Source organism: Bacillus sp. URHA0034 (assembly GCF_056280405.1).
Genome location: NZ_JBWCDK010000002.1, coordinates 3,859,652 through 3,973,548 on the forward strand (window position 1 = coordinate 3,859,652; position 113,897 = coordinate 3,973,548).

A 113,897-nucleotide genomic window follows, 5' to 3' on the forward strand; every position below is an offset into this window, starting at 1 on the left:
ATAGAGCAAGGAGAAATCACCTAATGGGCCGGAGCGCCATAAAAGCATGGTTATCCAGAGTCCTGCTACAACTGGCGGGAGCCCTAGACCAATATTGATGAAAACTAGTAGCAATTTACGGCCTTTGAATCTAGTTAATCCAAGGAGCATACCGAGTGGCAATCCGATTATTGTGCTAATTAGAATGGAAATGAGGCAGACTTTAAGTGTTAAACCCGTAATCTCTAACACTTCTTGATCACCAGAAAGGATCATTTCGATTGCCTTTTTAATTCCATCTAGTAGTAATTCCATAACCTCATGCCTCCAGGAGTTTCGTATGAAGTTGACAAGAGGCGGACTCGTTTAGAGAGAACGCCGCTCCTTCAATTATTCTGTGTATTTAATAAAAAGTGATCTTCCATATTCCTTTTTACCAAAGTTCTCAATTACATCTTGTGTTTTTGGATTCACCATAAAATCTACAAACTTTTTAGCATCTGTACTATTCACTTTATCATGTTTATCAGGATTTACTTCCATAACATGATAGATATTCATTAAATCTTTACCGCCTTCAACAACAATTTTTAGTGTATCTAAATTTTTGGATTGGGCAAGCCAGGTTGCACGATCTGTTAAGACATAGCCTTTTTTCTCAGCAGCCACTTGTAAGGTTTGTCCCATCCCTTGTCCGGTTGAAACATACCAATCGCCGGCTGGCTTAATATTTGCCGTTGACCAGATGGCCAATTCTTTTTTATTTGTACCAGAGTCGTCTCCACGTGAAATGAAGGGTGATTTTGTTTCAGCAAATTTTTTAAATGCAGCCACAATATCATCACCACTTACACCTGCAGGGTTTTCCTTTGGACCTGCTAAAACAAAATCATTGTACATGACGCGCTTATAGTTAATTGCATCTCCTGCATCGACAACAGCCTTCTCTGCTGCCGGAGCATGAACAAGCAGGGCATCTGCTTCACCTTTTGTACCCATTGCTAATGCTTCGCCAGTACCTACAGCAATCACTTTTACTTTGACATTATTTTGTTTTTCAAACATAGGGATGATGACATCCAGTAAGCCACTGTCCTGTGTGCTTGTTGTCGTGGCAAGAATCATGTTCGTTGGTGCGGGTTTAGCTGCCGTCTGTTTATCCTTAGCGGCTGTTTCCTTGGTATTGGTGTTTCCACATGCTGATAAAACAAGCAGCATTAATGCAAATAAAACTAAACTTAAGCGGTTTTTCTTCATACAAGTTCCTCCGTTTGACTAGTTTGATAGATGACTTTTCCTAACTCTTGAATCGAATAGCCTTCTAAATCTGTCAGGCTATCTTTAAAGCTAGCAGATTGTAAATAATGAATTAAAGCGAGTAAATTCTGCTTGTTTTCTGTTGTGAAACGGAAAACAAGATCAAACTTTTCTTGCGCGATTGGGACGAAATCCAGCCCTAAATGGCTTGCAGCCGATTGGATTCCAAAGGTAACATCCGCCACGCCTCGATTGATATAGGAAGCAGCAGATAAATGGTTCCATTCTTCCTGTCCATACCCGTTTATTTTAGTTGGATGAATCCCATAGGCAGAAAGCTTGGAATCGAGTAAAAATCTTGTTCCCGCCCCTTTTTGCCGGTTAATAAACTGGACATCTTTTCTAGTAAGATCCGTGAAATCAAGAATACTCTTTGGATTGCCCTTTGCCACGATGAAGCCTTGCTGCCTGGCAGCCAGTCGTATGACCGCAATATTTTCATAGACAAAAAGCTGATGAATAAATGGAAGATTATATTCTTGTGAAGCCGGATCTAATAGATGTATCGCCGCAATATCGCATTGGCCGCGGTAAAGCATCATTAACCCTTCTAAACTGCCGATGAAGGAAGGCTGGATCTGTAAATTTAATGCGCTTCCAGATTGCTTGGCAAAATGTTCAACGAGAAAATCATGGCTGCCCGAAAGACGTATGGGTGCGGCTGGCATGCTGGTTACGTTTGGTGCATCCGTACTTTTTCTAGCAGGTGCTTTCATGCTTTCCTTATAACGTTCGAGTTCGGCATACTCGATTCTCATTTTATTTCCGATTTTAAAGGCCTGCAGTTCACCTCTTTTGATCAGCTCATAAACTGTATGCTTGGAGATTTGAAAGATTTGCGCCACTTCATCGGGAGTATAGGTCCGTTCGTCCATTGTCCACCCTCCTTTTTCCAGTTCATTTTATAAAAAGAATAGCATAATAGATGTGACTTTTGTTAAGTTTTGTTAAGTTTCGTTGGGTTTTGTTTAGATTTGTCATCAATTGTTCAAGAGAGATGCTCATGAGTCACACAATCTTCACAAACGTCACTTATTGTTCAATCGTGAGCATGGGAATTTGTTGTAGTATTGTCATAGAAGGAAAATTTCTAGTTAAGGGAAGGGATGTAAATGTCGAAACTTTTGTATATTACAGCAAACCCTAAAAATGATATAAAACTATCAAAAGGGATGCAAATCGGCGAAGTATTTTTAGAGGAGTTTAAGGCTGCTCAGCCTGATGTGGAAATCGAACGCTGGCATTTATTTGATATGGCAATCCCGGATATTGACATGGATCTTTTATACGCACGGGCTAAATTATCATTTATGGGCTATACAAAAGAGCAATTATCGGAAGCAGAACGGACCAAACTTGAAAAAATGCATGAGCTTGCCGACCGATTTATTGCTGCTGATTACTATGTGTTTGTGACACCAATTTGGAATCTTGGCGCACCTTCGATTTTGAAAAAGTTTATTGATAATTTATTCATCGTTGAAAAAACGTTTACCAATACACCAGATGGTCCTAAGGGACTTTTAACTGGTAGAAAAGCCATTCATATTCAAACCCGCGGCGGTATCTATTCATCCGGTCCAATGGTTGACTTTGAGTTTGGCGACCGCTACTTACGCAAGGTATTCCAATTCCTTGGTTTTGAGAGCTTGGATACTGTTATTGCAGAAGGAATGGATCATTTTCCTAAACAGATTCCGGAAATTATGGCCAAAGCAAAAGAACAAGCGGCCGAAGCCGCAAAAGAAATGGCAAAAGAAACTGTTAATATCTAAAAGAAAAATGCGACTCGTTGCTGAGCCGCATTTTTCTTTTAGGCTGGGTTAAAGGTTATTGTTTATTTTTAGCATGTTGATTGGAGCGGAAGCCGACTGGAGCGGAAATCAACATTCAAGATTAACACAGCCATCTTTTAAAATTTACCTGTAAATTGAAAGAATAAGACAAGAATCCCTAATGCCCAAACATAAATCGCAAATGGCTTCAAAGAATGTTTCTTTAAGTAGCTAATCATCCATTTAACGGCAACGTAGCCGAAGAGGGCAGAAGCGATAATCCCCACAAGTAAGGCGGATAGAGTGATGGTTTCGCCTTGGCCTTCGAGTAAATCCTTTGTCTGCAGAACAATCGCGCCGGCAATCGCTGGTGTTGATAGAAGAAAAGAAAAGTAAGCGGCAGTTTCCCGGTCTAATTTCCGCCAAAGTGCCGCAACAATGGTCATGCCCGAGCGTGAAATGGCCGGCATAATCGCAACCGCCTGAAAGGTACCAATGATGAAGGCATCCTTATAACTGATATCATCCATTTTTTTATAACCATTTTTAGCAGAATCGGCAAGCCACAAAAATATTCCCGTCATTAAAAACTCCCAGCCAATCGTCACACCTGTTTTCGAGATTTCATCAATATAATCTTTAAACGCAAGCCCAAATACGACGGCAGGTATCGTTCCGACAACTAACAAAAAGGTTAATTTGCTAAACGGGTTTTTTAGTATTTTGATAAACTCATCTTTATAAAAGACAAACACAGCCAATAAGGTCCCGACGTGCAGCATAGTATCAAGCAAAAGCCCCGCTTCTTGAAGGCCAAATAAATTTCTGCCTAAGTAAAGATGTCCCGTACTGCTGATTGGCAAAAATTCAGTTAAACCTTGAATAATTCCGAGGATTAGTGCTTCAAGTTTTGTTAACATACGCTCCCTCTCATTCTAAAGTGATCTAAGCCTGTACACTAATGAATATGCAGGAAATAACGAATTCATGAAATCCTCTTTCATTTTTGGGGATGAGTTAAATAAAACGTTTGAATATGAAATCAAAAAAAGTGCAAACCGCACGTCTTCTCCCATAAAATAGTATTATACCTGCCTGAGAGGAGAAACGTATTTTGGAAAATTCTCATCTTTATTTTAATACGTCTATTGGTGTCAAGAAGCCGGAAAATATTCGAAACAAAGAGCAGGCATGTCCATTTTGTGAAAGAGACCAGCTGACCGGCCTCATTGCTGTGGATGGCCCGATCATTCTCTTGAAAAATAAATATCCTGTCTTGGAAAATGCTTATCAAACCGTATTAATAGAAACAGACGATTGCCATGGCGACATCTCTACCTATTCAAAAGAGCATCTCCATCGCTTGCTTCAATTTGGCCTTCATGCTTGGTTAGACATGGAGAAAACGGGCCAATACCGTTCGGTCATTTTTTTCAAAAACCATGGTCCGCTGTCGGGAGGAACCATTGCCCACCCGCATATGCAGATTGTCGGTTTGCATGATATTGATTATCGAGAAAAGGCGTCACATGATATGTTTCGGGGTCTCCTGATTGCCGAGAACCATGGTGTCCGGTTTACCCTTTCCACAAAGCCGCGCGTGGGCTTTTATGAATTTAATGTCGAAATGGAGGATTCCGGATATAGAGAAGAGTTCGGAGAATATATTCAAAAGGCCGTCCACTATATTCTGAATCATTTTCCTTTTAAAGCCACCAGCTATAATGTCTTTTTTCATCATCTGGATGATAAAATTTATGCAAAAGTGGTCTCGCGGTTTGTGACCACCCCGTTATACATTGGGTATGGAATTCCACAGGTCCCGAGTAATTTAGAATGGATGGCAGAAGAGGTACGAAAGATTTATTTTCAAATCATGTAAATAAAACCAGCAGCGGGTTATAAGTTGAGATTTGTCGTTTTTCAAAATATAATGGAGGAATGGACAAGTTTTTTGTAAGGTGGTACCAATATGACTTCAAATAGCAATACAACTTCAAAACTTGATTACAGCCTTGTTTTTATATTAATCTTGCTTTTTCTCGCGAGCTGTTTAGCCATTTATAGTGCCCAGGCAAGCGGACAGTATAAAGAGAATTTTTTAATCAAGCAAATCGTCTGGTATGTTGTTGGGGGCGGTATTATTTCCTTGGTGATGACCCTTGATTCAGACCAATTGAAAAAATTAACCTGGTACGCATATGGGTTTGGCATCTTTTTGCTAGCTTTTTTAATTGTCGCACCTGCAAGTATTGCTCCGGTCATCAATGGAGCAAAAAACTGGTTTGTGCTCCCAGGAGTTGGCTCAATTCAGCCTTCTGAGTTTGTTAAAATTTTTATTATCCTGGGTCTTTCACGTGTGGTTGATCAGCATCATTTAAAAAATCCAGTTAAAACACTGCAAACTGATTTTTGGCTGTTAATTAAAATGGGCATTGTCACGATGGTTCCGCTGGGAATGATCATCAAGCAGGACTTAGGGACCTCGCTTGTTTTCTTAGCTATTTTAATTGGAATGATTTTTATTTCCGGGATTTCGTGGAAAATCTTAGTGCCGATATTTTCGTTCGGTATTATCTTAGTTGGTACGATATTTTATTTTGTTCTTTGGAGTCCGGATGTTTTGGAAAAGTATCTGGGGGTTGGTGAATATCAGCTTCGCCGGATTTACTCTTGGCTCGATCCCTATAGCTACCAAGGGACGGATGCTTATCAGTTGACGAAATCTTTGCTCGCCATCGGCTCTGGTCAAACAGGCGGTAAAGGCTTTGGCAATCGTGAAGTCTATTTACCTGAAAGCCAAACGGACTTTATTTTTAGTGTCGTTGGTGAGGAATATGGCTTTATCGGTTCAAGTGTGTTAATCAGCTTATTTTTCCTATTGATTTACCATATTACGAAGGTTGGTATGGAGACAAAGAACAATTTTTATACGTATATTTGTGTTGGTGTCATCAGTATGATTACCTTCCACGTGTTCCAGAATATTGGCATGACAATTGGCGTTCTGCCGATTACTGGTATCCCGCTGCCTTTTATCAGCTACGGGGGAAGTGCCTTAATGGGGAACATGATGGGATTGGGATTAATTTTCTCGATTCGCTATCATTATAAAAAGTATATGTTTTCTACTTCGGCATAAAAAAGAGCGACATTAGTTCGCTCTTTTTTTCTTTTTGCAATCCCGAAAGGTGTTCGAAATAATCCTCAAGTTGGCGAAAAAAACACAAAAAAGGTGGAATAATCATTCCAAGTCCGCGGAATCCGCCAATTTTCACACGGAACCCATCAATATCCGGCTAAAATAGTTTCAAATACTAAAAAGGACCGCCTTCATCTTCAGGAAGGCGATCCAATCAAATTATTTTTTCAAAAAGATCTTTTCAATATCATCCAACATCAGGTTGGCAGCAAGAACACCGCCGGCTGTATTCCAAATCGTATCACTTACCTTGTGAACATCACCCTTCTTAGCAACCTGTAAGTTCCTGAATAATGGATCAGCAATCCACTCTTTCTCCAATTCCGAACCTTTTCCATCACCCGTTTCATACGTGAAATAGAAGAGGATATCTCCCTCCATTGCCGGAACCCTTTCCTTCGTAACATTTCTTTCAGCGAAATCATCCACATTCTGGCTGTCTGGACGGGCAAAACCAAGATCACTTAAAATGACCCCTGAAAAAGTATCCTTATGATAAATCCTGACCTCACCAGACATAAAACGCACCATAGAGACCTTCATCTGTAATTGATCGCCAAGCTTTTCCTTTAAACTAGCTATACGAGAATCATAGTTTTGGATAACCTTGTTACCTTTATCTACTTTATTCAGCGCCTTAGCATATAATTGAAAGTTCTCCTTCCAGTCACCACGAAGAGTCTCCGCAAAAACAGTCGGAGCAATTGCACTTAACTGCTCATAAATCTTTTCCTGACGCATTTTATTCCCAATAATCAAATCCGGCTTCAATGCAGCAATGGCTTCTACATTTACTTCACTTTCCGTACCGACCACTTTTACATTTTTCATTTGATCGGCAATATGCTCATACCAAGGGTTTCCAGTGAACGATTGAACCGCCCCAACCGGTTTAACGCCTAATGCTAAAAGAGCTTCCGTTCCTTCGTTCGTGAGAATGACCACGCGTTTTGGGTTACCTTTAATAGTCGTAGACCCCATTGCGTGGTCAACCGTATAGCTTTTTTCCTCAGCTGTCTTTGGTTCTGCAGTTGTTTTCTCCTCGGTACCGCTACAGGCGGCTAATAAGAAAATAACTAGGATCGAGAAGAGTGAGAAAATCCCTTTGATTGCTTTCATTTGTGTATGTATCCCCCTTGAAAAGATAATTGATAATGATTTTCATTTACATCATAAAATGCCTACAGCACTCATGTCAATAGCTAATTGAAAATGATTATCAAAATCATTGACAATTATTATCATTAACAGCTAGACTAAGAGTAAAAGAGGTGGAAAGGGTTTCAAATCAATGCTTCTAAAAAGTCCTACATTAAAATGGGCCGGATGCCTAAGCGCTGTCCTTGTCATGCTTCTGTTAATGTGCGCAAGTGTAATCTTTGGTTACACGGATACAAGTGTGCAGACAGCGATCGATGCTTATAGAAATTACAATGGTTCCAACGAACATATTATTATCCAAACGGTCAGAGTTCCGAGAGCGTTCATAGCTGCCGGTGTAGGGGCAAGTCTGGCAATTGCTGGGACACTTATGCAAACCTTAACGAAAAACCCACTGGCCTCGCCGGGAGTATTTGGAATCAATGCGGGGGCAGGCTTTTTTGTGGTAGCCGCAGTCAGCTTGTTTACCGTAAAGGATTTACAAGCATACAACGGCCTTGCTTTCCTTGGTGCTGCCATTGCAGCAATCAGTGTTTATGGAATTGGTTCCTTTGGACGTGAAGGGTTAACTCCTATGAAGCTTACCCTTGCCGGAGCGGCGATTTCAGCGATGTTTTCCTCCTTCACGCAAGGATTACTGGTAATCGATGAAGCCGCATTAGAGCAAGTACTATTTTGGCTGGCAGGTTCAGTTCAAGGTAGAAAGCTTGAAACACTTGAAGCAGTGTTACCCTATATCGCAATTGGCTGGGTCGGAGCATTTTTGATTGCTGGAAAAATGAATATCCTGTCTATGGGGGAAGATGTGGCAAAAGGGCTGGGTCTACATACAGGATTTGTTAAAATCACCATTGGGGTATTGGTCATTCTTTTGGCAGGAGGTTCCGTAGCAGTTGCCGGACCAATCGGCTTTGTGGGGATTGTCATCCCGCATGTTACCCGGGCCTTCTTCGGAATCGATCATCGCTGGGTTATCCCCTTATCCGGAATCCTAGGTGCCATTCTGTTACTTACAGCGGATATAGCCGCTAGATATATCCTGATGCCGTCAGAAGTACCTGTCGGGATCATGACCGCCATCATTGGAACTCCATTCTTTATTTATATTGCGAGAAGGGGGTTCAATGGCCGATGAGTAAATATAAAAATTTCCGCCCGCTCAAGGGCAAAATGTCTTTTTTGATTGATCGAAAGTCAGCTTTATTACTTCTAATCCTGCTGAGTGTGACATTTATGGTATTGGTGATCAGTACAGGGATTGGAGATATGAAAATTAACCCGTTAACAGTCGTAAAAGTATTATTTGGCGGGGGGCCGGAAATGGAGAAGCTGATTATTACCTCATTTCGCCTGCCAAGAATCATAGTTGCCTTAGCGGTAGGTATGTCTTTAGCTGTAGCAGGAGGCATTTTACAGGGAATGATTCGCAACCCACTTGCCTCGCCGGATGTCCTCGGCATAACAGGGGGAGCCACGGTTGCAGTTGTTGCCTTTTTAGCCGTTTTTAGCGATAAAAATAATGCTTTAACCGTCAGCATTACTTGGTTACCACTAGCCGCCTTTTTAGGGGCGGGGATCGTTGCTTTTTTAGTTTATTTCCTAGCCTGGAAGAATGGTGTGTCACCGATAAGATTAGTGTTAATTGGCATTGGGATTTCTACCTTAATGCAGGCTTTAACCACCTTAATGATGATCATGGGTCCCATTTATCAAGCAGCTCAAGCAAATATCTGGATTACGGGTACCGTCTATGGATCCAATTGGAAGAATGTGGCCACCTTAGTTCCATGGACTGTTATTTTCCTTCTTATAGCTTTTATCGCGGCACGAATCATCAATATCCAAGAGTTGGGAGATGAAGTGGCTGCCGGACTTGGCGGCAAGGTTCAAAAACAACGGTTTCTGCTATTGATGATTAGTACAGCCTTGATTGGCAGCTCGGTAGCTTTTGCTGGAGGCATTGGGTTTGTCGGCTTAATGGCACCGCACATGGCTAGAAGATTAGTCGGCTCCTCGTTTGGTGCATTACTGCCAACGGCTGCTCTATTGGGGGGCATACTGGTAATGATTGCTGATTTAATCGGCCGTACATTGTTTTCTCCATTAGAAGTGCCTGCTGGGGTATTTACTGCGGGAATAGGTGCACCGTATTTTATTTACCTGCTTTTTAAAACAAGAAATGCTTAAAATATCTGCTTCACTAAAAAGGAGTTGGCTTAATGAAGAACGCAATTGAAACGAAAAATTTATCTCTTTCATACGGTGAAAATCTTATTATTAAAGAACTGGATTTAGAGATTCGGAAGGGTGAGATAACCGTATTTATCGGTGGGAACGGCTGCGGAAAATCTACGCTTCTGCGTTCAATTGCCCGCCTTTTAAAGCCGAAATCCGGCGGTATTTTACTTGAAGGTAAGACCATCGCGAAGCTTCCTACAAAAGAAATCGCTAAAAAAATGGCCATCCTCCCACAATCACCGGCAGCACCAGAAGGATTAACCGTCCTTCAGCTTGTTAAACAAGGCCGATATCCGCATCAATCTTGGTTAAAACAGTGGTCAGAGGAAGACGAAAAAAAGGTAAATGATGCCCTAAAGGCGACACGCCTCGAGCATTTAAAAGAAAGAGCCGTAGACTCTCTATCAGGCGGCCAGAGACAGCGGGCCTGGATTGCCATGACCTTAGCGCAGGATACGGATATTATTTTATTGGATGAACCGACTACCTATCTAGATATGACTCATCAAATTGAAATCCTTGATTTGTTATTTGAGTTAAACGAATTCAAAAATAGAACGGTTGTTATGGTCCTTCACGATCTAAATCTAGCCTGCCGATATGCTCATCATATTGTCGCCATGAAGGACCAAAAGGTTTACGCCCAAGGTGCACCGGAGCATGTGATTACCGGCAGTCTAGTAAAACATGTATTTGATATGGACTGCGAAGTAACCATTGATCCATTATTCGGGACACCGCTATGTATCCCACATGGAAAAGGGAGACGGATCCTTAATAAGGCGGTTGCAATGAATGGTTAATAAAGTGAGAGTTGAGGAACTTGCCCACCTGCAAAAATACAGATTTAAGCCTGAATTGACGAATAGCATGAATGTTCTCGAGCTGCTGGACGATGTATTCCTTCAGGATTTTTTGAAAAAATTAGCTAGCATAATTGGAGCACGAAATGAAAAAGCAGCGGCCTCTATTTTTATCAAACGTTATGCCTTTGTTGCTGTCATGTCACTCTATACGATGACGGTATGGGATAAAAAGCTGGATGTGTCCCTCATTAATCTAAAAATCGAGACGCCAGAACCGGGGAAGGATTGGCTTCCTTCTTTTTCATTAGTGGATAATACCCTACAAGACCGGAATGGGGAAAATCGACATAAGTGGCGTGAAGAAATTGTGAACAATCTCTTTGCAAAAAACATTGATATACTGATCAATAAATTAGCAAACATAGCTGGTATATCGAGGTTAATCCTGTGGGAAAATATCGCCGTTTACCTATTTTGGCTGTATGAAATAGAATTAAATGAAAATAAGAGCTCTAATGTTTTTGACGACTTTACTTTTTTAATTTTTGAAGGGGAAGGACCCTTATTTGGCGTCTGCAGCCTAAATCCATTACAAAGATACTATGGGAATAAACCAAATATGGTAAAATGGAACAATGAAGTACGAATAAGAAATACGTGTTGTTTTTCTTATCAGTTACAGGCAGGAAAACGATGCAAAACCTGCCCATGTACGCAAATTGCCATGGATGGAAGGTGTCAAAATGGAGAAGGAATTTACTGCTCAGTTTGAAGCATTACTTGAGAAATATAGTGAGCTCCTCGTTGGCGAAGGCAATGATGATACAATAGAAAAAGTGAAGACTTGGGCTTTATATTCACATATTGCCAAAACTATGCCAGCCTTAGCAAAGCACTGGAATGAACTGTACCCTGATGCCAAAGAAGAATTAAAACAAATCAGTCTAGAGATTAAACAACTAAATGAGCAGCATCGAAACGCAAAGAAATAAAAAACCGGCCATGCATATGACATGGCCGGTTTGCTTACATTTGATCATTAGATTGATTGCTATCAGTTGGTTTGTAAGTCTGGCTTGATTGAGTATCAGATTGTTTTGCTTGGTTATTAATATCTGTCATATCATTCTCTTCACCAAACTCTGTTGCATAATTAGCCTGACCGTAGTTTTGACTAGTCGTATCTTTTTGGGACTCGCCCAGTGGAGCAAATAATAGCGGAAGACAAGCAAGTCCACTAATACCAACAAGACTATAAATGATTCTTGATAAAGCTGAATCTTGCCCGCCAAAAAGAGCTGCTACTAAATCAAATTGAAAAAACCCAATTAGTCCCCAGTTAATGGCCCCAATAATCACTAAAACCAAGGCAATTCGTGATAAGGTCTTCATGTTCTCTCACCTCCCGAATAATATTAAAAATATCGTTTTTAGCATTTGTCATACACCCAATTACCATACACCCAATTACCATACAGCCAAGAAAACACGTCGGCTCAATAGCCAAACTTAGCGTTTATATTGGCTATTCTGGCTGTTTCTTTTATCAATGCTGGCTTCTTCATTTCCTGGCCCGGCATTGCCCTTCACGCTAGCTGCACTGACACCAGCTTTGGAAGGATTCTTTTTCATTTTTGCCATCATTATCACCTCATGAATAGGATGCCCAGCCACTTAAAAATATGTAGTCGAAAAATAAGTTAAAAAAAATTTAAAATTCAGCGTTTAATGATTGCACAAATTTTCGAAATATTTTATATTGTTAGTAGCAAGACTCATTCAGATGGTATTTTTTTTGCAATAAAAATGAATGAGTATTCATTCAAAAGTTGAAGGGGGAGACAATGTTGAACCAATTGATTAAAAAAGCAGCTGTCCTTGGATCAGGAGTAATGGGGTCCGGAATTGCAGCCCACTTAGCAAATATCGGGATTCCAACACTATTATTGGATATCGTGCCAAAGGAATTAACAAAGGAAGAGGAAGCCAAAGGGCTAACCGTTGCAGATAAAACTGTTCGTAATCGGATTAGTGCACAAAATATCCAAAAGCTTTTAAAGCAAAAGCCTGCACCACTCACCTCTAAAAGGAACCTCGCCCTCATTGAAGCAGGTAACCTCGAAGACGATTTAGTTAAACTGAAGGATGTTGACTGGATCATCGAGGTTGTTGTCGAAAACCTTAACGTAAAGAAGCAGGTTTTTGAAAAAGTCGATCAATACCGCAAACCTGGCAGCATTGTCAGTTCAAATACCTCTGGAATCTCAGTCGAAGCGATGGTGGAAGGCCGCTCAGAAGATTTTAAAAAGCACTTCTTAGGAACACACTTCTTTAATCCGCCGCGCTATTTAAAATTACTTGAAGTCATCCCAACTCAATATACGTCGCCTGAAGTACTTTCATTCATGAAAACGTTTGGTGAAGATGTCCTTGGGAAAGGCGTTGTAATTGCTAAGGATACCCCAAATTTTATTGCTAACCGAATCGGCACTTATGGACTGCTTGTCACGGTAAGAGAAATGCTAAAGGCAGGTTTAAGTGTAGGAGAAGTAGATTCTATTACCGGCCCATTAATCGGGCGAGCTAAGAGTGCGACCTTCCGAACGCTTGATGTCGTTGGATTAGACACATTTTATCATGTTGCCGGTAATGTTTATGAACAAGTGCAAGGTAAAGAAAAAGAAGTGTTTGAAATCCCTGCTTTTCTTAAATCCATGGTCGAAAAGGGCTGGCTTGGCAGCAAGTCCGGTCAAGGGTTCTTTTTGAAAAAAGGAAAAGAAATACTTGAATTAGATCCTAATACACTAGAATATGGACCTCGTAAAAAGTTATCAACCCCAGCAGTTGAGTTAGCTAAGCAGGAAAAAGGCACAGCCAATAAATTGAAAGCGCTTGTATATGCGAATGACAAGGCTGGCCAATTTTTATGGAATACATTCACGGAATCCTTTTTATACGCTGCACAGCTATTAGGTGTTATCGCTGACGATATAGCCGCCATCGATCGTGCCATGAAATGGGGCTTTGGCTGGGACTTGGGGCCATTTGAAGCCTGGGATGCCATCGGTGTGGAAAAATCAGTGCAAAAGTTGCAAAGCTGCGGTGTTGCGGTACCTGCTTGGATAACTGACATGCTTGAAAAAGGTCATACCTCCTTTTACTTAGAAGAAAATGGCGAGCAGTTCTATTATGATAACGGTCAATATCGTCTCGTCGAAACGAATCCAAAAGCAATTGACTTGAAAAAAATAAAGAAACAAAAGGGTGTTATTAAAAAGAACAGCGGCGCAAGTTTGATTGATATTGGCGATGGCGTTGCCTTACTCGAGTTCCATTCACCTAACAATGCAATTGGACCCGATATTGTTCAAATGATCAATTATGCAGTCGACGAAGTCGAGAAAAATTATAAAGGACTGGTTATCGGCAACCAGGGGAAAAACTTCTGCGTTGGGGCTAACCTCGCAATGATGTTAATGGAAGTCCAAGATGACAATATCTATGAGTTAGATATGATTGTCCGCCACCTTCACAGTGCATTATTAAAGGTAAAATACAGCTCGAAGCCGGTCGTGGCTGCTCCATTTGGAATGACGCTTGGCGGAGGTACAGAGGTTTGTCTGCCTGCAGCCCATATTCAAGCATCATCGGAAACATACATGGGCCTTGTCGAGGTAGGAGTCGGTCTCCTTCCAGGCGGTGGAGGGAACAAGGAGCTTTACATGAAGCACTTAGAAAACCTGCCCAACGGAGTACCATTTGACTTGCAAAATGTTGCTAATAAAGTGTTCGAAACGATTGCGACCGCAAAAGTTTCAACATCTGCAGAAGAAGCACGTGAAAATAATTTCTTGAGTTCTTCTGATGGCATTAGTTTTAACAGTGATCATCTCATTTATGATGCTAAACAGGCTGTGCTTGCCCTACATGAACAAGGATATAAACCAAGAGTACGCAGGAAAGTCCCTGTCGTGGGCGAAACAGGCTATGCCACCCTATTGCTGGGGGCAGAAGCGATGCGGCTATCCGGTTATATCTCGGAACATGATTTAAAAATTGCCAAGAAGATTGCCTATGTCATTGCAGGCGGCCGCGTCCCATTCGGAACGGAAGTCGATGAGCAATATCTTTTAGATTTAGAAAGAGAGGCTTTCTTAAGTTTAATTGCCGAGCCAAAATCACAGCAGCGCATGCAGCACATGCTCGTAAAAGGGAAACCATTAAGAAACTAATACTAGATTAAGAGAAAGTGAGGGAGAATCCATGAGAGAAGCAGTGATTGTTGCCGGGGCACGGACCCCGGTTGGTAAGGCAAAGAAAGGAACGCTTGCCAATGTTCGTCCTGATGATTTGGGAGCATTGGTAGTAAAAGAAACTTTAAAGCGTGCCGGAAATTATGAAGGTAATATTGATGATTTAATCATTGGCTGTGCGATGCCTGAAGCGGAACAAGGAAACAATATGGCCCGCAATATCGGAGCATTGGCAGGTCTTCCCTATACAGTCCCTGCCATTACTGTTAATCGTTTTTGTTCATCCGGATTGCAGGCAATCGCCTATGCCGCACAAGGAATCATGCTAGGGCATACCGATACAGCCATCGCCGGCGGAGCGGAATCGATGAGCATGATCCCGATGATGGGGCATGTCGTCCGGCCTAATATTAAACTTGCGGAAACGGCACCCCAATATTATATGGGTATGGGTCATACGGCCGAGCAGGTTGCGACGAAGTATGGCATTTCCCGTGAAGACCAAGATGCATTCGCGGTTAGAAGCCATCAGCGTGCCGCCAAGGCCATTGCAGAAGGTAAATTCGTTGATGAAATTGTCCCCGTAGATGTAACGATACGTACGGTTGGAAATGACAATAAACTTGTTGAAAAGACCATCCAATTCTCCGTGGACGAAGGAGTCCGCCCGGATACCAATTTAGAGACACTTGCCAAGCTTCGTCCCGCTTTTTCCGTAACGGGTTCTGTAACAGCAGGTAATGCATCGCAAACAAGTGACGGGGCGGCAGCATTAATGGTGATGGACCGTGAGAAGGCAGAAGCACTAGGACTAAAACCCCTGGCGAAATTCCGTTCATTTGCCGTGGGCGGCGTACCGCCTGAAATTATGGGTGTCGGACCTGTTGTCGCGATTCCAAAGGCGGTTAAGCTCGCTGGCCTGGAGTTATCAGACATTAATTTATTCGAATTAAATGAGGCTTTTGCATCCCAATCCTTGCAAGTCATCCGGGAGCTGGGCCTAAATGAAGAGATTGTCAACGTAAATGGGGGTGCGATTGCCCTTGGTCACCCGCTTGGCTGTACGGGAGCGAAATTAACTCTCTCCTTAATTCATGAGTTAAAACGACGCAATGAACAATTTGGTGTCGTGACGATGTGTATTGGCGGCGGAATGGGTGCAGCCGGAGTGTTTGAATTATTGTAATTAGAAAAAGGAGGAATATTAATGACTGAAACAAAAAAGGTTGTCAAAGGCGGAAGCTTTTTAATTGAGGATCTTGCCTATCAAAATATATTTACACCAGAAGACTTTAATGAAGAGCATTTAATGATTGCACAGACAGCTGCGGACTTTATAGAAAAAGAAGTGGTCCCGCAGATTGAGCATTTAGAAAACCATGAATTCGACCGCACTGTAAAGCTGTTAAAGAAAATGGGGGAGCTTGGCCTATTAGCTGTTGACGTTCCCGAAGAGTTTGAAGGTTTAGGCTTAGATAAGGTGACTTCGTCATTAATTACTGAAAAAATGGCGGGGGCTGGCGGTTTCTCCCTCTCTTATGGAGCACATGTCGGCATCGGTTCTCTGCCAATTGTGTTATTTGGAAATGATGAGCAAAAGACAAAATATCTACCTGCCCTTGCATCAGGCGAAAAAATTGCGGCATATGCCCTAACAGAGCCTGGTTCAGGATCTGATGCCTTAGGAGCTAGAACCACTGCAAAACTAAATGCAGCCGGAACTCATTATATCCTGAACGGTGAAAAGCAGTGGATCACGAATGCCGGTTTTGCCGATGTATTTATCGTTTATGCAAAGATCGATGGCGAACACTTCACCGCATTCATTGTAGAAAGGGACTTCCCGGGGGTATCGACTGGTGCTGAAGAAAAGAAAATGGGCATCAAGAGCTCATCGACTCGTACCTTGATTTTAGAGGATGTAGCGGTTCCTGTTGAAAACTTATTAGGTGAGTTTGGGAAGGGGCATGTCATAGCCTTTAACATCTTAAACATTGGCCGTTACAAATTAGCAGTCGGCGGTGTCGGCGGTTCAAAGAAAGCCTTTGATATGACGGTCAAATATGCGAATGGACGCAAACAGTTTAAAACAGCGATTTCTCAATTCAATTTAACAAAAGAAAAGTTTGGTACGATGGCCTCGAAAATTTATGCGGCTGAAAGTTCAGTCTACCGCACGATTGGTTTATATGAAGAAAACCAAGGTAAACTGACTACGGAAGAAGCAAAGGATCTTAAAAAGGTGGCTAATGCGATCGCCGAATATGCGATTGAATGCTCGGTAAACAAATTCTTTGCGAGTGAAGTTTTATCATATGTAGTGGATGAGGGGGTCCAAATCCATGGCGGCTACGGCTTCATGCAGGAATATCCTATTGAAAGAGCTTATCGCGATGCGCGAATTAACCGAATTTTTGAAGGAACCAATGAAATTAACCGGCTTCTCGTTCCTGGAACACTTGTGAAAAAAGCATTAAAAGGTGAGCTTCCGCTATTCCAAAAAGCTCTTGCACTACAAGAGGAATTAATGATGTTAATGCCGGAAGAGCCGGGTGATGAGCCGCTGGCACAAGAAAAATACCTTGTAAGAAATGCTAAAAAGATTGCCTTATTGGCTTCCGGTTTAGCAGCCCAAAAATTTGGTAAGGCCTTAGAAAGTGAGCAAGAGATCTTAGCCAATATTGCGGATATCGTTTCGAACGTCTACGCTATGGAATCCGTTGTACTGCGTACAGAAAAGGCGATTGCGAAAGATGGCTTAGAAAAGAACCAGCAAAAACTTCTTTATACACAAATTTTCTGTCAAGAAGCCTTTAATGAAATTGAAGCAACTGCTAAAGAATCGCTTGTAGCAATTGAAGAAGGCGATACGCTTCGAATGATGTTAACCTCTCTTCGCAAGTTCACACGACACCAGCCAATCAACGTAATTGCCAAAAAACGTGAAGCTGCTGACGTATTGATTGAAGCAGAACGTTATACAGTTTAACAATTCAGGAGCCCCTTCATTTTGATGGGGCTTTCTTATATTTTTAATGCTGGAAGGAAAATATACAAAAGGTGTCGAATTTTTCCTATTATGAGAGCGGTCGATTAGGATTTTAAAGGGCCATATGATAAAATTTTCATGAATGAATAAGGATAGGGTGTGAAACCATTGGCTTTAACTTTTTACTGGTATCCAAAATGCGGCACATGTCGAAACGCGAAGAAATGGCTGGATACCCATCATCTTTCCTATGATGAAGTACATATTGTCGAGCAGCCCCCCTCACGCGAGCAACTGCAGGAATTTTATCAAAAAAGCGGCTTGGAATTAAAGAGATTTTTTAATACAAGTGGTTTAAAGTATCGAGAATTAGGGATTAAAGATAAAATGAAGACGGCAACAGAGGATGAACTGCTCGATCTGCTGGCATCGGATGGGATGCTAATCAAAAGGCCAATACTCACGGATGGTGAGCGTGTTACTGTTGGCTTTAAGGAAGAAGAGTTTGAAAAAACGTGGCTTTAATGGATGTTTACTAAAAACTGGAGGGATTTTTCAAATGAGTTTACCAAAAGAATTGCGTTATTCTGAAGAGCATGAGTGGGTAAAGGTTGAAGGAGAAAAAGTCCGCGTGGGGATTACTGACTTTGCCCAGCATGAACTAGGCGATATCGTTTTCGTTGAACTTCCAGAGGTTGGTGCAGAAGTATCCGCTGACGAACCATTCGGCAGTGTAGAATCTGTAAAAACGGTTTCTGAACTGTATGCACCTGTTAGTGGTAAAGTGGTAGAAGTTAACGAAGATTTGAGTGACAGCCCTGAGTTTGTCAATGAATCACCATATGAAAAGGCATGGATGATTGTGATCGAGCCTTCTGATGTAAGTGAAGTAGACAACTTAATGTCTGCAGAGCAATATGCAGAAATGATCAAAGAAGACTAATTTGTTTTGAAAAGCACCTATTGTTGGGTGCTTTTTCTCTTAAATTTCCACTCTTTTTCTTGTCCGGCCGGGACAGACTAAACGTAAACCATATCGAAGAGGGTGGAAGAAATGACATTAAAACAACAAAAAATTGATGTAACAGACCGAGTCGTTGGTAAATTAAAAAATGGCGAACTTGAACTGTTTCTTGAAAATACAGCAATAGGAAAAATAAAGCTTTCAGATCAGATGCAAGTGGAATTGGATCATCACTTTGAGGCAGAGCAGCAAAAAATTTATCAGCATGTAACCGTAACGGAACAGCCGAATGCCAAGTATACCGACTGTGATGATGGTGGATGGTGTTAACATAACTTCAAGCAAATACCTATTTCTTCGTGGACAATCATGTTATAGTTAACTTACTAAGAAGATGGTACACGAAATCAGTATTTTAGAATATGTTAACATAAACAACTTTATATTACAGGTGATGGGATATGAATGATTCGTATGTTGACAAAGTTCTTATTGTCGAAGGAAAATCCGATAAAAATAAGGTTAAGAATATTGTGAAGGAACCTGTGGAAATTATCTGTACGAATGGAACAATCAGTCATTCTAAATTAGAGGAATTGATTGAGTTTCTCGAGGATAAGGATGTCTATATCCTCGTCGATGCAGATGATTCGGGTGAGAAGCTTCGCAAACGATTTAAGCGAGAATTTCCCCATGCGGAGCATTTGTATATTGACCGGATGTATCGGGAGGTAGCAACAGCACCTGAACATCACTTGGCAATGGTCCTATTAGGGGCTAATATTGATGTACATGCTGAGTTTTTAGAAATGAGTTAATGTGCTATGAATGAATGGAATCGAACTGATCTGGCTGATTTCCTCGACCGTGAGGAAATCGGTCTGTTATACTTCTATACCCCTCTCTGCGGCACCTGTCAGGTTGCGTCTCGGATGCTTCAAATTGTCGGGGAGCTTGTAGAGGTTACGATGGGAAAAATGAATCTAAATTTTTATCCGGATTTGGCTAAGAATTTTGCAATTGAGAGTGTACCAAGCCTGTTGATTATTCGTAATGGTGAGGTGCAGGAATCAATCTATGCGTTTCATTCAGTTCCATTTTTGCTTGAAAAAATTAAATTTTATCTTGGATGAGCAGATGCGAGGGTACGCATCTGCTTTTTCTATTAGGTTGTGGGAGAAGAAGGAACGTGATTTTCCCCAATTGGTAACATAGTGTTGGCCACGATCAAGTAAAAAGGAATTGTGCCCGTCAAGGTAAAGTGGAAGCGGTAACGGTCAAAATAAAAAGGAATTGTGCCCGTCCAGATGAAGCGGAAGCGGTAACGGTCAAAATAAAAAAGAATTGTGCCCATCCAGGTGAAGTGGAAGCGGTAACGGTCAAAATAAAAAGGAATTGTGCCCGTCAAGGTAAAGTGGAAGCGGAAACGGTCAAAAAAAAAGGAATTGCGCCCGTCCAGATGAAGTGGAAGCGGTAACGGTCAAAATAAAAAAGAATTGTGCCCATCCAGGTGAAGTGGAAGCGGAAACGGTCAAAATAAAAAGGAATTGTGCCCGTCCAGGTAAAGTGGAAGCGGAAACGGTCAAAATAAAAAGGAATTGTGCCCGTCAAGGTAAAGTGGAAGCGGTAACGGTCAAAATAAAAAGGAATTGTGCCCGTCGAGGTGAAGTGGAAGCGGAAACGGTCAAAATAAAAAGGAATTGTGCCCGTCAAGGTAAACCGGAAGCGGTAACGGACGAAAATAAAAAGGAATTGTTCCCGTCACAGGTAAATAGAAAAAGACAATCGTCCAAATACAAAATAACTTGTCCCATTAAAAGAGCTTTTTTGGTACCAAAAACTCACCAGGAAACATACATACCCCAGGCTATTCGTAAAAGAGCCCCTTTGTCTTTCCATTACAGATCAAGTTTTGTTTTAGAACCCTCCGAATAGTTTTTTTTGAATCAATATTCTCACACCATTCAAAAACTAAGTTAGTTGTAATTTTCTCGTTAGGATAAAGCAATTTTATTTCTCCAACAGTCCTTAAGACCGCAGAGTCAAGCCCCTCACAATGCCCACATACCTGACACTGCACATGTCTATCAAAACAAGAAACATGAAAAGAATGACAAACCGCACAAATAATTCCTTTGTTCAACATATTAATTGAATACTTTGAGTACTTTTCATAGGGGGATGCCGTTTTATGCATAGAAACTAACCGTTCAGCAATACTTTTATGACGTCCATTCAAAGTCGACGATTCCCTATTTAATTTACACATAAAATCGGGCAGCTGATTTGGATAGATAATGGGTTTATTCATAGGGGATTGATATAAGTGGAATTTAGGGTTAATAAAAATAACATAGCTCTCAATAGCCATGCGGTAACCGAGACTTTGAAGCAGCTGCCTGAGCAGAGATTCACACCGTTCTAATTGCAAAAGAGGATTGGTAATTTCCTTTTTGGCAGCGAGAGAATAAAACCTGCCATTTTCATAATAAAAATCACCTTCATAATTTTTAACCTCGAATAAATAAAATTGATCTTGTCTAATCATCAACGTATCAATTTGAAACTTGTTATTGTTTGACTCCAACAGCAAGTCATATAAAAGGTAACTTGGAGGTTCGAGCTTCTCTGTTAACAAATCAAACATTTTTTCACCCTCATAACCTTTAGTTTTATTATGAAGATATTTTTTTTCCTTTTCTTCTAACTCTGTTCTAGCATCCAACAACTTTAATATTCTTAAATCAAGTGGTTCAGGGCGATCCTTTAAAATCATACTCCACATCCTTTCTAGTGTCTTCTTCATTTTAACTAGAATCCCGGTTCAAAGATTTGACTATTTTCTAACACTTTCGAAGACTCGACATATTTCTCGGGAAATCGTCTTAAATACCCTAATTCACCAGAGAATTGTCGAGCGATTAACAAAGGAATCCCCACACTAGTGCTGAATAAGTAAACTAATACGTGCGCATAGAGCGGAGTGGTTGAAATGAACGAACTGGCAGAAAAATTTTTAGAAAAATTCACCTTACAGGGACATATCGTAGGCTTAATCAAGCATGCTGAAATAAAAGTAAAATTCATTTGTGAAGAGGAAACCATTATCTTCGAAATAAAAAATGGCAAAATGTCGTTACTCAATGACCAACAATCCATTTGTTACGAAGTAAAAGGGGAGTCGAACGCCATCCAACAGCTTTTCGAAGGAACCGAAACACTGCGAACACTTGAAAAGAAAGGACGGCTAACCGTATCCGCCCCGCTAAGAACCACGCTGCTCTTAGAATCCATCTTCTTTTTAACAAAAGCACATGAAAATTTTGCTAAAGTCATATAATCCTATATGTTGACTCGGAATTAAATTTCTAGTAATCTGTATTTAACAACAATTGAATTTTCAGAATCTTATCTAGAGTGGCGGAGGGACTGGCCCTGCGAAGCCCAGCAACCGGTTATAAAACACGGTGCTAATTCCAGCAGAGCAACCAGCTCGAAAGATGAGAAGAGATAACCCCCTCTTCTGCGGAAGCGGGGGTTTTGCCGTTCTATTATCAAAAAAGGAGGAACAGGAAATATGACAGAAAATCAAAAGAAGTACCGTTTTGAAACACTTAGTGTTCATGGAGGCTTGTCACCCGATCCTGTAACAGGAGCACGTGCTGTTCCAATCTATCAAAACAATGCTTATCAATTTAAAAATACAGAACATGCTGCCAACCTATTTAGCCTCGCAGAACCAGGTTACATATACACAAGAATTCACAATCCGACGACCACCGTTTTCGAAGACCGCGTTGCCCTGCTGGAAGGCGGAGTAGGTGCACTCGCCGTTGCCAGCGGAATGGCAGCTATTACACTCGCGATTTTAAATATCGCCGAAGCTGGCGATGAAATCGTGGCTGCTTCCAATCTTTACGGCGGAACCTATAATTTATTAGCAGTTACCCTGCCTAAATACGGTATTAATGTCAAATTTGTTGATGCCGAAAATCCAGAAAACTTCCGCCAAGCGATCACGGGAAAAACAAAAGCAGTCTTTGCAGAAACCATTGGTAATCCAAGTTTACGTGTCCTCGATATTGAAAAAGTAGCAGACATTGCCCATGCAGCAGGGGTTCCATTAATTATTGATAATACTTTTGCCACACCATATCTTTGCCGGCCAATCGAGCATGGAGCCGATATTGTTGTTCATTCAGCAACCAAGTGGTTGTTAGGGAACGGAACCACAACGGGAGGAATCATTGTCGATGGCGGCAAGTTTGATTGGAATTCACCAAGATTCCCTGGCTTCACCACTCCTGATGACAGCTATCATGGCCTTATCTATGCAGAAGCTTTAGGGGCGGTCGCATACATCATCAAAGCCCGTGTTCAATTATTACGCGATCTTGGACCTGCGCTAAGCCCGCAAAATGCGTTTCAGTTTACATTAGGACTTGAAACCCTCCATGTGCGGATGAAGGAGCATGTTGCCAATACCAAGCAAATTGTTGATTATTTACTAGCTCATCCGGCAGTAGATTGGGTATCTTATCCTGGTCATAGCTCACATCCTGATAATGAATTAGCAAAAAAATATATGCCAAAGGGTGCGGGCTCAATGGTCGTCTTTGGCATTAAAGGCGGAAAAGAAGCAGGGGCGAAATTAATCAATTCATTAACACTCTGGGCCCATGTCGCCAATGTTGGCGATGCTAAGAGTTTAATCATTCACCCAGCAAGCACAACCCATCAGCAGCTGGACGCTGAAGGACTTAAGGCTGCCGGTGTATCAGAGGATTTAATCCGGCTTTCCATCGGTATTGAAAATGTCGAGGATCTAATCGATGACCTGGAGGCTGCGATTGAATCAGCGACAGGTTTATCTTCATTAAAGGCTAAAGCCTAAATTTACCTATTAAAGATATTCCGAAAAAATCGTTGACACCTATTTTTATACATGATACGATAATTTTTGTTGAAATAATTTAGTTAAAACAATTACATTTTAAATTGAATATAGAAGCTGTTAGCTCTTATCAAGAGAGGTGGAGGGATGTGCCCGATGAAGCCCGGCAACCGTCAATATTTATTGAAATGGTGCCAATTCACACAAAGCGTTTGCTTTGGAAGATGGGAGAAAGGTTTATTTTTCATGATGCCTTTCTGCCTGTGCAGATAGGCATTTTTATTTTTCTGAAATAATAGAAATCCTTTATAAGCATCCAGTTAACTCTATATTCAAATAAAGACGATAAAAAAGTAGGTGATCAAATGATTTCAATACAAAATGTTCGGAAGATCTTCCCTAGCAAAAAAGGTGACCTTAAGGCAGTCGATGATGTAAACCTTGAGATTAAAGAGGGAGAAATTTTCGGCGTGATTGGTTATAGCGGGGCCGGAAAAAGTACGTTAATCCGCATGTTAAACGGCTTGGAGATTCCAACAGAGGGAAGTGTCACAGTTGCGGGCCGTGTCATTTCAAAAATAAAGGGCTCACAATTACGAAAAGCCCGCCAAGAAATCAGTATGATATTCCAGCATTTCAACTTACTGTGGTCGAGAACAGTTAGTGAAAATATCGCGTTTCCCTTAGAAATTGCTGGTGTCAAAGGACCGCAGCGGAAAAAACGGGTCGCCGAATTAGTCAAACTGGTTGGTTTAGAAGGCCGGGAAAATGCTTATCCATCCGAACTTAGCGGCGGTCAAAAGCAACGTGTGGGGATTGCCAGGGCGCTTGCAAATAACCCTAAAGTATTACTTTGTGACGAAGCAACTTCAGCGTTAGATCCGCAAACCACGGATTCTATCTTGGAATTACTGGTGGATATTAATAAACGCCTAGGGTTAACAATTGTGTTAATTACCCATGAAATGCACGTGATTCGGAAAATCTGTCACCGTGTTGCAGTAATGGAAAGTGGCAGGGTAGTTGAACTTGGTTCGGTACTGGATGTATTTAAAAAACCACAGCAGCCAATTACGAAGCGATTTGTTCAGCAAGTATCTGAGAATGAAGATACAAAAGAAGCCGTTGATCATTTGCTTGAACAATATCCTTCCGGCCAGATTGTCCAATTAACCTTTATTGGCGAATCAGCTGAGCAGCCAGTCATAACCAATTTAATCCGTAATCATCCGGTTACCGTAAATATTTTACAAGGTAAGATTGCCCAAACGCAAAACGGATCATATGGAACCTTGTTCATTCATATCGATGGCGACGAAAAGGAAGTCAACCATGCGGTTGAGTTCATTCGCTCTCAGCATGTCGGAGTGGAGGTGGTTACAAATGATTAAACATTATCTGCCAAATGTGGACTGGTTAATCATGTGGGATGAAACAAAAAATACCCTTTATATGGCAGGCATTTCCGTGGTAGCAACGTTTATTTTAGGGACCTTATTAGGATTAATTTTATTTCTTACTTCCAAAGGCAACCTCTGGGAAAACAAGCCGATAAACGCAGTTATTAGTGCAATCGTAAATATTTTTCGTTCGATTCCGTTTATTATCCTAATTGTCTTATTAATTCCGCTTACAACATTTTTAGTTGGAACCATGATTGGCGAAGATGCGGCATTGCCTTCTCTTATTATTGGAGCTGCTCCATTTTACGCAAGAATGGTAGAAATCGGCCTCAGAGAAATTGATAAAGGGGTCATTGAAGCAGCAAGATCAATGGGGGCTACTACTGGAACGATTATCTGGAAGGTTTTATTGCCGGAATCCATGCCAGCCCTAATTTCCGGTATCACGGTTACTGCGATTGCACTTGTGGGGTACACAGCCATGGCAGGGGCGATTGGTGCAGGCGGTCTTGGGAACCTTGCTTATAACTATGGTTTCCAAAGAAATCAAAATGACGTCACCTTGATTGCCACCGTCATTATTTTATTAATCGTTTTTGTGATTCAGTTTATTGGTGATTTTATCACTTCAAAATTAGATAAAAGATAAAAGGAGAGGTCTACATGAAAAAGTGGATTACATTAATTTTAGCCTTATCACTAGTGTTAGCATTAGCTGCTTGCGGTAAGTCAACAGATAAGTCAGAAGGTACAGACAGCAAAACAACGAAATTAGTAGTTGGAGCATCGACCGTTCCACACGCAGAAATCCTAGAAAAAGCTAAACCAATTTTAAAAGAAAAAGGTATTGATCTACAGATTAAGACGTTTACTGACTATGTACTTCCAAACAAAGCATTACAATCAAAAGAATTAGATGCAAACTACTTCCAGCACATCCCATACCTAGAGTCACAAAATAAAGAGTTTGGTTATGGATTTGTGAATGCAGGCGGTATTCATATCGAGCCAATCGGTGTTTATTCAAAGAAGTACAAAAAACTTAGCGACCTTCCTACTGGCGCTCATTTAATTATGAGCAACTCTGTTGCCGACCATGGCCGTCTGCTTTCATTACTTGAAGCGCAAGGACTAATCAAATTAAAATCAGGCATTGATAAGACAAAAGCAGAAATCAAAGATGTTGTAGAAAATCCTAAGAAGTTAGTATTTGATGCAGATTACGAAGCAAAACTTTTACCACAAATTTATAAAAACGGTGAAGGCGATGCGGTTTTAATTAACTCAAACTACGCTATTGATGCCGGCTTAAACCCAATTAAAGATTCCATTGCAATTGAAGACAAGAATTCCCCTTATGTAAACGTCATTGCCGTTCGTAAAGAGGACGAAAACAAGCCAGCAATCAAAACGCTTGTAGAAGTTCTACACTCTAAAGAAATCCAAGACTTTATCCTTGATAAATACAAAGGTGCAGTTGTACCGGTTTCTGAATAATAATAAATAGGTAAAAACGGGTAAGTCAGTGAGTCATTCACTGGCTTTTCCTTGTATTTACTCATACATGAAAGAGGTCAATTGGGTAAAATAGAAAGGTCTTTATCGTTTAAAACAGTTGGAAATGTTTAAAAAAATGAGGTATGATTTTATTCGGGTCTTTCTTACATAAGGGTTTATATCTGAATTTTCATATAAATATTCCCTGTGTATTCTCAATTAGCATTTGCTTAATGAAAATGACGCTCAGTTTCTACTGTTTAAGAGTTGCTAATACATTTCATTTGTTATAAGATTGTAATGAGAATAAAATGAGAATAGAGTTACAAAAAAACTTGCATTGCAAGCTAACAACACTTTCTTTTCGGAGGTATAAAATATGGCTGGATCAACATTAACGATCAAAGATTTACATGTAGAAATTGATGGGAAAGAGATTCTAAAAGGTGTAAACCTAGAAATAAAGGGTGGAGAAATTCACGCAATCATGGGACCAAACGGAACTGGTAAGTCAACCTTATCGTCTGCGATTATGGGACACCCAAAATATGAAGTAACGAGCGGTTCCATCACTCTGGACGGACAAAATGTTCTGGAAATGGAAGTAGATGAGCGCGCACGTGCAGGTCTATTTTTAGCAATGCAATACCCAAGCGAAATCAACGGTGTAACAAATGCTGATTTCTTACGTTCAGCGATTAACAGCCGTCTTGGCGAAGGAAACGAAATTTCCCTTATGAAGTTTATCCGTAAAATGGATAAGCAAATGGAATTCCTTGAAATGGATTTGGATATGGCACAGCGTTATTTAAATGAAGGATTTTCCGGCGGTGAGAAAAAGCGTAATGAAATTCTTCAATTAATGATGATTGAACCTAAAATTGCCATCCTTGATGAAATTGACTCCGGCCTTGATATTGATGCCCTAAAAGTGGTTTCAAAGGGTGTAAATCAAATGCGCGGCGAAGATTTTGGCTGCTTAATTATTACACACTACCAACGTCTGTTAAACTATATCACTCCTGACCATGTGCATATTATGATGCAAGGCCGTATTGTTAAATCAGGCGGTTCAGAGCTGGCACAACGCTTAGAAGCAGAAGGATATGACTGGATCAAACAAGAGCTTGGCATTGAAGACGAAACAGTTGGGCAAGAAGCGTAACAGAGTGTTAGGAGGATTACAATGACAACAGAAACCAAATTACCAGTTGATCAGGAATTTGTCCGCTCATTCTCGAAAGAAATGAATGAGCCTGCATGGTTTGAAGAGTTCCGGCTTAAAGCGCTAAACGAATTCGAACAGCTTTCGATGCCAAGACCTGATAAAACCAAAATAGATAAATGGAATTTCACACAATTCCAACAGCATACAGTCAAAAGTGATGCCTATTCATCGCTTGATGCACTACCAGAGGAAGTTAAAGCATTAGTAAATTTAGATGCTGAAAATAAAAGTCTTTATATTCAGCGTAATCAGACTCCTGCCTTTTTATCTTTATCAGAAGAGCTGAAAGGTAAGGGTGTTATCTTTACAGATTTATTGACTGCGGCAAGAGAACATGGTGATCTTTTGAAAAAGTATTACATGACTCAAGCCATCAATATGGATGAGCACCGTTTAACGGCCCTGCATGCAGCACTTGTAAACGGAGGCGTGTTCTTATACATTCCAAAGAATGTAGAAATTAAAGAGCCTATCCAGGCAGTATTTGTACAAGATCATGCTGAGGCAAACTTATTTAACCACGTGATTGTAGTTGCGGAAGACAATAGTCAGGTAACATACGTAGAAAACTATATTTCTACAGTGGAAGCCTCAAATACCCTCGCGAATATTTTAACCGAGGTTATTGCCAACGTTAATGCAAAAGTCCAATACGGGGCTGTTGATTATTTGGCAAAAGGGATTACGACTTATGTAAACCGCCGTGGTGTCGCTGGCAGAGATTCATCCATTGAATGGGCACTTGGCCTTATGAACGAAGGAAATACAATCTCAGAGAATACCACTAACCTGCTTGGTGATGGATCTCATGGAGACACGAAAACAGTCGTAGTCGGCCGTGGCGAGCAAACGCAAAACTTTACTACGAAGGTCGTTCACTTTGGAAAAAATACAACCGGAAACATTTTAAATCATGGGGTTGTGAAGGACAGTGCGACTTCCATCTTTAACGGGATCGGTAAGATCGAACATGGTGCATCCAAATCGGATGCAGAGCAAACCTCTCGTGTGTTAATGCTTAGCGAAAAAGCCCGCGGGGATGCCAATCCAATTCTTTTAATTGATGAAGATGATGTTGTAGCAGGGCATGCAGCCTCCGTAGGACGCGTCGACCCAGTTCAACTTTATTATCTAATGAGCCGGGGAATTCCGAAAACTGAAGCAGAACGGTTAGTTATTCACGGTTTCCTTGCACCGGTTGTTACCCAACTTCCAATTGAAGGAGTCAAGAAACAATTAACTGAAGTGATTGAAAGGAAAGTTCGCTAATGAACATCCAAGATATCCGCAGCCAGTTTCCAATCCTCGATCAAGAAGTGAATGGCAACCCATTGGTGTACTTGGATAGCTCAGCTACTTCCCAGAAGCCGATTCAGGTTATTGAAACGATTGATAAATATTACCGTGAAATTAATTCCAATGTCCATCGTGGTGTACACACGCTCGGAACAAGAGCTACGGATGCATACGAAGGGGCTAGGGAAAAGGTTCGTAAATTCATTAATGCTAAATCGATTCAAGAAGTTATTTTTACAAGAGGCACAACGACTTCTCTTAATACGGTCGCTTCAAGTTATGCGGCTGCTAATTTAAAGGAAGGCGACGAAATCGTTATTACTTACATGGAGCATCATAGTAACATTATTCCATGGCAGCAAGTAGCGAAACGGACAGGTGCCCAGTTAAAATACATTCCGCTTCAAGAAGATGGCACGCTTTCTCTTGAAGATGTACGGGCAACGATTACAGCTAATACGAAAATTGTATCTGTGATGCAGGTATCTAACGTGCTTGGCGTCATCAATCCTGTTAAAGAAATTGCGCAAATTGCTCACGAAAATGGAGCCATCATGGTCGTTGATGGTGCTCAAAGTGCACCGCACATGAAAATTGATGTCCAAGATCTTGATTGTGATTTCCTTGCTTTCTCTGGACATAAAATGTGTGGGCCTACCGGTATCGGGGTACTTTATGGAAAGAAACACCTGCTTGAAAAGATGGAGCCAATTGAATTTGGCGGCGAAATGATTGATTTTGTCCACCTCCAAGAATCAACCTGGAAGGAACTGCCTTGGAAGTTTGAAGGCGGTACACCTATTATTGCCGGTGCCGTTGGTCTTGGGGCTGCAATCGACTTTTTAAACGAAGTCGGCTTAGACAATATTGCGGAACATGAACATAAGCTTGCGGCCTATGCACTTGAAAAAATGTCTGCGGTTGAGGGCATGACTATTTATGGTCCTCTTGATGCAGCTAAGCGTGCTGGACTGATCACTTTTAATATTAAGGATGTTCACCCGCATGATGTAGCAACCGTTTTGGATGCAGAAGGAATTGCCGTCCGTGCCGGGCATCATTGCGCACAGCCGCTGATGAGATGGCTTAACGCTTCTGCGACTGCACGTGCAAGTTTTTATTTATACAATACTGAAGAAGATATTGATAAACTCGTTGAAGGGCTTGTCAAAACAAAGGAGTATTTCAGCGATGTCTTCTAATAATTTAGATGCTTTATACCGTCGAGTTATTATGGACCATTATAAAAAACCACGAAATCGTGGTATTTTAGAGGATGGCAGTCATACGATTAATATGAATAACCCTACCTGCGGCGACCGCATTCAATTAACCTTTAAGGTTGAGGATGGAATCGTGAAGGATGCTATGTTTGAAGGTGAAGGCTGCTCGATTTCGATGTCCTCTGCCTCGATGATGACACAGGCCATCAAAGGGAAGAAGGTAGAAGAGGCACTGCAAATGTCTGGGATTTTTTCTGATATGATGTTAGGAAAAGAACCCGATGATTCCATTGATTTAGGTGATATTGAAGCACTTCAAGGTGTTTCTAAATTCCCTGCCAGAATTAAATGTGCAACATTAGCATGGAAGGCAATGGAAAAGGGATTAAAGGAAGAGGAACAAAAGTAAAACGATTGGGCTAAGGCTCTAATCGTTTATGAAGGAGGAATACGACGATGGCAAAAAAGATGCCTGAAATCGGGGATTATAAATACGGTTTTGCCGATAAAGACGTTTCCATTTTCCGATCAAAACGTGGGTTGACACGTGAGATTGTTGAAGAAATTTCAAAAATGAAGAATGAACCACAGTGGATGCTTGATTTCCGTTTAAAGTCACTTGAACATTTTTATAATATGCCAATGCCACAGTGGGGCGGCGACTTAAATTCATTAAGCTTTGATGAAATTACCTACTATGTAAAACCATCTGAGAAATCCGAGAAGTCTTGGGATGAAGTACCAGAAGAAATTAAGGCAACCTTCGACAAGCTTGGTATCCCTGAAGCAGAGCAAAAATACCTTGCTGGGGTATCTGCACAGTACGAATCAGAGGTTGTTTATCATAATATGAAGGAAGAACTTACGGATTTAGGAATCGTCTTTAAGGATACAGATTCTGCCTTAAGAGAAAATGAAGACATCTTCCGTGAACACTGGGCAAAAGTAATCCCGCCGACTGATAACAAGTTTGCGGCGTTAAACTCGGCTGTATGGTCCGGCGGTTCGTTCATCTATGTGCCTAAAGGTATTAAAGTGGAAACGCCATTACAAGCATACTTCCGAATCAACTCCGAAAACATGGGACAATTTGAGCGTACCTTGATCATTGTTGATGAAGGTTCATCTGTTCATTACGTTGAAGGTTGTACAGCACCTGTTTATACGACTAACTCTTTGCACAGTGCCGTTGTTGAAATCATCATCAAAAAGGATGCATACTGCCGTTATACAACGATCCAGAACTGGGCAAACAACGTGTATAACCTTGTTACCAAGCGTGCGGTTTGTGAAGCAAACGCAACAATGGAATGGATCGATGGGAATATTGGTTCTAAGTTAACGATGAAATATCCTGCTGTTATTTTAAAAGGTGAAGGCGCACGTGGTATGACCTTATCGATTGCGATTGCAGGTAAAGGCCAGCACCAGGATGCTGGTGCAAAAATGATTCACTTAGCACCAAATACCTCTTCAACAATCGTGTCAAAATCAATCTCTAAACATGGTGGTAAGGTAACTTATCGCGGACAGGTTCATTTTGGACGTAAGGCTGATGGCGCACGTGCTAATATTGAGTGTGATACCTTAATTATGGATAATCAATCAACATCTGATACGATTCCATACAATGAAATTTTAAATGACAATATTTCTTTAGAGCATGAAGCGAAGGTTTCAAAAGTGTCTGAAGAGCAGTTATTCTACTTGATGAGCCGCGGTATTTCTCAGCAAGAAGCGACTGAAATGATTGTTATGGGCTTCATCGAGCCATTTACAAAGGAATTACCAATGGAATATGCTGTTGAGATGAACCGTCTGATTAAGTTCGAGATGGAAGGCTCAATCGGTTAATCTTTTAAAACATACCCGTTTGCTATTGCTGGCAGACGGGTATTTTTTTTATTAAGTTTTTATAACGGCGATGAGGTGGATACACAAGGGTTCGTTGCTATGTTTACGGAATTAAATAGAAAACGGACGGAAAAAAGTCCAATGTTGGCGGAAAAAACCAGGAATTCTGCGGGAATGCGCAGTAATCCAACGGAATAAATCCAAAAACGTGCGGAATAACGGCAAACGTAAGCTTCTTAAAAAACCAAATCTGAATAAATACAAAAAACCCGTTCTTATTTTGGCGGTAGAAAAAATGGTTATGCTATTATTAAGTAGGGGTGACAGACTTGATTTATATTGGTGTAACCGGCTGGGGCGACCATGACAGCCTTTACCCGGAAATAAAAGCCTCAAGAGATAAACTAAAGAGATATGCTGGACACTTTCCCATCGTGGAGGTGGACACCGCTTTTTATGCCATCCAGCCCAAGCGAAATGCCGAAAAGTGGGTAAAGGATACCCCTGATGGTTTTCAATTTATTGTCAAAGCCTATCAAGGGATGACCGGCCATTCCCGGGGAGAAATTCCGTTTGATAACATACATATGATGTTCCAAGCTTTCAAAGAGTCTTTGGAACCCTACATGGAAAAAAATAAATTAGCCATGGTGTTGTTCCAATTTCCACCTTGGTTTGAATGTAAAAGAGAAAATGTAGATTATTTACGCTGGTGCAGACAAGTGATGGGGGACATCCCCTGTGCACTGGAGTTTCGGCACCAATCCTGGTTTGCGTCCTCCTACCTTCAAAGAACCTTAGAATTTATGAAAACAGAAAAATGGATTCATAGTATATGCGATGAGCCGCAATCTGGCCAAGGGTCGATTCCGACCGTCCTGAAGCCCACGACTTCCGAACAAGTACTGGTTAGATTTCATGGCCGTAATGTTTATGGCTGGCAGAAACGGAATGCCGATAATTGGCGGGAGGTCCGTTATCTCTACCGCTATAATCAGCAGGAACTGCAGGAATGGAAGGATCATATCGAAAAATTAGCAAACGAATGTAAGGATATATATCTTCTCTTTAACAATAACTCTGGTGGAGACGCGGCCGATAATGCTAAAGAAATGATGAAACTCCTAAACATAACGTATGAAGGACTCGCTCCAACACAGCTGGATTTTTTTAACGAACTTTGATCATTGGAGATGACCGTAATGGAGTGGATTCTTTTAATTGTAATAGGAATAGCGGCTAGTTCACTTGGATCCCTGATTGGTATGGGGGGAGGAATTATCGTCGTTCCTGCATTGCTTTACCTGGCAACACTTCCCTCCTTCAGCCATTTGACTCCACAGGTTGTTGTAGGAACCTCGTTGTTTACGATGATTTTTACAGGCCTATCGTCCACATTGGCCTATATGAAACATAAAACAGTCGATTATAGAAGCGGGCTCATTTTTCTGATCGGCAGCGGACCAGGAAGCATCTTGGGCGCATGGGTAACAGAAAAAATGGACTTACACTCCTTTAACATCTATTTCGGTACGTTTATTCTTTTTGTTTCATTCGTCCTGGTAGTGAAAGACAAATTAAAGCCACTCCCGTTCCGTAAAGATAAAGGAATTGTTCGAACATTTACCGATAATGCCGGGCGCTCGTTTGAATATGGCTACAACCCAATTCTTGGAGTCGTGATTGCTTTTATCGTAGGATTTCTTTCAGGAATTTTTGGAATTGGCGGAGGATCATTAATGGTTCCAACCATGATCTTGCTGTTTTTCTTCCCGCCGCATGTGGCCACAGCGACATCGATGTTTATGATTTTACCCACTTCCATTCTGAGTTCGATTACCCATATCGCTTTAGGAAACGTAAATTGGCTATATGCCTTGGCCTTAATTCCGGGGGCCTGGATCGGTGCTAAGGTGGGTGTATTTTTAAATACCAGGTTTAAGAGTAAAACGATTGTCTTTATTATCAGAGCCACCCTTATCATAGTTGGGGTGCGTTTAATTTATCAAGGGATAGCAGGGTAGGTAAAAATGGAAACGATACATATCTTTCATACAAATGATTTTCACAGCCACTTCGAGCATTGGCCAAGAATCGAACATTTTCTCCTGACAAAAAAGGAGTATCATCACACAAAGGGGGAAGAGTTTTTTTTATTTGATGTTGGTGATTTTATTGACCGCTGGCATCCCTATTCAGAAGCGACCAAAGGAAGAAGCAATATCGAATTGCTAAATAAAATTGGCTATACAGCGGTTACCATCGGCAATAATGAGGGAGTTAATCTCCCGCATGAGGATTTGGACCATCTATATGATTTGGCCGACTTCGATGTACTAAACGCCAACCTGTATAACGCCGATGGAAGCTATCCTAATTGGCTCAAACCCTATAAAGTCTATTCCACTACAAAGGGAACTCGAATTGGTGTGGTTGGTCTCACCGCCTACTTTCACCATCTCTACACACTATTGGGATGGGAAGTCACAGAGCCGCTTACAGAACTTAAGAAATGGCTTGAGCCTTTAAAAAAAGAAGCTGATGTCATCATCTTACTCTCCCACCTCGGGATAAATGAGGACGAAACTATAGCGGCCCATTTTCCAGAAATCGATGTCATACTAGGAGCTCATACCCATCATTTCATTGAACAAGGTAAAGTGGTGGGGCAAACACTGATTGGTGCCGCCGGGAAATTTGGTCACTTTGTCGGTCATATGACACTAAACGTCGATGAGGAAAAGGTTATTCAAAACAAAAAAGCGGTCCTCTATGAATTTAAGGATATTCCTGCGCCACCAAATGAACAGGAACAGGTCACGGCCCTTTTTGAAAAAGGAAAAGAGCTCTTAAATCAACAAGTTACCACTCTAAAGGAACCATTGCTTCACGACCCCTTTCATGAAACCAATCTTTCGAAGTTATTGTGCAAAGCCTTAAGGGATTGGTGCCAAACAGATTGTGCCATGATCAACGCAGGACTTCTCTTAGGTTCATTATCTGGGGTCGTGACCACATTTGATTTACTGACTATTTGTCCCCATCCAATAAATCCGTGCGTTGTTGAATTGACCGGGGCGGAACTAGAAAAGATTTTAGTGGAGACCAATGGAGAAGAACTCGCACGCAGAGAAATAAAAGGACTAGGTTTTAGGGGGACCGTCTTGGGGATATTCGTTTATGAGGGAATCCAAATTGAAAATGGTCGTATCTTAATCCAAAACACCTCTTTGGACTATGATAAAACCTATACGTTAGCGCTGCCAGACATGTTTACCTTTGGCCATTTTTTCAAAGAGGTTTTACCGCACAAACAAAAGGACTATTTTCTTCCGGAATTCTTGCGTGATTTACTAAAATGGGAGTTAGAAAAACGACAATAGACCATAGCCTGTCACCCTTTAATCCTTCTAATCATACAGTGATAGTAAGGAAAGGGGTGAGGAACCTTTGGTTGAGCTTTCACCAATTGATATCAATGGCCATATCTTCTTGGCTGTTACGGTGTTACTCCCTAAAACCACCTTGCTGGCCGTTACAAATGATAAGGGCTATATCATGTGTGGTGCATTAGATATAGGTTTACTAAATGATAAACTGAAAGATCGAAAAATCATTGCTGGCCGCGCTGTCGGTGTACGGACGATTGAGCAGCTTCTAAATGCCCCTTTAGAGTCGGTGACATGGGAAGCAGAGGAACTTGGTATTCATAAGGGCATGATCGGTAAGGAAGCCTTGCTTAAAATGATTTAATTGCTTGCTATTAGCAAGCATTTTTTTGTTTTGCATCCGGGAGCTGCATGGTTGTGACTCCTGCGTCCTTTTTTATGGGCTAGTTCACCTTTCTTGTGCATACATTTAACAAGAAGGGGTGATTTTCTTGGCTAAGTTGACAAGACGGCTTCATAAACGGGGGCCGCTGCCATTCCGCTATGTCCTGTTACTATCCTTTATCCTTTTCTTATTCTCTACTGCCTCTGGTTTATGGCTTGTAAATAAAGGGATTGAGCCGACATTAATGAGTATTGCAACATCAGAAACTCGCAATATCGCCTCGCTTGTTATCAACAGAGCAATTACCAAACGAACCACCAATGTAGGTGATAACAATAATGTGATAAAAATCGTTCCAGGCGGTAATGGAAAGGGACAAAACGCCCAATTAAATACCGATTTAATCAATCGCGTTCTCGCAGAAACGACAGCACAGATTCAAAAGAACTTAAAAACGGCTAAAAAGGGTGATATCGCATTATTGGAAAATGATGTAGAAATTGAAACACAGGACACCGAAAAAGAGGACGGAATTGTCTGGTATATTCCTTTAGGGCAGGCAACGAATATCTCCTTATTAGGGAATATCGGTCCGAAGATCCCAGTGAGATTCCACGCAATCGGTGAAGTGGAACCGGATGTGCATATTGCCACAAAAGAAATGGGAATCAACAATACGTGGCTCGAGGTTTCAGTTGTTATTCAGGTTTCTGTGCAAATCATTACTCCATTTGCAACTGAAGTGACGAAACTAAAACAAAGTATTCCAGTGGGCGGAACACTTGTTGAAGGAGAAGTACCACAATTTTATAACAGCGGCGGCAACTTAACACCTTCCATTCAGATACCGCAGAGCAAGAGCGATAGTCAGACTGAGACAAAAAAGAAAAGCACAAACAAAACTGAAAAAAATAAAGGGAATTAAGTAAGGACTGATCCTTTTCGGACAGTCCCTTTTTTATCGTTTAGGAAATTATAAAATTTTCGCTTGTGGATAACTGTTAATATAAGGACTTTCGACGTCTAGCTCCAGCGCCTAGCCCCTCGAGGTCATAAGCCACTCTGGGAATAAAGGCAAAGAGCGCCTTCCTCCCCAGAGCGTCTTATGCTTGTCGGTGCTGTTCAAGGCGCTTTCGCTTTTGTTCTTTATAGGATTCTTGTCAACGAGACTTCTTTGCTTTACGGAGCTCGATTCGCTCCAGCCGTTTCCACTGCGCTAAGTGTGGATAGGGATCAAACGACCATTCGGTAATTCCATTGTCTTTATACATTCCGTAATGTAAATGCGGCGGGAACTTTCCAGAGGTTCCTGGAGGACCGTATCCAGTACTGCCGACACCGCCTATTACCATGCCTGGTTCAACTACTTGCCCCACCTTTAAGTCTTTGGCAAAACCGCTAAGATGGGCGAAATAATGATATGTGTTATTAATATCACGAATGCCAATTCTCCAGCCGCCAAACTTATTCCAGCCTTTCATCTCCACAATCCCATAGGCCGTAGCTCGGACCGGAACGCCATAACCGGCAAAAATATCGGTTCCTTCATGGATTCTTCTTCCGCCCCATCCGCGTGCATCGCCCCAAGTACTGCGGTAACTATGATTGCTGTATAATGGAACAGGAAAAACACGTTTATCTAGATCAATGCGTCCAAAATGGCGGTAAATTTTGACCTTCCCTGCAATAATGCCAACTGATCGATCGCGATGATAGTAGTTCCATAATCCAATTTTTATATTATCAGGATCAACACCGTATGAAAGGAGATAATTTGCAAAAGCATATAAAACATCCTCATCGCTTTTTAAACTCGCTTTGCCATCTCCGTCACCATCTACACCCATTCCATCAAAAAGCTGGATCACAGCCGGATTCTCTTCGTTCGGATTTGGGTTTGTCAAACCTGCCCACACCTCTGGACGAAAATAAATACCGATTACGCCTTCAGCTTTTGGTAAATCTCTGCGAGACAGACGGACGCTTCGCTCGTATTGATCAATGGCGGCTAAATAATACCAGGGGATTTGGGTGATTGTTTCGACTTTTTTATAGAGCTTCATTCTTTCCTGATAGGGATCGGTTTCTTGTGCATGAGCATCCCTGACAGACAAAGTAGAAGTAAAAAGCATAAGGATGGTTCCAATCATTAGAACAGCCCGCAACAGGAATCCTCCTTCCAATTAATGTACAACTTTAGTGTGTGAACTTTTAGTTATTTCATAATGGTTAATAATTGGTAATCAAGATTGAAATGCTTGTTGTTCATCCTCTAGTATGATAAAGTGACTAAGAACTCAATTTGAACCATATATGTACTTTGAGGAGTGTAAAAATGAGCAAGAAAGAAGAAATTTTACGTAAGCCTGAATGGCTAAAAATAAAATTAAATACCAATGAGTCTTATACAGGCTTAAAAAAAATGATGCGGGAAAAAAACTTACATACGGTTTGTGAAGAAGCTAGATGTCCGAATATTCATGAATGCTGGGCTGTAAGACGGACAGCTACTTTTATGATTCTAGGGGATACCTGCACACGTGCCTGCCGATTCTGTGCGGTAAAAACAGGTCTGCCAACAGAGCTTGATTTGCAAGAGCCAGAAAGAGTTGCCGACTCTGTTCAATTAATGAATCTAAAGCATGTCGTGGTTACGGCCGTTGCTCGTGATGATTTAAAAGATGGCGGTGCGGCAGTGTTTGCGGAAACCGTTCGAGCGATTCGACGTAAAAATCCCTTTACAAGTATTGAGGTTCTGCCTTCCGACATGGGAGGAAAGGAAGAGAACCTTAAAGTCTTAATGGATGCGAAGCCGGATATTCTTAATCATAATATTGAGACGGTAAAACGTTTAACTCCAAGAGTAAGGGCACGGGCTAAATACGACCGTTCCCTTGAGTTCCTTCGCCGTGCGAAAGAGATGCAGCCAAGTATTCCAACCAAATCAAGCTTAATGATTGGTCTGGGTGAAACAAAAGAAGAAATTTTGGAAGTTATGGATGATTTAAGAGCCAATCATGTCGATATCATGACGATTGGCCAATACCTGCAACCGACAAAAAGCCATTTAAAGGTTGAAAAATACTATACACCTGATGAATTTAAGAAATTACAGGAAATTGCCTTCAGTAAAGGCTTTAGCCATTGTGAAGCAGGTCCGCTTGTACGTTCCTCTTACCATGCAGATGAGCAAGTAAATGCAGCTGCCAAGCATAAGCAATTGCTGGGTGAAAAAGAAGCCAAAGAGGCATAGAAAAGTGTAGCTGCGGGTGCTGGACGATTTTCAAAGTTATTCCTATATATGTCACACCCATAAAAAAGAGTTCAGCCAAATCGGCTTGAACTCTTTTTTATTATTTATTGTTATCATTCATGTTAGTGTTTTTGCCGCCGCCATTTGTATTCTTATCCAGGTTCTTAGCGTTATTATAGTTTTTATTATTTGGATTTGGCGTATTTTTGATATCAAAATCATCTGGTGTGCGGCCATTTTCGTCTTCACTTGCGTTCAAGCGTGCTCCCTGAGGAGACTTTAGCATTTGCGTAATGACACTATTGACCGAATTACGGGCATGCCGGCTTGTGGAATCGACGCTTGCAAGATTTTGTACATCGCGCATTAGTGTCGCATTATCGGTCACATAGACATGATAATAACGCGGAACGACTGAAAAGGCTGTTTTTTTAACTTGGTCAGCAGTCAAATTTCGGTTTTTAGTATCCGTTCTATATGCGATCAATACTTCTTGGTCTGTTACAAGTGTAGCCACGTCATGTACATTATGAATATTCGCACTGTACTTACTGATTATATTAGCTAATTGTTCGCGGTCGAGAGCTGTATAATGGTCATTTGCCGTATTGTCATTCATTAGTGGGCTTTTTTGATGACGGACAAAACCATAGTTGGTACTTGCATTCCGAATACCGCGGCCTGCACCTTCATTATAAAGTTCATGGCGCTTATTATTGACGTTAATGGTGTTGCCGCTCTCTTCATATACATCATTATTACCGTTATCTTTTGAGCAGCCACTTAATGCTGTTATCGTACATAATCCTGCGATTACGAGTAACTTTTTCAAATTTATTGCACCTCCTATACTTAGGATGACCAAAGCAAGCATTTATTTTCTTAGCAATTGATGGTGAATCGGGTATAATGAGAAGTAGGAATTTGTCGGCTAAAAACGAGGTGAAATAGATGATTGAGATCAACAATACCACATATGAAATCATTCAAGAATATCGAAATGGATATAATGAAGAGGCCTTGAAAGCAAGATACAGTGATATTTTAGCAAGATATGACTATATTGTCGGAGATTGGGGATATGGGCAGCTTCGTCTTAAGGGTTTCTTCGATGATCAAAATCAAAAGGCTACATTTGATACCAAAATAAGTACCCTTAGTGAGTATCTTTACGAATACTGTAACTTTGGCTGTGCCTTTTTTGTCTTGAAAAAAGTAAAAAAATGAGAAGGATCAGAACTCTGACCCTTCTCATTTTTTTAGATAAAAGTATATCATTAGAATTTTCCTGCCTGGAATACATTGCTAAATCGATGCTTCCGCTTTAATTATCATATGGCGGCTGTTCCTCTTTGTTCGGATCATCATGAGTTGGATGGGCTCCTTCCATCTGCCTTGGAATATCCTGATGCAAGGATTTATATTCATAATTAAAATTGCTGTAATAACGCTGTCCTTCTTCCCATTCAGTACTCTTATTCTGAACAGGCTGATCTTGACGAATCGGTGAACCATATGAACCTTCAGGAAACTCTTGTGCCGTAAGATAAAGATGCTGTTTTTCAACATTTGATAATTCAGTATATTTTTCAGAGCCTTTATTCGTCATGGTTTCACTCCTTTTGCCCTTATTATGAGACCATGGAGTGTAAAACATGTGTGGTTAATTAGACGATTTCTGCTAAAAAGCTGCGCAGCTCTTCTGCATCTTCTTCGTTTAATTGAAAAGCAAACTCTAAATAGCCTTCTTCCTCTAAGTCATCATGGCCAATAATGGCAAAACGGTTTCCTTGCATATCCAATACTAACGATTTTCCATAATGGCGATTGGTTTGAATAATGACTAAATCAAATCGTTGGTTTTCTCCAACAAAACTGACAAAGCGTGTCTTTGCATTTTCTGTATCATCATATAAATAAAAACGTTCGTTCATTCAGCTGTCTCCTTTTTGCTTGTCATTTCTACCTTCTCTATAGTATCAAATTTAAGAGGCGGTTGGGAGGATTCGACACAAGTTTCAAGATTTTTGTCTTCCTAAAAATGTGATTTGTTGGTTTGTGATACAATAAGAAATGGTATGATTACATAAAATAAGCACGGTGGAAGGAAGTGGACTAGGTGTATTTTGTTGACAGAGAAAAAATTGAAAGCACGCTCCAATATTTAGAAGTACAAATCCATCTATTCCGAGGTCAGCAGGATTGGACGTCGCCTCTTGAAAAGGCAGCCTTGGAACGTCTTTGTCAAATGATGATTGAGTCTATTTTAGATGTTGGAAATAGCATGATTGATGGCTTTATTATGCGTGACCCCGGCAGTTATGAGGATATTATTGATATATTAATCGATGAAAAAGTGATTAGTGGAAATACAGGGGGAAATTTAAAGCTCCTGATTCAGTATAGAAAAAACCTTGTTCAGGATTATCTTGAGATTCCTCATCAAGAACTGCAAGAACAATTTTCACAATATCTGCATGAGTTAGAGAGTTTTACAATCAATGTTCGTGGTTATTTAGTCAATGAATTAGGACCTGTTTCTGCATTTAGAAACTAATGAATGGACCGTTCAGACGGTCTATTTCTCTTTTAAGCTGACATTAGATATACATAGGAGCGATTTATTAAATGAAAAAATATAAAGGCTACTTAATTGATTTAGATGGGACAATGTATAAAGGAACAGAGCGAATTGAGGCGGCATCTGATTTTGTAAAAAAACTGAGGGATAACCATATTCCTTATTTATTTGTAACAAATAATTCTTCCAGGACACCAGCCCAAGTCGCTGATAAATTAAACAGCTTTAATATCCCGGCAGAGGAGCAGCTTGTGTTTACGACAAGTCAAGCGACGGCTAATTATATTAACGAGCAAAAAAAGGATGCTAGTGTTTATGTGATTGGGGAAGAGGGACTTCAATTAGCGATAAAGGAAAAGGGGTTTACATCTGCTGGGGAAAATGCGGACTTTGTAGTCATCGGGATTGACCGTGAAATCAGCTATGAAAAGCTAACTGTTGCCTGCCTGGCAGTCCGCAATGGCGCTAAATTTATCTCAACAAACGGAGATATTGCCATCCCAACGGAGAGAGGGCTTGTCCCAGGAAACGGCTCGCTTACCTCGGTTATCACCGTTTCAACCCAAACAAAGCCGACTTTTATTGGGAAACCGGAAGCAATTATTATGGAACAGGCCTTAAAGGTGTTAGGTACCTCTAAAGAAGAAACACTGATGGTAGGGGATTATTATGATACCGATATATTAGCGGGCATGAATGCAGGCATGGATACTTTGCTCGTTCATACAGGTGTCACTACCAAGGAAATGTTGTCCGGATATGACCGGAAGCCAACGTATTCCATTGACACATTGGACCAATGGGAATTTTAAAAGGGGCTGATCCAAAAGGTGATTGATGAATAACTTTTGCACACTCTGTTGATTGGAGCGGAAGGCGCGAAGACTCCTGCGGGAGTACGGGGCAGGGGAGATCCCCGTAGGAGCGAAGCGACGAGAAGACTTCCCGTACCGCTCGCGCCTGGAGCGGAAATTAACAGACTTGTCTAATGGATAAAAAAGAGGGTGTCCCTAAAGTTATACTTTTAGGACACCTTCTTTTTTGGCTTTTAATCTTCCTCTTCTTTATGTGCAGCACGGTGGGCCAGTCTGCTTGAAGCTGCTGCGGCAATCGCACCGACAATATCATCTAAGAAGGTATGACATTCACCGGTGGATTTATCGTTTAAGTGACCCAAAATTCCAGGCTTAAGCTTATCAATATAGCCATAATTAGTAAAACCGATGGAACCGTAGACATTTACAATCGAAAAAGCCAGGATTTCATCCACACCATAAAGACTCTCATCCGAGCCGATAATCGATTGAAGCGGTTCTTCCAGCAATCCTTTTTCAGCTAGCACGTCAAGCTGTATTCCGGTAAGAATCGCGTTTTGTACCTCCCGTTTGGAAAGGACCCGTTCTACGTTTGAAACGCAATCTTCCATTTTTAAATTTTTATGATATTTCTCCTGCAAAAAGAAAACTAAATCGGCAATATCTTTAATTTCGACGCCTCTTTCTTTCAACCATTTGCGTGCCGTTTCTTCGGTTAGATCCACTTTTTTGTCGTCTGGCATCTCCTAATCACCTTTTCCTTGTGAAATTGGAAAACAACTTGAATTTAGTTCCAGCACTTTCTATTTTCACTATATATATTTTTTTTATCCGTAGATTATGCAGTTTCTCTTCGAATGGACAAACTAAAATGTTCTGAAACCCGACTTCCATTAGCCTATTAGCCATTTTAAAAAACAACAAGTTTTTAATTACTATACATATACATAGGGTAATGAAGGTAATGAGGCGGGGTGTAGGAATGCTTCAAAAAATGCTGGAGAATCAATATGGAATTACGGTAGAAGAATATGTAAAGCTAGATGCCTACGAGGCCTTAAGAGGAAATGGCTGGCTTTACTTAATATCTCGTCCAGGGGGAAAGGCAGAAGAGGATATCTCAGAACTAGAAAAAATTGCGGAGCATTTAAGAAATTATGGGGATCAAAATGTGCCGATTTTTTTACAGTCTAAAGAAGGCAGCTTAATTACCACATGGGAAAAAAATCAATATTGCGTTCTAGCGAATCGTCAACTGGAAGAACAGCGAAAAATAAAGTTAGGACGGAAACTTGCTAAATTCCATGAACGAGGGAGGAGAGTTCCGTTCTCAATTGAAAGGTCCAGCCGAATTGGGCAATGGAAATCGTTATGGGAGAAGCGCTTGGAACAAATGGAAAAGGTTTGGAATGGCCAGTTGTTTCAGTCCCCGGAAGATGAATTTGAACGAATGTTTATTGATTCTTTCCCCTATTATCTCGGTCTAACGGAAAATGCCATTCAATACCTAGTCGATACCGAGATTGATGATGAACCGCATGAGACCGATAGTGGGACAGTTTGTCATGAGCGGTTTACAAGCAGGACCTGGGGACCACATAACGAGTATGTCATTAAAAATCCATTTGATTGGGTGTTTGATCATCGAAGCCGCGACTTGGCGGAATGGACCAGAGAACGATACTTTCGTAATATCCAAACCTATCAGGTTGAATTGCGGAACTTTTATGAAGAATATCAGAGCATTGCTCCTTTATCGTCATTTGCTTGGCGTTTATTGTATGCTCGTTTAGTTTTTCCGCTCCACTATTTTGAATGTATTGAAAGTTATTATATCACCCGTTCAGAACAAGAAAAGAAAGTACTCGAAGAAAGGTTGAGTAAGATTTTACGGCAATCCAGTGATTACGAACGATTTTTAGCGGAATTCTATCCCATATCTGGTGCGCCGATCAAACAATTACACCTTCCACCGCTAGATTGGCTTTATCCAAACTGACCCATTTTAATTGTTCAAAGGGCTCATATTATAACATTTATGGTACAATCATTAATAATAACTAAGCTCAAGGATGTGACACGTTTGAAGCCCTACGTTTATATTACGAGAAAGCTTCCAGATGCATTAGTGAAGCCGCTCCAAGAAAAGTATACCATTAATATGTGGAAACATGATGATATTCCAGTCCCAAGAGATGTCTTAATGGAAGAAGCAAAAAAAGCAGATGCTCTGTTTACAGTTCTCGCTGATTCTATTGATAAAAGTGTTCTGACGGCAGGAAAAAATCTAAAGGTTGTCGCAAACCTCGCCGTTGGCTTTGATAATATCGATTTAAAAACTGCAAGTGAACAAGGCATTGCGATTTGCAATACACCGGATGTTCTTACAGATACCACTGCAGATTTAACCTTTGCGCTATTGATGGCTGCAGCACGAAGAATTGTCGAAGCGGCAGAATATCTCAAAGCGGGAAAGTGGCAGAGCTGGAGTCCCTTTCTTTTAGCAGGCCATGACTTACACCATAAGACGCTAGGGATTGTGGGAATGGGAAAGATTGGGGAAACCGTTGCCAAACGTGGAACAGGCTTTGATATGAATATTCTTTATTATAACCGGACGAGAAAACCGGAGGCAGAAAAGCAGTTAGGTGTTACCTATACATCGTTTGATGAACTTGTTGAAAAGTCAGATTTCATTGTCTGCTTAACACCGCTTACTCCTGAGACAAAAAATCTGTTTACCCGGGAAGTTTTCCAAAAAATGAAGCCGTCTGCTATCTTTATAAATGCTGCAAGAGGTGCGGTAGTGGATGAACAGGCATTATATGAAGCCCTTCAGGCAGAAGAGATTGCCGGAGCAGGACTAGACGTGTTCCAAAAGGAACCGATTACTGCGGACCATCCTTTATTACAGCTTCCTAATGTCGTTGCCCTGCCGCATATTGGAAGTTCAAGTACGGAGACAAGAACAACGATGATTCAATTATGTATTGAAAATATTAGCTCGGTTTTAGACGGGAAAGAGCCTAAAACTTTAGTAAACAAGGACTGGCGGCCCTTAGTAAAAAAATCGTGAACAAAGTAAAAGCGAATGCCGTTTTAGGCACTCGCTTTTTTTATATTTCAGTCAGTAACCATCTAGCTCCAGCGCCTAGGGGCTCAGAGGTCTACAGACAATCCGTCAAGAAGGCTAAAGAGCAGCCTTCTCGCCAGCTTGTCTTATGCCTGTCGCCCCTGTTCAAGGCGCTTCCGCTTTAGAATACTTGCTCGACTTCAACAATGCCAGGAACTTCTTCAAGCAGGGCTCTTTCGATGCCGGCTTTTAGTGTGATTGTAGAACTAGGACAGCTGCCGCAAGCACCTAAAAGGCGAAGCTTTACGATACCTTCCTCTACATCTACTAATTCACAATCTCCACCGTCACGAAGAAGAAATGGGCGTAATTTATCTAGTACTTCTTGTACTTGTTCAAAAATTTCAGTTTCTGTTGCCATGTGATCGACTCCTTTCCTACTTATATTATAATGTGAATAGTGCTAAAAATCCATTCTCAGAAATTAGGAAAATACACATTTAAAGACATTATTTTAAGTTTTTATCTTAGTTTTAGTTTAAAATAAAAGAAAACTGACAGGAATGATTAAGATGGGTACTAATGATGTGGAAATTGTTCTATATGGGGCCGAAACCTTATGCCCAAGCTGTGTAAATTTACCCTCTTCAAGAGAGACCTTTGAATGGCTCGAAGCCGCCATTGCTAGGAAGTTTCCGAATCAGCCGTTTAAGATGACCTATGTTGATATTTTTCAGCCAGCTGGTGACAGCGACAAACTAACGTTTGCTCAGCGGGTCATTGAAGAAGATTTGTTTTATCCGGTTGTAGTTATTAAGGAAAAAATTGTGGGTGAAGGGAACCCACGTTTGAAAACTATTTTTGCAGAACTAGAAAAGTATGGATATAAAGCCAATGTATAAAAAGAAGCATTCCGACGGGAATGCTTCTTTTTTACGTCCTGCTCAGCAACCAACCAGCGACTCGTGCAGTTGCTAATCTCTTTATCAGCCATTATGGAATTTATACATCCATAAAATTCCTGACTTTAAGATACGGGCGACACGGCCAGTAATGGGCCTGTCGGCCATGACTCCAAAGCCTTGTTTTTTTCCAAGCGAGCCAAGGACACCTTTTAATTTAATAGTCGGAAATGCTGCTGGCAGTGGTTCACCATTCCAGCGTTTTCTTAATACTTCCACAATCTGTTCCGCCTGTCCTTCCGCTAGTTGTGCACTAGGGGCGTGGGGTGCACTGGCACAGTCACCGACAATAAACACATGTTCATCGTTTGGCAGGTGATGGTGAGGTGTCACGATTAATCGGCCTAAGCGGTCTTTTTCCCCGTCCATTTCACGGACGATCCTATTCGCTTGAATACCAGCCGTCCAAACAATCACATCACACTCAATCGGTTCACCGTGGTTATATAGACGTCCTTCTTCGACTTTTGTAATATTGGATTGGTTAATGATTTCGACATTATTCCGGACAAACCAGTTTTCTACATATTTACTCAATCTCTCGGGAAAGGAAGATAAAATATGTTTACCTCTATCAAACAATTTTATCTGAAGATCTTCACGGCTTTCACTTAACTCACTTGCTAACTCGACGCCGCTTAAACCAGCTCCGACAATCCCAACTACGGACCCAGGACCAAGGTTGTTTAAGACGGAGTAGGTGAGCCGGGCCTTTGCAATCGATTGGATACTATAGGTAAATTCTTCAGCTCCTGGGACATCGTGGTATTTATCTTCACAGCCCAGGCCGATGACTAAATCATCATAGACAATCGGTTCGGCATTCTTCATGATAACTTGATTATTCTTGGAGTCGATACTCGCTACTTCTCCATATTTAATCTGCAATCGTGGGTGTTCAGGAAAAGCAACCCGCACTTCTTTATCAGAAATTGTTCCTGCGGCTAATGCATAGTATTCGGTTTTTAAACAATGATATGGAACACGGTCTATAAGTGTAATTGAAACGTCTGAGGGCAAATGGTTTGGCAGAAGTTCGCTCAAAATTTTCATACCACCATAGCCGCCACCGAGAATCACAAGGTTTTTCATCGATTATTACCCCTTTGTTTATCAGGCATTATGATCTTATCAATTAGTCAGGATGAATAAATAATAGTAGAATAATATTATCTACTTAACCACATTCGAGTATATCTAATTTGTGTCGAAATAACAACATTTTCATTCAATTCTTGACAAGATGGTGGGAACGTGGTAATTGACGGTTTTGTTTAAATGGAGTAGGATAAGTAGGTGTGGAGAGGTGAAAATGTTGATTAAGCCGATCATTGAATTTTGCATAAGCAATCTGGCGAATGGTGCTCAAAAGGCACTTGAAAAACTACAAAGAGATCCGAACCTGGATATTATTGAATATGGATGTCTGGGATACTGTGGGAAATGTGCCCTCTCACTATATGCTCTAGTAAACGGAGATGTTGTGACCGGAGATACTCCTGAGGATCTGGTTGATAATATTTATCAATACTTAGAGGAAAATCCAATGTTTTAGATGAAGGAGCTGTTGTGCTCCTTTTTATATAATGCGAAGTTCTACTAAATTTGTGCTTTTATTCGGTTGAGACTTCATTCATAAGTGTATATACTAAATTAAAAGCCGTAGGAGAAGGAGGAGTTATGATGAGTAAAGAAGTTGTGATCCTGACTGAAGCGGCATCATTACACATTAAAGAGATGATGAAGCATAATGAAGAGGAAGGTGCCTTTTTACGTGTAAGTGTAAAAGGCGGTGGCTGCAGCGGCCTATCTTATGGTATGGGCTTTGACCATGAAGTAACACGAGGATGATCTTCAGTTTGACCAGTATGATATTCAAGTTCTAGTCGATAAAGAAAGTGCACTTATATTACAAGGAACAAAAATTGATTATAAAGAATCGATGATGGGCGGAGGCTTCACCATTGATAATCCAAACGCCATCGCTTCATGCGGCTGCGGTTCATCGTTCCGTACTTCAACAGCAGCAGGAACACCGGAAGAATGTTAATAAACAGAAGAGGCTAGGTTTTTGATGAATAATTTTTGCACACTCTGTTGATTGGAGCGGAAGGCACAAAGACTCCTGCGGGAGTACGGGGCAGGGGAGACCCGCAGGAGCGAAGCGACCTCCCCGTACCGCCCGCGAACCGCTTGTGCCCGGAGCGGAAATCAACAGACTAGTTTATGTATAAAAAGGAAGGTGCCCCTACTTTTGGGACACCTTCTTTTTATTGATTAAACATCGAGGAACTATGGATCGGCTGAATTTTTGATTTTGGATCAATGTAGGATTTTGCATTGTTGATGGCTGTTGGTGCTTCACCAAACCCACAGGCAATTAGTTTCGCTTTTCCAGGATACGTACAAATATCACCCGCTGCGTAAATGCCAGGTATATTGGTTTCCATTTTTGAATTCACAACAACGGAGTTCTTTTCAATTTCAAGTCCCCATTCTTTAATGGGTCCAAGTGAAGAAACAAACCCATAATTACAAATAACCGCATCAACATCAATGGTTTCGGTTTCTGGACCGCTTACTGTCTTAAGGACAACTTGTTTTATTCCGTTTTCGTCACCAATCAACTCTGCTGGTACATAGGGAGTTTTTACATCAACCTTCGAGCGTAAAAGATTCTCCACACTGTGTTCATGAGCACGGAATTTATCACGACGGTGAACAATGGTTACTTGTTTAGCAATAGGCTCAAGCATTAACGCCCAGTCGACAGCAGAATCCCCGCCGCCAAAGACAACGACGTTTTGTCCTGCGAACAGATGTAAGTCCTCAATAAAGTAATAGAGGTTTTTCTTTTCATACTGCCCTGCGCTTTTCAGCTCCAAACGACGCGGCTGGAATGCCCCGTTTCCAGCTGTAATGATGATTGATTTGCTATAGTGAACTTCTTTATTAGTAGTTAATTTAAAAATGCTGTCTGCTTGTTTTTCTAGCTTCTCAACCGACTGCTCTAGGACTACGGTTGGTTCGAATGTGGCCATCTGTTCTTTCAAATTATTTATTAATTCCTGTGCGCGAATTTTTGGAAAACCAGCCACATCATAAATATATTTTTCCGGATATAGGGCCGATAACTGACCGCCGAGCTGTGGCAAGCTCTCAATGATCTTTACTGACGCTTTTCTCATACCGCCATAAAAGGCCGTAAAAAGACCGGTAGGACCACCGCCGATAATCGTAATATCAAATACTTTTTGATCTTTTTGCACTTAGGATCCCCCCAACGAGTAGTAACAAACTTCTTATCCTATCACAAATAACGCTTAACCCTATATCGCATTTAGAGTATTCAAACAGGAGGAATTTTTGGACTGAATAATTTAGCGGAAATATTTTTATAAATGCTTGAAAATAGAGTGAAAGTAGCATAAGATGTATTGTGAATATATTGTTAAGAAATTGTGACAGAATAAGTACAGTTATGTGAATGAGTCTCTATTCATACTATTCATTTTTTTCTTTAAAATTCCTCACTCGCTTTCTATGTACTTATGGTCATATCTTTTTCTTTATTCCTATTCGTGAATTACATCACATAATTTTTTTCGCTATGTATCGTGAAATATCTCACATACAGCAAATTTCATCTAAGTAAAATAAAATTGGTCATAGCAGTGGAAGATAAGAAAAAGAGCATTTATACAAAAATTAAGATAAAGGTGGAAGTGATCACTTTGAGAAAGCCTAAAGTTGTTATTCTCGGTGCAGGTTACGGCGGACTTCTTACAGCCGTTCGTTTACAGAAGTTAATCGGCGTTAATGAAGCAGATATTGTGTTAGTAAATAAAAATGACTACCATTATGAAACGACATGGTTGCATGAGGCATCTGCTGGTACGCTTCATCATGATAAAGTCCGCTATGATATTCGTGATGTTATCGACCGCAGTAAGGTTGATTTTGTACAAGATACTGTCGTTGAGATTAAAAAAGACGAAAAGAAAGTTGTCCTTGAAAAAGGCGAAGTCGATTATGACTATCTAGTAATTGCCCTTGGCGGTGAACCGGAAACATTCGGTATCAAAGGCTTAAAAGAATATGCATTTGGAATTACCAATGTCAATTCTGCCCGCCAACTACGTGAGCATATTGAATATCAATTTGCAACGTACAATATGGAAGAGGAAAAGAATGATAATCGTCTTTCCATCGTTGTAGGTGGTGCTGGTTTTACTGGTATTGAATTCCTTGGCGAGCTAACAAATCGAATTCCAGAATTGTGTCATGAATATGATGTAGACTTCCATAAGGTGAAAATTTACTGTGTGGAAGCAGCGCCTACTGTATTGCCTGGTTTCGATCCTGAGCTAGTAAATTACGCCGTTTCTACGTTAGAGCGTAAAGGTGTAGAGTTTTTAATTGGTACGGCTATTAAGGAAGCCGTTCCTGGCGGTATTCTTGTCGCAAAAGGCGATGCTGAGCCATATGAAATTAAGGCTGAAACGGTCGTATGGGCTGCCGGGGTCCGTGGTAACTCTGTCATCGAAAAATCAGGATTTGAAGCAATGAGAGGCCGTGTTAAGGTTCAACCAGATTTACGTGTTCCTGGTTTTGATCATGTCTTCATCATTGGTGACAGCTCTCTAGTTATCAATGAAGAAATCAATCGTCCATATCCGCCAACAGCACAAATTGCGATGCAGCAAGCAGAATTAACAGCTAAAAATATTGCTGCTTTAATTCGTAATAAGTCAGAATTAGAAAACTTTACGTTTGATAATAAAGGTACTGTTTGCTCTCTTGGTGAAGATGATGCAATTGGTGTAGTTTTTGGCAAAAAACTTACCGGCGGAAAGGCTTCTTTTATGAAGAAAGTGGTCGATAACCGTGCCCTGTATATGATCGGCGGAGCAGGTATGGTTCTGAAAAAAGGAAAATTCAATCTATTTTAAAGTTGAAAAGTATAAGTACATTGCTAGAGTATTTTTTACAAAAAAGGACAGAGATCATCTGTCCTTTTTTGCTATGATAATAAGAAAGGGTTGAGAATGGAGGGGTTACGTGAATACTCGTGAGAAACGCGGCAAGGTATGGCTGGCTGTTTCCGGACTGGTTAAATCGAGTGATGGAAACTGGCTAGTTGTGAAAAAAAGATATGGCGGCTTAAAAGGCCAATGGTCATTGCCTGCCGGCTTTGTAAACGAAGGGGAAACAGCTGATGAGGCTGTTGTTAGAGAAGTGAAGGAAGAAACAGGTATTGATTGTGCTGTTTTGGGGCTGATGGGGTTAAGAACAGGTGTTATAAAAGGGGAAATCAGCGATAATTTGATTGTGTTTTTACTTGAGCCAATTGGGGAGTTAACCATTACACATCAAGACAATGAGCTGTATGAGGCCAGATTTATTGCTCCACAGGAATTGCTATCCAAAAAGAATACGTCCATTCTGTTACGCTATCTAATCAAGGAAAGCCTAACAGTAATCAAACCGGAGACGAATGGGATTAACCCTGGTGATCAATTTGGTTACACGGCCTATAAATTATTTTTTTAATTTTTAGATAATTTAAGCAACCTTACGGAAATGGAAGATAATCTGACATGTATCCGTTTTCATATGCGATTTTGCGTGAATTTAGCACTTTTCTTTTTCTTGAATCCTTGATATATTATCAGAAAATTAAGTTAATATTAAGGAGGCAGAAAGAAATGACAGTAAAGACGATTGATTCCACAAAAACTTGTGATTTTTGTGATGGTAACGGGTATTTTCAATTAGTTCTAGGCGGTTCGGAAACATGCCCTAACTGTGAGGGGACTGGGAAAAAAGAGATTGCTGATAAATAAAAGAGGTAGCTTCTTTATTGTAAGAGGCTATTTTTTTATTAGAATATAAAAAATTAAACTTTGATTTTGCGTAATCGGGAAAAGTGAAATTAACAAAGTAAAATTTCGCCCTTTGGAACTTGTACGTTTATTCTTGACTCCCCTTTTGACATTAAGTACACTTATGGTTGATGAATAAAGGGGGGAATGTCGGGTGCAGATGAGCATTGTAGTCCTAATCATTTCTATCGTGCTATTTTTTGTATTATTTTTTGGAATCGGTTTTATTCTGAATATGCTCCTAAGAATGTCATGGGTAATGGCAATAGTTTACCCGATTGTAGCCATTTTTATTGTAGATAAGGTGGGATTTTCGGAGTATTTTACAAATAGTAAATACGCCTTTCAAGATCTTTGGTCAAGAATAAGCACGTTAGCAACCGCAGATATTCTCATTTTAATTAGCGGTCTAGCAGGCGCGATTGCCGCTGGTTTTACGATAAAGCTATTACGGAAAAATGGATATCAAATGTTTTAAGACTTTTACGATTGCGTAAAGGTCTTTTTTACTTTTTTGTTACTATTTTTCAGCCTCTATTTGTATATTTCCCTGTGCATTGGGAATGAATATTTTTGGAGGAGTGAAAAATTCAATGGATAAACTGAAAAATTGGACGAAACGATTTGCGATGATTTGCCTATTTATAATGGCATTAGCTGCAACCTTTCAGTCCATTACTGGCGTAAGTGCAAAATCGTTCATCAAGCCCTTTGCGTCGGCGCTTTCGTTTACTAAACCAGTTTCTGGAGCATCAACTCCGTTGCTTGAAGACGCTTTTGATTGGTCCAAATACCCAAAATTTGCAGTGACAGCTACTGGATATACAGCAGGATATGAATCTACTGGGAAAAGCCAGGGTCATCCTGAATATGGAATTACCTACTCAGGTGTAAAAGTGAAACGTGACTTATTTTCAACCGTTGCCGCTGATTTAAACGTTTTTCCAATCGGAACCATTCTATTTATCCCTGGCTATGGATATGGAGTTGTGGCCGATAAGGGAGGCGCGATAAAGGGAAATGAGTTAGACCTTTATTATAAAACGGTGGAGGATGTCTATAAGCAATGGGGTAAAAAGCAGGTGGAGGTCTATGTCGTTCAAAAAGGAAATGGCCATCTAACGGAAGAGGAATTGCAAACATTAAATAATGATAAAACACTCCAGGTATTCCGCCAGCAGTATACAAGCTCTGAAAAAAGATAACTCTAATATGAAAAGGCAGGCCATGTGCCTGCTTTTTATGTTTGAAAAAATGTTTAGATTATCGAAGTAAATGATTTTTTTCGATATAATGTAGTAGTATATTACGGAGGTGAAAAACATGTTTCATGTAAAAAAAGAGTTAGATTTATCCGAGATCAACGAGGGCTTAGTTGTCGGTTTATTTGAAAAACCTGAAAAATTTACTGGGGTATTAGCTGGTTTAGATGAAAAGTTTGATGGGCAGCTAACAGAACTAGTAAAGGCGGGGGATCTTTCTGCTAAGCTAAAAAACATAACTAAAGTACATAGTTTTGGGAAAATTGCTGCAAAACGAATCTATTTTGTGGGTCTAGGGAAAGAAAAGGATTTATCCTTTGATAAGCTTCGAGAAGCTTTTGGAAGGCTGTTTAAGCAGTTAAAGCTAAATAAGCAGGAGGAAACAGCTGTTTATTTAGATACGTTTGTGACAGAAGAACTGGATAGTTTGGATGCAGCTCATGCGTTGGGTGAAGCGGTGGCGCTTGCGACGTATCAATTTGATGGGTATAAACAAAAATCCAATGAGCCGGAGAAAAGACTTGAGAATGTTACCGTGTATGGAGCTGGCGCTGAGGAAGAGGATGTACAAGCATCTTTAACGGTTGGTTATGCGTTTGGAAAGGGAACCAACTCCGCCCGCACGCTTGTTAATACTCCAGGTAATTTACTTACGGCTACTGATTTGGCCAATTATGCTGCAGAACTGGCAGCTAAATACGACTTTGAAGTCGAAATTCTCGAAAAAGCAGAGATTGAGAAGTTAGGAATGGGGGCGTTCCTTGCCGTTAATAAAGGGTCTGTAGAGCCTCCTAAAATGATTGTCTTAAAATATCAAGGAAAAGAGGATTGGACCGATGTTATTGGTCTGGTTGGAAAAGGGATTACCTTCGATACAGGCGGTTATTCGATTAAAACGAAGGCTGGAATTGTTGGGATGAAAACCGATATGGGAGGAGCTGCTGCAGTTCTTGGTGCCATGGAAATTATCGGTGAAATTAGACCAGAGCAAAACGTTGTCGCGGTTATTCCTTCCACCGATAATATGATCTCGGGTGGAGCCTTTAAACCAGATGATGTTATTACCTCTATGAATGGTAAAACAATCGAGGTCTTAAACACAGATGCAGAAGGGCGTCTTGTTTTAGCCGATGCGGTTACATATGCTAAACACCATGGGGCTAATTATTTAGTCGATGTGGCTACCTTAACAGGCGGGGTCATTACTGCACTTGGTTTGCATACTACCGGAGCAATGACCAATCATGATGGTTTGTATGAACAAGTGTTAGAGGCTTCTGTTGAGGCAGGAGAGCAAATGTGGCTCTTGCCGTTGTTTGAGACGGAAAAAGAACGTGTGCGCAATAGTAAAGTTGCCGATTTAAATAATTCTCCTGGTAGTGAGGGACACGCCCTTGTAGCGGGTGCGTTTATTGGTGAATTTACGGAAGGTACGCCATGGGTCCATTTAGATATTGCCGGAACAGCCACTTCATCTAAGGATTATGACCTTGGTCCAGCCGGGGCAACCGGTGTCATGGCTCGTACCCTTGCATTGTTTGTGGAACGCTTTGAGCCAATTGAAAAATAGAAGGTGAAGCTGCCGAGGAAGATCCGGCAGCTTTTATAGTGTGGAAAGAAACTTATGAGGATAGGAATTTCCCCGCCATGGTAAAAAGGATACCGAACCGGTCAAAATAAAAAGGAATTGTGCTCGCTATGGTAAAAAGGAAATCGAGCCGGTCAAAATAAAAAGGAATTGTGCCCGCTATGGTAAAAAGGAAGCCGAGCCGGTTAAAATAAAAAGAATTGTACCCACTATGCGTAAAAGGAAAGCCGAACCGGTCAAAATAAAAAGGAATTGTACCCGCAATGGTAAAAAAGGAAGCCGAGCCGGTCAAAATAAAAAGGAATTGTACCCACTCTGCGTAAAAAGAAAGCCGAACCGGTCAAAATAAAAAGGAATTGTACCCGCAATGGTAAAAAGGAAGCCGAGCCGGTCAAAATAAAAAGGAATTGTACCCGCCAAGGTAAAAAAGAAGCCGAACCGGTCAAAATAAAAAGGAATTAGGATAAGAACGAATGAATCTGCCCGCATAAGTGTGCCACGGAACAAAACGAAGAGGTTCCCAAAGAGTTACCTCATTAAGATGAAGGCTAAAGTGCAGCCTTCTCGCCGGCCCGTCTGTAGCTTTATGCCCCTGGCCAAGGCGCCTCCGCTTTCGGTTTTCCTTTATCTCAGTCAAAGCGCTCCAGGCCATACGCCGCTAAACGGGCGCTTCCGCTTTTCTTTGAGAATTGTCTAGCTCCAGCGCACAGCGGCTAGTGTCCTTCGCTCTTTTCCCTACGATAAGTCAACATCGAATCGCTAACGCTCTTCGTGTTGTCTAGCTCCGGCGCCTAGGGGCTCGGGGTCATAAGCCAATCCGTCAAGAAGGCTAAAGTGCAGCCTTCTCGCCGGCTTGTCTTATGCCTGTCGCCCCTGGTCAAGGCGCCTCCGCTTTCCGGATTTCCTTTATCTCAGTCAAAGCGCTCCAGGCCATACGCCGCTAAACGGGCGCTTCCGCTTTTCTAATTGCCCACTCCAAACCCAGTGTTTTCGCATATGAAATAGTGTAGGCAAGTATAGAAAAAGGAGGTAATAAGATATGTACCCATATCAAAGCCCGTACCCAGTACAGGATCAACGATTTATCGGTCTTGGCTGGCCATTAGCGATCGGTGGACTTAGCTTTTTAGGAGGCTTACTTGGTGGAGGATTAGGAGCATCTTTTGGGGCTCGGCCATTCTATGGTGGTTATGGATTTGGCGGATACCCTGGATTCGGCGGATACCCTGGATTTGGTGGTCCAGGATTTGGTGGTCCAGGATTTGGGGGTCCTGGATTCGGATACCCTGGTTTTTATTAAACTCACATTAAAAACAGCTCTTGCAGCTGTTTTTTTCTTTTCTTCATTTCAAAAGTTAAAGGAATATGAACAAAAGTGAAGAATAGGTTAATATGTAATCAGAATATGGACCGGAGGGGTAAGATGATTAAGGATACACTAATTGAAGCGCTCGGGATTGAAATTACGCAAATTGAACCAGGGAAAGTTGTAGCAGTCATGCCAGTTGATCACCGTACAAAACAGCCATTTGGATTGCTTCATGGAGGAGCATCCGTGGCCTTAGCAGAGACAGTTGCAAGCCTTGGAGCCTATGAACTGGTTGATAAAGAAACAGAAGCAGTTGCCGGATTGGAGATCAATGCTAATCATGTCCGCCCGAAAACAGACGGAATTGTTACGGCAGTGGGCACCATCTTGCATCAGGGGAAAACAACCATGGTCTGGGATATTAAAATCACAGATGAACAAGACCGTCTCATCTGTGTATCTAGATGTACGATGGCCGTTATTAAACTTAGAAAATAATTTGTCTTTCCAGAGAATGGTTTTTCCATTCTTTTTTGTATTGATTTGTACAAAAATTTAAAAAACTCTGATGTGATTCATGTTATAATGAAAAATATAAAAAAATAGAAAAAAAGCACAATTTTTTGTACAGGTATCTTTATATAATGGTAGTAAGATGGAAATAGCAAAAGGTGGTGAATGAATTGAGAACCAAGAAACAATATTTATTTATTGATTTTGAGTTTACAATGCCAGAGAGAAATGTTCGTATGAGGGATTTTTTCGCGGAAATTATTGAAGTTGGAATTGTTGCCGTGACAGATGACCAAGTTACCGAACAATTTTCTTCCTATGTAACTCCGTTAAAATTTCCGAGATTATCCGAACGCTGCAAATCATTCTTACATATTACGCAGCAACAGGTTGATAGGGGATTAACCATTTACGAGCTGATTAAGAAATTGGCGGAATTCAATAAGGATAATGTTGACACAACCATCGTTACCTGGGGAAACATGGATATGAAGGTACTGCGGCAAAATTGCTTGATGGCGGGAGTTGCTTTCCCGTTTAATGGAGCGGAATTAGATTTATCAATGGAATATAAACGCTTCTTTGGCGACCAAAACCAAACAGGTCTTTGGAAAGCTGTTCAGGAATATGGGAAAGAAGGGACAGGCAAACATCACCGGGCATTAGATGATGCCTTGACTACCTATAACATATTCAAACTAGTCGAAAAGGATAAACGCTATTTGGAAAAACCAAAACCAACCACCATTGGTGACAGAATTGATTTTTCAAAGCTATTAAATGAATTCGCATAAAAGGCCAAATCATTCAAACTGATTTGGCCTTTATTATTTGCGTGACCAGAGCGCTTGCGCCTTTCTTACAACTTATAATCCTTTTGTAATGATTCTAAGGCACGAAGACTCATGTCCGCCCATTCTGAATGGGCTTCTGCCAATTCATTTCTCATCTTTTCTATAGCTTCTTTTAAAGACACTTGGTAATCAGGAATCTCGCCCTCAAACAGTTTCACCATTTGTTTAGGAATATTCGTCTGCTCCCTGTAGCTAAGAGCTTTTCGCTCATGAAACATGTGGACGTCCGCATCCTTTGGATGGTGGAGGTCACCTTGCATTGGATGTTTCACCACTGCCAACACCCGGACTAAGTAATGCTGTGGGCGTATTTCTGTGATTTCGCCGATATACTTCCCCGTTTTATAAATCCCTGTAACTACATTGCCAACTTGTAATTCTGTCACATTAACCACCCCTTATGTATAAAAATTTCTTGATTCCACTACTTCATTATGACTAAATTAAAAACATAGTGCAAAAAGTTTAAAGTGACAAAATGGAGGGATGATAAAAATGAGCAAGAAATGGCCATTTATATTGATTTTTATAACGATTGTTCTTATGTTGGCTGCATGTGGGACAAGCCAGAAGAAAGAGGATGAAGCTACGACAATCAAAAAGACTGCATCGCCAAAAACAGAACAAAAGGAAGGAGCAAAACAAGTGACAGATACAATTTTTCCGCAGCTTTCAACAGAGGTAGCTGAAAATGAAAAACTAGTTGAAATGGAAACGTCAATGGGTACGATTAAAATTAAACTATTTCCAAAGTATGCACCAAAGGCTGTCGAAAACTTTGTTAAGCACAGTCAGGAGGGGTACTATGATGGATTGATTTTTCACCGGGTAATTAAGGACTTTATGATCCAAGGCGGCGACCCAGAGGGGAACGGAACCGGTGGTGAAAGTATTTGGGGCAATCCGTTTGAGGACGAATTCTCTAATAATCTTTTCAATCTTCGCGGTGCCTTATCGATGGCAAATGCCGGAGCCAATACGAATGGGAGTCAGTTTTTTATTGTTCAAAAAACATCATTGGACCCTTCTATGAAAGGGGAAATGGATAAGGCTGGCTATCCCAAGGAAATTATCGATGCCTATGATAAAAATGGCGGTACACCATGGTTAGATCACCGTCATACCGTTTTTGGCCAAGTAATTGAGGGAATGGACATTGTTGATAAAATTGCAGATACAAAAGTAGATGCAAAGGATAAACCAGAACAAGATGTCGTGATCAAAGAAATTAAGGTATTAAAATAACCAAATAAATGAAGACAGGTTCAATATTGGTACAGATTCTTTTTTGTTGCTATAATAAAGTGAACTTGCTTAGCGGCCTTAAAAGAAAGGGAGAAGATAAATGTTTCTGCCATCTGTATTAGGATTATTTTTGTATTTTCCTGAAGACAAAAGAGAATACATTCCTGCTGCGATCACGTGTGTTATTTTTTTAATTGGTGCATTAATAACCATGCGTATCATTATCAAAATTTCCAACCGGGAAGCGCTAAAAACAAAAGATTTAGAAGAACAAATAAACAAGAATCAAACGACACAAAGGAACAGTTAATCGTACTGTTTCTTTTTTTTAAGCTTTTATCTTTCACGCTTCTAGCATAACTTAAGGAACGAATGCCAATACTAATCCCAAAATGTCCAAACTGGGGAGGAACATATGAAGAAAAGCTGGATATTTATCCCGCTTCTCCTGCTTTCAGGCTGTATGGAAAAGGAAGTTAAGCAGTTAGATGTAAAAATGTATAATCCATCAGGAGATTCACTAGGAACGATCACACTTGCAGAGCAGTCCAGCGGTGTGAAAATGACTGTTGATCTAACAGGACTTCCCACAGGAGAACATGCCATACATATACACGAAACCGGAAAGTGTGAAGCCCCTGATTTCAAATCGGCGGGTAACCATTTCAATCCTGAAAATAAAGAGCACGGTCTTCTACATCCAAAAGGGGCTCATGCAGGGGACCTGCCAAATTTAATTGTCGAGGATGACGGGTCTGTCAAAGCTGATTTAATGGCGCCTAATGTTACCTTGGAAAATGGAAATAAATCACTTTTTACTAAAGAAGGTACTTCCATTGTGGTTCATGAAGGAAAAGATGATGGGATGACCCAGCCAGCAGGAGATTCGGGGAACAGAATTGCCTGCGGTGAAATTTCTAAAGATAAACAGACAGGACAAAAAAAGGCACAGGACGAAAAGAAATAGGCTACAAGCTATCCCGAGCAAGAAGTTATTTTTTTATATTCTCATAGGTATCTATCTAAGCTTATCCAAAAAGTGGTACATACACTAGTAGGGAGAATGCAAGGAGGCGATCTTATGGAAAAAAGACAATTTGGCGGATTTTCAGGACAAATGGGCTATCCGCAGATGGGAGGCTACCCGCAGATGGGAGGCTATCCGCAGATGGGAGGCTATCCGCAAATGGGAGGTCATTCGCAAATGGGAGGCTATCCGCAGATGGGAGGCTATCCGCAAATGGGAGGTCATTCGCAAATGGGAGGCTATCCGCAGATGGGAGGCTATCCGCAAATGGGAGGTCATTCGCAAATGGGAGGCTATCCGCAGATGGGAGGCTATCCGCAAATGGGAGGTCATTCGCAAATGGGAGGCTATCCGCAGATGGGAGGCTATCCGCAGATGGGGGGCTATCCGCAAATGGGAGGTCATTCGCAAATGGGAGGCTATCCGCAAATGGGAGGCCATTCGCAAATGGGGGGCCATTCGCAAATGGGGGGCCATTCGCAAATGGGTGGACACTCGCAAATGGGTGGTCATTCGCAAATGGGTGGACACTCGCAAATGGGTGGGCACCCGCAAATGATGGGCGGTCAACAGCAAATGGGCTTTCCTCAAGGAATGGGCGGATCTATGCAGGGGCACACATCAACTTCTTTCGGCCAGCGGAAAAAGAATAAATAAACATTAACAAATAGCGAAAGAAGATCCTGTTCTTTAGAGATAAGGGACGGCTCTTCTTTTTTGCTTGCTTTCATTTAAGTATTTATAGACAATGAATACATCATTTAAAATCGTTACGGGGTGTTTTTCTAATGCAAGCTAAACTATATTATCAAGACGCGTACATACAAACCTTTTCCGCACGTATTCTCAAGCAGGATATCGATGAAACGGGCAAACATTATGCAGTCCTCAACCAGACGGCCTTTTATCCAACCGGAGGCGGGCAGCCACATGATGTCGGTCTAATCGCAGACAGTCCCGTTGATAATGTTGAAGAAGTGAACGGTGAAATTCGGCACTATCTTAAGGCGCCAATACAGCTATCAGAATCTGATGTGAGCTGTACCATTGATTGGGAAAGAAGATTCGATCATATGCAGCAGCATGCAGGACAACATATCTTGTCGGCGGCTTTTGACCATTTATTTGGCTATAAAACGGTAGGCTTTCATATGGGACCTGAAAACCTAACCATAGACTTAGAAACGGAAGTATTGACAAAGGAGGAAGCAAGAAAAGCGGAAGAGCTTGCCAACCAAATAATCTTAGAGAATCGGCCCATTGAAATAAAATGGGTAACAGAGGAAGAGTTGTCCCAGTATGATTTAAGGAAAGAAACAAAGGTAAAAGAAGATATACGGCTTGTGATTATCCCGGACTTTGACTATAATGGCTGCGGCGGAACACACCCAAAATCTACCGGTGAGGTAAGTGCCGTTAAGATTTTAGATTGGGAAAAACAACGAAAAAATACCCGGATTCAATTTTCCTGCGGTTTGCGTGTGATCCGAAAGCTTGGGGATAAACAAAACGTGTTACTGCAATTAACCAATCACTTGAATGCGCCAGAAAAAGACCTGGAGCAGGCAGTCATTCGTTTGTTAGAAAATCAGAAACAGCTGACCCAAGCACTTGAACAGGCAAAAGAATCCTTACTTCAATATGAAGCAAAGGAATTGGCAGGAAAGGGTCAGACAGTGATTACTAAGGTTTTTGAGAACAGGACGGTTCAAGAGCTACAGAAACTCGCCCGTTTAATTGTATCAGATCATGAAAACAGTCTGGTGTTTTTTGTTGCAACGAATGGGACTCGGTTGCAAGTGGTTTGTGCAAAAGGGAAAGCGAGAACCGAAAATATGAAAAAACTGATCGGTGAGATTTTACCGGTGATAGATGGTAAAGGCGGCGGGAATGATTCCTTTGCCCAAGGTGGCGGAGAGGCTGCCCTGCCTGGCGAGCAAATCCTAGATAAGCTAGTGACCTTGGTGAACTAATCCCGAATTATTTTGGTAGAATCGTTTGTATAACAGGATGGAGGAGAAATATGCGCGAAGAGGTAAAGATCAACCTGCAATATGTAGACGTCTTGAATCAATGGGATCCTTTTCACATAAAAAATGGCGATTATGATCCGGAAATTGCTGATACCATCCAAGCTGTTCATGAACTGGATGACCCGTTGAAGTTAGCAAAGCGAATCCAAGCTATTTATGAGTTTTCATTTGAAAAAATAATCTCGATAGATGAATGTCGTCGAATCGCTACAGATTTATTAGTGATTAAAGCAAATCAATCTTGCTCCTTGTAAGACACTTCTTGAAGGACGGAGCCTGAATAGAGGATAAAAAAAGAGGACAACCTGATGGATTGTCCTCTCAAAAAGGGGGGAATACTAGAAAGCTTATAATTAAAGTTTTTCCAGTTACCCCATTTTTATACAGTAAAAATGAATCAAAATAAAAAAACCGCAAAAATATACCTTTTTAAATATTTTATACCATTAAGGGTTCACAGAGGTGCTTTGCTGTAATAGTTCTGATGCAGGTATATCCAGAACAGTGGATAATTTTAAGATTGTCTGATTACTTGGAATTTGTTCCCCAGATTCATATTTTGCAATTGTCTGCGTTCCCACTCTTATCTTTTGAGCGAGTTCCTCTTGAGTCATATTAAGCATTTGACGGCCCATTTTAATCGTTTGCCCAATTGAATTCATACCGTTCACCTCATCTTAAAAAGATATTTTCTCCCTATTATTATATCATGGTAATCCTCCCCACTCCTTATACATTCATGAATTTTATGTTAAGTTGTTAAAATAGCAGCGCTGGATTCTGGCTAATTTGAAAAGGTTTTTTGATTAAAGTCATTGTTTATGGTATAATATTTTAATGCGTATATAGTGGAAAAATAAATTATTTATTTAGGAGTGTTTTCATGACAGAAAGAATTGAAGTTGGAAGTATTTTAACAGGTAAGGTAACCGGAATTCAACCATACGGAGCGTTTGTTGCATTAGATGAAAATACACAAGGTCTTGTTCATATTTCTGAAATCACACACGGTTATGTAAAGGATATCAATGAGCATCTAAAAGTTGGAGATGAAATTAAGGTTAAAGTCTTATCAATAGATGAAGCAGCAGGAAAAATCGGTCTTTCAATCCGTGCTACTGAAGAAGCACCTGTGCAACAGGCTGCTAAGCCGAAGAAACCGCGTAAACGTACTGCGGCAGCGATTATTCCTGAAGCTGAAGGACAACAAGGTTTTAATACCTTAAAAGATAAGCTTCAAGAGTGGATTGACCAATCTTCCCGTGAAGATCTAATTAAAAAGTAAGTAAAACATAAGCCTGGTTCAAAACTAATTTCTTTAGTTTGTACCAGGCTTGTTTTTTAGGGAAATATAGGAATGGACGCCGGCCACATTAAAAAAATAACTTTTAAAAAATGTTCATTCTTGATAAAACCTCGGCTACAATAGAAGTATCTATACATAAAAGTCAAAAATCAAATGGAGGAAATAACATGGATACTAAAAACAGCTCAAGTGAATTGATCGAGCAAACAGAGAAGTATGGTGCCCATAATTATCATCCACTGCCAATTGTGATTTCCCACGCTGAAGGGGTTTGGGTGGAAGACCCTGAGGGCGGCAAATACATGGATATGCTAAGTGCCTACTCTGCCCTTAATCAGGGCCACCGCCACCCTAAGATTATCCAAGCGTTAAAAGACCAAGCAGATAAGGTTACCTTAACTTCTCGTGCCTTTCATAACGACCAGCTGGGTCCATGGTATGAAAAAGTATGCCAATTGACGAACAAAGACATGGTACTGCCGATGAATACTGGTGCAGAGGCGGTTGAAACGGCTGTTAAGGCAGCAAGACGCTGGAGTTATGATGTCAAAGGATTAGCCGAAGACCAAGCTGAAATCATTGCTTGCGTTGGGAACTTTCATGGAAGAACGATGACGGCGGTCTCCCTATCGTCTGATGCTGAATATAAGCGCGGTTTTGGCCCCATACTGCCTGGTATCAAGTTAATCCCATATGGAGATTTAGAGGCGCTCAAAGCAGCCATTACTCCCAATACGGCCGCTTTTTTAATTGAGCCAATCCAGGGGGAGGCTGGAATCATCATTCCGCCTGAAGGCTTTATGAAGGCGGCATTTGATGTTTGTAAAGAAAACAATGTCCTTTTCATTGCGGATGAAATCCAAGCCGGCTTAGCACGCACTGGTAAAATGTTTGCCTGTGAGTGGGAGGGGATTGAACCGGATATGTATATCCTCGGTAAAGCCCTGGGCGGAGGCGTTTTTCCGATCTCTTGTGTGGTTGCCGATAAAGAAATCTTAGGGGTATTCAATCCGGGCTCACACGGATCGACCTTTGGGGGAAATCCAATGGCCTGCGCTGTTTCGATAGCGGCACTTGATGTTCTTGTAGATGAAAAGCTTGCCGAAAAATCATTGGAGCTTGGCGAGTACTTTATCAATAAATTGAAAGCCATCCACAATCCAAAGATAAAGGAAGTGCGCGGCCGAGGTTTATTTATTGGGGTTGAATTGACAGAATCAGCCCGGAAGTATTGTGAACAACTAAAAGAATTTGGTTTATTATGCAAAGAAACCCATGAAACAGTCATTCGTTTTGCGCCGCCGCTGGTCATCACAAAAGAAGAATTAGACTGGGCTATTGAACGGATTAACAAAGTACTGGGATAATCACGAAAATAACTAGGGGTGCCAACATGGTGACGATTGATGAGGATACAGTGGCTGCAGATCATTTAAATCTTCTTACATCAACAAAAATAGTAATACATGATGCCTTAAAAAAGCTCGGATATCAAGAGGATATGTTTCATCTTTTAGAGGAACCATTGAAATCAGTCACCGTCCGAATTCCCGTCCGAATGGATGACGGTTCCACGAAGGTCTTTAAAGGCTTCCGGGCCCAGCATAGTGATGCGGTCGGACCAACGATGGGAGGAATCCGCTTCCATCCAAAAGTAACAGAGGATGAAGTAAAGGCCTTATCGATGTGGATGAGCATAAAATGCGGAATATGTGACCTGCCATTTGGCGGCGGCAAGGGCGGGATCATTTGTAATCCACGGACCATGTCTTTTGGAGAGTTGGAGCGGTTAAGCCGCGGGTATGTCCGGTCCATCAGCCAAATGGTCGGACCAACTAAGGATATTCCTTCCCCCGAACTCTATACGAATTCGCAAATTATTGCTTGGATGTTTGATGAATACAGCCGTCTTCGGCAAAACGACTCCCCTGGCTTTATCACAGGAAAACCTTTGGTGCTCGGCGGGTCTAGGGGCTCGGAAAAAGCTGGAGCAAAAGGGATAACCATTTGTATTGAGGAAGCAGCCAAGCGGCGTGGAATCCCGCTCAAAGGAGCGCGGGTTATTGTTCAGGGCTTTGGTAATGCTGGTGGGTATGTCTCCCAGTTCTTACATGACGCAGGTGCAATCATAATCGGTATATCCGATGTTTATGGTGCAATTTATGACCCAGATGGTTTAGATATCAATTATCTCCTCGATCGCCGCGATAGCTTTGGAACCATAACCACGCTCTTTGATCGTGTGATGCCAAACGAAGAGCTCCTTTTAAAGGATTGTGATATTTTAGTGCCGGCCGCCATTTCTAATCAAATAACGGCTGAAAATGCCTATAATATTAAAGCGAAAATAGTGGTAGAGGCAGCAAGCGGACCAACCACGCTGGAGGCGACAGCTATTCTTCGAGAGCGGGGTATTTTGCTTATTCCTGATGTCTTAGCAGGAGCCGGAAGTGTTACTGTCTCCTATATCGAATGGGTACAAAACAATCAAGGACTGTATTGGGATGAGGAAGAAATAGAAGAGAAATTGCGTGAAAAAATCATCCAAGCCTTCGATCGAATTTATGAACTTGCAGAAAGCCACCATATAAATATGCGCCTTGCTGCGTATATGGTGGGAATAAAAAAACACGCAGAAGCGTCCCTTTTTAGAGGCTGGGTCTAAATATTCCTTGTATCGTCCATCGATACAGGGAATTTTTTTTGTAAGCGAGGAAAAAATATAATTTTGTAATGGTCAAATGTCACCGTTTTAGTGTGTTTTTTAAGAATTCGAGAGTACGACAGATAAGACGGAGTCATAACCTTCGAAGGGAAAAGGAATCGGGCGCTACGACAGATAAGACCGAGTCATAACCTTCGAAGGGAAAAGGAATCGGCTGCTACGACAGATAAGACCGAGTCATAACCCCGAAAGGCCAAGTTGATCGAGAGCTACACAGATAAGAAATACTTTAAGCTCCCGGAAGGCCGCAAACCAGTTTTTTTGCAAAATCAATCATAATAACTAATAATAGTAAATGAAAAGGAAGGTGTTTATCTGTGGAGAACTTTACATTTTTAAATCCAACAAAATTAATTTTTGGAAAAGGCCAGCTTGATCAATTAAAAACAGAAATCCCTCAATATGGCAATAAAGTGTTACTTGTTTATGGTGGGGGCAGTATTAAGAAAAGCGGACTCTATAATCAAGTTACCGCCATTTTAGACGAAATCGGAGCTCAAGTTTTTGAACTATCAGGTGTGGAACCGAATCCGCGCATTTCAACCGCTAGAAAAGGTGTTGAAATCTGTAAACAAGAAGGGATTGAGTTTCTATTAGCAGTAGGTGGCGGCAGTGTCATTGACTGCACAAAGTTAATTGCTGCTGGTGCTAAATACGATGGAGATCCGTGGGACATCGTCGTTAGAAAGGCTACTGCACGTGAAGCTCTGCCATTTGGAACTGTTTTAACACTTGCAGCGACAGGTTCCGAGATGAATTCCGGCTCCGTTATTACCAATTGGGAAACCAATGAGAAATACGGCTGGGGAAGTGCTGTCACATTCCCGAAATTTTCAATCCTTGATCCAGTTAATACCTTTACCGTTCCTAGAAACCAAACCATTTATGGCATGGTCGATATGATGTCACATGTGTTTGAACATTACTTCCATCTTGAAGAAAATACACAGTTTCAGGACCGCATGTGTGAATCATTGCTCATTACCGTAATGGAAACAGCTCCAAAGCTACTGGCAGACCTTGAAAACTATGAACATCGTGCAACGATTCTGTATGCCGGCACCATGGCTTTGAACGGCATGGTAAACATGGGCTATCATGGTGATTGGGCAACCCACAATCTAGAACACGCAGTATCGGCGGTTTATGATATTCCTCATGGCGGCGGATTAGCAATTCTTTTCCCACACTGGATGGAGCATAATTTAAGTGTAAAACCAGAGCGTTTTAAACAGCTGGCGGTTCGAGTGTTTGGCGTAAATCCAGAAGGCAAGACTGCCGAGGAAGCAGGTCTGGAAGGTATTCGGAAGCTTCGTGAATTTTGGAACAGTATTGAAGCTCCTGCCCGCCTAGCGGATTATGATATTGATGATAGCAAGCTTGAGCTTATGGCTGATCGTGCGATGGTGAATGGCGAATTTGGTAACTTTAAAAAGTTAAACCGTGACGACGTACTAGCCATTTACCGGGCATCTTTATAAAAGTAGTAAATTGTCGAAAATGGGTGCGCTTTCACGAGCTGAGGTTTCTTGATAATTTCCTCAAGCTTAGGTAAAGTGATAACTGAAAATAAAATAATGGAGGATCACTACATGACACACGTTCGTTTTGATTACTCGAAGGCCCTCTCCTTTTTTGGAGAACATGAACTTACATATTTACGCGATGCGGTAAAAGTGGCCCATCATTCTCTTCACGAGGGTACTGGAGCAGGAAATGACTTTTTAGGCTGGATTGAATTGCCTACTAACTATGACAAGGAAGAATTCGCACGAATTCAGAAATCAGCTGAGAAGATTAAATCTGATTCAGACGTTCTGCTTGTAATTGGTATCGGTGGATCGTATCTTGGTGCACGGGCTGCGATTGACATGCTTTCGCACAGCTTTTACAACGCACTTCCAAAAGAAAAACGCAGCAATCCACAAATCATTTTTGTCGGAAACAGCATTAGCTCAACTTACATGCACGATGTGATCGACCTGCTTGATGGGAAAGACTTTTCAATTAACGTCATCTCAAAATCAGGAACGACTACAGAACCAGCAATCGCTTTCCGTATTTTCCGTAAGCTTCTTGAAGAGAAATACGGTGTCGAGGAAGCTCGTAAACGCATTTACGCGACTACTGACAAAGCAAGAGGAGCACTTAAAACTTTAGCAACAGAAGAAGGCTACGAGTCCTTTGTGATTCCGGATGATGTTGGCGGACGCTATTCTGTATTAACAGCTGTAGGTCTTTTACCAATTGCTGTATCTGGTGCAGATATTGACAAGATGATGGAAGGTGCACGTCAAGCACAAAATGATTTTGGCCAGTCTGAAATCGAAGAGAATCCAGCCTACCAATATGCAGCTGTGAGAAATGTCCTTTACAATAAAGGAAAAACGATTGAAATGCTCATTAACTATGAACCAGGCTTACAGTATTTTAATGAATGGTGGAAGCAATTGTTTGGTGAAAGTGAAGGGAAAGACCAAAAAGGTATTTACCCATCTTCAGCAAACTACTCAACTGACCTTCACTCATTAGGACAATATGTTCAAGAAGGACGACGTGATCTATTTGAAACCGTTGTGAAAGTAGACAAGCCTCGCCATGAGCTAACCATTGAAGCCTTTGAAAATGACTTAGATGGTCTTAACTATCTAGAAGGAAAAAGCATTGACTTTGTGAATAACAAAGCTTTTGAAGGAACAATGCTTGCCCATACAGATGGCGGTGTGCCGAACTTAATCGTTTCCATCCCTGAAATGAATGAGTATACATTTGGTTACCTTGTTTACTTCTTTGAAAAAGCTTGCGCGATGAGCGGCTACCTCCTTGGTGTGAATCCATTTGATCAACCGGGAGTAGAGGCTTACAAAGTCAATATGTTTGCCCTATTAGGCAAGCCAGGCTTTGAAGAAAAGAAAGCAGAACTTGAGAAACGCCTGTAAATAATTTTTCCAAGAGTGCTGATGCCATTTTGCATCAGCGCTCTTTTATTTGGGGAAACTAACCCTATTCAAAAGGGGGGAAGTTTTTATGCTAGAAATCCAATCCAAAGTAGAAGGAAAACAATTTGACCTCTATAAGCTCGAGCAAAAATTAAAACCAATCGGCTATACAATTGGCGGTAATTGGGATTATGACCATGGAGCATTCGACTATAAACTAAATGACGAAGAAGGTTATCAGTTTCTAAGGGTTCCATTTACGGCTGTCGATGGCGAACTGGATACAAGAGGTTGTACCGTCGAGATTGGCCGGCCATTTCTTCTGGCCCATCAATACGAATATGGAATTGATGAGCACGGTGATACTGGTAATTTTTCAGCTTCCTTAAATCAATTTCAAGCTCCGATTGATAAAGATGCAGATATTCCTACTCGATATGTCGATAGAGGAAAAAGATTAGTGGCTGAATTAGAAAATGCCCTCTTATCAAGCGAATAACTACTTAAATGTCAATAATTGGTCGTGTTCTTCAATTTCAAAAGAGTGCGGGGGATTAAGGATTGTGTCATCCCCCCTTTTTAATCCGATTAATAACAAGCCATCCTCCATCAGTTCAAGACCTATTTCCCTGAACCCTCTCCCAATATCGGCTCTTTTGACAGGATTAGTGAAGAGCCTGCTTTCCTGCAGCTGGTTAATAACATTTAATAATAGACCGTCCCCAGTTGAATGGAGACTATTTATCATGAAGACACTTGTTAACTTATTAGACTGGATCACCTCATCTGCTCCAGCACGCTTTGCATTCACTACTTGTTCAGCGGTCAAAATTTCTATGATACATTTTACTTCGGAGCATAGGCCCTTAATCGTCAGTAATGTTAAGATGCTGTTCATATCTGCTTGAAGTTCATCGTTCCCCCGGTCAGCCGTAATGAGTACCTTTTCCGCATTTTTAATATCACTTTTTACAATCGTATCATCCACATGGCCTTTTCCTTGGATAAAATGGACAAATCTTGATTTAACGGGATTTGCTTCGAGTGTTTCATCAATTAAGACGATCATTTGCTGTTTATTTGCACTAGTAAGCTTATGGATTAGTTCTTTTGACCGCTCATTCCAGCCGATGATAATCATATGTCCTGACCCTTTAAAAGCGATTTTTCCCTCAGAAAGGGCATCTTGTTTGGTAACAGCCGCAGCAGCTAGTGTCCCAAAATAAGAGGAGACAAAAGCCACTCCAAATAGGATTAATAGTAAGGCAGTTAATCTGCCAAAAAATGAATGTGGCACATAATCACCGTATCCAACAGTGGAGGCCGTGATAATCGCCCACCAAATCCCATCAAAGATTGTTGGAAAGGTGTCAGGCTCTAAAAAGTGTATGGAAATCCCGAATGATAGAAACACCAATAAAGCCATCATTAGGATACGGACTAGAAGCGGCAAGCGTAAAAAGCCTATATATACTCTGTTTGGCATAACTGGCACCTCGTTTCTGTACTAACTATTATGGTCAAAAGAAGGAAGTCTCATAATCTCTTGCCACTTAAGACACATGGATCACCCCTAAAAAATGGGGGATTTTTTGTTTTTTTGGAATAATTTTCAACCCATCAGTAAATTTTAAAATGGAAGAACTCTAGAATATAGGGGTGTAGAAGAGTGGTTATTGAAACGAAAAAGGAGCGCAGCTTAATCCTTTTCGCTTTAATTGTGATTGCGGTCTACCTCTCTCCGCTATTCATTTTGCAGGAAAATGCCCATATCCGGGTTCATGATAATCTGGACTCAAATTTAGCCTGGTATAAGGTATTAGCAAGAAGTGGAGAAATGTTTGGCAGTGTGAATGCAGTGATTCCGCAAATTATCAATGGACAATTATCGAGAAATGCTTTTGGTACCGAATATAGTGTGATTGTCTGGTTATATGCGCTTTTCCCAACCATGATTGCCTATGGGATTAGCCAAGCACTAACAAGGGTTGTTGCATTCTTTGGTATGTATTTATTGCTTCGAGATCATCTAATGCCAAGTAATAAATGGCTTGTTATAAAAGTTGGCAGTGCCCTTGCTTTTGCCTTAACTCCTTTTTGGCCGTCAGGGATGCTAAGCACATTAGGGATGCCGTTAGCCCTTTGGGCATTTCTCAATATCCGTAAGCACCAGGATACATGGAAGGACTATCTTGTGCTTACCTTAATTCCTTTGTATGCAAGCATTGTCTTAGGCTTTTTCTTTTTTCTAAGCGCGATGGGCATTTTCTGGCTATGGGATTGTTTGCGTGGAAAGGGATGGAACCTGCGCTTTTTATTTGCGATTAGTTATATGACTGGGATTTTTATGCTGGTGGAGTATCGGTTGATTTATTCGTTTATGTTCTCCTCTGAACCCAATAGCCGGGATGAATACTTCCATGCCCATCTTCCATTTTGGGGAGCTGTTAGGCTTTTTGTGAAAAACTACTTGCTAGGGCACACCCATGTAATGACCGTACATACGCTTGTTATTCTGCCAGCGACCTTTCTGGCGATGTACATCGTGGTTACCAAAAAACTTTGGGAGCAGGAAAAGCTTTATGTCTTTTTATTTGGATTGAATATCGTTCTGTCACTATGGTATGCCTTTTGGTTTTATGAGGGCTGGCTGCCTTTAACAAAAACCTTTCACTTTATGGATACCTTTAATTTTGCCCGCTACCACTTTTTAAGACCGATGGTGATTTATGCAAGCTTTGCCCTTGCCTTAAAAATTATTGCCGGACACGGGTTGGAAGGGGTGAAAATAGCTAAATTGCTGGTCATTTCCCAAATAGTTTTTTTAGGATTATTGAACGATGAAATTATTTACCGGGAAAAGCCAACCGTTAAGGAGTTTTTTGCAGAAGATTTATTTTCCGAGATAAAGGATTATATCGGCGAGACCCCGGAGGAATACCGCGTCGCCAGTATCGGCATCCATCCGGCTGTTTCTCAATTTAATGGTTTTTACACGATTGATACCTATAATAATTTTTATCCATTAAGTTATAAACATCAATTTAGGAAAATCATCGCGAAGGAATTAGATAAAAATAAAACGATTCAAAAATACTATGACAAGTGGGGCGGCCGCTGCTATCTTTTTACAGCACAGCTTGGGAAAAGATATATGATTAAAAAGGATTCAAAACGGCACTTAAAAAATCTTCAGCTGAACACGGAAGTCTTCAAACAAATGGGCGGCCGTTATATCTTCTCTGCGATTCCAATCGACAATGCCAAGCAGAACAAGCTTTTCCTTGAAAAGGTCTTCACTTCAAAAAATTCAGCTTGGAAGATTTATTTATACAAAACAATGTAAACAGCGGGGGTAGTATAAATGATAGAACCAGTCCTTACAATTGTTGTACCATGCTATAACGAACAAGAAGTTCTGCCAGAAACGATAAGGCAGCTCGAGGGACAGTTAAAAGAGTTAATCGCTGATGAACTCGTCTCAAAGCAAAGTAAAATCTTATTCGTTGATGACGGCAGTAAGGATCGCACATGGGAGCTAATTTATAAGGAAGGGCTGCGGAACGATTTTGTCCGCGGCCTAAAGTTATCACGAAATGTGGGCCATCAAAATGCCCTGCTGTCAGGGTTATTTACGGCAAAGGAGCACTCTGATTGTGTTATTTCGATTGATGCTGACCTCCAGGATGATATCCGCGTGATTCGTGAGTTTATCGTCAAGTTCCATCAGGGCTTTGAAATTGTTTATGGTGTCCGCAAGGGGCGTGAGACGGATACCCTATTTAAACGAAGCAGCGCACAGGGGTTTTATAAACTAATGAAAAAAATGGGAGTCGACCTTGTCTATAATCATGCCGATTTCCGGCTGTTAAGCAAACGTGCCGTGCAGGAACTCGAACGGTTCAATGAGGTTAATTTATTTTTAAGAGGGATTGTTCCGCTGTTAGGCTTTCGTTCCGATGTGGTTTATTATGACCGTTTAGAGCGACAGGCGGGGGAAACAAAATATCCTTTAAAGAAAATGATCGGCTTTGCCTTTGATGGCATTACGTCCTTTTCCATTTCGCCGATTCGTTTTGTCTTAATAACAGGATTTGTTTCGTTTTTCATGAGTTTGCTTTTCGGAGGGTATTTTTTGGCCCTTAAATTTTTTGGTACCACGCAAACCGGATGGACTTCCTTAATCACCTCCATTTGGTTAATCGGCGGTCTTCAGTTGATTGCAATCGGCTTAATTGGTGAATATGTCGGGAAAATTTATAAGGAGACCAAGCATAGGCCTAAATATATTGTGGAAATTGATTCCTATTCTTTACCAAAGCCTAGGCATCACCTTTTGAATCAGACTGGGGAAGAGGGAGGATTTAGTTTCGACTTTAGAAAGGTTTCAGAAACGAATCAGTGAATTTTACACAGAGGTTCCCAGCTTTATTGGGGGAAGCTCTTTTTTTCTTTTTTTAGTTGTACAACCCTCCCCTCCTGAATAAACATGGATAGACAGGCATCTATCCATTGCTTTGGGGGGAGAGGTATTAATGAATGTATTTTTAAGTTATATACTTTTGGGATTATCGCTGGCCGCTCCAATTGGGCCTATTAATGCGGCCCAAATTGATCGTGGAATTAGAAATGGCTTTATGCACTCGTGGCTGATTGGGGTTGGAGCCGTTTTAGCAGATGGGATCTATATGCTTGTAGTTTATGTAGGAGTGGTTCAATTCCTAGAAACCGCTTTTATGCAAACCTTCCTGTGGTTCTTTGGCTGCTTTGTGCTAATGTATACAGGAATTGAAACATTTATGAATGCCGGAAAAATCAATTTGCAGAATGCCAGAGGTCAAGAGCCGCTTTATAAATCCTTTTTTTCAGGTTTCTTAATGTCTATTTCCAATCCCTTAACAATCCTCTTCTGGTTGGGGATTTATGGATCGGTCCTTGCTAAAACAGCGGCCACCTATGATACCAGCCAATTAATTCTTTATAGCAGTGCCATTTTTATCGGTCTTTTAACCTGGGATATCATGATGGCAGGGGTAGCAAGCAGCGCTCGCAAGTTCTTAACCTCCCACTTACTGGTGGGTATATCTTGTCTATCAGGACTTTCCTTGGTTGGGTTTGGCATTTATTTTGGTATGCAAGCGTTTCATAATATGTTTGGATAATGAAAAAAGTCAGCTCTGGAATAGCTGACTTTTTTGATTTTAAAAGATAAGATTTTACTTTAAAAATTGTCCAGCTCCAGTCCATACGTCGCTAGAACGGGCGCTTACACTTTTCTTATGCCGTCGGCCATGGTTTGAGTACACTGCTCTTGCCTTTTTCCTTCTGCTTTTCCTTTTTCCATTTAAAACTCAGGATGAGGGTGATGATCCCAATCACCCCGATAAAGGCTAAACTAATAAAGAAGCCTGGTCTGCTCGTATCATGAAATAATGTTCCGCTAACCGCAACTAATATAAAAAGAGCACCTATTGTATACATAATTTTTTCCTTGCGCTTTAACTCTAAAATTTTTCGAGAAGATGCAAGAATAAAAAGCCAATTATAAAGGAGCATTAATCCTGCCGCCGTTGTAACCCACTCATAAATTTTATCTGGAAGTACCAGGGCCGAGACAATCGATGCTGTTATTCCAAGCATGGTAATGATCAAAGTCCATAATGGCACCTTTAGTTTTCCTTTTTTAGCAAAACAAGCCGGAGCATCTTCTTCTTCGCCCAAGGTTTCCAATACGCTTGTGACACCATATAAAGAGGCTGTCATAGTAGAAAAACCGGCGATAATCAGCGTGGCATTAAAGAAATGAGGGATAAAAGGCATATGGTATGCATTTAAGGCAACGACAAAGGTACTTTCCTTTGTGTTGAATTGATTCCAGGAACAAATGATAACCGCCAAGCCAATCGATAATACATAAATAATCATCAGAGTAAACAGCATGACTTTCCCTGCCTTCGGTGCTTCACTTGGATCCCTAAGTTTCGTTGCCATTAAACCTAAGATTTCGATACCGCCAAACGCATAAAAGGCAAAAATAACAGCAGACCATAAACCGATCGTTCCGTGAGGCATTATTTCGTTGCTGCTATTCGGAAACTGGATCGGACGATCTCCCTCAAGGACCCCAAAAAGAGCTAACAAAGCAATCACGATAAACATGGTAATCGCTGAAATTTTTAAAACGGCCAAAATATTTTCAAGCCTGTTTAATACCTTCACTCCAATTAAAATAATCGTTAATCCCAAAACCGCATAGATAGCGGTAAATATCCATAATGGAATGTTTGGAAACCAGAAGCGTGAAAAGATTGACAGTGCGGTCAATTGACTCCCCATAATCAGCACTTCTGACGACCAATAGACCCAGCCGCTGCTAAACCCGGCCCACCGCCCGTAAGCCTTCTTGGCATAAGACCTGAAACCACCTTTTAAGGGCTCTTTTGCGGTCATTTTAGACAAGGCATCATAGACGAAATAAGTACCAAGCGCAGCCATCAAAAACGCAAGTAAAATAGCGGGCCCTGCCATTTTTATGGCAAGCCCAGAGCCAAGGAAGAAGCCTGTTCCAATCGTACAGCCCACTCCAAATAGTGACAGCTGCCACCATTTCATATTGTTTTTTTCTTTTGCACCTGATTTGGATTTACTCATTGTATTCTCCTTTGCATCGATCATAGCCGCTGTTACAAAAGGCTAAAGAATCATCTCCCCAGCCTTTTATTTTCCTTCTCGGAAGCTATGCTATTTATAGATCACGACCTGTTGCACCCGGTGATTTATCTGTATTGGATTGATTATTATATTCACGATCATTAAGACCCGGTTGTTGATTTTTGTCACTTCCTAAATACTTTCCCTGATGTTTGAGTTCAACCTTCCTAAATTGATCAAAGTTTTCATTTACCACAGTAAATCTCCTCTTTTCGCTTCATTTTACGTTATCATTCTTAAGATACACGACCACCTGAAACTTATTCGATTGATTCTTGGAAAAACAAATGGGAAATTTACTGGAATTAAATTTTCATTACATAAACAGCCATAAAAAAAATGAGAATATAAAGGAACGATTAAATAAAAACGTTGATGGGTAAATAGATGAAGAAATTGCGTTTAGTGAAAGGGGTCTTCACATGTTATCAACACAGCAATTAGCGGAGTTAAGGCTACAATTGTTAAAGGAAAAAAGTGAAGTGGAGGAACGTTTAGACCAAAATGACCATTTTGGCTTTGAGCGCGGACACGATCACGAGTCAATGGGGGAGCTTTCCAGTTACGATAACCATCCTGCTGATGATGCGACCGAATTATATGAGCGTGAAAAAGATAACGCCCTGCTAGAGCACTATAAACTACAATTAGGAAACATCAATCATGCCTTAGAGGCAATGGAACAGGGAACATACGGAAAGTGTGAGGTATGTGGAAAGGAGATACCAACAGAACGGCTGGAGGCTCTGCCAAATACTACGTATTGTATCGAGCATAGTCCCGATCAAGTGACTTCACATGACCGACCGATTGAAGAAGGAGTCCTAATGCCTCCATTTGGTAAGTTTGATATGGACGAATCGGATGAGAATGTAGCTTTTGATGCAGAGGATTCCTGGCAGGCTGTAGCCGAGTGGGGAACCTCTGATACACCATCTGATTTAGCTTTTCCTAAAGACCATTATAATGACACTTATAATGAATCTGAAGAGAGTATTGGCTATGTAGAGGACTACGAAAACTTTGTTGGCAACGATATGTATGGACAGAATATAACCGTTTATCCAAATGCACAGCATGAAAAATACGAGGACGCCCTGGACGAAGAAGGAATCATGACAAGCTTTGGGGATCTGCCGGCTTTTGAACATGATCCATATGTTGATGATGATAAATGATGACTAAAAAAGAAAACAGCTTTCTCTTGAGAGCTGTTTTCCTACTTCACTTACCTATTCAAAACCTTTTCTAGGGATCGGAATATCCTTTCCATTCACATCTTCAATGACGGCACCGATTTCTCCCTCGGTATAGGCGTCGCTTACTTGCTCATGAGAAGTAGCAATACCAGAGGATAGGTCGTCACTTTCTTTGTAGTAGCTAGGATGATAAAAACTTCCCGCAAGTTCTTTTTTAGGGTTTGCTTTTTTATGTTCCACCTTTGTAACCTCCCTTTATTTGATTAATGGTACAACCGTATTTTTTCTTAATTTACATTTATTACTCCTAAAAATTTTTGAAAGGGGAACCAAGATGAAACAAAAAAATGAATTTCCATCACGTGAAGAACTAGATGAGGCCTTCCATTATCTCCATGATCAAATTAACTGGATTTCTGTTGTGGAGGAAGTGGAGATGCAAAAGAAAGAAAATAAGGATCATGAGGAGTAGGGTGTCTTATTTTGCCCTACTCCAACATTGCTTGAGTCAGGCAAGAGTTTTTCTCTGGACCCATTCAGGTTCTGTTTGGTATGATTTTTGAGGCAATCTGCTTATACTGAAGCAAGATATAGGTGATTGGCCCAAAAATGGTTTAGCTGATGTTTTTACAAGTTAAAGGTGGTTTCATTATGGTAATGAGAGAAACTCTGGCTAAAAAAGTAGCTTGGATAAGTGTGATCAGTAATGTCATCCTGACAATAGGGAAGATTGTCATTGGCTGGTACGGAGATAGTGATGCCGTCTTCGCAGATGGGATTCACTCGGCGGCAGACGTCTTTGCATCAGTGATTGTTTTGCTTGTGATTAAGATTGCCAATAAACCGGCAGATAAGGAACATCCGTATGGGCATGGAAAAGCTGAGGTTATTGTCTCGGAAATCATCGGGATTCTTCTTCTGATAGTTGCCATTTACGTGGCTTACGAAGGAATCAGTGGTTTCTTTCATAAGGTCGAATCACCAAGTCTGTTAGCAATGTGGGTGGCCCTTTTTTCATTTATAACCAAGATCATCTTATATCGAAGTTCACTAAAAGTGGCTAATGAGAATCATAGTAAAGCAATTGAAGCAATCGCTTTTGACCATAAGGCGGATATTGTTGCCTCTATAGCAGCGGCAATCGGGGTCCTTCTGTCCATCATCGGAAGTCGGATGGATATTCACTTATTACTATACGGTGATAAGGCTGCCAGTATTTTTGTGGCTTATTTAATTTTTAAAATTGCGAAAGAAATGTTAACCGAGGCGTTTGATATTTTATTAGAACGTAACATCGACACGGAAACCTTACAGGAATACATAGCTGTGATTAAGAATTTTCCAGAGGTAAGAAGAATCGACCGAGTAAGAGCAAGAGAGCATGGCCATTATGTATTAGTGGATGTCCGTATTGCGATTGATCATTTTAAAACGATTAAACAGGGGCATGACTTAGCCAAATCGATTAAAGGGGCACTCATGGACCAGAATGATAATATTCATGAAGTATTAATCCATCTAAACCCTTATTTTCCTGAAGAAAAATAATTCCTGAAAAAACTCCTTTGTACTTTGTGGCATTTCGGTTTATGATAGGATAGGATAATAAAGTTAAGGGAGTTGATATTTTTGAGTTATTCCGTAGACCCGGACCCAAGTAGGCGGGAGGAAGTCAATATAATCTTAGAATTGATTAAATTGAATATCAGAATATCAACTCTTCAAAAGGTTGTTGGCTTCCTCGACTAAAGTATCAGAGGAGGTTTTGACATGTTAGAAATTTTTAAAAGCACCGATACAAGGGTTCTCGAACAGGTTGACACAGTCTCAAAAGGCTGCTGGGTGAATATGTATGCCCCAACAGCAGAAGAAATTAATAAGGTTTCAAATGATGCCCAAGTGGATGTCGATATTATTAAAGATGCGCTGGATGATGAAGAGCGTCCGAGGATTGAACGTGATGACGGCCGAGTCTACATTATCGTCGACTTTCCGTATATTATCCACGATGAAACAGGTCTGGCTGTGTATGAAACCATTCCGATTGGCATTATTTTAACAGAAGATAATATTATTACGGTTTCATTAAAGGATTCACCGATTATAGAGGAATTCCGAAAAAATCGTGTGAAAGAGTTCTTCACCTTTAAAAAAACACGCTTTGCCCTGCAAATCCTGTTTGTGATTTCGTCTTATTACCTTCGTTATCTTAAGCAAATTAATAAGAAAACAAATGAAATTGAACGTGAAATACATCAATCCTTAAAAAATAAAGAGCTTTATGCCTTTCTTGCCTTAGAGAAAAGTTTAGTTTACTTTACCACTTCTTTAAAATCAAATAAGGTTGTCCTCGATAAAATCTTGCGGTTCAATTATTTAAAAATGTATGAAGAAGACAAGGATTTATTAGAAGACGTGATTATTGAAAAAACACAGGCGATAGAAATGGCGGAAACATACCGATCTATTTTATCCGGAATGATGAATGCTTTTGCCTCAATTATTTCTAATAACTTGAACATTGTGATGAAATTTTTAACGTCGATCACGATTATCTTATCTTTCCCAACGATGGTCGCGAGCTTTTATGGGATGAATGTCGATATCCCTTTCCAGCACGCTACCCATTCGTATGCTATACCACTTATCATTTCGGCTTTTTTAACTAGTTTAACAGCGTTTGTTTTTTGGAAAAAGAAATATTTCTAGATTACCAGTCTATCAATAGGCTGGTTTTTTTTATAACATTTTTAAATTTTTAGCTCTGTTAAACTTGGCTGTTGATTTCCGCTCCAGGCGCTCGCTTTCCGCGGGCGTGCAGTGGAGCCTCCTCGGCGCATAGCGCCAGTGGGGTCTCCACTGCCCCGTACTCCCGCAGGAGTCGAGCGCCTTCCGCTCCAATCAACAGAGTATAAAAAGACAACAATATCGTTAAACAGAGCTAATTTTTTAAAAATTTTCCCAACTTTTTTTCCTAATATCGCTTGACTGGTCCGAATATAATGGAACGCAGTCCTATTTTAACCTTTAGGAAAGGGGAGTTTGGATGAAAAAAAAGAGAACCATAGGTGCAATCATAATGTGTGTGGTAATGGGGGTCTCCATGTTTGCTACGGGGGCATTCGGTCAGCAGGTTACGTCTAATGAAACCTATCGTGTCCTAATTCAAGGTCCAGCTGCTCAAAAGGCGAAGGCCAAGGCAAGTTACGGGGTCCGCTGGGAATTTGCAGCAAAAGGATTTACCACGACGGTCAATTCACAGCAGTACCAAGCACTACTCCATAATAAAAATTTAACCATTAAAAAAGTACCTGAGGTTCAATTAGCTGTTATTAATGAGGCAGCAGCAAAACCAGGCGGAACTTTAGCGGGGGCCCCTAGTGACAGAACTCCATGGGGAATACAGGCCATCTATAATGATTCAGCCATTACAAGTACTTCTGGGGGAAGCGGTATAGTTGTAGCAGTGCTTGATACTGGGGTGAATCGTAACCACCCAGACTTATCCAGCAACGTGGCGCAATGTCAGGACTTTTCTCAAATAAAGGTGTCGTGGGTAGATAACAGTTGTTCGGACGGAAATGGACACGGTACACATGTTTCGGGTACAGTTTTAGCGAATGGCGGCACGGGAAAGGGAATTTATGGGGTAGCGCCTGAGGCAAAACTATGGTCCTATAAAGTATTAAATGACCGCGGCAGCGGCTATTCCGATGACATTGCTGCTGCGATTCGGAAGGTAGCCGATCAAGCAGCAGGGAAAAAGGTTATTATTTCAATGTCATTAGGATCAAGCACTAAGGATTCGTTAATCTCTGACGCTGTATACTATGCCTATGGGAAAGGTGTTCTGATTGTGGCAGCGGCCGGGAATGATGGTTCTGCGGATAATACGATTGGTTACCCGGGGGGATTACCGAATGTCGTGGCCGTAGCTGCATTGGAAAATCTCCAGGAAAATGGGACGTATCGGATCGCGGATTTCTCTTCTAGAGGTAATTCAGCAACAGATGGTGACTATGTTATTCAAGAACGGGATGTTGAGGTGTCTGCACCTGGCAGAGCGATCGAATCAACCTGGAAAGATGGAGGATATAACACTATTAGTGGGACATCTATGGCTACACCTCATATTTCCGGCCTTGCGGCAAAGATTTGGGCTGCTAATCCGACATGGTCTAATTTTCAGATTCGCGCAGAATTGCAAAATAGAGCTAAATTGTATGATATAAAAGGGGGGATTAGCTCCGCGACAGGTGATGATAACGCATCAGGTTTTGGCTTCGCTAGAGTGAAGTAACGATGTATACGGCCATCCGGATCGCCTTTCGGGTGGCTGTTTAAATTTTAAAAAAATTCAATCTCTTTAAAATAATATAAAAATGGCTGTTAGGGAATTTTTTAATATAGTAAAATGGAATTAAAAGAAAGGCAAGCTGGTGATAATATGGAATTCGGAGCCCTGATTAAATACTATCGAACCCAACGAGGCATCACCCAAACGGAGCTTGCAAAAGGGATATGCTCTGTTCCACATTTAAGTAAAATCGAAAACAATTCAAAAGAGGCGAATGAGGAAACGATTGCCCTTTTACTTGAACGGCTCAGCATCAGCCTTGAAGAAATGGAAGAAAAGGAAGAGGGAATTCACCTTTTTCTGAGAGAATTATGTAATAAAATAAATTTTTACCTTAAAGAAGAAGTGGATGAAATCTACCAGAAATTAAAAGATAGGGAGCATCTCATCCCATTCTCTAAACATATTTATATTTGGGAGCTAACGAAATACCGCTACCTCCTATTTAAAGGATTCATTGAGGAAGCAGGAACACAACGGGACTTATTATTTAAACAAAAGAAAAATTTTTCCCAACATGAAAGCTATTTATTTCGGTACTATAATGCGATATTCTTAATTTTAAAAGGACAATTTAAAAACGCCGATGAGATTCTTGATACATTGTACATAGAAAATGATCATGATACAACGAGCGGCGAATTCCTTTATCATCGAGCACTCGTAAAAAGTTCTCTCGAACAGTCAGGCCATGCCATCCATTTCGGGAAGATGGCTCTGCAGATTTTTATGAATCAGCATAACTTCTTACGCATTCTGCATACGTTAATGCTCTTAGGCATCAGTTACACTCATTCAAAAATTTACGAAGAAGCCGAAGGGTGTTTTCAGCATTTAATCCGAAATGCTGAACTGCTAAAAGAGGAAAAAATGCTTCCGCAAATTTACCACAATATGGGTTTTTTACAAACTAAAATGAACAATGACAAGGAAGCACTGTTCTATTTTGAAAAAAGTTTGGCCCTTCAGCCTCATTTTAATCAGCACTATTTAGTCACTCTGTATTCGATTGGCGAAATATACGTCTCCCTCGAGTCTTATGATCAAGCAAAAAAATGCTTTCAGGAAGTCTATTCATTAGCAAAAGAGTTGGGGAATAAAATATACCGTCTCTTAGCTGAATTTTATTTATTTCACATGGTTTCACCGCAAAAAGCGTTTAAATATTTAGAAGCAAAGGTCATTCCTTATTTTGAGGAAACAAAAGAACAGATTGATTACCTTACCCGTTTTTATAAAATGCTAGCGGATTATTATAATGAAAACGGTTCGGTTCACAAAGCAGTAAGCTATCTCAATAAAATTACAGGAGGAATATTATGAAAAAAATGGCTGTTCTATTACTTTCAGTTTCATTCCTTGTTCTTTTTGCATCTAATAACGCAGTAAAAAGTGAATCTGTATCCAATCCTCCTAACTATGCTTACGTAGGGCCACAAGGTCCTCCAATTCTGCCTCCTGTATGATGATAAATGTTAAAAAAATCCCTGACTTCTCAGGGGTTTTTTTTATTCTTCGGAATGATTCACAATGGAAGGCAGACAATAAAGTAAAAAATGACGTTTATAGGAGACCATTTTCCAATGACACATGTGAGTGAATTTGAGCAAGATAAACAGATTTGTATGCACTATGAAGATGACCGCGATCGCTTTCACGGGGCTGTGGTTCCGCCGACATTTCAAAACACATTGTTTACTTATCCAACATTAGGTGAATTGGTGGATGCTGTTCAGTCAGAAAAACACCATTATGTCTATGGAAGAGGAACGAATCCTACCGTGGAAATTGTTGAGAAGAAACTAGCCGCCCTTGAACGCGGAGAGGAATGCAAAACATTTTCATCGGGAATGGCGGCCATCAGTGCAGCCATAATCAATAGTGTTAAGAGCGGCGATCATATCCTTTGTGTCAGTAATTTATATTACTCAACGATGGAACTGCTAAAATATTTAGGGAAATTTCATATAAATCATTCAGTTGTATACTCTACTAATACCGAGGAAATATCCCAGGCGATACAGTCCAATACCACAGTGATCTTTATCGAAAGTCCAACGGATATGACCTACCGTCTTATTGATCTATCAGCAGTTAGTCAACTCGCAAAGGCAAACGGCATCCGTACCATTATCGATAACACCTGGGCCACGCCATTATTTCAAAAACCATTAACGTTCGGGATCGATATTGTGGTCCACTCAGCTTCCAAGTATCTTGGCGGCCATAGTGATGTTCTAGGCGGGGCTTTAATTACCAGTAAAAAAATCATGAAAACCTTATTTAATAAAGAATACTTGTTGATGGGCGCAGCCATGCCTCCGTCTGAAGCAGCGGTATTGCTGAGAGGTTTAAGAACATTACCGTTACGTATGCCTTCCCATCAGGAGAACGCATTAAAAGTGGCTGGGTATTTGGATACCCATCCCAAAGTTGCCAAAGTCAATTTCCCCGGTCTGGTATCCCATCCGGATTATGCGCTAGGAAAAAGACAATTATCAGGTTACAGCGGCTTGATGAGTATTGAATTAGCAGAGGCAAATTATCACCAAGTCGAAAAGGTAATTAATAAATTCAAAGCTTTTAAAATTGGGGTTTCCTGGGGCTCGTTTGAAAGCCTTGTTATTACCCCTAATCTAAAAAACAACGAGGGACATTTGATAAAGGAACATATGAGTCCGGGGACGATACGTCTGGCGGTCGGTCTCGAGGATGTGAATGTTTTACTAGATGATTTAGAGCAGGCCTTACGTGATTAAAAGTTCAAATAGAAAGCAGGTGAATGATATGAGTGATCAAGAACAACCTCGATTGTTTGAAGATGAAGAATGGGAAAAAGAGGCGATGAAACAACTTTACGGCGTAGAACCGGAAATGACTCTGCAAACAGCAAGGTTCGCGACAACGGATAATCCCCTTTTAACGGAATATTACCATGTGAGAAATGTAGATGAACATAAAGACCCTGAATGAAATACGTCTACTAATGGGTATCCTAATCATATGTGTTTGACTTTATGAAGAAGTAAGGAGGATTTCATGGAATCATTTGTTGTGGGTTTTCACCAGGAAGATAATGTGGACAGCATGCAAATACAGAAATTAAATCAAGAGGAATTTAACAAAGCAACAGAAGGCGGGACAAGACAATTATTCGAGCTTGATACCAATATTGGCTTTTTTGTTTTTTTTGATGCCGCAGACATTGATGGGAATCTCTCTTACATGGTATTGCAATATGAAGAAGATAACGAAGATCCAGCCGGCTGCTATTCTTTTCAACTGAAAGACTTCTATGAATTTATGGCGCTATTTTTAAGTGATCTTCAATTCAGTGGGGAAGAAGCAGAGGAAGAGGAAGAGCAGGAATATGGACCGATTCACCATCTTGCCCACTTATTGTTTCATATCGTGGAAGCAGGTAAGGATCTTAAAGTTTAAACAACAAAGCACTGACCGGTTCAGGTCAGTGCTTCTTATTTAACTTTTTGCAGGCTTCTTACTTACCTCTACACGCGCTTTGCCCATAAAAATAATCGTGATTGCAGCCAGAACAATTGGAATCAATGTCAGCATAAAGGTGTGTGTGATCGAATATGACATTGCCTGAACAATTTTATCTAAAATAAAATCAGGGATCTTTGCCCGCTCACTTGCTTGGAAAATTTGCCGGGGGTCACCCATTTGAAACTGTTGTCCGCCCCCGCCTTGTATACCTTTAAAGGCTTCCTTCAACTTATCTGTAAACAGGTTCCCCTGCAGCGTTCCAAAAATAGTGACACCAAGTGTCATCCCGAATGAACGTAAAAAGGAATTGGTTGAATTAGCGGTTCCCCGGTATTGCGGCTCCAGATTGTGCATGGAAGCAGTAGGCAGCAAGGAGAAGGAAAAGCCGACCCCAAAGCCAACTAAGATCATATAAATTGTTAGAAGATAGCGGGCTGTGTCAACCGTCATCGTTCCAAGTAAGTACATACCAGCTACATAGGAAATAATCGATAAAATCATCAAATTACGGAAAGACGTTTTTGTTAAAAAAATCCCTCCAATTGAACTTCCTGCCACTGACCCTAACATCATTGGTGTTAAAATTAATCCAGCATTCTTGGCTGTGCCCCCATAAACGGCTTGAACAAAAATAGGAATAAACACGGTTAAAATGATAAAGGTTCCGCCGTATAAGAACGAAAGAATCTGTGATGTGGCAAATAAGCGGCGTTTAAAAAGCCAAAGTGGTAAAATCGGTTCTGCTGCCTTGAATTCGGCGATGAAGAAGGCAATAAAGAAGATGAAAAAACTGGCAAATAAACTGATGATTGGCACAGAATCCCAATCATATTCCTTCCCGCCTAATTCGAGAGCGAACATTAGACTTACGACGGAAATTACCAGCGTAATCGCACCGAGATAGTCAATTTTTTGCTTCGCGTGCTTTAGTGATTCATGATAGAAACGAATAATTAAAATAATGGAAACAATCCCAATTGGTACATTTACATAAAATACCCAATGCCAGCTGATATAATCGGTGATATAGGCGCCAAGTAATGGTCCAAGAACACTGGACGCCCCAAAAACAGCACCGAGCAAACCAGTCATTTTTCCGCGGTTTTCCGGCGGGAAAATGTCAAATACAATGGTAAAAGCGATTGGCATAAGTGCACCGCCGCCAACTCCTTGAATGGCTCGGTAAATACTTAACTGAACGATGGATTGGGCTATCCCACAAAGAGCAGATCCAATCAGAAAGACGATTAGCCCAAAAAGAAAGAAACGTTTGCGCCCATACATATCGGATAGCTTGCCGAAGATCGGCATACCTGCCATAACGGCGACCATATAGGCCGAGGTGACCCAGACAAATTTGTCAAAGCCGCCGAGGTCTGAGACGATCGTTCCCATCGCCGTTGCAACGATGGTATTATCCATGGCTGACATTAAGATCGCGAGCAAGAGCCCCGTTACAACGAGCTTAAGATTAGTACCCTGTTTAATCATAGAATTCTCCTTTAATTTTCCAAAATATAAATAACCGGGTTAACCCGCGCACTCCTTTGCTTTTTTTAGTTTTGTTTGATGTTTAAATACCGGCTAGTAAGCTAAAATTAATTTTATTAATTGGGTGATAGAATTGTCAATTTAATTAGTAGGCTCAGTTAAACAATATTTTTTCTTATACTCTGTTGATTGGAGCGGAAGGCGCTCGACTCCTGCGGGAGTACGGGTCAGGGGAGACCCCACAGGCGCTTTCAGCGCCGAGGAGGCTTCCCGGCACGCCCGCGGAAAGCGAGCGCCTGGTGCGGAAATCAACAGCCAAATCTAACAGAAGAGTTTTAAATAGAAGGGATGAACATAGATCATGTATGAGCTGAAGGTTAGTAAGGAAAAGGAATTATCTGTTTATGAATTATCTAATGAAACGTTAGGCAGCTGGTTAAGAGTCGTTCCAGAGCGCGGCGGAATTATTACTAGCCTTGGTGTGGAAAATGAAGAAATTTTATTTTTAAATAAAGACACACTTTATGATCCAAAGAAAAATATTAGAGGTGGAATTCCAATCCTATTTCCGATTTCAGGGCAGCTGGAAAATGGTCAATATGAATGGAACGATAAGGTTTACCAAATGAAAAATCACGGTGTAGCCAGGAATCATCCTTGGGAAGTAATCGATACAAATATAGATGAAACAAAGGCAGCGGTTTCGTTACGATTAGTAAGTAATGAAGATACAATCAGAGAATACCCATTTCAGTTTGAAGTCATCTTCAGCTATACCATTACTGAAAATGAACTGCACATCGACCAGGTTTACCGGAATACTTCCGACGAGGCCATGCCAATCTATGCAGGTTTTCACCCTTATTTTAAAACGGCTAATAAAGAGTTGACCTATCAAACCGATGCGACAACCTATTTAGATTATAATAATATGGAGGTTCATCCTTTGAACAATTCCTTGGATTTAACCAATAAAAAGGAATCCTTAGTATTACTGGATAGTATGAAAAAAGAAATTTCTTTTGAACTTCCTGAACTTAAGAAAAACGTTACCATGAGATATGGGGATGAATTTAAGTATATTGTGTTGTGGACAGAGGCAGAACAAGAATTTGTTTGCGTCGAACCATGGATGGCCATGACCGATGAACTCAATCGTAAAGAAGAATTAGTCATGGTTGAACCAGGTAAATCATTGCATACATCATTAGTTATATCGGTCAAATAGTGAATAGATATTTAAAAAACCTCCTGAAAAAAGGAGGTTTTTGACTATTATCTTTGAAAGAATTCAACTTTTTCGCCGTCAGGACCGTTCACAAAAAAGTTACGATATCCATTTGGAAGAGTGCTGACTTCTTCACTAATAAATGAAACATCCAATCCTTTTAACCGGTTGAATTCTACTTCGATATCATCAACTAAAAAAGCAATGTGGTTGACTTTCCCTTCCTCTGGAAGATCAGGATTGCCACCATGTACTAATTCTAGTTCCGTTTCATCTGAACCATTGAAGCCAAGGAAGGCTAAGGTTAAAGCTCCATTATTAATGGTAAACTTATCCTTAAGGTCCATACCAACAATCTCTTGATAAAATGTTAGTGATGAATCTAAGTTTTTAACAAATACGCCAACATGGTCCATCTTTTTAACAGCCATTTTGATTGCTCCTATGCTAATTAAGATTTTAAAACATCATGGTCAACATAACGTTCACCATTGATTTCACTAATTACATTAATCGCAACTTTAGCTCCGTCGCCAGCTGTAATGATGGTATGAACACTCACACCAGCAACCGTTCCAGCAGCCCAAATGCCATCGATATTGGTTTTTCCGGCAGGATCAACATCAAGAACCGTTTTAATTCTAGGTTCTGTTCCTGGCTTTGTTTTTAAACCGATTGTTTCGGCTAGGGTAACCAATGCTCCGGTAGCCACAATCACATGCTTTGCTTCAAATTCATTTTGGTCCGTTACAACTTTAAAACCATTTTCTGATTTTTTTACATCGGTAACTGTAGCTTCTACTAATTCTGCGCCAAATTTTGATGCCTGCTTTTTACCAATCTCAATTAAATCTGGACCAGTAATTTCAGAAACGCCATAATGGTTTTCAATCCAGGCCCGTTTGGTCATGCTTTTGTCATTGTCGACAACCAAAGTCTTTTTACCAGCTTTAGCTGTAAACAAGGCAGCACTTGCCCCTGCAGCACCTGCTCCAATCACAACTACATCATACATCAAAATCCCTCCAATATTTAGTAATAATTCTAGCTTAGCTTAATTAAAAATGATTGTAAAATGAAGTGCTTACATTTTAGAGAGGCTGACGTACATAACAAGTTATGCTTTCTTTAAGGGAGAAATTTTAATCATTTATACCCCCACTTAACCGCTTTCAAAATCGTAACATATAGAAATCAAGGATAGGAGGCGGACAGTATTTCGTTAATATCTAAGATTCATTACAAATGGCATTTAATAAGGAAAAACTATCATCAACTGTTATTGGATAGTTGCCTAGATTATGGTTTGAAAAATAAAATAACAAAAAAGATTATTTATCATGAGGAAAAAATTAAGCAGTTAAATGAATTTTGATAGTAAATTATTGGATTGCTATGGTCGTTGGATGGCTAGATCAACCATTTAATAAGAGTTAAACCGAAGGGGAAAAGTTTCTGCCTAACAGCAGAGACTTTTTTTGATTCTTTTAAATCAACAAAAATACTCTACTGATAAAAAAGGAGAATTCCTGCTTCTTTTGTCTATAATATTTAGGCTTTTATTAAGGTTAGTCTTAAAATTAAAATTGCAATTTTGAGAAAATTAATTTAATAATTATAGTGTACTTATCTATAACTTAAACCACTAAAAATAGGGGATTATCATGATTGAAATAAAATCACTTGGAGACTTAGCCATCCAAGTATCTTTTGGAAATCAAATTAATGAGGAGATACAAAGGGAAATCCAGCGATTTATTGCAGGTCTTAAAACAGCAAAAATAAAGGGGATCACAGAATGGGTACCTGCCTATTGTACGGTTGTAATTTACTATCAGCCAGAGGTCATTAGCTATCATGAGTTAGAAAAAACCATCAAAAGAATTTCTTCTACTTCTTCTAAAAAAATAGAGAGTGAAAAGGGAATCGTTTATGAAATGCCTGTATACTATGGCGGTGAAACAGGTCCTGACTTACCATTTGTGGCCAGCTATCATCAGTTAAGCGAGAAAGAGGTGATAAGACTGCATACAAGTAAGGAATACCTGATTTATATGATGGGATTTGTCCCGGGATTTCCTTATTTGGGTGGACTTCCGCCAAGTCTCGCGGTTCCAAGACTTGAACATCCACGGCCAAGTGTGAAGTCGGGGGCGGTCGGAATTGGCGGGAATCAAACAGGTATCTATCCGGCAGAGGTCCCGTCTGGCTGGCGTATCATAGGAATCACACCCATAATCCTTTTTGACGTTCAGGGTCCGTCACCGTTTCTTTTTTCGGCAGGAAACTATATCAAATTTCATTCAATCGATTTACAAGAGTATAAAAGAATCCAGCAATTAATTGCCAATAAAACATATAAGCCAAAAACATATATAAGGGAGAAGACGTATGACAGTGATTGATTTAAATAGTGATTTAGGGGAAAGCTTTGGCGCCTTTAAGATTGGGAACGATGATGAAGTTTTAAAATATATCTCGTCCGCGAATATAGCCTGCGGGTATCATGGCGGGGATCACAATGTCATGTTTGAAACCGTTAAACTTGCCAAAAAATATGGTGTCCAAATAGGTGCCCATCCCGGCTTTCCAGACTTGGCCGGTTTCGGGAGGAGGGAAATGAAGCTAACCCCTCGAGAGATTTATCATCTTATGGTCTATCAAATAGGGGCATTGGAAGCGGTATGTAAAGCAAATGATGCTAAACTTGTTCATGTTAAGCCGCATGGTGCTTTATATAATATGGGTGCCAAGAATCGGGACATCTCTGATTCTATCACTCAAGCTGTTTTCGATCTGAATCCACAGCTTGTTTTATTCGCGCTTGCCGGCAGTGAATTAGCGAAGGCTGGGGAAGAAAGGGGATTACAGGTTGCCGGGGAAGTTTTTGCCGACCGAACTTACCAGCATGACGGGACATTAACATCCCGCCAGGAGCCGAATGCGATGATTCATGATTCAGAGTATGCGATTACTCGGGTTATTCGCATGATTAAGGAAGGAAAAGTCGAGGCCGTTGATGGGACCGATATAGCGATTCAAGCGGATACGATATGTGTTCACGGAGATGATCCGCAGGCGTTAGAATTTGTCTCTAAATTAAAGCAGGCCTTTCAACAGGAAAACATCCAGGTTAGAAAGAGCTGGCGGAACGAATGAAGGCTATCTTAAAAGTATTGAAACCCGGGCTGCAAACAACGGTTCAGGATTTAGGCAGATATGGGTATCAACAATATGGTATCAGTCCATCCGGTGCGATGGACACATTTTCCATGCAAGTGGCCAATATCCTCGTTGGAAATCCTAGTGGCGAAGCCGTACTCGAGGCGGCAATCATAGGACCCGAGGTCGAGGCATTAAGTGATATAGCTATCGCGATTTGCGGCGGTGATTTTACGCCTAAAGTGGATGGGGAGGAAGTCTCATTGTGGAAAAGTTTCCTCTTACGGAAGGGTCAGGTCTTGACAGTTGGCCATTGTTATCGAGGAGCTCGAGCTTATATAGCCATCGGTGGAGGCATCGATGTTCCTTTTGTGTTAGGCAGCAAATCGACCTTTTTAAATGGAAAGTTTGGCGGCTTTGAGGGAAGGGCATTGCAGAAGGGGGATATACTAGCTGGCAACCCTTCAATAAAGAAGCCATATAAAATGCTTCATCCAGAATTAGTTCCCCAATATGCAAAAGAAATGACCATTCGGGTCGTTATCGGACCTCATGAGGATCGATTTACGGAGGAAAGTATTCGACGGTTTTTCTCGGAGGAATTTGTTGTCACCCATCAAGCCAATCGGATGGGATATCAGCTGAAAGGCCCAAAGCTCGAACACATCGGCGGTCCAGATATTATCTCCGACCCGATTCCGCTCGGCGGAATCCAAGTCCCCGCAAGCGGCCAGCCCATCATCCTCCTCGCCGACCGACAAACCACCGGCGGCTATACCCGAATCGGCACAGTCATCTCTGCCGATATTCCGAGAATTGCTCAAGCGGTGCCTGACACCATTATTCACTTTTCCAAGGTGTCAGTAGAGGAAGCGCAGCGCCTTTATCTGAAAAGGGTGAAATTACTTAAATATTTGCTGCTAGGGGCAGCAAAATAAAAAGAACCATCATTTCCGTCATGGGATTGATGGTTCTTGTGTTTGAACAGATATAAATGGTCTTTTTTCGTTTTGGTTGTTCTTGTTCTCATATCCGTGAAGACAAATGGACTTCTTTTCGCTTCGGGATTCATTTTTCCTTCACGAGCTAGTTTTGCTCTAAGCTTTTTGGCTTTGGATTTAGCCATAAAAAATCACTCCTCTAATTTGTTTCATTCCATTATATAACAAATTGAGGAGGAGTGTTAAAAAACTTAAATTTCCTGTGCTTTTGTTTGTTGGGCAGATTCCTTTGTTGATGACCTTTTCTTCGTATGAAGGAAGTAAAAAAGAACCAATCCAATTAAGATATAAAATGAAAAGAAGCAATAAAGAGTACTGTAATCCAACTTAGAGGCAATGACCCCAACAATAAACGAACCTAACGCAATTCCAGTATCATAGATGGATAAGAACGTTGCCGTTGCCAAACCTCTTTTTCGAGGTTCCGCATCTTGGATTGCGATCGTTTGGAAGGTTGGGAAAAGGGTTCCCCAGCCGATCCCAATCAATCCTGCTGACAAAAGGAAAGAAAAGGCACCATTACTTTGACTTAAAATAAACATTCCAATCGCGAAAAGAGTGATACAGGGAAAACTAATCACATTAGGACCATATTGGTCCAGCCACTTACCTGTAAACGGTCTTGACGCTAATAAGACAATCGCGTAGACAACAAAGAACATGCTGGCGATGTGCTCTAAATGAATTTCACCTGCATAAATCGAAACAAAGGATAGAAGAGCAGAATAGACAATCGCCATAAAGCTGCCGACGATTGAAATTGGAACCGCTGAAACCTCAAATAGGCTGCTGATGGAAAAAGAAGAATGAGCTTTCGTTTGTTCAGGAGTTTCAAATGTATTGTGTTTCACAATCAGCCCTGTTATTAAAGAACAAAAAGCTACAATCACACTTAGGATAAATAATGGACGAGCGCCCCATTGCTGCATCGCCAGTAGCCCGACAAAAGGACCAAAAACCATTGCCAAATTGGTTGACATTGCAAAATAGCCCATTCCTTCACCACGACGGGAGGCCGGGATGATATCAGCGACAATTGTCCCTACGGCTGTGGTCGCCATACCAAATCCAATTCCATGTAACAGACGGATCACTAAAAAGCCGCCAACGGTTTTAGGTAAGAAATAAAGAAGTGAGGCTGCAGCGAAAAGAATGAGTGCTGTTAGCAAGACCTTCTTATTACCTGCTCGTTCGAGCCATTGGCCGGCAAGCGGGCGAGAAATAATTGCTGAAAGTAAAAAGACTGTTGTCATCAAGCCTGCCATTGAAGAGCTGCTATGTAATTCATCAAGGGCGTAAGATGGAAGGGTGACAAGCAAGATGTAAAAGGTTAAAAATAGAAAAAGATTGCTAAAGGAAATACTAATAAAGTTTTTTGTCCATAGTTTAGGTTTGTTCATGTAATGCACCTCATTTTATAAAATTTGCTGTAACCAGCTTTTTTGGAGTTTTACGAGTTGTTCTCGTGATTCAATAGGAAAGTCTTTCATTAGTTCCTGATTGACTGAGTTAACAATATGCTCCCATTTTGGATATTCCTGATCGGCCAATTCTGTTAGCTGGACATGCTTTTCTCGTTTGTCTTTCCCGGGGACTTGAGTCACATATCCTTGTTTAACTAAACGTTGGATGGTCCTTGTCATGGGCGGCGCTTCAACAAATAGGTAATCACAAAGTTCTTTTTGTGTCAGTGAGCCTTTATTTTTTAGGACATAAATGACGGCCCACTGGGCACTGTATAATCCTAATGGTTTTAAGGCTTCATTTAGTTTGTTGGTGAGATGTCTTGATAGCTGATGAAGTGTATGGAATAATTCGTGGGTTAACATGGTTCGCTCCAGTGTTATTAAAATTAATTACCTAGGTAACTATAGTGGAAATTATGGAAATTGTCAAGGCAAGATTGGATAATTGCGCGGAGAGAAGTTCGTGGGAATATTTGAAATTTGGGCGGAAATAATTAGAAAATCCACGGAATAATAGTGATATCCGACGGAAAAAATCAAAGTTTCCGCGGGAAAAATAAAAAAGTTCGCGGAATTAAATTAAAATAGCAAAACAACTCGTTGGAACCTGCACATTTTATCCTGGTGGGGGACATAAGTGGGCGCGGATAAAATCCAAATTTACGCGGAATTATTCTGATTTCCCACGGATAAAATCCAAATTTACGCGGAATTATTCCGATTTCCCACGGATAAAATCTAAATTTACGCGGAATTATTCCGATTTCCCACGGAAATAACCCAAAGAAGCACGGAATAAATCAAAATGCCGCGGAAAAAACCAAAAATCCCGCAGAATCACGATTGTAACTCCTCACAAACAAAGAATCCGCGGAAGGCACCGCGGATTCTATCTTATTATCTATTCACATTAAAATACCGAGCTTCAGGATGCGCAAACACAATCGCTGATACCGATGCTTCAGGCTCCATCATACAGCCTTCCGTTAATTCAATTCCAATTTCCTCCGGTTGAATTAACTTAAACAGCTTCTTCTGGTCTTCTAACTCCGGACACGCCGGATAACCAAACGAGAAACGCTGTCCTTGATATTTGGCCGTAAAACGATCCTGCATCGTAAAATCAAGTGGATCAGGGAAGCCCCAGCGATCACGGATCTGGCGGTGGATCAACTCGGCAAAGCCTTCAGCAGACTCAAGCGCCAGTGATTGAAGCGCGTGGCTTTCAAGGAAACGTCCCTCTGCTTTTAACTCATCTGCCTTTTGGCGAATCCCTCTTCCTGCTGTCACCGTAAAGAAGCCAACGTAATCCATCACACCGCTGTCAACTGACTTTAAAAAGTCCGCTAAACAAAGGAAGGGTGCTGATTCCTGACGAGGGAAATCAAAGGTTTCAATAATGGTAGTTTGATCTTCTGGATTATAGATATAAACCTTATTACCATCCGATTGCGCCGGGAAAAATTGATAAGCCGCAGCAGGCGTAATCCAGTTATTTGCACTGGCATCGGCTAACAATTGATCGACGACTCCTTTAACTTTTAAGGCCTTTTCATCTTTCTCAGCAAGCAGCTTCGAAAGTTTCCCCTTTACTCCAAGATGATGGCCTATTAACATTTGCATATTAATATACGGCTCAATATGGGAAAGAGAATACGATCTTAAAATATGTCTTTTCGTATCCATTGGCGTAAAGACCGGTACTTCTGTGGACACCGCAGGTTTCACCTTTACCGCAACAGCACTAGCCGCACGGGTAGGTAGTTCCCTTGGTACATCTAAAGCCGCCAGCTTTTCCGCTTTATCATCTAACAGCTTTTGATACTCATCCGGTGATTGCAATTGATTGGCAAGTGATAGACCATTCATGGCATCCTTTGCATAAAGAACAAGTCCATCATATTCCTTCGCAATCCTTGTATCGGTAAACTTACGAGAAAGAGCAGCACCACCAACAAGAATCGGCACAGAAATTCCGGCTTCCTTCATGTCTTGAGCCGTTAGCACCATCTGTTGCGCAGATTTTACTAATAAACCCGACAATCCGACCATATCCGGTTTTTCTTCACGAATCGCCTGCACCAAATCGGTTGGGGTAACCTTAATCCCCAAGTCAACGACATTATAGCCGTTATTACTTAGAATAATATCTACCAGGTTTTTACCGATATCGTGAACATCACCTTTAACCGTTGCTAAAATAACTTTCCCCTTAGAGGCAGACACATCGCCTTTTTCCATATGAGGCTCCAGGAAGGAAACAGAGGCTTTCATAACCTCAGCACTTTGCAGAACCTCCGCGACAATTAATTGGTTGTCATTAAACAGGCGGCCTACTTCTTTCATGCCGTCCATTAATGGACCGTTAATAATATCTAGTGGAGCAGGGTAGGAGGCAAGCGCCAGTTCTAGGTCAGGAAGCAAACCTTCTTTTGTTCCTTCAATCACATAGTAGGCTAAGCGCTCTTCCAATGTCATATTAGGAATCGTTGTCTTTGCTTCTTTCTTTTTTCCGCGGTAAAACTCAGTAAATGTAGCTAATGTTTCATCCGTTGTATCAAATAACAAAGCCTCTGCTAATTGAACTTCATCCTTAGAGATCGAAGCAAAGCGCTCAAGCTTTTCCGTATTCACAATCGCATAATCCAAGCCAGCCTGTGTACAATGGTAGAGGAAGACTGAATTCAGTACCTCACGGCCGACTGGTGGTAGACCGAAGGAAACATTACTAATACCGAGAATGGTCTGCACATCCGGCATCGCTTCTTTAATCATCCTAATTCCTTCTACCGTTGCTTTAGCCGATCCAATATATTGTTCATCACCAGTTCCAACAGGGAACACAAGCGGGTCAAAAATGAGGTCCTGTGGTTTAAGACCATACTTATGAACTAATAGGTCATGGGAACGTTTGGCAATGGCTAATTTTCGCTCTGCTGAAACGCCCATTCCTTCTTCATCAATCGTCCCTACCACAACAGCGGCACCGTAACGGTGGATTAACGGAACAATCGCTTCAAACCGTTCCTCACCATCCTCAAGGTTGATTGAATTGATAATCGCTTTCCCTTGAGAATACTTCAGAGCTCTTTCGATGACCTTTTCATCCGTAGAATCGATAACAAGCGGAACCTTAACCTTTTTAACGACTTCTTTAATAAAATTCTCCATATCAACCATTTCGTCACGATCGGGATCGGCAAGGCAGATATCAATAACATGGGCGCCGCCCTTCACCTGTGCACGGGCAACTTCTGACGCTTCTTCAAATTTACCTTCTGTAATTAATCGTTTGAACTTACGAGAGCCGATAACGTTTGTACGTTCCCCAACCATGATCGGTCTTAACGTAGGATCATCATAAATAAATGGTTCAATACCGGAAACCATGTGAGTGCTTGATGATTGGAACGGACGAGGCTGATATTGTTTCATTGCTTCTGCAATCACCCTAATATGTTCAGGTGTTGTACCGCAGCAGCCGCCGACAATATTCAACCAGCCATGTGCCGCAAAATCGGATAGCTTTTTCGCCAGTATTTCAGGTGTTTCGTGATAGTGACCGTCTTCATCAGGTAAGCCGGCATTTGGATAACAGCTGACAGCGGTTGTTGCCAAACCTGCAAGGGAACGAATATGATCCTGCATGAATTCAGGACCGGTCGCACAGTTAAGACCGACGGCGATCGGATTCATGTGTTCCACAGAAATAAAGAACGACTCAATCGTTTGTCCGGCCAAGGTTGTCCCCATTGGTTCAATGGTTCCGGAAATAAAGAGCGGCAGGGTTTTACCTGTTTTTGAAAAAGCACTTTGAATCCCGACAAAACCCGCTTTCACATTCAATAAGTCCTGACTTGTTTCTAGCAACAGCAAATCAACGCCGCCGTCGATTAACCCAATCGCCTGTTCTTCATAAGTGGCAGAAAGGGCATCAAAGGTTGTGCCCCCGGTGACACTTAAGGTTTTTGTCGTTGGGCCCATTGAGCCTGCTACATAACGTGGCCACTCATCGGTCGTAACGTTCATCGCTTCTCTGACGGCAAGCATCGCAGCGATTTTATTAATCTCATAAGCTTTAAATCCAAGTTCATATTCATCTAAAACAAGGCTTGTCGCACCAAATGTATTGGTCTCAATGATGTCTGCACCGGCCTCTAAGTATTCACGATGAATACGAGAGATGACGGAAGGAGCTGTTAGAACGAGATGTTCATTACAGCCTTCATACTGCTCACCGCCAAAATCCTCCGCTGTAAGATCGGCTTGCTGCAGCATCGTACCCATCGCACCGTCCATAACAAGGATGCGCTTTTTAAGTTGTTCAGAAAATGGTGTTTTCGGCATAGCTGTCCCCCCTAATCTCACTCGCACGCTGGTTTGTATAAGCAGCGAGTTCAGCTGTTAATTCATAACGCAGGAATGGTGTAATTAAATAAATTCCGTTAAATAAGTCTAATGCGGTATCAATAAGTGACTTGGTAATAGCAATTCCTTCTCTAGCAGCCTGAAGCGGATTGTCATTCAAGAGAGCCATCCGCTCACGAATCGAGTCGGCAATTTTGATTCCAGGCACTTCATTGTGAAGAAACTCTGCGTTTTTACTACCTGTTAATGGCATTAAGCCGATATATATCGGTGTATCTAAATGTTTCGTATTTTCATAGACTTCAATCAATTTTTCCTCTGAGAATACAGGCTGAGAAATAAAGTAATCCGCCCCGTATTGAATCTTTTTCTCCAAACGTTTTACCGCTTTTTCGACCGAGCGGACATTAGGATTAAAGGCTGCGGCCACACTAAAAGCCGTTTTTTGACCTAAGTCTTTACCGGAATAGGATAAGCCTTCGTTCATCTGTTTAATCATTTGAATCAATTCAAACGAAGACACATCATAAACGGATGAGGCACCAGGGAAATCTCCCACTCTAGCAGGGTCCCCTGTAATCGCTAAGATATCGTTCATTCCTAGCGTGTGCAGTCCCATTAAGTGCGATTGCAGCCCGATAATATTGCGGTCCCGGCAGGCAAGATGAATCAGCGGACGCATACCTAACTCATTTTTTAATAGATAGCCTAAGGATTCATTAGAAATCCGCACCGTTGCCAGTGAATTATCCGCTAGTGTAATCGAATCGATACCTGCTTTTTTAAGCGCCTTGGCCCCTTCGAAAAACTTAGTCGTATCCAATTTTCGAGGAGGATCTAATTCAACAATCACCGATGGCCGCTCTTTCACGATTTCCTGCAGGGGAGTGTATTCCCTTTTCGGAGGAGATTCGACAATAATCGGCTTTTGTTTCAATTTTACAACTTTTTCAGTGACAGGGATACTATTCTTTAATTCAGATGCATAGGCGCGAATATGGTCGGGTGTCGTACCGCAGCAGCCGCCAAGCAAGCGTACGCCTTCATTTCGAAAGCGTTGTGCCGATTTTTGGAAATAATCGGCATCTCCTTCATAATGAAATTTTCCGTCTGTATAGGTAGGAAGACTGGCGTTTGGATAGGCTGATAGGAAAGCATGCTTCGGAATTTCCACCTGTTCTAAAGCCAATAACATATGGTGAGGACCTAACCGGCAGTTGAGGCCGACCACATCGGCACCTAGGCCTTCCAGTCTTTTTAAAGCGTCATTAACAGGTGTCCGGTCCTGTAAGAAACCAGGGTCCTGAAGGGAAACTTGAGCGATAATCGGAAGCTTCGTTTCCTTCCGTGCAATCGTTAGGACGGTTTCGAGCTCTTCTAAGTCGTAAAAGGTTTCGAGTAATAGTCCGTCCACACCTTCGAGGAGCAAACAATATAATTGCTCCCGGAAGCTTCGTTTTAATTCTTCTATTGTCATCGAACTTGTTTTAATTCCACGGTTGCCGCCAATTGTCCCGACGACAAAAGCGTTAGCTTGGGCGGCTTTTTTAGCATTCCGCACCGCAGCACTGTTGATCTCCTTTACGGAGTCTTCCAAGCCATATCGCTGCAGCTTTAAATAATTGGCAGCGTAGGTATGTGTTTGAATAACATCCGCTCCGGCATCAATATAGGCTCGGTGGATATTTTGAATCTGCTCCGGCTGAGATAAATTGAGTTCTTCTGAACACGAATCGACTCCGAATGAATAAAGCAATGTACCCATAGCACCATCGGCTATTAAAATTTGCTTTTGTAATTTATCTAAAAGGTTCATGATCATTCCCCTTGATGTAGGACCAAATGTTTAGTACGAACCTGCTCAAGTGCTTGCGAAAAATCCTTAATCAAATCATCAGGATTTTCAAGTCCTACTGATAAGCGGACAAGTCCATCGGTAATACCACGTTGATGGCGATCTTCACGAGACATAGCCGCATGAGACATTTTCGCTGGATAAGAGAGAATTGATTCCACCGCTCCTAAGCTGACCGCAAATACAGGGATTTCCACATTCGCCACAAAGGTGCGAAGGGCGTCTTCCGTAGCTAATTCAAACGATAATACCGCTCCAGGACCATCTGCTTGTTCTTTTTGGATTTGATATTGCGGATGGCTTTCAAGCCCTGGATAATGAACCTTTTCCACAAGCGGATGGGCATCTAAAAATTCTGCGATTTTGATCGCTGATTTTTGTGACTGTTCCAAACGAACCGACAATGTCTTAATTCCTCGTAGAACAAGCCATGCATCTTGCACACCTAAAATCGCACCAAAACTATTTTGTAAGAATCCTAGTCTCTTAGCTAAATCTTCATCTTTGACAACGGCAAGGCCTGCCACCACATCACTGTGTCCGGCTAAAAATTTCGTTGCACTATGAAGGACAACATCTGCACCTAGTGCAAGCGGCTTTTGGTGGTAAGGGGTAAGGAATGTATTATCAACAAATGTTAATGCATTAATTTCTTTAGCGAGTTCGCTAACCGCTCGAATATCTGTTACTTTCATCAATGGATTTGATGGTGTTTCCACATAAAAGGCCTTTGTATTCGGCTGAATCGCTTCTTTAACTTCCTCTAAATTGGTCATATCGACAAAGGTATGCTCTATCCCAAGTCTCGAAAGAACTTGCGTGACCATTCGGAAGGTACCGCCATACACATCCTCGGTGATTACAATATGGTCACCAGAAGATAGTAGAAGGAAGGCAGTTGAAATAGCTGCCATCCCTGATGCAAATGCAAATCCTTTCACACCACCTTCAAGTTCTGCGATTACATCTTCTAGTGCTTCTCTTGTCGGATTTAAACTGCGGCCATAATCGTACTTTCCGAACTGATCGAAATCAGCTTGATGGAAGGTAGAGGCATGCTGAATGGGAACACTAACCGCCCCAGTTACTGGATCAATTTTATGTTTGTTGTGGAGCAGTCTGGTTTCAAAACTATATTCTTCGTGTGCCATTATGCAATTACCCCTTCCTGTACCTTCGCAAAAGCGTTCTGTAAGTCTTCAATAATATCTTGTGAATCTTCAATTCCAACTGAGAAACGTAATAAACGGTTGCAAACGCCGGCTTGAATACGAATCTCTTCCGGGATATCCATATGTGTTTGCGTTGCTGGATAAGTAATGAAGCTTTCCGTTCCACCTAAGCTTTCAGCAAAACTGATTAAATTTAAATTCTGTAAGAATGGATTCACCCATGCTTCGTCCTTGATTCTAAAAGAAACCATTCCGCCGCGTCCTGGGTAGAGAACATCCGTTACGGCATCATGCTGTGAAAAGAATTCAACGATGGCCTTTGCATTCTTTTCATGACGATCCATTCTTAGTGACAATGTTTTCATTCCGCGCATTAATAACCAAGAATCAAATGGACTTAACACGGCTCCGGCACCGTTATGGTGGAAAGCTAATCCTTCACAAAGTTCCTTTCCTTTTGCCACAACTAGGCCAGCAAGAACATCATTATGTCCCCCAAGATATTTCGTCGCACTATGGATAACGATATCCGCACCAAGGCTGATTGGCTGCTGTAAAAGCGGGGTATAGAACGTATTGTCCACGATTAACAATAATCCATGTTCCTTTGCGATCTTTGAAATAGCTGCAATATCCGATTCCTGCATAAGCGGATTGGTTGGTGTTTCTAGGAAAATCGCCTTTGTTTGTGCTGTGATTTTCTTTTCAACTTCTTCCGGACAACAGGTATTCACATATTGCGTCGTTAAGCCCCATTTCTTATAGCCTTTTTCTAATAAGCGGTAAGTACCACCATATAGATCTTCACTTACGATCCATTCGTCACCAGATTCAAATAAAGCAAGAATCAGTTGAATGGCTGCCATACCAGAGCTGCAGGCAAATCCTTGATCCGCACCTTCTAAATCCGCGATTGTTTTTTCGAGGAGCTGACGCGTTGGGTTTCCTGTGCGGGTGTAATCAAACCCGGTTGATTGCCCGATTCCCTCATGACGGAAAGCTGTTGAAAAATATACAGGCGGGTTCACTGTTCCAGTTGTTGTTTCACTGCGGTTCCCAATTTGGGCAAGTTTTGTATCGATTTTGTACATAACGGACACTCCTTGTAGTAAGTAAAGTTTATAATGTTTCGCATTAACGCGATTGAGTAGTAAAGCCTTTTGATAAATAAAAAAAGTCTTCTTATAAGAAGAAGACTTTTGTATGCAGTACATTTGTCATTCTTCTTATCTTGCAAATTAGTAAATTTGCAGGACTTAGCACCTTTTCAATGAGAAAAAAACATTGAAGGTTGCTGAGGTGTCGCAGGGCCCTTCCCTCAACCTCTCTTGATAAGAAATACATTATTTAGATTATTTATAAAATTTACTACAAATTTCGTGTTATGTCAATTTGTTTTTTAGTAATAACAATATCAATGAAGAAACTGGGCGAAAAATCTTTCTAAAAAAATATATAAATAGTTAATGGAAAAGTTGTTGACAGTGGTAGTTAATGGATTTATTATAGGGTTATAAATTGTTCTTAATAAAGAACTAAAATAGGTATTATGTAATAGGAATTAGTAGGTGGAATACATAGAGCTGATAAAATTATAACATATACAAGAGGGAATTTTAATTAAAAGAAATTCTTTTGATTAACTATGGAATTGATGTTCTATTTAGTGAACTCACATTTCTAATAGAAGATTTTGTAACTGATGAAATGTATGGCAGGAGGAAAAGATGAGCGCTATAGCCGGTATATATCATTTAAACGATGAACCAATCAATCTAGAGCACGGAAACCGGATGATGAAAGAATTAGAAAAATATCCGGCAGATGATATTCAGACTTGGCATAATGACAAAGTCTTCTTTGGCTGCCATGCACAGTGGATCACACCGGAATCTGTAGGCGAGAAACTTCCTTATTATGATCATGAACGGAAGTTAGCGATTACGGCAGATGCAATTATTGATAATCGGGATGAATTGTTTGAAAAATTACAAGTCAAAATATCGGACAGAAAAACAATGTCTGATAGTGAACTTATATTACTATCTTATTATAAATGGGGAGAAGAAACCCCTAAATATTTAGTTGGGGATTTCGCATTTATGATATGGGACGAGAAAAAACATGAGATATTTGGGGCAAGGGATTATTCCGGAAATAGACTACTATATTTTCATCAAAATCTCCAAATGTTTATCTTCTGTACAGCCATTCGTCCAATATTAGGCTTATCATTTGTAGAAAATAGTCTAAACAAGCAATGGATTGCTGAGTTTTTGGCTAACCCAGGTATGTTTGACTCGCTAGATACATCTTCAACAATTTATAAGAACATACGACAAATACCACCCTCTCATTCTATTAAATTGGTGGAAGGAAAGGTGACTCTCACCCGTTACAGTAAATTACCTGATGGTGAAAAACTTATTCTAAAATCGAATCTTGAATATGAAGAGGCTTTTAAAGAAGTTTTTCAGGAAGCTGTCAAAGCACGATTACGTACTCATAAAAACGTAGGTGCCCATTTAAGTGGTGGATTGGATTCAGGCTCAGTTGCAAGTATTGCAGCAACCGAATTAAGGAAACAAAATAAACAATTGAATACATATAGTTACGTACCAATACAAGGGTTTGAAGATTGGACACCAAAAAGTCGGATTGCTAACGAAAGGCCAGTTATACAATCAACGGTTGACTATGTAGGAAACATAAATGCTGAGTATTTAGATTTTGATGGCCTTAGCTCATTTTCTGTAATTGATGATTGGCTTAATACACTAGAATCACCATATAAATTTTTTGAAAATAGTTATTGGCTCAAAGGAATATATGAAAAGGCCAATCAAGATGGGGTCGGTGTTCTATTAAATGGCCAGAGGGGCAACTGGACTATTTCTTGGGGTCCAGCACTGGAGTATCAGGTTTTGTTGTTAAAAAGGTTTCATTTAATCCGTTGTTTTCGTGAAATACATTTGTACAGCAAGAATATCGGGGTCAAGAAATCAAGGGTAATCTCTGTTGTTGCAAAGAAAACTTTTCCTTTTTTACATCATTTTATGACATCTTCAGCAAATGGGAATAACTTTCCGATGTTAATCAATCCAGAATTTGCCAATACAATGAATGTCTTTGAAAAACTTTTAGAACATGAAATCGACACAAAGGGAAATGTTACCAAAAATTGGTATGAGGTAAGGGCGATGCAATTTGAGCAGCTCTATTATTGGAATATTACTGGAACGTATGGATCGAAATTTTCTTTATCACACAAAATTTGGGATCGTGATCCTACAAATGATCTCCGTGTGGCCAAATTTTGCTTAGCTCTTCCAGAAGAGCAATATGTACAAAATGGTATGGATAGAGCACTTATTAGAAGGGCAACTAAAAACTTACTTCCTGATAATGTTAGATTAAATCAACGGACCAGGGGTGCACAAGGTGCAGATGGAATTCCCCGTATGGCACCTCATTGGAAATCATTTATTGAAGCATTAGAGCAAATGCTTGATGATTCAGTAGTTTCTGAGTATTTGAATATCGGAGTAATCAAAAGTATTATTACAAAATTCAGAGATGTTCCATCCCCACAATATGTGTATGATGAAGAGTTCAAGATTTTAATGCGAAGCTTGATATTTTATAGATTTATTAAGAATTTTGCTTGAGAGGGGGTGACAAGGTGAAAAAAGTTTGGAATAAACCAGAATTGGAAGTACTTAATGTTAACATGACAATGGCTGGCCCAGGACATAAAATTCCGGATGCAGTGCAACCAGATCCAGATGATCCGGTAAAGTATAGTTAATTTCAAGAGGTGTTAAGGTGAAAAAGGTATGGACTCAACCTGAGTTACAAGTACTTAATGTTAGCATGACAATGGCTGGCCCAGGACATAATTTTGTGGATGCAGTCCAACCTGATGATGATACACGACTATTACCGTATAGCTAATTCGAGAGGTGTGAGAAAATGAAAAAAGAATGGAATAAGCCAGAATTAGAAGTACTTAATGTTAACATGACAATGGCTGGTCCCGGGCATAAGATACCAGACGCAGTGCAACCAGATCCAGATGATCCGGTAAAGTATAGTTAATTTTTAGTTAATTAGGTTAGGATTTATTCAGCCCTTATACATTTCTAACTGTATAAGGGCTTTTATAAATCAACATTGTTGTCATTGGAGTGAATAAAATGATCAATACACAAAACGCCTTGATTTATAAGGGGTTTGGACTAAATCTAATGAGCGATATTCCGCTTCCTGAATTAACACGAATAAATGAACCAGTTGGTATAGCAGATATTTTTGTTCAAAAGGGTGATTTATTAAAACAATGGTCAGAAGTAGATTCAAATAAACAGAAAAGATTTGTAGTAAAAGAAAATAGGGTTATGTTTGAAGTCCCTAATACTGCTATATTTTCTATAGAAGAAGGCAACAAAATTACCGTTTCACCGATGTTAGGTGCTGAAGAGGATAAAATCCGACTTTATATCCTTGGTACTTGTATGGGAGCAATATTAATTCAAAGAAGAACAATCCCATTACATGGGAGTGCAGTTGCAATTAATGGAAAGGCATATGCTTTTGTAGGTGATTCAGGTGCTGGGAAATCTACACTTGCAGCAGCTTTAATACAGGAAGGATATAAACTATTAAGTGATGATATAATCCCTGTTATTCTTTCGCATGACAAATTACCGTATGTAGTACCGTCCTACCCGCATCAAAAGCTATGGGAAGAAAGTTTAAATGAATTTGGAATCAGTACATTAGGATACCTCCCGTTGTTTGATCGAGAAACAAAGTTTGCCATACCCGTTCATTCTGATTTTACATCGGAAACTTTACCTCTAGCTGGAGTATATGAATTAGTTAAAACTGAAAGTAACGGTGTTGAAATTAAGGAAATAGAAGGTTTAGAGCGCTTTCGAACTATATATACGCATACATATCGAAATTTTTTAATTCCTCGCCTAGGGATGATGGAATGGCATTTCAAAAAAACAGCTCAAATCTTAAACAAAATTGATATGTATAAATTAATGCGTGACAATTCAGGATTTACAGCAAATAGGTTGGTTTCACTTGTTTTATCAACTATTAAAGAGGAGGAACATATATGATTATCACACAAAAAATTTCATTGAATTCAAAAGTTTTACAAATGGATGGAAATATAGTCAGTGATATGGATGGAGAAAAAGTAATGTTAAGTATAGAAAGTGGAAATTATTATAATTTAGGAGAAATAGGTGGGCAAATATGGGATTTAGTAAGAACTCCATTAGAAATTAATGAAGTGGTTGCAAATTTATTAATAACTTATCAGGTTGAAAAGGAAGAATGCGAACAACATGTTTTATCCTATATCGAACAATTAAATAAAGAGGGGCTTGTTCAAATTATTTAGCTTGAATCAAAGAATGTAATAGGAGGATAGTGAATGTTACTTTTCCAAAAGATAAAAACATTTATTATTTTGGATAATAAAACAAAACTCTTGTTTTTGGAGGCGTTTATTTTTTTAGCGTGGGCTCGGATACTTAAGGCTATGAAGTTTTCTAAGATAGCCCCTTTACTGGGTAATCATATGGAAGAAACATCATTTGAATACAAGTCTTCGGATGTGAAAATTTTAAAGAATGTATCAGATGCTATTTATATCATGAGTAAATATACATTTTGGGAAAGTAAATGTTTAGTCAAGGCGATTGCTGGAATGAAAATGCTTCAGAGACGTAGTATTGACAGTACCCTTTATTTGGGTACGGCAAAGGATGAAACAGGAAGCATGATCGCTCACGCTTGGCTTCGAAGCGGAGCATTGTATATAACTGGGGCTGAGGAAATGAAGAGATTTACCGTTGTCGGGAAATTTGCAAAACGCATTAGTGAACATGGATAAGAGGGGAATACTGTGGAAAACATTTTTAAAGAAAACATAAATCAATTTCCTAAAGAATTAAAACTTCTTCTTTCTTTTTTGAAAAGAGAAAGTGATGCAACTTTATTTAATAATAGGTATTTTGAAGATATTAATTGGAACAGTTTTATCCAATTGTCTATACATCACCGAGTTTTCCCCTTTATTTATAAGAGATTGAAAGAATTAAAGGGTGATTATATTCCTGCTACCGTTCTCCAAGAATTTTCCCGCATATATCAAAAAAATATTTTTCGAATGCTTCATTTAAGTGGGGAAACACAAAAGATTTCAAAGCTATTTTCAAACAATCAAATCCGTACCTTATTTTTAAAAGGTCCTGTTCTTGCTGCTGACCTATATGGTGATATTTCTTTACGCACATCTGCTGATTTGGATATTTTAATTTCAATAGAGAAACTTAATCAAGCGGAGGAAATTCTTTTAAATGAAGGGTACATTAAGGATGAGTATATTACAACAGTATTAAATGACTGGAAATGGAGGCATCATCATTTCACCTATTTTCACCCACAAAAGGATGTAAAGGTTGAAATACATTGGAGGCTAAATCCAGGACCCGCTAAAGAACCAAAGTTTGATGACCTATGGAAAAGGAAGAGAGCAAGTTCCTTATCAACCGAGCTTATTTATACTTTAGGTCTTGAAGATTTATTTTTATTTCTTGTTTCACATGGCGCTCGGCATGGGTGGTCGAGACTTCGCTGGTTAGATGATATTAAACAGATATTAGAATCTGAAATTGATTGGAAAGAAACTATCAATATACTAAAAAGCTTTCATTATTATGATGTGGGTGGCCAGGCGCTATATTTAGCTATTCATCTATTAAATGCTAAGGTGCCTCCAGAATTGAATATGATGATAAATAGAAAACGGACAAAGCAGCTTAGCTTAGACGCTTTGTTTTATATAAAGCAAATGATTAATCTTCACACGGACCCGGTGCCAAAAGATGTTTCTGAATATCATAAATGGCATTTGTTTTCTTTAATGTCAACTAATCAAAAAGTTTTCTTTGTTTTAAGTTTTTTATATCCATATCCAGAAGATGTAGAATTTCTACCTTTACCAAAGTTTTTTCACTTTTTATATTTTCCATTGCGCCCGGTTATTTTCCTTTTAAGGAAAACGAAGCTACGATCAGTTACTAGGAGGGCCTAACCATTGAATCAAGTTCTTTACTATTTTAAAAGATTGCAATCATATTCTGGAAATATTCTTTACTTTAATATTATTGGTATGGGATTTGTAAGTTTCCTTGAAGGATTAGGGATCCTACTATTAGTACCAATGATAAGCTACAGTGGAATAATAAAAAATGATCTTGGAGGACTTAAGTTTCAAAAATATTTATTTTTTCTTCACGAACTACCTAGAACTCAGGCATTATTTTTTATTTTAGCATTTTTTATATCATTAGTGATTATTCAAAATTTGATACAGCGTAACTTAGCTATTAGAAATGTAAGGATTACTCAAGGATTTATTCGTATATTAAGAATGGAGAGCTATGAAGCCTTATTAAAATCCAACTGGGGATTATTTACAAAGGAAAAGAAAGCAGATTTAATTAACGTTATGACCATGGAACTAGCTCGAGTCTCTGGAGGTATTATTCAAACCTTATTGTTACTAACCTCACTTGTCTTTACAAGTATACAGATTATTTTGGCACTCTGGTTATCAATAAAACTTACTTTTTTAGTATTGATTTCTGGACTTTTTCTAGCTGTCTTTTCGAGAAAATATATAAAACAATCAAAGATTTTAGGTTCAAAAACCTCGAATTTAGCCCAAGAGTATCTTGGAGGAATAACGGATCAATTAAATGGTATTAAAGATATCAAGAGTAATACCTTAGAAGAATCTCGTTTAAATTGGCTAAATACATTAACTAAAGGAATGATAGAAGAGCAAATTGAGTATACTAAATTGAAAACAAAATCACAGACATTATATAAAATATCATCAGCCTGTTTGATTTCTGCATTTATATTTATTTACCTCATGGTTATTGAAAAAAATCCTGAACAATTTTTATTAATATTAATTATTTTTTCAAGATTGTGGCCAAGAATCACAGAAATCCAATCAAGTATGGAACAAATAGCAACTTCTGTTCCTGCATTTAAGGCATTAAGAGATCTGCAAAGAAAATGTAAGCAATCAGCAGAAATCAAGGATAACACAATTTACAAGCGTATTAGACCTTTATTTATTGAAGAAGCAATAGAATGCCGTGAAGTATATTTTCAATATGATAGAGCTGATAAAAAATATGCTCTTCAAAATATCAATTTAAAAATTTTGACTAATAGTATGACAGCAATTGTAGGCACATCTGGTGCTGGAAAAAGTACATTAATAGATCTTTTAATGGGGTTAAATAAGCCTCAAAAGGGTGAAATCCTAATAGATGGAAAAGTGATTAATGAACAAAATCTATTATCGCTAAGGCAAGCAATTAGTTACGTCCCACAGGATCCTTTTTTATTTAATACCAGTATTAGAGACAACTTACTAATGATAAGGCCGAATGTAAGTGAACATGAAATCTGGGAAGCTCTAGATTTTTCAGCCGCATCTGATTTTGTAAAGAAATTACCAAATGGTTTAGACACAATTGTGGGAGATAGAGGTATAAGGTTATCAGGGGGAGAGCGGCAAAGGCTTGTTCTTGCACGTGCTATTTTGCGTAACCCGTCAATTCTAGTCTTGGATGAAGCTACCAGTGCATTAGACTCTGAAAATGAAGCAAAGATTCAAGAGGCTATTGAAAAACTAAAGGGAAGAATGACGGTAATTATTATCGCCCATCGTCTTTCTACCATTAGGAATTCAGATCAAGTAATTGTTTTAGAACAGGGGAAAATGGTGCAACAAGGAAAATTCAGCCAACTTGCAAGTGATCAAAAGGGAATGTTCAGTAGACTACTAAAAAACCAAATAGGAATTAGCGGTTAATTTTGGAATTAACCTACTTACTGGGTCCTTATCCAAGTTAGAAATTTTTGGTTATAGTAATTGACATGTTCTTAATAAAGAAATAAAATGATGATATAGAATAATAAAATTAGCTTTAAGGTGTATTATATTATTTTTTTGGAACAATCGTTCAATATTTAGAACGAATTTTAAAAAATTCATGTCAATTATAAAAGGTGGTTTAATGCAAAACTTAAATCAAAATAACGTAAACAGTAAGAGAGCAGCAAAGGAAATTAATTTAATAGAGATATTCACAGTTCTAAAGAGGAACCTTTGGATAATAATATTAGTTACAGCTTTAGCAGGCATAGCAGGAGTAGTATTAAATAATGCCTCCAGTACACCTTTATATGCATCTTCATCAAGAATTATTATTGGAGCAGATGAAGAATCTAGAAAAACGCTTCAGGTAATAGTAAAAGACTCGGTAATACTAGATAAAGTTATTAATCAACTAGGGTTAAATTTATCAGCCGAGGAATTAGCAGGGAAAATTACAGTTGCGAGTGTTGATTCATCTCAGGTAGTTAGTATAACTGTGATTGATCCTAATCCTATGCAGGCAGCAAACATAGCAGATACCACAGCTCAAATTTTTAGGGATGAAGTACCAAATATAATAGGTCAAGATTATGTTCGACTATTATCTAAGGCAAAGGTAAATCCTGTTCCAATTAATCAAAAGAACAACAATAAGCTTTATCTTGGCATTATTGGGGGGCTTATTGTTGGAATCGGATTAGCATTTTTATTAGATTCATTTGACGACAGGATACGACATAATAATGATATTGAAAACCTACTTGGTCTTCCCTTATTAGGAAGAGTTCCAAAGGTAAACAAAAGGAATGTTAAAAAGAGAAGTATGAAATTTCAATTAGAATCAAGAGGTGAGAATATTGGTCTTAAATAAAATTCGGCAATTATGGTCGTCAGAAAAAAGAACTATTATTGCTCATACTCATCCTGATTCAGTGATTTCAGAACAATTCAGAATGATTCAAACCAATATCAAATTTATCATGCCTGAGCAAAAGAGCCGTACAATTTTAATTACTTCATCAGGAGATGGTGAAGGGAAAACTACAATTGCAACTAACCTTGCAGTTTCATTAGCTCAGCAGAAGAAAAAAGTTCTTATAGTCGATGGAAATTTAAGAAAGCCTGCTTTGCATTCTTTCTTTAATACAACCAATAAGATTGGTTTAACGGATGTTCTTACTGGAAAAGCATCATTTTCAGAGGCCTTAATTCATACTGAAGTTTGGAGGCTAGATTTACTAACAAGTGGAGTAGTTCCTTTTAATCCAGTTGAATTAATTGGTTCACAGAGGTTGCCAGAGCTCCTTAATAAGGTAGAACAAAGTTATGATATTATTCTAATTGATTCTAATTCAGTCTTAGAGTTAACAGATACTAAGCTTCTTGCAAGCCAGTGTGACGGTGTTATACTTGTAACTCAAAATGGAAAAACCAAATTAGAAAAAGCTGCTGAAGCAAAGAAAGTAATTGAATTTTCCAAAGCAAATATTGTGGGAATAGTTTTAAATCAATAATTAGGTATAGAGTAAAAAATTTTTTGGAACGTTGTTCGTTATTAGAAACGAAATTGTACGTATAGTTCTTTATTCTTTTGGAAATGTCTCCTTTCCAATATCAATGGAGGCACTCGGTCATGCTGTGGGCTATAGCCTTAGACACTAGTTGTCAAGAGTGTGATGTGAGGGAGGGTTAGATGCCCTATTTTACTTATAAAAATTTTTAATTATATGTTCTTCATTAAGAATTTATAATTAAAGATTTTTAAAAGGAAGTGATATTTTGAAGAATGATAATCTTTATCCAAAATGTATAACAAAGGCAGTGAGATATATTAAACAAGATGCCTCAAGACATCAATTGGTTGAAATCAAAAAAGTGATTGACAATGCAATCCGAATTAGAACAAAAACAACAAATTAATTCCATTCCATTCCATTCCATTACATGTAAAAAATCAGGGGGGGTTATATGTCTTATCAACAACGATTATCCTTATTTATACTTATAGATTCATGTATAGTATTAACTGCTATATTTATAAGCTGCTTTTTAGTGAATGGAACTATTCAGGTTGTAACCTTTCCGGTCTTAATAAGCTGTATTGTTATTTTATTAGGTCATTATACATTATCATTTAAATTTCATCTATACAAAAAGGCTTGGGAATATGCGAGTGTCGGGGAATTATTAAGTATCTTAAAGATTGTGACCATCTCAGTTTTTATTGCGGCTATTTTCCAACAGTTAATTGTTAAGGAAATATTTTTTCGGTTACTTGCTGTAACATGGCTACTTAATATGTCTATCATTGGAGGATCTCGATTTTGTTGGCGAATGCTTCGAGATTCGCGCCTTAATAGAATGGATAATAAAAAAAGAACGCTAATAGTAGGTGCGGGCTCGGCCGGAACCATGGTTGCAAGGCAATTGTTACAAAATAACCAAGCAGACTTGTTACCAGTCGCTTTTATTGACGATGATTCTAAAAAGCACAGGCTTGATATACTAGGAATCCCAGTAGTTGGAAGTATTGATGATATCGAGAAGGCAGTCATTGAATATGAAATAGAAAATATAGTGATTGCTATACCATCATTGAGAAAAAAAGAGTTGAATGCTATTTTCCTAGAATGTGCAAAAACAAACGAAAAAACACAAATATTACCAATGTTAGAAGACTTAATGACAGGGAAAGTGTCTGTTAGTCAATTTCGTGATGTACAGGTAGAGGATTTACTAGGTAGGGAACCAGTTGAATTAGATATAAATAGTATATCAGATAATATAAAGAATAAAGTAGTTTTAGTCACTGGTGCTGGAGGATCTATCGGATCAGAAATCTGTAGACAAGTAGTGAATTTTAATCCTAAAACTCTAATTTTATTAGGTCATGGTGAAAATAGCATCTATTCCATTGAAATGGAATTAAAAGAAATGAATAAGAATACTACAATTGAATTAATTCCAGTAATTGCTGATATACAAGATGAAAAGAAAGTGATGTCAGTTATGAATACATACCAACCCGATCTTGTTTACCATGCAGCCGCTCATAAACATGTTCCATTAATGGAGGCAAATCCGGAAGAAGCTGTTAAAAACAACATCATTGGGACAATGAATGTGGCAAAGGCAGCGAGCTGGAATGGCGTAAAGACCTTTGTTATGATTTCAACGGATAAAGCGGTGAACCCTACGAGTGTTATGGGTGCCGCAAAAAAATTAGCCGAAATGATTATCCAATATATGGACCAACAAAGTAATACTAAATTTGTTGCGGTTCGTTTCGGGAATGTATTGGGAAGTAGAGGAAGTGTAATTCCATTATTTAAAAAGCAGATTGAAAAAGGTGGTCCTGTTACAGTTACCCATCCTGAAATGATTCGTTACTTTATGACCATTCCTGAAGCATCAAGATTAGTCCTTCAAGCAGGAGCACTTGCTAACGGGGGAGAAATTTTTGTATTAGATATGGGTGACCCTGTAAAAATTGTAGATTTAGCAAAAAACCTTATCAAACTCTCGGGCAATTCAATTGAAGAGATAGGAATTGAATTCTCTGGAATAAGACCTGGAGAGAAGTTATTTGAAGAATTATTAAAGGAAGAGGAGGTTCATGAAAAACAAATTTATCCAAAGATTTATATAGGGAAAACTTCTGAACTATTAATAAAAGAGATTGAGGAATTAATTCAAACATATTCTATTTTGGGAAAAGATGAAATTAGAGCTAAGCTCATTAATTTAGCAAATTGTAAAGTAATATCAAAACCAAAATTGTCAGTTCCTGTTTAAAGAGGATGAGTTATTAAAAAATAAAATAAAGTTATGCAGTTAATTATAAAGGTGGATGAAAGTGGTGAAAAAGAAAGTTTTATTTTGTGCAACCGTGGATTATCACTTTAAAGCATTTCATTTACCATATCTAAAATGGTTTAAAGATCAAGGATGGGAAGTGCACGTAGCTGCGGAGGGAGAACTAGTACTTCCATATGTTGATAAGAAGTTCAATATCCCAATTCAAAGATCACCGTTTCAAAAGATGAATTTAAAGGCCTATGATAGAATAAAAAAATTAATTGATGACAATCACTACAACATTATCCATTGCCATACTCCAATGGGAGGTGTATTAACACGTTTAGCAGCAAGAAAAGTAAGGAAAAAGGGA

124 protein-coding genes, 1 pseudogene and 3 riboswitches (2 of these 128 running past the window's edge) are annotated in these 113,897 nt (G+C 40.2%); of the genes and pseudogenes, 93 read left to right on the plus strand and 32 right to left on the minus strand.

Going from position 1 to position 113,897, the window contains the following annotated elements:
- The 3 genes from ACZ9EE_RS20515 to ACZ9EE_RS20525 all read right to left on the minus strand — a co-directional run.
- Positions 1-294, minus strand: the beginning of a protein-coding gene (locus ACZ9EE_RS20515) for an ABC transporter permease (protein WP_476030027.1). Its footprint begins 405 nt before the window's first position; only the first 294 of its 699 coding nucleotides appear in the window; the start codon lies at positions 292-294; the stop codon falls past the left edge of the window.
- Positions 295-369: 75 nt separating this feature from the next.
- Positions 370-1,236: an ABC transporter substrate-binding protein gene (locus tag ACZ9EE_RS20520; RefSeq protein ID WP_476030029.1), complete on the minus strand. Its 867-nt coding sequence runs from the start codon at positions 1,234-1,236 to the stop codon at positions 370-372.
- A complete protein-coding gene (locus tag ACZ9EE_RS20525; RefSeq protein WP_476030031.1) occupies positions 1,233-2,171 on the minus strand; it encodes a substrate-binding domain-containing protein in 939 nt (312 codons plus the stop codon). The genes ACZ9EE_RS20520 and ACZ9EE_RS20525 overlap by 4 nt, the downstream gene beginning before the upstream one ends.
- Positions 2,172-2,408: 237 nt before the next feature.
- Between ACZ9EE_RS20525 and ACZ9EE_RS20530 the strand changes: the two genes are divergently transcribed.
- The gene (locus ACZ9EE_RS20530) at positions 2,409-3,071 is read left to right on the plus strand and encodes an FMN-dependent NADH-azoreductase (protein WP_476030033.1); all 663 of its coding nucleotides are present in this window, start codon (positions 2,409-2,411) and stop codon (positions 3,069-3,071) included.
- A gap of 137 nt (positions 3,072-3,208) precedes the next feature.
- On the opposite strand, the gene ACZ9EE_RS20535 is transcribed toward ACZ9EE_RS20530, so the two are convergent.
- Positions 3,209-3,991, minus strand: a complete 783-nt coding sequence (locus ACZ9EE_RS20535; RefSeq protein WP_476030035.1) for an undecaprenyl-diphosphate phosphatase — start codon at positions 3,989-3,991, stop codon at positions 3,209-3,211.
- 194 nt (positions 3,992-4,185) lie between these two features.
- On the opposite strand from ACZ9EE_RS20535, the gene ACZ9EE_RS20540 reads away from it, so the two are divergent.
- Positions 4,186-4,953, plus strand: coding sequence for a DUF4931 domain-containing protein (locus ACZ9EE_RS20540; protein WP_476030037.1), 768 nt, complete (start codon positions 4,186-4,188; stop codon positions 4,951-4,953).
- A gap of 90 nt (positions 4,954-5,043) precedes the next feature.
- On the plus strand, positions 5,044-6,213 hold the full coding sequence (locus tag ACZ9EE_RS20545; protein WP_476030039.1) for an FtsW/RodA/SpoVE family cell cycle protein: 1,170 nt from the start codon (positions 5,044-5,046) through the stop codon (positions 6,211-6,213).
- 219 nt (positions 6,214-6,432) lie between these two features.
- On the opposite strand, the gene ACZ9EE_RS20550 is transcribed toward ACZ9EE_RS20545, so the two are convergent.
- Complete coding sequence (locus ACZ9EE_RS20550; protein ID WP_476030041.1) at positions 6,433-7,392, minus strand: ABC transporter substrate-binding protein; 960 nt, start codon at positions 7,390-7,392, stop codon at positions 6,433-6,435.
- 172 nt (positions 7,393-7,564) lie between these two features.
- Here ACZ9EE_RS20550 and ACZ9EE_RS20555 point away from each other — a divergent pair, with 172 nt between their 5' ends.
- From ACZ9EE_RS20555 to ACZ9EE_RS20575, 5 genes are read left to right on the plus strand one after another with little or no spacing between them, the layout of a single operon-like run.
- Positions 7,565-8,569: a FecCD family ABC transporter permease gene (locus ACZ9EE_RS20555; protein ID WP_476030043.1), complete on the plus strand. Its 1,005-nt coding sequence runs from the start codon at positions 7,565-7,567 to the stop codon at positions 8,567-8,569.
- Positions 8,566-9,621, plus strand: coding sequence for a FecCD family ABC transporter permease (locus ACZ9EE_RS20560; RefSeq protein WP_476030045.1), 1,056 nt, complete (start codon positions 8,566-8,568; stop codon positions 9,619-9,621). The genes ACZ9EE_RS20555 and ACZ9EE_RS20560 overlap by 4 nt, the downstream gene beginning before the upstream one ends.
- A 32-nt stretch (positions 9,622-9,653) precedes the next feature.
- Positions 9,654-10,475, plus strand: a complete 822-nt coding sequence (locus ACZ9EE_RS20565) for an ABC transporter ATP-binding protein (protein WP_476030047.1) — start codon at positions 9,654-9,656, stop codon at positions 10,473-10,475.
- A complete protein-coding gene (locus ACZ9EE_RS20570; protein ID WP_476030049.1) occupies positions 10,468-11,250 on the plus strand; it encodes a (2Fe-2S)-binding protein in 783 nt (260 codons plus the stop codon). The genes ACZ9EE_RS20565 and ACZ9EE_RS20570 overlap by 8 nt, the downstream gene beginning before the upstream one ends.
- On the plus strand, positions 11,222-11,470 hold the full coding sequence (locus ACZ9EE_RS20575) for a DUF2573 family protein (RefSeq protein WP_476030051.1): 249 nt from the start codon (positions 11,222-11,224) through the stop codon (positions 11,468-11,470). Before ACZ9EE_RS20570 ends, ACZ9EE_RS20575 begins: the two co-directional genes overlap by 29 nt.
- A gap of 34 nt (positions 11,471-11,504) precedes the next feature.
- Here ACZ9EE_RS20575 and ACZ9EE_RS20580 read toward each other — a convergent pair whose 3' ends face one another.
- Positions 11,505-11,870, minus strand: coding sequence for a DUF378 domain-containing protein (locus ACZ9EE_RS20580; RefSeq protein WP_476030053.1), 366 nt, complete (start codon positions 11,868-11,870; stop codon positions 11,505-11,507).
- A gap of 117 nt (positions 11,871-11,987) precedes the next feature.
- A complete protein-coding gene (locus ACZ9EE_RS20585) occupies positions 11,988-12,119 on the minus strand; it encodes a YuzL family protein (protein WP_215045145.1) in 132 nt (43 codons plus the stop codon).
- Positions 12,120-12,322: 203 nt separating this feature from the next.
- Here ACZ9EE_RS20585 and ACZ9EE_RS20590 point away from each other — a divergent pair, with 203 nt between their 5' ends.
- The 10 genes from ACZ9EE_RS20590 (at position 12,323) to ACZ9EE_RS20635 (ending at position 20,619) form a co-directional block, all read left to right on the plus strand.
- Positions 12,323-14,710 (plus strand): 3-hydroxyacyl-CoA dehydrogenase/enoyl-CoA hydratase family protein, encoded by a 2,388-nt coding sequence (locus tag ACZ9EE_RS20590; protein WP_476030055.1) that lies wholly within the window; start codon positions 12,323-12,325, stop codon positions 14,708-14,710.
- 31 nt (positions 14,711-14,741) lie between these two features.
- Positions 14,742-15,917: an acetyl-CoA C-acetyltransferase gene (locus ACZ9EE_RS20595; protein WP_476030057.1), complete on the plus strand. Its 1,176-nt coding sequence runs from the start codon at positions 14,742-14,744 to the stop codon at positions 15,915-15,917.
- 21 nt (positions 15,918-15,938) lie between these two features.
- On the plus strand, positions 15,939-17,720 hold the full coding sequence (locus tag ACZ9EE_RS20600) for an acyl-CoA dehydrogenase family protein (protein ID WP_476030059.1): 1,782 nt from the start codon (positions 15,939-15,941) through the stop codon (positions 17,718-17,720).
- 168 nt (positions 17,721-17,888) lie between these two features.
- The gene (locus tag ACZ9EE_RS20605; protein ID WP_476030061.1) at positions 17,889-18,245 is read left to right on the plus strand and encodes an arsenate reductase family protein; all 357 of its coding nucleotides are present in this window, start codon (positions 17,889-17,891) and stop codon (positions 18,243-18,245) included.
- A 34-nt stretch (positions 18,246-18,279) separates the two neighbouring features.
- Positions 18,280-18,663, plus strand: coding sequence for a glycine cleavage system protein GcvH (gene gcvH / locus ACZ9EE_RS20610; RefSeq protein WP_476030063.1), 384 nt, complete (start codon positions 18,280-18,282; stop codon positions 18,661-18,663).
- 111 nt (positions 18,664-18,774) lie between these two features.
- Positions 18,775-19,014: a YusG family protein gene (locus tag ACZ9EE_RS20615; protein WP_215045151.1), complete on the plus strand. Its 240-nt coding sequence runs from the start codon at positions 18,775-18,777 to the stop codon at positions 19,012-19,014.
- A gap of 131 nt (positions 19,015-19,145) precedes the next feature.
- Positions 19,146-19,502: a toprim domain-containing protein gene (locus ACZ9EE_RS20620; protein WP_235741025.1), complete on the plus strand. Its 357-nt coding sequence runs from the start codon at positions 19,146-19,148 to the stop codon at positions 19,500-19,502.
- A gap of 6 nt (positions 19,503-19,508) precedes the next feature.
- Positions 19,509-19,817: a thioredoxin family protein gene (locus ACZ9EE_RS20625; RefSeq protein WP_476030066.1), complete on the plus strand. Its 309-nt coding sequence runs from the start codon at positions 19,509-19,511 to the stop codon at positions 19,815-19,817.
- A 128-nt stretch (positions 19,818-19,945) separates the two neighbouring features.
- On the plus strand, positions 19,946-20,161 hold the full coding sequence (locus ACZ9EE_RS20630) for a hypothetical protein (RefSeq protein ID WP_476030068.1): 216 nt from the start codon (positions 19,946-19,948) through the stop codon (positions 20,159-20,161).
- Positions 20,149-20,619, plus strand: a complete 471-nt coding sequence (locus ACZ9EE_RS20635; protein WP_476030070.1) for a hypothetical protein — start codon at positions 20,149-20,151, stop codon at positions 20,617-20,619. Before ACZ9EE_RS20630 ends, ACZ9EE_RS20635 begins: the two co-directional genes overlap by 13 nt.
- Here the strand turns inward: ACZ9EE_RS20635 and ACZ9EE_RS20640 are convergent.
- Entirely contained in the window at positions 20,552-21,490 is a 939-nt protein-coding gene (locus ACZ9EE_RS20640) for a nuclease-related domain-containing protein (RefSeq protein WP_476030072.1), read from the minus strand. The genes ACZ9EE_RS20635 and ACZ9EE_RS20640 overlap by 68 nt on opposite strands.
- A 186-nt stretch (positions 21,491-21,676) precedes the next feature.
- On the opposite strand from ACZ9EE_RS20640, the gene ACZ9EE_RS20645 reads away from it, so the two are divergent.
- The 15 genes from ACZ9EE_RS20645 (at position 21,677) to yunB (ending at position 36,778) form a co-directional block, all read left to right on the plus strand.
- Positions 21,677-22,024 (plus strand): hypothetical protein, encoded by a 348-nt coding sequence (locus ACZ9EE_RS20645; RefSeq protein ID WP_476030074.1) that lies wholly within the window; start codon positions 21,677-21,679, stop codon positions 22,022-22,024.
- 65 nt (positions 22,025-22,089) lie between these two features.
- A riboswitch (SAM riboswitch) is annotated at positions 22,090-22,191 on the plus strand.
- A 70-nt stretch (positions 22,192-22,261) separates the two neighbouring features.
- The gene (locus ACZ9EE_RS20650; RefSeq protein ID WP_476030076.1) at positions 22,262-23,578 is read left to right on the plus strand and encodes an O-acetylhomoserine aminocarboxypropyltransferase/cysteine synthase family protein; all 1,317 of its coding nucleotides are present in this window, start codon (positions 22,262-22,264) and stop codon (positions 23,576-23,578) included.
- 124 nt (positions 23,579-23,702) lie between these two features.
- Positions 23,703-23,809: riboswitch (SAM riboswitch) on the plus strand.
- Positions 23,810-23,943: 134 nt separating this feature from the next.
- Positions 23,944-24,969: a methionine ABC transporter ATP-binding protein gene (locus tag ACZ9EE_RS20655; RefSeq protein WP_476030078.1), complete on the plus strand. Its 1,026-nt coding sequence runs from the start codon at positions 23,944-23,946 to the stop codon at positions 24,967-24,969.
- Positions 24,962-25,630, plus strand: coding sequence for a methionine ABC transporter permease (locus tag ACZ9EE_RS20660; protein WP_476030080.1), 669 nt, complete (start codon positions 24,962-24,964; stop codon positions 25,628-25,630). Before ACZ9EE_RS20655 ends, ACZ9EE_RS20660 begins: the two co-directional genes overlap by 8 nt.
- 14 nt (positions 25,631-25,644) lie before the next feature.
- Positions 25,645-26,478 (plus strand): MetQ/NlpA family ABC transporter substrate-binding protein, encoded by an 834-nt coding sequence (locus tag ACZ9EE_RS20665; RefSeq protein WP_476030083.1) that lies wholly within the window; start codon positions 25,645-25,647, stop codon positions 26,476-26,478.
- 379 nt (positions 26,479-26,857) lie between these two features.
- Positions 26,858-27,643 carry a Fe-S cluster assembly ATPase SufC gene (gene sufC, locus ACZ9EE_RS20670; RefSeq protein WP_476030085.1) on the plus strand — a complete coding sequence of 262 codons (786 nt, stop codon included), beginning with the start codon at positions 26,858-26,860 and terminating at the stop codon, positions 27,641-27,643.
- Positions 27,644-27,664: 21 nt separating this feature from the next.
- A complete protein-coding gene (sufD, locus tag ACZ9EE_RS20675; protein ID WP_476030087.1) occupies positions 27,665-28,975 on the plus strand; it encodes a Fe-S cluster assembly protein SufD in 1,311 nt (436 codons plus the stop codon).
- A complete protein-coding gene (locus ACZ9EE_RS20680) occupies positions 28,975-30,204 on the plus strand; it encodes a cysteine desulfurase (protein ID WP_476030089.1) in 1,230 nt (409 codons plus the stop codon). Before sufD ends, ACZ9EE_RS20680 begins: the two co-directional genes overlap by 1 nt.
- Entirely contained in the window at positions 30,194-30,634 is a 441-nt protein-coding gene (gene sufU / locus ACZ9EE_RS20685; protein WP_476030091.1) for a Fe-S cluster assembly sulfur transfer protein SufU, read from the plus strand. The genes ACZ9EE_RS20680 and sufU overlap by 11 nt, the downstream gene beginning before the upstream one ends.
- 47 nt (positions 30,635-30,681) lie before the next feature.
- Complete coding sequence (sufB, locus tag ACZ9EE_RS20690) at positions 30,682-32,079, plus strand: Fe-S cluster assembly protein SufB (RefSeq protein ID WP_476030093.1); 1,398 nt, start codon at positions 30,682-30,684, stop codon at positions 32,077-32,079.
- 329 nt (positions 32,080-32,408) lie between these two features.
- Positions 32,409-33,263, plus strand: a complete 855-nt coding sequence (locus ACZ9EE_RS20695; RefSeq protein ID WP_476030095.1) for a DUF72 domain-containing protein — start codon at positions 32,409-32,411, stop codon at positions 33,261-33,263.
- An 18-nt stretch (positions 33,264-33,281) separates the two neighbouring features.
- Positions 33,282-34,103: a sulfite exporter TauE/SafE family protein gene (locus ACZ9EE_RS20700; RefSeq protein WP_476030097.1), complete on the plus strand. Its 822-nt coding sequence runs from the start codon at positions 33,282-33,284 to the stop codon at positions 34,101-34,103.
- 6 nt (positions 34,104-34,109) lie between these two features.
- The gene (locus ACZ9EE_RS20705) at positions 34,110-35,462 is read left to right on the plus strand and encodes a bifunctional metallophosphatase/5'-nucleotidase (RefSeq protein ID WP_476030099.1); all 1,353 of its coding nucleotides are present in this window, start codon (positions 34,110-34,112) and stop codon (positions 35,460-35,462) included.
- Positions 35,463-35,529: 67 nt separating this feature from the next.
- Positions 35,530-35,832, plus strand: coding sequence for a YunC family protein (locus ACZ9EE_RS20710; RefSeq protein WP_476030101.1), 303 nt, complete (start codon positions 35,530-35,532; stop codon positions 35,830-35,832).
- A gap of 127 nt (positions 35,833-35,959) precedes the next feature.
- On the plus strand, positions 35,960-36,778 hold the full coding sequence (yunB, locus tag ACZ9EE_RS20715; protein ID WP_476030103.1) for a sporulation protein YunB: 819 nt from the start codon (positions 35,960-35,962) through the stop codon (positions 36,776-36,778).
- Positions 36,779-37,013: 235 nt separating this feature from the next.
- Here yunB and ACZ9EE_RS20720 read toward each other — a convergent pair whose 3' ends face one another.
- Positions 37,014-37,985 (minus strand): M23 family metallopeptidase, encoded by a 972-nt coding sequence (locus ACZ9EE_RS20720; protein WP_476033031.1) that lies wholly within the window; start codon positions 37,983-37,985, stop codon positions 37,014-37,016.
- A gap of 188 nt (positions 37,986-38,173) precedes the next feature.
- On the opposite strand from ACZ9EE_RS20720, the gene lipA reads away from it, so the two are divergent.
- Positions 38,174-39,106 (plus strand): lipoyl synthase, encoded by a 933-nt coding sequence (gene lipA, locus ACZ9EE_RS20725; protein ID WP_476030105.1) that lies wholly within the window; start codon positions 38,174-38,176, stop codon positions 39,104-39,106.
- A gap of 100 nt (positions 39,107-39,206) precedes the next feature.
- Here the strand turns inward: lipA and ACZ9EE_RS20730 are convergent, their stop codons facing one another.
- Positions 39,207-39,938, minus strand: a complete 732-nt coding sequence (locus ACZ9EE_RS20730) for a YhcN/YlaJ family sporulation lipoprotein (RefSeq protein ID WP_476030107.1) — start codon at positions 39,936-39,938, stop codon at positions 39,207-39,209.
- 119 nt (positions 39,939-40,057) lie between these two features.
- On the opposite strand from ACZ9EE_RS20730, the gene ACZ9EE_RS20735 reads away from it, so the two are divergent.
- Positions 40,058-40,333 carry a YutD family protein gene (locus ACZ9EE_RS20735; RefSeq protein ID WP_476030109.1) on the plus strand — a complete coding sequence of 92 codons (276 nt, stop codon included), beginning with the start codon at positions 40,058-40,060 and terminating at the stop codon, positions 40,331-40,333.
- Between the two features lie 97 nt (positions 40,334-40,430).
- Here the strand turns inward: ACZ9EE_RS20735 and ACZ9EE_RS20740 are convergent, their stop codons facing one another.
- Together ACZ9EE_RS20740 and ACZ9EE_RS20745 are read right to left on the minus strand one after the other, a co-directional pair.
- Entirely contained in the window at positions 40,431-40,715 is a 285-nt protein-coding gene (locus tag ACZ9EE_RS20740) for a cytosolic protein (RefSeq protein ID WP_476030111.1), read from the minus strand.
- A 58-nt stretch (positions 40,716-40,773) separates the two neighbouring features.
- Complete coding sequence (locus ACZ9EE_RS20745) at positions 40,774-41,040, minus strand: DUF3055 domain-containing protein (protein WP_476030113.1); 267 nt, start codon at positions 41,038-41,040, stop codon at positions 40,774-40,776.
- 185 nt (positions 41,041-41,225) lie between these two features.
- Here ACZ9EE_RS20745 and ACZ9EE_RS20750 point away from each other — a divergent pair, with 185 nt between their 5' ends.
- Both ACZ9EE_RS20750 and ACZ9EE_RS20755 read left to right on the plus strand, forming a co-directional pair.
- Positions 41,226-41,663, plus strand: coding sequence for a DUF86 domain-containing protein (locus ACZ9EE_RS20750; protein ID WP_476030115.1), 438 nt, complete (start codon positions 41,226-41,228; stop codon positions 41,661-41,663).
- Positions 41,664-41,734: 71 nt separating this feature from the next.
- Positions 41,735-42,499 (plus strand): TIGR01457 family HAD-type hydrolase, encoded by a 765-nt coding sequence (locus tag ACZ9EE_RS20755; RefSeq protein ID WP_476030117.1) that lies wholly within the window; start codon positions 41,735-41,737, stop codon positions 42,497-42,499.
- 236 nt (positions 42,500-42,735) lie between these two features.
- Here the strand turns inward: ACZ9EE_RS20755 and ACZ9EE_RS20760 are convergent, their stop codons facing one another.
- The gene (locus tag ACZ9EE_RS20760) at positions 42,736-43,245 is read right to left on the minus strand and encodes a phosphatidylglycerophosphatase A family protein (protein ID WP_476030119.1); all 510 of its coding nucleotides are present in this window, start codon (positions 43,243-43,245) and stop codon (positions 42,736-42,738) included.
- A 239-nt stretch (positions 43,246-43,484) separates the two neighbouring features.
- On the opposite strand from ACZ9EE_RS20760, the gene yutH reads away from it, so the two are divergent.
- On the plus strand, positions 43,485-44,501 hold the full coding sequence (yutH, locus tag ACZ9EE_RS20765; protein WP_476030121.1) for a spore coat putative kinase YutH: 1,017 nt from the start codon (positions 43,485-43,487) through the stop codon (positions 44,499-44,501).
- 84 nt (positions 44,502-44,585) lie between these two features.
- A complete protein-coding gene (locus ACZ9EE_RS20770) occupies positions 44,586-45,578 on the plus strand; it encodes a 2-hydroxyacid dehydrogenase (protein WP_476030123.1) in 993 nt (330 codons plus the stop codon).
- A 178-nt stretch (positions 45,579-45,756) separates the two neighbouring features.
- Here the strand turns inward: ACZ9EE_RS20770 and ACZ9EE_RS20775 are convergent, their stop codons facing one another.
- The gene (locus ACZ9EE_RS20775; protein ID WP_098528048.1) at positions 45,757-45,996 is read right to left on the minus strand and encodes a NifU family protein; all 240 of its coding nucleotides are present in this window, start codon (positions 45,994-45,996) and stop codon (positions 45,757-45,759) included.
- Positions 45,997-46,147: 151 nt separating this feature from the next.
- On the opposite strand from ACZ9EE_RS20775, the gene ACZ9EE_RS20780 reads away from it, so the two are divergent.
- Positions 46,148-46,477, plus strand: a complete 330-nt coding sequence (locus tag ACZ9EE_RS20780; protein ID WP_476030125.1) for a YuzD family protein — start codon at positions 46,148-46,150, stop codon at positions 46,475-46,477.
- An 84-nt stretch (positions 46,478-46,561) separates the two neighbouring features.
- Here ACZ9EE_RS20780 and ACZ9EE_RS20785 read toward each other — a convergent pair whose 3' ends face one another.
- Positions 46,562-47,629: an NAD(P)/FAD-dependent oxidoreductase gene (locus ACZ9EE_RS20785; RefSeq protein WP_476030127.1), complete on the minus strand. Its 1,068-nt coding sequence runs from the start codon at positions 47,627-47,629 to the stop codon at positions 46,562-46,564.
- Positions 47,630-47,852: 223 nt separating this feature from the next.
- Between ACZ9EE_RS20785 and ACZ9EE_RS20790 the strand changes: the two genes are divergently transcribed.
- The gene (locus tag ACZ9EE_RS20790) at positions 47,853-48,092 is read left to right on the plus strand and encodes a YuzB family protein (protein WP_476033033.1); all 240 of its coding nucleotides are present in this window, start codon (positions 47,853-47,855) and stop codon (positions 48,090-48,092) included.
- Positions 48,093-48,220: 128 nt separating this feature from the next.
- Positions 48,221-48,587, plus strand: a pseudogene (locus ACZ9EE_RS20795) (HesB/IscA family protein).
- Positions 48,588-48,807: 220 nt separating this feature from the next.
- Here ACZ9EE_RS20795 and ACZ9EE_RS20800 read toward each other — a convergent pair.
- The gene (locus ACZ9EE_RS20800) at positions 48,808-49,806 is read right to left on the minus strand and encodes an NAD(P)/FAD-dependent oxidoreductase (protein ID WP_476030129.1); all 999 of its coding nucleotides are present in this window, start codon (positions 49,804-49,806) and stop codon (positions 48,808-48,810) included.
- A 465-nt stretch (positions 49,807-50,271) separates the two neighbouring features.
- Between ACZ9EE_RS20800 and ACZ9EE_RS20805 the strand changes: the two genes are divergently transcribed.
- The 9 genes from ACZ9EE_RS20805 (at position 50,272) to kapD (ending at position 57,888) form a co-directional block, all read left to right on the plus strand.
- Entirely contained in the window at positions 50,272-51,489 is a 1,218-nt protein-coding gene (locus ACZ9EE_RS20805) for an NAD(P)/FAD-dependent oxidoreductase (RefSeq protein ID WP_476030131.1), read from the plus strand.
- 109 nt (positions 51,490-51,598) lie between these two features.
- Positions 51,599-52,090, plus strand: coding sequence for an NUDIX domain-containing protein (locus ACZ9EE_RS20810; RefSeq protein ID WP_476030132.1), 492 nt, complete (start codon positions 51,599-51,601; stop codon positions 52,088-52,090).
- Positions 52,091-52,245: 155 nt separating this feature from the next.
- Complete coding sequence (locus tag ACZ9EE_RS20815) at positions 52,246-52,383, plus strand: YuiA family protein (RefSeq protein WP_476030134.1); 138 nt, start codon at positions 52,246-52,248, stop codon at positions 52,381-52,383.
- A gap of 193 nt (positions 52,384-52,576) precedes the next feature.
- Complete coding sequence (locus ACZ9EE_RS20820; protein ID WP_476030136.1) at positions 52,577-52,900, plus strand: YuiB family protein; 324 nt, start codon at positions 52,577-52,579, stop codon at positions 52,898-52,900.
- A gap of 115 nt (positions 52,901-53,015) precedes the next feature.
- Positions 53,016-53,627, plus strand: a complete 612-nt coding sequence (locus ACZ9EE_RS20825) for a 3D domain-containing protein (protein ID WP_476030138.1) — start codon at positions 53,016-53,018, stop codon at positions 53,625-53,627.
- A gap of 118 nt (positions 53,628-53,745) precedes the next feature.
- Positions 53,746-55,254, plus strand: a complete 1,509-nt coding sequence (locus ACZ9EE_RS20830) for a leucyl aminopeptidase (RefSeq protein WP_476030140.1) — start codon at positions 53,746-53,748, stop codon at positions 55,252-55,254.
- A 1,057-nt stretch (positions 55,255-56,311) separates the two neighbouring features.
- On the plus strand, positions 56,312-56,572 hold the full coding sequence (locus ACZ9EE_RS20835; RefSeq protein WP_476030142.1) for a hypothetical protein: 261 nt from the start codon (positions 56,312-56,314) through the stop codon (positions 56,570-56,572).
- A 123-nt stretch (positions 56,573-56,695) separates the two neighbouring features.
- Positions 56,696-57,079: a hotdog fold thioesterase gene (locus tag ACZ9EE_RS20840; RefSeq protein ID WP_476030143.1), complete on the plus strand. Its 384-nt coding sequence runs from the start codon at positions 56,696-56,698 to the stop codon at positions 57,077-57,079.
- A gap of 185 nt (positions 57,080-57,264) precedes the next feature.
- Positions 57,265-57,888, plus strand: a complete 624-nt coding sequence (gene kapD, locus ACZ9EE_RS20845; protein WP_476030145.1) for a 3'-5' exonuclease KapD — start codon at positions 57,265-57,267, stop codon at positions 57,886-57,888.
- A gap of 65 nt (positions 57,889-57,953) precedes the next feature.
- Here kapD and kapB read toward each other — a convergent pair whose 3' ends face one another.
- On the minus strand, positions 57,954-58,334 hold the full coding sequence (kapB, locus tag ACZ9EE_RS20850) for a kinase-associated lipoprotein KapB (RefSeq protein ID WP_476030147.1): 381 nt from the start codon (positions 58,332-58,334) through the stop codon (positions 57,954-57,956).
- A 109-nt stretch (positions 58,335-58,443) separates the two neighbouring features.
- On the opposite strand from kapB, the gene ACZ9EE_RS20855 reads away from it, so the two are divergent.
- From ACZ9EE_RS20855 to ACZ9EE_RS20880, 6 genes are all read left to right on the plus strand, one after another.
- Positions 58,444-59,193: a peptidylprolyl isomerase gene (locus tag ACZ9EE_RS20855; protein WP_476030149.1), complete on the plus strand. Its 750-nt coding sequence runs from the start codon at positions 58,444-58,446 to the stop codon at positions 59,191-59,193.
- 100 nt (positions 59,194-59,293) lie between these two features.
- Complete coding sequence (locus tag ACZ9EE_RS20860; protein WP_476030151.1) at positions 59,294-59,503, plus strand: hypothetical protein; 210 nt, start codon at positions 59,294-59,296, stop codon at positions 59,501-59,503.
- Positions 59,504-59,608: 105 nt separating this feature from the next.
- A complete protein-coding gene (locus ACZ9EE_RS20865; protein ID WP_476030153.1) occupies positions 59,609-60,160 on the plus strand; it encodes a superoxide dismutase family protein in 552 nt (183 codons plus the stop codon).
- A 114-nt stretch (positions 60,161-60,274) separates the two neighbouring features.
- The gene (locus ACZ9EE_RS20870; RefSeq protein WP_476030155.1) at positions 60,275-60,877 is read left to right on the plus strand and encodes a hypothetical protein; all 603 of its coding nucleotides are present in this window, start codon (positions 60,275-60,277) and stop codon (positions 60,875-60,877) included.
- A 131-nt stretch (positions 60,878-61,008) separates the two neighbouring features.
- A complete protein-coding gene (locus ACZ9EE_RS20875; protein ID WP_476030157.1) occupies positions 61,009-62,193 on the plus strand; it encodes an alanyl-tRNA editing protein in 1,185 nt (394 codons plus the stop codon).
- Positions 62,194-62,243: 50 nt separating this feature from the next.
- Positions 62,244-62,507 (plus strand): DUF1871 family protein, encoded by a 264-nt coding sequence (locus ACZ9EE_RS20880; protein ID WP_476030158.1) that lies wholly within the window; start codon positions 62,244-62,246, stop codon positions 62,505-62,507.
- A 192-nt stretch (positions 62,508-62,699) separates the two neighbouring features.
- On the opposite strand, the gene ACZ9EE_RS20885 is transcribed toward ACZ9EE_RS20880, so the two are convergent.
- The gene (locus ACZ9EE_RS20885; RefSeq protein ID WP_476030160.1) at positions 62,700-62,915 is read right to left on the minus strand and encodes a helix-turn-helix domain-containing protein; all 216 of its coding nucleotides are present in this window, start codon (positions 62,913-62,915) and stop codon (positions 62,700-62,702) included.
- A 221-nt stretch (positions 62,916-63,136) separates the two neighbouring features.
- Here ACZ9EE_RS20885 and yugI point away from each other — a divergent pair, with 221 nt between their 5' ends.
- The 6 genes from yugI (at position 63,137) to ACZ9EE_RS20915 (ending at position 69,722) form a co-directional block, all read left to right on the plus strand.
- Positions 63,137-63,538, plus strand: a complete 402-nt coding sequence (gene yugI, locus ACZ9EE_RS20890; protein WP_476030162.1) for a S1 domain-containing post-transcriptional regulator GSP13 — start codon at positions 63,137-63,139, stop codon at positions 63,536-63,538.
- A 188-nt stretch (positions 63,539-63,726) separates the two neighbouring features.
- Positions 63,727-64,926, plus strand: a complete 1,200-nt coding sequence (locus ACZ9EE_RS20895) for an ornithine--oxo-acid transaminase (protein WP_476030164.1) — start codon at positions 63,727-63,729, stop codon at positions 64,924-64,926.
- A gap of 26 nt (positions 64,927-64,952) precedes the next feature.
- Positions 64,953-66,224: a Glu/Leu/Phe/Val family dehydrogenase gene (locus ACZ9EE_RS20900; protein WP_476030166.1), complete on the plus strand. Its 1,272-nt coding sequence runs from the start codon at positions 64,953-64,955 to the stop codon at positions 66,222-66,224.
- A gap of 377 nt (positions 66,225-66,601) precedes the next feature.
- Positions 66,602-67,765 (plus strand): iron-containing alcohol dehydrogenase, encoded by a 1,164-nt coding sequence (locus ACZ9EE_RS20905; protein WP_476030168.1) that lies wholly within the window; start codon positions 66,602-66,604, stop codon positions 67,763-67,765.
- Positions 67,766-67,876: 111 nt separating this feature from the next.
- The gene (locus tag ACZ9EE_RS20910; RefSeq protein ID WP_476030170.1) at positions 67,877-69,223 is read left to right on the plus strand and encodes a glucose-6-phosphate isomerase; all 1,347 of its coding nucleotides are present in this window, start codon (positions 67,877-67,879) and stop codon (positions 69,221-69,223) included.
- An 88-nt stretch (positions 69,224-69,311) separates the two neighbouring features.
- A complete protein-coding gene (locus ACZ9EE_RS20915) occupies positions 69,312-69,722 on the plus strand; it encodes a YugN-like family protein (RefSeq protein ID WP_476030172.1) in 411 nt (136 codons plus the stop codon).
- Here ACZ9EE_RS20915 and ACZ9EE_RS20920 read toward each other — a convergent pair whose 3' ends face one another.
- A complete protein-coding gene (locus tag ACZ9EE_RS20920) occupies positions 69,723-70,709 on the minus strand; it encodes a potassium channel family protein (RefSeq protein ID WP_476030175.1) in 987 nt (328 codons plus the stop codon). It lies immediately after the preceding gene.
- 183 nt (positions 70,710-70,892) lie between these two features.
- Here ACZ9EE_RS20920 and ACZ9EE_RS20925 point away from each other — a divergent pair, with 183 nt between their 5' ends.
- The 3 genes from ACZ9EE_RS20925 (at position 70,893) to ACZ9EE_RS20935 (ending at position 74,385) form a co-directional block, all read left to right on the plus strand.
- The gene (locus ACZ9EE_RS20925; RefSeq protein WP_476030177.1) at positions 70,893-72,569 is read left to right on the plus strand and encodes a DUF6044 family protein; all 1,677 of its coding nucleotides are present in this window, start codon (positions 70,893-70,895) and stop codon (positions 72,567-72,569) included.
- Between the two features lie 18 nt (positions 72,570-72,587).
- Complete coding sequence (locus tag ACZ9EE_RS20930) at positions 72,588-73,628, plus strand: glycosyltransferase family 2 protein (RefSeq protein ID WP_476030179.1); 1,041 nt, start codon at positions 72,588-72,590, stop codon at positions 73,626-73,628.
- Positions 73,629-73,758: 130 nt separating this feature from the next.
- Complete coding sequence (locus tag ACZ9EE_RS20935) at positions 73,759-74,385, plus strand: LysE family transporter (protein WP_476030181.1); 627 nt, start codon at positions 73,759-73,761, stop codon at positions 74,383-74,385.
- Positions 74,386-74,500: 115 nt separating this feature from the next.
- On the opposite strand, the gene ACZ9EE_RS20940 is transcribed toward ACZ9EE_RS20935, so the two are convergent.
- Positions 74,501-75,874 carry an amino acid permease gene (locus tag ACZ9EE_RS20940; RefSeq protein ID WP_476030183.1) on the minus strand — a complete coding sequence of 458 codons (1,374 nt, stop codon included), beginning with the start codon at positions 75,872-75,874 and terminating at the stop codon, positions 74,501-74,503.
- 94 nt (positions 75,875-75,968) lie between these two features.
- A complete protein-coding gene (locus tag ACZ9EE_RS20945; RefSeq protein ID WP_235740971.1) occupies positions 75,969-76,130 on the minus strand; it encodes a hypothetical protein in 162 nt (53 codons plus the stop codon).
- Between the two features lie 226 nt (positions 76,131-76,356).
- Between ACZ9EE_RS20945 and ACZ9EE_RS20950 the strand changes: the two genes are divergently transcribed.
- The gene (locus ACZ9EE_RS20950; RefSeq protein ID WP_476030186.1) at positions 76,357-77,112 is read left to right on the plus strand and encodes a yteA family sporulation protein; all 756 of its coding nucleotides are present in this window, start codon (positions 76,357-76,359) and stop codon (positions 77,110-77,112) included.
- Between the two features lie 54 nt (positions 77,113-77,166).
- Here ACZ9EE_RS20950 and ACZ9EE_RS20955 read toward each other — a convergent pair whose 3' ends face one another.
- Positions 77,167-77,373: a DUF4025 domain-containing protein gene (locus ACZ9EE_RS20955; protein WP_476030188.1), complete on the minus strand. Its 207-nt coding sequence runs from the start codon at positions 77,371-77,373 to the stop codon at positions 77,167-77,169.
- A gap of 94 nt (positions 77,374-77,467) precedes the next feature.
- Here ACZ9EE_RS20955 and ACZ9EE_RS20960 point away from each other — a divergent pair, with 94 nt between their 5' ends.
- The 9 genes from ACZ9EE_RS20960 to ACZ9EE_RS21000 all read left to right on the plus strand — a co-directional run bounded on the left by ACZ9EE_RS20960 (position 77,468) and on the right by ACZ9EE_RS21000 (position 84,931).
- A complete protein-coding gene (locus tag ACZ9EE_RS20960) occupies positions 77,468-77,605 on the plus strand; it encodes a hypothetical protein (RefSeq protein WP_476030190.1) in 138 nt (45 codons plus the stop codon).
- Positions 77,606-77,784: 179 nt separating this feature from the next.
- Positions 77,785-78,681 carry a cation diffusion facilitator family transporter gene (locus ACZ9EE_RS20965; protein WP_476030192.1) on the plus strand — a complete coding sequence of 299 codons (897 nt, stop codon included), beginning with the start codon at positions 77,785-77,787 and terminating at the stop codon, positions 78,679-78,681.
- A 222-nt stretch (positions 78,682-78,903) separates the two neighbouring features.
- Positions 78,904-79,842, plus strand: a complete 939-nt coding sequence (locus ACZ9EE_RS20970) for a magnesium transporter CorA family protein (RefSeq protein ID WP_476030194.1) — start codon at positions 78,904-78,906, stop codon at positions 79,840-79,842.
- Between the two features lie 337 nt (positions 79,843-80,179).
- Positions 80,180-81,433 (plus strand): S8 family peptidase, encoded by a 1,254-nt coding sequence (locus ACZ9EE_RS20975; protein ID WP_476030196.1) that lies wholly within the window; start codon positions 80,180-80,182, stop codon positions 81,431-81,433.
- A gap of 114 nt (positions 81,434-81,547) precedes the next feature.
- The gene (locus ACZ9EE_RS20980; protein ID WP_476030198.1) at positions 81,548-82,813 is read left to right on the plus strand and encodes a helix-turn-helix domain-containing protein; all 1,266 of its coding nucleotides are present in this window, start codon (positions 81,548-81,550) and stop codon (positions 82,811-82,813) included.
- Positions 82,810-82,956 carry a hypothetical protein gene (locus tag ACZ9EE_RS20985; RefSeq protein ID WP_476030200.1) on the plus strand — a complete coding sequence of 49 codons (147 nt, stop codon included), beginning with the start codon at positions 82,810-82,812 and terminating at the stop codon, positions 82,954-82,956. The genes ACZ9EE_RS20980 and ACZ9EE_RS20985 overlap by 4 nt, the downstream gene beginning before the upstream one ends.
- Before the next feature lie 117 nt (positions 82,957-83,073).
- On the plus strand, positions 83,074-84,249 hold the full coding sequence (locus ACZ9EE_RS20990) for a trans-sulfuration enzyme family protein (RefSeq protein WP_476030202.1): 1,176 nt from the start codon (positions 83,074-83,076) through the stop codon (positions 84,247-84,249).
- The gene (locus tag ACZ9EE_RS20995; RefSeq protein ID WP_476030204.1) at positions 84,242-84,463 is read left to right on the plus strand and encodes a hypothetical protein; all 222 of its coding nucleotides are present in this window, start codon (positions 84,242-84,244) and stop codon (positions 84,461-84,463) included. Before ACZ9EE_RS20990 ends, ACZ9EE_RS20995 begins: the two co-directional genes overlap by 8 nt.
- A 66-nt stretch (positions 84,464-84,529) precedes the next feature.
- Positions 84,530-84,931 (plus strand): cytosolic protein, encoded by a 402-nt coding sequence (locus ACZ9EE_RS21000; RefSeq protein ID WP_476030206.1) that lies wholly within the window; start codon positions 84,530-84,532, stop codon positions 84,929-84,931.
- Positions 84,932-84,970: 39 nt separating this feature from the next.
- Here ACZ9EE_RS21000 and ACZ9EE_RS21005 read toward each other — a convergent pair whose 3' ends face one another.
- On the minus strand, positions 84,971-86,488 hold the full coding sequence (locus tag ACZ9EE_RS21005) for an MDR family MFS transporter (protein ID WP_476030208.1): 1,518 nt from the start codon (positions 86,486-86,488) through the stop codon (positions 84,971-84,973).
- Between the two features lie 361 nt (positions 86,489-86,849).
- Here ACZ9EE_RS21005 and ACZ9EE_RS21010 point away from each other — a divergent pair, with 361 nt between their 5' ends.
- Positions 86,850-87,716 carry an aldose epimerase family protein gene (locus ACZ9EE_RS21010; protein WP_476030210.1) on the plus strand — a complete coding sequence of 289 codons (867 nt, stop codon included), beginning with the start codon at positions 86,850-86,852 and terminating at the stop codon, positions 87,714-87,716.
- Positions 87,717-87,763: 47 nt separating this feature from the next.
- On the opposite strand, the gene ACZ9EE_RS21015 is transcribed toward ACZ9EE_RS21010, so the two are convergent.
- Positions 87,764-88,147 (minus strand): VOC family protein, encoded by a 384-nt coding sequence (locus tag ACZ9EE_RS21015; RefSeq protein WP_476030212.1) that lies wholly within the window; start codon positions 88,145-88,147, stop codon positions 87,764-87,766.
- A gap of 20 nt (positions 88,148-88,167) precedes the next feature.
- Positions 88,168-88,731, minus strand: coding sequence for an FAD-dependent oxidoreductase (locus tag ACZ9EE_RS21020; protein WP_476030214.1), 564 nt, complete (start codon positions 88,729-88,731; stop codon positions 88,168-88,170).
- A 649-nt stretch (positions 88,732-89,380) separates the two neighbouring features.
- Between ACZ9EE_RS21020 and pxpB the strand changes: the two genes are divergently transcribed.
- From pxpB to ACZ9EE_RS21035, 3 genes are read left to right on the plus strand one after another with little or no spacing between them, the layout of a single operon-like run.
- Entirely contained in the window at positions 89,381-90,121 is a 741-nt protein-coding gene (gene pxpB / locus ACZ9EE_RS21025; RefSeq protein WP_476030216.1) for a 5-oxoprolinase subunit PxpB, read from the plus strand.
- Positions 90,108-90,875 (plus strand): LamB/YcsF family protein, encoded by a 768-nt coding sequence (locus ACZ9EE_RS21030; RefSeq protein ID WP_476030218.1) that lies wholly within the window; start codon positions 90,108-90,110, stop codon positions 90,873-90,875. Before pxpB ends, ACZ9EE_RS21030 begins: the two co-directional genes overlap by 14 nt.
- Positions 90,872-91,816: a 5-oxoprolinase subunit C family protein gene (locus ACZ9EE_RS21035; RefSeq protein ID WP_476030220.1), complete on the plus strand. Its 945-nt coding sequence runs from the start codon at positions 90,872-90,874 to the stop codon at positions 91,814-91,816. The genes ACZ9EE_RS21030 and ACZ9EE_RS21035 overlap by 4 nt, the downstream gene beginning before the upstream one ends.
- On the opposite strand, the gene ACZ9EE_RS21040 is transcribed toward ACZ9EE_RS21035, so the two are convergent.
- From ACZ9EE_RS21040 to ACZ9EE_RS21070, 7 genes are all read right to left on the minus strand, one after another.
- A complete protein-coding gene (locus ACZ9EE_RS21040; RefSeq protein ID WP_476030223.1) occupies positions 91,762-92,004 on the minus strand; it encodes a hypothetical protein in 243 nt (80 codons plus the stop codon). The genes ACZ9EE_RS21035 and ACZ9EE_RS21040 overlap by 55 nt on opposite strands.
- Positions 92,005-92,070: 66 nt before the next feature.
- The gene (locus ACZ9EE_RS21045) at positions 92,071-93,279 is read right to left on the minus strand and encodes an MFS transporter (protein WP_476030225.1); all 1,209 of its coding nucleotides are present in this window, start codon (positions 93,277-93,279) and stop codon (positions 92,071-92,073) included.
- A gap of 15 nt (positions 93,280-93,294) precedes the next feature.
- Entirely contained in the window at positions 93,295-93,708 is a 414-nt protein-coding gene (locus tag ACZ9EE_RS21050; protein ID WP_476030226.1) for a MarR family winged helix-turn-helix transcriptional regulator, read from the minus strand.
- A 534-nt stretch (positions 93,709-94,242) separates the two neighbouring features.
- Complete coding sequence (gene metH, locus ACZ9EE_RS21055; protein ID WP_476030228.1) at positions 94,243-97,692, minus strand: methionine synthase; 3,450 nt, start codon at positions 97,690-97,692, stop codon at positions 94,243-94,245.
- Entirely contained in the window at positions 97,670-99,529 is a 1,860-nt protein-coding gene (locus ACZ9EE_RS21060) for a bifunctional homocysteine S-methyltransferase/methylenetetrahydrofolate reductase (protein ID WP_476030230.1), read from the minus strand. Before ACZ9EE_RS21060 ends, metH begins: the two co-directional genes overlap by 23 nt.
- Before the next feature lie 2 nt (positions 99,530-99,531).
- Positions 99,532-100,719, minus strand: coding sequence for a cystathionine beta-lyase (metC, locus tag ACZ9EE_RS21065; RefSeq protein ID WP_476030232.1), 1,188 nt, complete (start codon positions 100,717-100,719; stop codon positions 99,532-99,534).
- Positions 100,719-101,831, minus strand: a complete 1,113-nt coding sequence (locus ACZ9EE_RS21070; protein ID WP_476030234.1) for a methionine biosynthesis PLP-dependent protein — start codon at positions 101,829-101,831, stop codon at positions 100,719-100,721. The genes metC and ACZ9EE_RS21070 overlap by 1 nt, the downstream gene beginning before the upstream one ends.
- 132 nt (positions 101,832-101,963) lie before the next feature.
- A riboswitch (SAM riboswitch) is annotated at positions 101,964-102,078 on the minus strand.
- Between the two features lie 389 nt (positions 102,079-102,467).
- On the opposite strand from ACZ9EE_RS21070, the gene ACZ9EE_RS21075 reads away from it, so the two are divergent.
- The 13 genes from ACZ9EE_RS21075 to ACZ9EE_RS21135 form a co-directional block, all read left to right on the plus strand.
- Complete coding sequence (locus tag ACZ9EE_RS21075; RefSeq protein ID WP_476030236.1) at positions 102,468-104,408, plus strand: asparagine synthase-related protein; 1,941 nt, start codon at positions 102,468-102,470, stop codon at positions 104,406-104,408.
- 14 nt (positions 104,409-104,422) lie between these two features.
- Complete coding sequence (locus ACZ9EE_RS21080) at positions 104,423-104,548, plus strand: paeninodin family lasso peptide (protein WP_476030238.1); 126 nt, start codon at positions 104,423-104,425, stop codon at positions 104,546-104,548.
- Positions 104,549-104,565: 17 nt separating this feature from the next.
- On the plus strand, positions 104,566-104,694 hold the full coding sequence (locus ACZ9EE_RS21085) for a paeninodin family lasso peptide (protein WP_476030240.1): 129 nt from the start codon (positions 104,566-104,568) through the stop codon (positions 104,692-104,694).
- A gap of 18 nt (positions 104,695-104,712) precedes the next feature.
- Positions 104,713-104,838, plus strand: coding sequence for a paeninodin family lasso peptide (locus ACZ9EE_RS21090; protein WP_476030242.1), 126 nt, complete (start codon positions 104,713-104,715; stop codon positions 104,836-104,838).
- Between the two features lie 98 nt (positions 104,839-104,936).
- Positions 104,937-105,872 carry an aldolase gene (locus ACZ9EE_RS21095; RefSeq protein WP_476030244.1) on the plus strand — a complete coding sequence of 312 codons (936 nt, stop codon included), beginning with the start codon at positions 104,937-104,939 and terminating at the stop codon, positions 105,870-105,872.
- A complete protein-coding gene (locus ACZ9EE_RS21100) occupies positions 105,869-106,159 on the plus strand; it encodes a lasso peptide biosynthesis PqqD family chaperone (protein ID WP_476030246.1) in 291 nt (96 codons plus the stop codon). Before ACZ9EE_RS21095 ends, ACZ9EE_RS21100 begins: the two co-directional genes overlap by 4 nt.
- Before the next feature lie 33 nt (positions 106,160-106,192).
- The gene (locus ACZ9EE_RS21105) at positions 106,193-106,654 is read left to right on the plus strand and encodes a lasso peptide biosynthesis B2 protein (RefSeq protein ID WP_476030248.1); all 462 of its coding nucleotides are present in this window, start codon (positions 106,193-106,195) and stop codon (positions 106,652-106,654) included.
- Positions 106,655-106,666: 12 nt separating this feature from the next.
- Positions 106,667-107,857, plus strand: coding sequence for a nucleotidyltransferase domain-containing protein (locus ACZ9EE_RS21110; RefSeq protein WP_476030250.1), 1,191 nt, complete (start codon positions 106,667-106,669; stop codon positions 107,855-107,857).
- Between the two features lie 3 nt (positions 107,858-107,860).
- Entirely contained in the window at positions 107,861-109,660 is a 1,800-nt protein-coding gene (locus tag ACZ9EE_RS21115) for an ABC transporter ATP-binding protein (RefSeq protein WP_476030252.1), read from the plus strand.
- 205 nt (positions 109,661-109,865) lie between these two features.
- Positions 109,866-110,597 (plus strand): YveK family protein, encoded by a 732-nt coding sequence (locus ACZ9EE_RS21120; protein WP_476030254.1) that lies wholly within the window; start codon positions 109,866-109,868, stop codon positions 110,595-110,597.
- Positions 110,584-111,240 carry a CpsD/CapB family tyrosine-protein kinase gene (locus ACZ9EE_RS21125; protein WP_476030256.1) on the plus strand — a complete coding sequence of 219 codons (657 nt, stop codon included), beginning with the start codon at positions 110,584-110,586 and terminating at the stop codon, positions 111,238-111,240. Before ACZ9EE_RS21120 ends, ACZ9EE_RS21125 begins: the two co-directional genes overlap by 14 nt.
- A gap of 454 nt (positions 111,241-111,694) precedes the next feature.
- A complete protein-coding gene (locus ACZ9EE_RS21130; protein WP_476030258.1) occupies positions 111,695-113,521 on the plus strand; it encodes a polysaccharide biosynthesis protein in 1,827 nt (608 codons plus the stop codon).
- A 61-nt stretch (positions 113,522-113,582) separates the two neighbouring features.
- Positions 113,583-113,897 carry the 5' portion of a glycosyltransferase family 4 protein gene (locus ACZ9EE_RS21135; protein WP_476030260.1) on the plus strand. The gene runs 840 nt beyond the window's last position, so 315 of the gene's 1,155 nt are visible here — the first part of the coding sequence; its start codon is at positions 113,583-113,585; the stop codon falls past the right edge of the window.

What these genes read in the sequence shown, in the direction of transcription:
- ACZ9EE_RS20930 (WP_476030179.1), top strand. Translation starts at nt 72,588, where the DNA reads ATGATAGAACCAGTCCTTACAATTGTTGTACCATGCTATAACGAACAA.
- ACZ9EE_RS20575 (WP_476030051.1), top strand. Translation starts at nt 11,222, where the DNA reads ATGGAGAAGGAATTTACTGCTCAGTTTGAAGCATTACTTGAGAAATAT.
- ACZ9EE_RS20965 (WP_476030192.1), top strand. Translation starts at nt 77,785, where the DNA reads ATGGTAATGAGAGAAACTCTGGCTAAAAAAGTAGCTTGGATAAGTGTG.
- ACZ9EE_RS20745 (WP_476030113.1), bottom strand. Translation starts at nt 41,040, where the DNA reads ATGAACGAACGTTTTTATTTATATGATGATACAGAAAATGCAAAGACA.
- ACZ9EE_RS21040 (WP_476030223.1), bottom strand. Translation starts at nt 92,004, where the DNA reads ATGGCTAAATCCAAAGCCAAAAAGCTTAGAGCAAAACTAGCTCGTGAA.
- ACZ9EE_RS21015 (WP_476030212.1), bottom strand. Translation starts at nt 88,147, where the DNA reads ATGGCTGTTAAAAAGATGGACCATGTTGGCGTATTTGTTAAAAACTTA.
- ACZ9EE_RS20720 (WP_476033031.1), bottom strand. Translation starts at nt 37,985, where the DNA reads ATGCTTTTTACTTCTACTTTGTCTGTCAGGGATGCTCATGCACAAGAA.
- ACZ9EE_RS20855 (WP_476030149.1), top strand. Translation starts at nt 58,444, where the DNA reads ATGAGCAAGAAATGGCCATTTATATTGATTTTTATAACGATTGTTCTT.
- ACZ9EE_RS21005 (WP_476030208.1), bottom strand. Translation starts at nt 86,488, where the DNA reads ATGATTAAACAGGGTACTAATCTTAAGCTCGTTGTAACGGGGCTCTTG.
- ACZ9EE_RS20895 (WP_476030164.1), top strand. Translation starts at nt 63,727, where the DNA reads ATGGATACTAAAAACAGCTCAAGTGAATTGATCGAGCAAACAGAGAAG.
- ACZ9EE_RS21010 (WP_476030210.1), top strand. Translation starts at nt 86,850, where the DNA reads ATGTATGAGCTGAAGGTTAGTAAGGAAAAGGAATTATCTGTTTATGAA.
- sufC (WP_476030085.1), top strand. Translation starts at nt 26,858, where the DNA reads ATGGCTGGATCAACATTAACGATCAAAGATTTACATGTAGAAATTGAT.
- ACZ9EE_RS20740 (WP_476030111.1), bottom strand. Translation starts at nt 40,715, where the DNA reads ATGACGAATAAAGGCTCTGAAAAATATACTGAATTATCAAATGTTGAA.
- metC (WP_476030232.1), bottom strand. Translation starts at nt 100,719, where the DNA reads ATGGCACACGAAGAATATAGTTTTGAAACCAGACTGCTCCACAACAAA.
- ACZ9EE_RS21045 (WP_476030225.1), bottom strand. Translation starts at nt 93,279, where the DNA reads ATGAACAAACCTAAACTATGGACAAAAAACTTTATTAGTATTTCCTTT.
- gcvH (WP_476030063.1), top strand. Translation starts at nt 18,280, where the DNA reads ATGAGTTTACCAAAAGAATTGCGTTATTCTGAAGAGCATGAGTGGGTA.
- yugI (WP_476030162.1), top strand. Translation starts at nt 63,137, where the DNA reads ATGACAGAAAGAATTGAAGTTGGAAGTATTTTAACAGGTAAGGTAACC.
- ACZ9EE_RS20960 (WP_476030190.1), top strand. Translation starts at nt 77,468, where the DNA reads ATGAAACAAAAAAATGAATTTCCATCACGTGAAGAACTAGATGAGGCC.
- ACZ9EE_RS20935 (WP_476030181.1), top strand. Translation starts at nt 73,759, where the DNA reads ATGAATGTATTTTTAAGTTATATACTTTTGGGATTATCGCTGGCCGCT.
- ACZ9EE_RS20840 (WP_476030143.1), top strand. Translation starts at nt 56,696, where the DNA reads ATGATTAAGGATACACTAATTGAAGCGCTCGGGATTGAAATTACGCAA.
- pxpB (WP_476030216.1), top strand. Translation starts at nt 89,381, where the DNA reads ATGATTGAAATAAAATCACTTGGAGACTTAGCCATCCAAGTATCTTTT.
- ACZ9EE_RS20915 (WP_476030172.1), top strand. Translation starts at nt 69,312, where the DNA reads ATGCTAGAAATCCAATCCAAAGTAGAAGGAAAACAATTTGACCTCTAT.
- ACZ9EE_RS20780 (WP_476030125.1), top strand. Translation starts at nt 46,148, where the DNA reads ATGGGTACTAATGATGTGGAAATTGTTCTATATGGGGCCGAAACCTTA.
- ACZ9EE_RS20815 (WP_476030134.1), top strand. Translation starts at nt 52,246, where the DNA reads ATGACAGTAAAGACGATTGATTCCACAAAAACTTGTGATTTTTGTGAT.
- ACZ9EE_RS20875 (WP_476030157.1), top strand. Translation starts at nt 61,009, where the DNA reads ATGCAAGCTAAACTATATTATCAAGACGCGTACATACAAACCTTTTCC.
- ACZ9EE_RS20545 (WP_476030039.1), top strand. Translation starts at nt 5,044, where the DNA reads ATGACTTCAAATAGCAATACAACTTCAAAACTTGATTACAGCCTTGTT.
- ACZ9EE_RS20530 (WP_476030033.1), top strand. Translation starts at nt 2,409, where the DNA reads ATGTCGAAACTTTTGTATATTACAGCAAACCCTAAAAATGATATAAAA.
- ACZ9EE_RS21050 (WP_476030226.1), bottom strand. Translation starts at nt 93,708, where the DNA reads ATGTTAACCCACGAATTATTCCATACACTTCATCAGCTATCAAGACAT.
- ACZ9EE_RS21130 (WP_476030258.1), top strand. Translation starts at nt 111,695, where the DNA reads ATGTCTTATCAACAACGATTATCCTTATTTATACTTATAGATTCATGT.
- sufU (WP_476030091.1), top strand. Translation starts at nt 30,194, where the DNA reads ATGTCTTCTAATAATTTAGATGCTTTATACCGTCGAGTTATTATGGAC.
- ACZ9EE_RS20590 (WP_476030055.1), top strand. Translation starts at nt 12,323, where the DNA reads ATGTTGAACCAATTGATTAAAAAAGCAGCTGTCCTTGGATCAGGAGTA.
- ACZ9EE_RS20910 (WP_476030170.1), top strand. Translation starts at nt 67,877, where the DNA reads ATGACACACGTTCGTTTTGATTACTCGAAGGCCCTCTCCTTTTTTGGA.
- ACZ9EE_RS21095 (WP_476030244.1), top strand. Translation starts at nt 104,937, where the DNA reads ATGATCAATACACAAAACGCCTTGATTTATAAGGGGTTTGGACTAAAT.
- ACZ9EE_RS20755 (WP_476030117.1), top strand. Translation starts at nt 41,735, where the DNA reads ATGAAAAAATATAAAGGCTACTTAATTGATTTAGATGGGACAATGTAT.
- ACZ9EE_RS20645 (WP_476030074.1), top strand. Translation starts at nt 21,677, where the DNA reads ATGAACGAACTGGCAGAAAAATTTTTAGAAAAATTCACCTTACAGGGA.
- ACZ9EE_RS20555 (WP_476030043.1), top strand. Translation starts at nt 7,565, where the DNA reads ATGCTTCTAAAAAGTCCTACATTAAAATGGGCCGGATGCCTAAGCGCT.
- ACZ9EE_RS20885 (WP_476030160.1), bottom strand. Translation starts at nt 62,915, where the DNA reads ATGAATTCAATTGGGCAAACGATTAAAATGGGCCGTCAAATGCTTAAT.
- ACZ9EE_RS21070 (WP_476030234.1), bottom strand. Translation starts at nt 101,831, where the DNA reads ATGTACAAAATCGATACAAAACTTGCCCAAATTGGGAACCGCAGTGAA.
- ACZ9EE_RS21000 (WP_476030206.1), top strand. Translation starts at nt 84,530, where the DNA reads ATGGAATCATTTGTTGTGGGTTTTCACCAGGAAGATAATGTGGACAGC.
- ACZ9EE_RS20785 (WP_476030127.1), bottom strand. Translation starts at nt 47,629, where the DNA reads ATGAAAAACCTTGTGATTCTCGGTGGCGGCTATGGTGGTATGAAAATT.
- ACZ9EE_RS20655 (WP_476030078.1), top strand. Translation starts at nt 23,944, where the DNA reads ATGATTTCAATACAAAATGTTCGGAAGATCTTCCCTAGCAAAAAAGGT.
- ACZ9EE_RS21105 (WP_476030248.1), top strand. Translation starts at nt 106,193, where the DNA reads ATGTTACTTTTCCAAAAGATAAAAACATTTATTATTTTGGATAATAAA.
- ACZ9EE_RS20940 (WP_476030183.1), bottom strand. Translation starts at nt 75,874, where the DNA reads ATGAGTAAATCCAAATCAGGTGCAAAAGAAAAAAACAATATGAAATGG.
- ACZ9EE_RS20880 (WP_476030158.1), top strand. Translation starts at nt 62,244, where the DNA reads ATGCGCGAAGAGGTAAAGATCAACCTGCAATATGTAGACGTCTTGAAT.
- ACZ9EE_RS20650 (WP_476030076.1), top strand. Translation starts at nt 22,262, where the DNA reads ATGACAGAAAATCAAAAGAAGTACCGTTTTGAAACACTTAGTGTTCAT.
- ACZ9EE_RS20700 (WP_476030097.1), top strand. Translation starts at nt 33,282, where the DNA reads ATGGAGTGGATTCTTTTAATTGTAATAGGAATAGCGGCTAGTTCACTT.
- ACZ9EE_RS21090 (WP_476030242.1), top strand. Translation starts at nt 104,713, where the DNA reads ATGAAAAAAGAATGGAATAAGCCAGAATTAGAAGTACTTAATGTTAAC.
- ACZ9EE_RS20950 (WP_476030186.1), top strand. Translation starts at nt 76,357, where the DNA reads ATGTTATCAACACAGCAATTAGCGGAGTTAAGGCTACAATTGTTAAAG.
- ACZ9EE_RS20920 (WP_476030175.1), bottom strand. Translation starts at nt 70,709, where the DNA reads ATGCCAAACAGAGTATATATAGGCTTTTTACGCTTGCCGCTTCTAGTC.
- ACZ9EE_RS20870 (WP_476030155.1), top strand. Translation starts at nt 60,275, where the DNA reads ATGGAAAAAAGACAATTTGGCGGATTTTCAGGACAAATGGGCTATCCG.
- ACZ9EE_RS21035 (WP_476030220.1), top strand. Translation starts at nt 90,872, where the DNA reads ATGAAGGCTATCTTAAAAGTATTGAAACCCGGGCTGCAAACAACGGTT.
- ACZ9EE_RS20900 (WP_476030166.1), top strand. Translation starts at nt 64,953, where the DNA reads ATGGTGACGATTGATGAGGATACAGTGGCTGCAGATCATTTAAATCTT.
- ACZ9EE_RS20615 (WP_215045151.1), top strand. Translation starts at nt 18,775, where the DNA reads ATGACATTAAAACAACAAAAAATTGATGTAACAGACCGAGTCGTTGGT.
- ACZ9EE_RS21120 (WP_476030254.1), top strand. Translation starts at nt 109,866, where the DNA reads ATGCAAAACTTAAATCAAAATAACGTAAACAGTAAGAGAGCAGCAAAG.
- ACZ9EE_RS20570 (WP_476030049.1), top strand. Translation starts at nt 10,468, where the DNA reads ATGGTTAATAAAGTGAGAGTTGAGGAACTTGCCCACCTGCAAAAATAC.
- ACZ9EE_RS20980 (WP_476030198.1), top strand. Translation starts at nt 81,548, where the DNA reads ATGGAATTAAAAGAAAGGCAAGCTGGTGATAATATGGAATTCGGAGCC.
- ACZ9EE_RS20975 (WP_476030196.1), top strand. Translation starts at nt 80,180, where the DNA reads ATGAAAAAAAAGAGAACCATAGGTGCAATCATAATGTGTGTGGTAATG.
- ACZ9EE_RS21100 (WP_476030246.1), top strand. Translation starts at nt 105,869, where the DNA reads ATGATTATCACACAAAAAATTTCATTGAATTCAAAAGTTTTACAAATG.
- ACZ9EE_RS21075 (WP_476030236.1), top strand. Translation starts at nt 102,468, where the DNA reads ATGAGCGCTATAGCCGGTATATATCATTTAAACGATGAACCAATCAAT.
- ACZ9EE_RS21060 (WP_476030230.1), bottom strand. Translation starts at nt 99,529, where the DNA reads ATGAACCTTTTAGATAAATTACAAAAGCAAATTTTAATAGCCGATGGT.
- ACZ9EE_RS20620 (WP_235741025.1), top strand. Translation starts at nt 19,146, where the DNA reads ATGAATGATTCGTATGTTGACAAAGTTCTTATTGTCGAAGGAAAATCC.
- ACZ9EE_RS20735 (WP_476030109.1), top strand. Translation starts at nt 40,058, where the DNA reads ATGATTGAGATCAACAATACCACATATGAAATCATTCAAGAATATCGA.
- ACZ9EE_RS21030 (WP_476030218.1), top strand. Translation starts at nt 90,108, where the DNA reads ATGACAGTGATTGATTTAAATAGTGATTTAGGGGAAAGCTTTGGCGCC.
- sufB (WP_476030093.1), top strand. Translation starts at nt 30,682, where the DNA reads ATGGCAAAAAAGATGCCTGAAATCGGGGATTATAAATACGGTTTTGCC.
- ACZ9EE_RS20625 (WP_476030066.1), top strand. Translation starts at nt 19,509, where the DNA reads ATGAATGAATGGAATCGAACTGATCTGGCTGATTTCCTCGACCGTGAG.
- ACZ9EE_RS20835 (WP_476030142.1), top strand. Translation starts at nt 56,312, where the DNA reads ATGTACCCATATCAAAGCCCGTACCCAGTACAGGATCAACGATTTATC.
- ACZ9EE_RS20760 (WP_476030119.1), bottom strand. Translation starts at nt 43,245, where the DNA reads ATGCCAGACGACAAAAAAGTGGATCTAACCGAAGAAACGGCACGCAAA.
- ACZ9EE_RS20775 (WP_098528048.1), bottom strand. Translation starts at nt 45,996, where the DNA reads ATGGCAACAGAAACTGAAATTTTTGAACAAGTACAAGAAGTACTAGAT.
- ACZ9EE_RS20580 (WP_476030053.1), bottom strand. Translation starts at nt 11,870, where the DNA reads ATGAAGACCTTATCACGAATTGCCTTGGTTTTAGTGATTATTGGGGCC.
- ACZ9EE_RS20830 (WP_476030140.1), top strand. Translation starts at nt 53,746, where the DNA reads ATGTTTCATGTAAAAAAAGAGTTAGATTTATCCGAGATCAACGAGGGC.
- ACZ9EE_RS20660 (WP_476030080.1), top strand. Translation starts at nt 24,962, where the DNA reads ATGATTAAACATTATCTGCCAAATGTGGACTGGTTAATCATGTGGGAT.
- ACZ9EE_RS20520 (WP_476030029.1), bottom strand. Translation starts at nt 1,236, where the DNA reads ATGAAGAAAAACCGCTTAAGTTTAGTTTTATTTGCATTAATGCTGCTT.
- ACZ9EE_RS20665 (WP_476030083.1), top strand. Translation starts at nt 25,645, where the DNA reads ATGAAAAAGTGGATTACATTAATTTTAGCCTTATCACTAGTGTTAGCA.
- ACZ9EE_RS21020 (WP_476030214.1), bottom strand. Translation starts at nt 88,731, where the DNA reads ATGTATGATGTAGTTGTGATTGGAGCAGGTGCTGCAGGGGCAAGTGCT.
- ACZ9EE_RS20865 (WP_476030153.1), top strand. Translation starts at nt 59,609, where the DNA reads ATGAAGAAAAGCTGGATATTTATCCCGCTTCTCCTGCTTTCAGGCTGT.
- ACZ9EE_RS20550 (WP_476030041.1), bottom strand. Translation starts at nt 7,392, where the DNA reads ATGAAAGCAATCAAAGGGATTTTCTCACTCTTCTCGATCCTAGTTATT.
- ACZ9EE_RS20990 (WP_476030202.1), top strand. Translation starts at nt 83,074, where the DNA reads ATGACACATGTGAGTGAATTTGAGCAAGATAAACAGATTTGTATGCAC.
- ACZ9EE_RS20595 (WP_476030057.1), top strand. Translation starts at nt 14,742, where the DNA reads ATGAGAGAAGCAGTGATTGTTGCCGGGGCACGGACCCCGGTTGGTAAG.
- ACZ9EE_RS20640 (WP_476030072.1), bottom strand. Translation starts at nt 21,490, where the DNA reads ATGAAGAAGACACTAGAAAGGATGTGGAGTATGATTTTAAAGGATCGC.
- ACZ9EE_RS20565 (WP_476030047.1), top strand. Translation starts at nt 9,654, where the DNA reads ATGAAGAACGCAATTGAAACGAAAAATTTATCTCTTTCATACGGTGAA.
- ACZ9EE_RS20860 (WP_476030151.1), top strand. Translation starts at nt 59,294, where the DNA reads ATGTTTCTGCCATCTGTATTAGGATTATTTTTGTATTTTCCTGAAGAC.
- ACZ9EE_RS20985 (WP_476030200.1), top strand. Translation starts at nt 82,810, where the DNA reads ATGAAAAAAATGGCTGTTCTATTACTTTCAGTTTCATTCCTTGTTCTT.
- ACZ9EE_RS20970 (WP_476030194.1), top strand. Translation starts at nt 78,904, where the DNA reads ATGTTAGAAATTTTTAAAAGCACCGATACAAGGGTTCTCGAACAGGTT.
- ACZ9EE_RS20600 (WP_476030059.1), top strand. Translation starts at nt 15,939, where the DNA reads ATGACTGAAACAAAAAAGGTTGTCAAAGGCGGAAGCTTTTTAATTGAG.
- sufD (WP_476030087.1), top strand. Translation starts at nt 27,665, where the DNA reads ATGACAACAGAAACCAAATTACCAGTTGATCAGGAATTTGTCCGCTCA.
- ACZ9EE_RS20680 (WP_476030089.1), top strand. Translation starts at nt 28,975, where the DNA reads ATGAACATCCAAGATATCCGCAGCCAGTTTCCAATCCTCGATCAAGAA.
- metH (WP_476030228.1), bottom strand. Translation starts at nt 97,692, where the DNA reads ATGCCGAAAACACCATTTTCTGAACAACTTAAAAAGCGCATCCTTGTT.
- ACZ9EE_RS20705 (WP_476030099.1), top strand. Translation starts at nt 34,110, where the DNA reads ATGGAAACGATACATATCTTTCATACAAATGATTTTCACAGCCACTTC.
- yutH (WP_476030121.1), top strand. Translation starts at nt 43,485, where the DNA reads ATGCTTCAAAAAATGCTGGAGAATCAATATGGAATTACGGTAGAAGAA.
- ACZ9EE_RS20825 (WP_476030138.1), top strand. Translation starts at nt 53,016, where the DNA reads ATGGATAAACTGAAAAATTGGACGAAACGATTTGCGATGATTTGCCTA.
- ACZ9EE_RS20535 (WP_476030035.1), bottom strand. Translation starts at nt 3,991, where the DNA reads ATGTTAACAAAACTTGAAGCACTAATCCTCGGAATTATTCAAGGTTTA.
- ACZ9EE_RS20525 (WP_476030031.1), bottom strand. Translation starts at nt 2,171, where the DNA reads ATGGACGAACGGACCTATACTCCCGATGAAGTGGCGCAAATCTTTCAA.
- ACZ9EE_RS20560 (WP_476030045.1), top strand. Translation starts at nt 8,566, where the DNA reads ATGAGTAAATATAAAAATTTCCGCCCGCTCAAGGGCAAAATGTCTTTT.
- ACZ9EE_RS20585 (WP_215045145.1), bottom strand. Translation starts at nt 12,119, where the DNA reads ATGGCAAAAATGAAAAAGAATCCTTCCAAAGCTGGTGTCAGTGCAGCT.